Origin of the sequence: Streptomyces sp. NPDC001594, assembly GCF_042893675.1 — a bacterium.
GTDB lineage: Bacteria > Actinomycetota > Actinomycetes > Streptomycetales > Streptomycetaceae > Streptomyces.
Window position 1 is genome coordinate 56,629 of sequence record NZ_JBIAVB010000019.1, and the last position, 107,869, is coordinate 164,497.

Below are 107,869 nucleotides of genomic sequence, written 5' to 3' on the forward strand. Positions count from 1 at the left end.
TTGGTCGCCGGCGCCGTGGGGCTGCCGGGCTTGCGGCCGGCGCCGAAGTAGTACTGGGTGCCGTCCGCGGTCGTGATCTTCCAGTACTCGCCGTTGTTGTCGCCGTTGGCCGCTCCGGTCAGCCGTTCGACCTTGGAGGCGTCGTCGTCCTCCAGGCGCCAGGTGCCGGAGGCGTCGTCCCGTACCAGGGTGGAGGACTTGCCGTTGAGGGAGAAGGAGGCGTTGTCGCCGGCGAGGCACTGCTCGTTCGAGCCCTCCTCGCCGTCCTTGGCGCAGGGCTTGAAGCGGCGTTCGATGAAGCCGGGCGAGTAGTCCCAGCCCTCGCCGATCCAGGAGGCCTGGTTGTTCGTGGCCGCGGTGCGGCCGTCCACGGACTGCGAACGGTACGAGAGGGCGATGGCCGGCTTGGTGCCGCCGAGCCCGTCCGGCACGGCGATCGGGTAGTTCCAGGAGAGCCCGCCGGTGTTGGCGCCGCTGCTCCAGCCGCCCGAGGGGGCCAGGCTGGTGGCGGTGTAGGTCCCCGCCGGCCCGGCGGGGGCTGCCGTCGCCGCGAGCACGGTCGCTCCGGCCGGGGCGGCCGCCCGGGCCGTGCCGAAGGGCACCTCGGCGCTGAGCAGGCCCCGCCGGTCGCCGTCCTTGGCGGTCGGGAGGGGGGTCTGCGCGCGGCATTCGGCGCGCTCGGGCGTGGACAGCGCACATGCGGGCAGCTGGACCAGCCGGGCGCGGGAGAGCCAGTCGCCGCCGAAGGCGCCGGCGACGGGTGAGACGTCGACCGACACCCGGATCCGGGCACCGTCCGCCGGTGCCGCCACCGGGCGGACGGCCAGCAGCAGGCCCTGGACTGCGGCCCGTTCGGCGGTGGCGCGGTCGGTGAGCCGGACGGACGCCTTGCCCGCGCCGCCCGGGAGGCCCGTACCGGGGACGCCCTTGCCTGGGGCGGCCTGGCCTGGGGCGGCCTGGTCCCGGGTGCCCTGGCCGGCGGGGGCCACCCACACCGGGGCGGTGCCGGCGCGGCCCGGGTCGTGGAACGGGACCGTGGGAAGGACTGCCGAGGGGGCGCTGCCGGGTGCGGTGAACAGCGAGGTCAGCGGGGGGCGGGCCTGATCGCCCTCCACGTCAACGGCACCCTCGCCGCCACCGGTTACCACGCCAAGGCCAACGCCTGGAACGCCACCGGTCCGCTGGTCCTCGGCCGGTCCAAGTCCCGGGGCGGCCCGGACTCCTTCCTCGACGGCCGGATCAGCGGCCTGACCGTCCACAACCACTCCACCGTCCCCTCGGCCGCCGGGACCGCCCTCGTCTCCCGGGTCAGCGACTCCAAGTGCGCCGACGATAGCGGCGGGGGTACCGCCGACGGGAACCGGATCCAGATCTGGGACTGCAACGGCACCGATGCCCAGAAGTTCGAGATCCGCGAGAACGGTGAGCTGCGGGTCCTCGGCAAGTGCGTGGACGCGGCGGACCACGGCACCCTGGTCCAGTTGTGGACCTGCAACGGCACCGGCCCCCAGCAGTGGCTGCCACAGGCCGACGGGAGTCTCTACAACCCGATGAACAACCGCTGTGTGGACCTGCCCCAGGGGCGCCCGGACAACGGCGTCCAGCTCCAGCTGTGGCCGTGCAACGGCACCAACGCGCAGCGCTGGTCCGCCTCCGGCCTCGCGGCCCCGGTGGGCGCCGCCGTCTGACGCGGCGTGCTCCCGGCCGGCCCGCCTCCCCCGGCACCTGCGGGGAGGCGGGCCTTCTCCCTACCGGGTCCCGTCCAGCATCCTGGTCAGGTCCACCCCGCGACCATCTGGGTCGCCGTGTCGTTGACCATGAGGGCGATGGCGTGCCCGCGGTCGGGCGACCGGTACGCGATGAGGGTGTGCGGGTCCAGGCCCATCTGGAAGACTCCGCCGGTCTCGCAGGTGACCCAGTTGCCGATGGCCGGGGTGGCTCCGGTACCTGAGGTCGTGGGGAGTGCGGTGGCCGTCAGGGCGTCGCCGCCGAACTCGCCGGTGATGACGCCCGTGTGGGTGCCCTGCGCCACGGACGCCGCGGACGTCCCCGCGCTCAGGTTCGAGCCGGTCAGCGTCTGCACCTGCGAGGGCGCCGTCCAGGATCCGGGCGTGCCCGCGGTGAAGACGGCGCGGGGCGCGGTGCCCGGGTGTCGATGTCGGCGAGGAAGACCCGCGAGGGACCGCTGAACCCGGCGGGCGCCAGGTGGAGCAGTCCTCGGCGGCCGAGTCGAGGTCCCGTCCGCCGTCACCGGGTGCTCGAAGAACTGCGGCGCGGTGGTGTTGGCGACGTTGACGATCTCGTGGTTGTTGTCCTCCGCCGGGGAGAGGAGGAGGTTGCGGACGGGGTCGACGAGGGGGTCCTCGGAGATCCCCGCCCGGGTCCTGCGTGGCGATGGGGTCCTCGAAGGTGTTGGTCGCCAGGTTGGTGTACTGGAAGCCCGCGGTGCCCCCGATGCTCAGGCCGATCAGGGCCTTGTTGTGCACGGCGTCCATCGCGACGCCGGTGCTGGTCGCGGACCCGCCGGAGAAGCTGATCCGGGCGGTGCCCTCGTCGGTCAGGGGGTTGGGCAAGGCGCTGGGGTCGAGGCCCGTGCCCTTGAGGACGTAGACGTGGTTGTTGTTACGCGGAGAGCGAGCCCGAGGCCTCGCACGATCCCGGGGGGACCACCGACGCCGGGTGCCCGCAGGCCAGGTAGTGGCTGATCGTCGCCGGCTTCCCGCTGGCCGCCAGCGGGGCGTGCAGGCCGGTGTCGGAGGGGTGGTTGGGGTGGGCGGTCGTGCCGGTGTGGCTGTAGGTGTCGTAGGCCGCGGTGCCCTTGACGCAGACCGTGAAGTCCGGCGAGTTGGTGGTGAAGCTCAGGTGCTTCCCGGTGGCGTCGACGGTCGCCGTGGAGGAGGTGGGTCCGTTCACGTAGCTCTTGCTCACGTTGCCCGGGTTCAGGTCCGACGTGTTGACGAACGTCGTCGTCCCGGAGGGGCACGTGGTGATGTTCCCGCGGCTGTAGGCCGGCTGGACGTGGTGGTCGGCGGTCCGGCGGGGTTCGCCTGCGCTGTCGCCCCCGCCGGGATCGCGGCGGCTCCCAGGGCCATGACGGCGCCCAGGGCGGAAAGTCCCCTGAATCGATGCGTTCGGCCAGTTGCCGTGGTCAACTCGGTCCCTCGCGTGCGTGGTGGGTGTCGCGCCCCGTGGCAGCGTTACGCGGAGTGTTGAAGAACCGCGAGGGGGAGGCGCCGTGGGATCGGGACGGGTCATGGAAGGTGTTTCGACGGCGCGGCGAACGCGTTCGCGGCCGGTGGTGGTTCTAGCTTCGGTACATGGCTGACATGTTCGAGCACGCCCCGCAGGTATGGACCGCCGCGCGGCTGCGTGAAGCTCTCGCGGAGCTGCCCGACGAGACCCCGATCCACATCGGAGTCGCGGACGGGCCGGGTGACTTCGACGGGTACGGCGAGTACGTCCTGGTGGACGCCGAGCCCGTGGAGATGGACGGCGAAGGCGAGGAGGGCGCAGCGCACGTACAGTTCACGCTGTTCGCGGACGCGCGGGCGGGCGCGTACCACCTCGACGTCGACTGATCCCGGCGCGGTGACGGGCGGGGCGGAGTGCTCCGTCCCCCGTCACCCCGGTGGCAGGTTCCTGCCACCGCTGTGGCAGGTTGGCCGGAGATCCGTCGTGCGGCTGCCACAGGTGTGGCAGGATCGGCGGAGCAACCCCCTCCGGTGACGGGCCGTCACGCCCGGTGTGCCCGGGGGACGCCGTCCGTCGACCCGGGAGACCAGCCGGTGACAGAAGCCTTCTCCACAGCGCCTGGGCCTGCGGCCCTCCCCCAGCTGACCGCCGCCGTCGAACGGATCGTCCGCCTCGGAGCCCGGCTCGGGCGGAGCCGTGACGAAGTCCTCCGCGCGGAGACGCTGGGCGGTGCCTGCGGGGTCCCCCTCGACGTCATCCGGGCGCTGCTCCAGGGACGGGCGGCCGGTGAGCCGGACATCCACGAGCGGTTCCGGCAGCGCCTGGACCTGCTGCACGAGACCCACCGCAAGGACGACGGGCGCAAGTTCTCGCACGGGGAGATCGCACGGCAGAGCGGTATCTCCCGGCAGCAGGTCCAGGCACTGCTCTGCGGGGACCGCCGCCCCACGATGGACCACTGCGCACGGCTGGAACGGTTCTTCAACCGACCGGCCGGGTTCCTCCAGTCCGAGGACGCCGAGGCCCTGGGCTGTGCCCTGGCCGGCATCGAGAAGGCGCTCCTGCGGGAGTGCCAGGAGCGCAGCGAGCGCGACGCCCTCGCGGCGGCGTCGGCCGGGGCGGGGAGGCGGCCGAGCCTCTACGAGCGGCACGGCGTCGACGGCATCGCGCTGCGCGCGGCTCTGCTGCCCGACCGGGGGCGCACCAAGCTGCTCGAGTGGCTCGACACCTACATGGAGGAGGAGGCGGCGGCCGAGCAGAGGTCCGGCTCGGCCGGGGAGCGGGCCTGAGGCGTGCCTCCCGGCACACCTGAGGGGTTCGGGAAGGGCCCGTGGCCGGTCATCGGGGCGCGGGGGGCTTGTCGAGCGGCCGGCCGTCGTGTGGCACGGTACGGGCCGGTCGTGTGGAATCCGCGGGGTACCAGTTCCTGCCCGCGCGGGAGAGGGCATTGGGGAGTCGCGTGTTCAAGCAGCGGGAGTTACGGCAGTCCGTCAGCGCCATGGTGGGCGGGCTCGGTCATCTGAAGTCCCCGGTGGCGGCCGAGGTGATCTGCCGGGCGCTCTGCGACGCCATGAGCCTGCGCCGGGGCCGGAAGATCGAGTTCCGCAGCACGTCCTTCCCACCGGGCACCGTCAGCGGTCTCGCCCTCAACATCGGGGACCGGGACCTGATCGTCGTCGAGGAGCGGACCGTCGCCGACCACCGGATCGTCATCACCGGGCACGAGCTGCGCCACCTGGAACTCGGGCACTGCCACGAGCACGTCTCCGAGGGCTCCGTGGCCGCGCGTCTGCTCCACCACGACGCCGACCTCCGGCAGGTGGTCGCGTCGGCGCTGGCGGTCGCCGGCCGGCAGGGTCCCGTACTGCTGGAGGAGGACGGGACCGCCGCCCGCCGGCACCGGATGCGGGAGCAGGCGGCCGAGCGGTACGGGCTGGAGCTGGCACACGCCGTACGCCACCTCCTGACGGTGCCCGACGCTCCCGAGCTCGACCGGAACACCCGGTCCGGCCGGATAGAGGCGGCGCTCTGCAACCACGGGATCCGAGGCTGAGCGTGCCGGATCCGACCGTTCTCTTTCCCACGGTGCTCGGCGGCGTGGCCGCCCTGCTCAGGCTTCCCGGCCTGCTGAGGAATCCGCACGATCCCCTGCTCCGGGCGGTCATGGCCATGCTCGTCGCGGGCGTGGGGGTGTTCTTCTTCACCTCCGTCCCCGTGGTCGCCAAGGTCAACGAGGTCACGGGCATACCGAACGCCGCCGCCCCCTTCGACTACTTCTGGGCCATGGCCTGCGCGGCGTCGGGCATCGTGCTGATCATCAACTGGCGGGGCGGGTCCCCCGAGCGCATCCGGCGGGCCACCCGCTGGTGCATCGCGGCGTACGGGACGCTCTGCGCCGCGCTCGCCGTCCTGTTCTCGCTCGCGGAGGCGCCCGTCGAGCGGCTGCGGGACCTGGACACCTATTACGCCAACACCCCTTACATGCGCGAGATGATCGTCCTCTACCTGGTCGGCCACACCGCGGCCTCGACCGTCATGGCCACCCTGTGCTGGCGCTGGCTGCGCCATGTGGGAGGGGAGCTGAGGGCGGGCCTGGCCCTGATGGTGACGGGCTACGGACTCGCGATCTGCTTCGGCGTCCTCAAGTTCACCGCCCTGGGCGCGCGGTGGACCGGAACGGACTGGGACGTGCTCAGTACCGAGGTGGCGCGGGCCTGCACTTCGGTGGCCGCCCCCCTCATCGCGATGGGCATGGTGCTCCCCATCGTCGTTCGGAGCTTCCGGGGGCGCTGGCGGGACTGGACCCACTACCGGCGGCTGGAACCGCTGTCGCAGCTGGTGGGCGGGCTGGCACCGGCACCGGCGGCGGTCAGCGTCCCGCTGCTGGCGTCGGTGGGCGTACGGCGCCTCCAGCGGGAATCGCTGATCCACGACGGACTGCTCACCCTCAACCCCTACTTCGACCTCGGCCTGCGGGAACGGGCCCTGGCGGAGGCCGTCGCCGGCGGCGCCCCCAGCGCCTACGCGGAGGCCGGCGCGGACGCGGTCATGGTCCTCGCCGCGGTCGAGACGATGCTCGCCGACCCCGAGGGGCGGGTGATCGCCTCTTCGCAGGCGCTCCAGGAACCGGCGGGCAAGGACCGCGACCTGATCCGCATCTCGCAGGCGCTCGTGCACACCTCGAAGCGGGCCGCCGGCGGGCCACGAGCCGCGGGGGCCGCACGTTGAGCAGCGTCTACTACTACCTCCCGGCCGTCCTGCTCCTCGCCTCCTTCGCGCTCCGGGTGCCCGGGCTCGTGCGGCACTGGCGTGATCCGCTGGTGCGTTCCGTGGGCGTGGTGCTCCCCCTCGGCGTGGTCGTCTTCTTCTTCGCCGCGCCGCCGACGGTGTCCGAGGTGAACGCGCTCACCGGCGTCGCCAACTTCTCGGCCCCGCTGGTCTACGCCGTCGTCACCGCGGGGAGCGCCGCCGTCATCAACCTGATGCTCACCTGGCAGGGCGGCCCCGAGGAACGGCGCCGGGCGGCCACCCTCTGGTGCGCCGGGGCCTACGGGGCGGTGATCGTGGCGCTGCTCGCCCTGTTCGCCCTCGGCGACGCTCCCGACGAACGCCTCCAGGACTTCGACACGTACTACTCCACCACCCCGTACCTCCGCGAGATGATCGTCCTCTACCTCGTCGCCCACGCGGTGGCGACGGCCGTCCTGTCGGTCCTGTGCAGGCGGTGGGCGCGCGAGGTGACGGGTCTGCTGCGGACCGGGCTCGTCCTCATCGGGGCCGGAGGGGTCCTGGGCCTCGGCTACACCGTGGGCAAGCTCCTCGCCGTCGGCGCGCGCTGGACCGGCCACGACTGGGACGGGATCAGCACGACGGTGGCCCCCTCCATGGCCGCCCTCTCCTCGCTGCTCCAGTGCGTCGGGTTCGCCCTTCCCGCCATCGGCGAGAGCCTGCGCAGGCAGTGGGACCGGTGGTCGCGGTACCAGCGGCTGGCTCCCCTGTGGGAGACCGTGCGCGCGGTCGTTCCGTACGAGCTCGTGCGCATCCCCCCGTGGTCCTCGCTGAGCAGGCGCCACCTGCGGCGCACCTGCGACATCCGGGACGGGCTGCGGCTGCTCACGCCCTACCTCGGGGCGGTCCCGGCGGCGGGCGGGCCCGAACCCGCGGCCGGCCCAGGGGCGTTGAAACGGGAGGCCGCGGCGCACGCCGCGCTGGTCATCGAGGCGTTCGACTCCCTGCACGGCGGTCCCGGCGCCGCGGGCGGCGGCAGTGTCCAGAGCCTGATCGACAGCGACGACGGACTCGTGCGCCTCTCGGACGCGGTACGGGTTCTGGCGCCGCGCCGCGGCGGGCGTGGCCACGGCCCGTCGGCGGCCCCGCGGAAGGCCGTGTCGTGAAGGGTGCGCGGAGCACCGGCGACCGGTCGGTCCGCCGGCGCGCGGTCGTCATCGGCGGTGGGTCGGCGGGCATGCTGGCCGCCGCCGCGCTGCGGGGCGCGGTCGACGAGGTGCTCGTCGTCGAGAGCGACGAGCTGCCCGACGGGCCGCTCCCCCGCAAGGGGCTGCCGCAGGCCCGGCACGCGCACATGATCTGGAGCGGTGGCGTCCGGGCCGCCGAGGTGGTCCTGCCCGGGATCACCGACCGCTGGCTGGCCGCCGGCGCGAACCGCATCCCGACGCCGACGGGCATGGTCGCGCTCACCTCGCAGGGCTGGCTGCGGCGCTGGGACCGGGAGACGCACTTCGTCCTGGGGTGCACCCGCGACCTCCTGGACTCCGTCGTGCGTGACCACGTCCTGGGCCGGAGGGGGGTCACGGTCCTGGGCGGCACCCGGGCCGAGGGCCTGACGGGGAACGCGTCCCGCGTCACCGGGGTGCGGGTGCGCGGGCGGGACGGCCGCGAGGCGGTCCTGGAGGCCGACTTCGTCGTCGACGCGAGCGGGCGGGCCTCGCGGGCGCCCCGCCATCTGGAGGAGCTTGGGGTGCGCCCGGCGGCCGAGCGCTCCCTGGACCTCGGCCTGGTGTACGCGACACGGGTCTTCCGCGCCCCGGAGGGGGCCGAAGGGTTCCCCATCGTCAGCGTGCAGTCCGATCCGCGCAGCGGGCGCCCCGGGCAGAGCGCGAGCATCCTGCCCGTGGAGGGCGGGCGGTGGATCGTCACGCAGACGGGGACCAGGGCGGGCGCGCCGACGGGGGACGCCGAGGACTTCGCGGCGTTCCCGCGCGGGCTGCGCCATCCCGTGGTCGGGGAGATCATCTCCCGCCTCGAGCCCCTCACCGGCGTGTCGTTGAGCCGCAGCACGCGCAATACGCGGCGGTACTTCGAGCGGGTGCGGGGCTGGCCGGAACGGTTCGTCGTCCTGGGCGACGCCCTCGCGGCGTTCAACCCCCTGTACGGACACGGCGTGTCCGTCGCCGCGCAGACGGCAGCCGTCCTGGGCGCGGAGGTGGGGGCACACGGTGTGGACGCGCCCGGCCTCGCCCGCCGCGTCCAGCGGGCCATGGCGAAGCCGGTCGGCTCGGCGTGGGACCTGGCCATGGGGCAGGACGTGTTCTACCCGGAGGTCCAGGGCGGTGCTCCCGGCCTCCGGGACCGGGTCCTGGCCCGGTACGTGGACCGCCTGGTGAGGACGAGCTGCGGGAGGTTCAGCATGGTGGAGGACCTCACGGACGTCACCTCGCTCCAGGCTCCGCTGACCTCGCTGGTCGGCCCGCGGGTCCTGCTGGGAGCCGTACGCGGGCCGCGGTTCCCGCCGCTGGACGGGCCGCCCCTGACGGCACGGGAGCTGGCGCTCGTCGGTGGTGGGGGGTGGGGGTGACCGGGCCTCGGCGGCCCGGGAGGGTGTGAAAGGGTACGCGTCGGCGCCGCGCCGCTCCGACGCGCCAGCTCCCCGGACCGCGGACGGCGTCCGGGGGAGCAAGATGGGACCGGGCGTAGGCGCACCGCCTGGCGGGGCGTGATCTCAGTGGGGTGAGGAAGATGGGCTGGCGGCACACCGACGCGGAGACCCTCGTGCGACGCGGCGCCGACGGGCAGTTCTACGTGGCGGCCCAGGACGTCACCGCGATCCTCCGCGACATGGCGCGGACCTTCGATCTGCACGCGGAGTCCGACGAGGCCGCCTGGACGGCGGAGGGCCGGGCGGCCCCGGTCAGGCTGGACGAGGAGACGATGCGGACGGTCGCGAGCATCCTGCGGGCACAGGCCGACGAGATGGACGTCCAGCTCATCGAGATCGCCGCGACCAGCACCCCTGCGGGCCGGCCGAAGCCGCCCGGGAAGGGGCGCGGGCAGGCGGGAGCGTGACGGGCGTCAGGGCCGGTCCAGGCCCCAGGTCTGGAGGGTGTACGGGCGGCCCTTCTCCTCGCCCGTGATCGGGGGTACGTCGAGCAGGCGGAAGCCCGCTTTGCCGGCCACGGCGACGCTGGCGGCGTTCTCGGCCTCCAGTTCCAGGATCACCCGCTCCGCGCCCCACTGCTCGAAGGCGTAGGCGGCCATCACGCGGACCGCGCGGGCGGCCAGGCCCTGGCCGCGGTGTGCCGGTCCCACCGCGTAGCCGATCTCCGTGCCTTCGGGGGCGCGGCGGAGCATGATCTCGCCGAGCGGGGTGGCGCCGTCGAGGGTGATGGCGAGGAGGATGGTCGTGCCCTCCCGGCGCAGCTCGCGGTCGCGGACCAGCCGGGCGCGGGCGGCCGTTTCGTCGAAGGGCGTGACGATCGGCGTCCAGTACGCGACGTCGGGGTGGTCGAACAGGCCGGGCATCGCGGCCACGTCGGCCTCCGTCCAGTCGCGCAGGACGAGCCCCTCCCCCGACAGTTCGATCCGTTCGGGCAGGGACGACGTGGAGCTGCTCATGCGGGAGGACCTCTCTGGCCTGTTCAGGACAAGGCAAGATACCCGGGCGCGGGGCGGGCGCACGCGTGGTTTTCCGGCGGGGCCGGGAGCGGGGCTCCCTTCGGGCCCGGAGCGCCGTCGCGGCTACGGCCGGTCCTCCCAGGGCCGCACCCGGCCGACGACGTGCGGCCCCTCGCCCGCGGGAGCCCTCAGCGCGGCGAGTACGCCGCCGCTGATCTCCTCGTGGTCCAGCCAACGGGTGTGCGCTCCCTGGCCGGTGAACCCGAGGACGACGGCATGATAACGGGCCCGGCCCAGTGCCTCGGGCCGGCGGGGGGCGGGAGCCGTGGGGGCCGCGGCTCCGCTTCCGAGTACGTCGAACACCGAGGCGCCCTCCGCCAGGGTGGCGGCGACGGCGGCGTACGCGTGGGGCCGCCCGTGGGCGTGCACCCACAGCACGGCCTGCCGGAAGGGTCCGGTGCGTGCCGCGACCCGGCGCAGCGCCGCGGCGAACGGGACGGGCTCGGTGTAGTCCGCGGCCACCGTCAGCAGCCGGCCGCCTCCGGGGCCGAGGTCCCCGAAGGCCCCCGGTCCGGGCGGTCGCCGGGCCACGACCGCCGCCGTCAGCCCCGTGCGGACCAGCCCGCCCACCATCCCGGCGAGCATCCCGGTGCCGCCCACGACCAGCACCGGACCGGGCACGGAAGCGTCTTCGGTGTGCATCCCGGGATGCTCGCACGGTGGGGCGGCGGGACTCGCCCCGAGCGTGCGGATGAGTGGTCGGCCGGAATGCTGTCCACCTCTTCCGGGTCCGGCCAGTTTGCCCCGGTCCGCGTGGCGGGTCGCGACCGGACTTCGATTCCGCTTCGAGGGGTTCTCGCTCGCTGTGTGAAAACGTCGTTGCGCCAGGGTCCGCTGGGGACGAAAGGACGCACGAAATGACCAAGTCAGGGCGCAAGTTCGGCATCGGCGCCACGGTGGCCGCACTCGTGGCAGTGATGATCACCGTCGTGGGCCCGCAGGGAGCGAGCGCGCAGGACCAGGCCCGCAAGGGCTGGGACCACTTCGGGTTCGGGGTGCCGTGGGAGGACTCCTACGGGTACTCGCAGGCCATCCGAGCCGGTGACACGGTCTACATCTCCGGACAGCTGTCCCACGACGCGGCCGGCAACATCGTGGGCGTCGGCGACTTCGAGAAGCAGGTCCGCCAGTCGTTCGCCAACCTGGACAAGGTGCTCGCGCACTACAAGATCCCGCGCAGCCAGATCATCAGCATGAAGATCTACACCAAGGACCTGCGCAAGAACTTCGACACGGCCGCGCGGCTGCACAAGGAGTACAACGGCAACCACCGCACGACCGACACCATCCTCGGCGTCAGCGACCTGGCCTTCCCCGACCAGCTCGTGGAGATCGAGGCCGTCGCGCTGGTGAAGCCGCGTTCGTGACCGACCGACCGAGCGGGCCGCGCGGTTTCCACCGCGCGGCCGCTCAGTGCGTTGTCGCCCTTCGGGGCCTGGTCGTCCGGGGCGTGGTCATCGGCCGCGGCGTGGAGGTAGGACGAGGCTGAAGAGGACGGCTGCCGCCAGCAGGGCCACGGAGGCGGCGAAGGCGGGGGCGGATTCGCCGGGGGGCAGGAGGAGCGCCCACGGCCGCGTACCGGCTCCGCCCGTGCGTCGGCCCGCGGCCGCGCAGAGCAGGGGGAAGGCCGCGGTGGCGAGGGCCGCGGGCCGGTGGCCGAGGAGCGGCTCCAGGATCAGGGCGAGGGCGAGGAGCACCAGGGTGTTGCGGCCGACCGCCAGGGCGGTGCCGCCGGCTCCCAGGGCGCGGGCGAGGAGGGTGACGGCCAGGACGGCGGCCGCGAGGGCCGTCGCGAGCGCGGTGTCCCAGCGCCGGACGGGCCGGACGGCCGTGGCCTCCGTACGGGGTCCCGAGCGCCCGGTGCCGGACAGCCACAGGGCGGCCGGCACCACCGGGAGCAGTCCTGCCAGCAGGAACCGCCCCGTGGCGCCGGTGAAGGAGGGCACCGGGAGCTCGGTGCCGCCGAAGGCCAGGCCTGCCAGGGTCGTCAGGAGGGTCCAGCCCCCGAGGGCCAGGACGCCCCGGGACTTGAGCCACCAGGTCATCCCGTGCCCCCGGGGAGGGTGAGCAGCGCGGGCCGGTCGCAGGTGGTGAGGGCCTGGCGGTTGTACTCGAACCAGGCCAGCTGCTGTTCCCGGGGCGCGTGCAGCACCTGCTGGACGAGGGCCGTGTCGTCCGGCGAGAGCTGTCCGGGCCGGGGCGGGGACCGCAGGGCGACCGCCGTCAGCCAGGCCGACACCGGGGCGGCTGCCCGGATGGCGGGGTAGTTGTCCGAGGTCCGCGCGCATGCGGGTACGCCGCCCGGCGGCAGGAGCGCGGACGTGAGGCTGTCCGCGATGTCCTCGGCGCCCCGAGGGTGGTTCTTGAGGCCGAGACGGGCCTCGCCCGGTCCGAGGGTGCGGGTGTCGGTGAGGGTGGCGGGCATCCGCACTCCCGCCTGTTCGAGCCGGGCGGCGAAGGTGCGGGTCTGCGCCGCCACCTGCCCGCCGGCCGCGTTCTCGGGCCACAGGCAGACCACGGGCCGTCCGGCCGTGTCGCAGACGAGCTCCGCGTCGGCGCGGGCGGTGACGGAGGCGTAGCCGAGGCCGCGGGCCGACGGCAGCGCGGCGGCGGCGCCGGCGGCGGCCAGCAGGAGGGCGAGGGCGCCGTTGCGGGGCGTCGGCCGGTGGACGAGCAGCAGCGCGGCGGCGCACAGCCCGCCCGCGAAGAGCAGCGGCGCCCAGAGGGCCCGGGGATCGATCACGGAGCCGAGCGAGCAGCACATGGAGAACTCGCCGGCGACCAGCTGCCTCGGCCAGGCGCTGGCCAGCGACACCGGGAAGGCCGCCAGGCAGAACCCGGCGGTCAGCGCGACGGGCGCGGCGACGACGCCGGGCAGGAGCCGTCCGGCGAGGTACCCGGTCAGGGTGGCGGCTGCCACGAGGAGTGCCTCGGCGCCCAGCATCCCGAGGTGCGAGGGGGCGGGGGCGGTCCCGGCGGCGACCGCCGAGTACACCAGGGCCGACAGGAGCCCCACCACACCCATCAGCCACACCGGCACCAGTACCGGGATCACGATGCCCAGCCGGCCGCGGACCGGTGCCTGGCCGAAGACCCCGCCGCGCCGCAGCCGCGCCCCCTCCCAGGCCGCGCTTCCCGCACAGGCCGCGATGACGAAGGACAGGGCGTAGGCGGCGTGGCCGAAGACGGAAGGCCCGTACCCCGTCAGGACGTTCGGCCCGAGGTTGGCGCGGACCGGGAGGACGGCGAAGCAGACCAGGACCGGCAGCAGCACGGTGGCGGAGGAGGAGCGCAGGAGCGTCCACGGCTTCACGGCTCAGACCTCCTGTCCGACGAGCCGCCCGTAGGCGGCCTCCGCCCGCTCCCGCCCGCCGGCGGCGCCGGCCGGGGCGAGGGTGAGGAAGTCGGCGGGGCCGCCCTGGAACCGTACGGTGCCGCGGTCGAGCACCACGACCTGCTGGTACAGCTCGGAGAGGTCCTCGGTCTGGTGCGTGGAGACCAGCACCCGGACGGAGGCCGAGAGTTCCGACACCAGGTCGCGGAAGACCTGGCGTTGCCGCGGGTCCAGCCCGGCGGTGGGCTCGTCCATCAGGATCAGCTCGCTGTCGTGGGTGAGGGCCCCGGCGATGCCCATGCGGCGCAGCTGGCCGCCGCTGACCTGGTGGCTCTTGCGGCCGGCGAGGGGGGTCAGGCCGACCCGCCCGAGGGCTTCGGCGGACGCCTCCCAGGCCGCGGCGCGGGGCATGCCCTTGAGCCAGCCCGCGTACGCGACCTGCTCGCGGACGGTGAGTCCGGGCACGGGCGTGATGTGCTGCGGGATCCAGGCGACCCGTCTGCGGTACCCGGCCAGCCCGCGCCGCCGGTCGGGCCGGCTGCGGCCGAAGGCCACCGTGCCGGCGGCCGGGCGCAGCTGGGAGGCCGCCAATCCCATCAGGGTCGACTTTCCGGCCCCGTTGGGGCCGAGCAGCACGGTGGCCGGTGCGTCGACCGTCAGGTCGAACGCGTCGAGCACCGGGGTCTGCCGGCCGTACCGGAACCTCACACCGTCGAAGACGAGAGCCATGGAGCGACGCGCAATCCGCCGTCCCCCTGGGGGAACGGCTTGTTCTCGGAGGGAGCGGCCGTGGGGGCGTGGCGGAGGGAGACGAGGCCCCCGCCGAAGGATCGAACGCTAGTGCCGGAAGGGACGATTCCGAACAAACCGTCGCCCATCTGGCCTGAACGCGTCGCTCCCGTGCGCCCTGGCCGGAACCATGGCCCTGGCAGGGCCAGGCTGGGCACCGGGGACGGGGGTCACAATCGGGGCATGACCGTGAACCCGCCGACGGCCGCCGCCGCGACCAGCCTGGGCGACTTCCTGCGCACCCGCCGCTCCCGCCTGACGCCCGAGGACGTCGCGCTGCACGACTACGGCGGCCGGCGCCGGGTCGCCGGGTTGCGGCGGGAGGAGATCGCGCGGCTCGCCGGGGTGAGCGTGGAGTACTACACGCGGATGGAACAGGGCCGGGTGCCCAACCCCTCGGAGGGGATCCTCGACGCACTCGCCCGGGCGCTGCGGCTGACCGGGGACGGGACCCGGCACCTGCACCAGCTCGCCCGGCCGGCCCGCCGGGAGGCCGGTGCGGCCGCCGACCGGGAGGGTGGGGAGACCCAGCGGGTGCGGCCGATCCTGCGGCTGCTGCTCGACGAACTGCGCGACGTGCCCGCGATGGTGATGGGCCGCCGGATGGACGTACTGGCCCTGAACGCGGCGGGGCGCGCCCTGCTCGGCGACTTCGGCGCCTCGGGCGGCCCGGGCGGGGGTCCGGGCGGGGGCAACATCGCCCGGACCACCTTCCTCGACCCGGCGGCCCGCGAGCTCTACGCGGACTGGACCGGCTGCGCCCGCGAGAACGTGGCCTACCTGCACCTGGAGGCCGGCCGCCGGCCGCAGGACCCGGAACTGGCGCGGCTCATCGGCGAGTTGTCGATGCGCAGCGAGGAGTTCCGCCGCTGGTGGGCGGAGCACCCGGTGCAGGACAAGACCTCGGGCCGCAAGCGCTTCCGCCACCCGGTCGTCGGTGAGCTGGAGCTTTCGTACGAGACCCTCCGCGCGGCCGACGACGCCGACCAGGCCCTCATCACCTACACCGCCGAACCGGGCACCCCCGACCACGACGCCCTGCGCGTGCTGCTCGCCTGGTCGGCGTCGTCGGACTGACCGCCGGGGCGCGGTCAGCCGGTCGCGGGCGGGCCGAGGTAGGTGCCGCCGGAGACGTCGATGGTCTGGCCGGTCACCCAGCGCCCCTGCGGGCCGGCCAGGAAGCCGACGGCGTCCGCGATGTCCTCCGGCTCGCCGACCCGGCCGAGGGCGGTCATCGCCTCCAGCCCGGCGACCGCTTCGGGGACGTTCAGATAGGCGGCGATCATGTCGGTCCGCACCACGCCGGCGGCGATCGTGTTCACCGTGATGCCGCGCGGGCCCAACGCGTGGGCGAGGGAGGGGGCGAGGGCGGCCAGGGCGGCCTTGGTGGCGGTGTAGCCGATCTGGAGGGGGCTGGCGATACGGGTGGCGGCGGAGCCCATGTTGACGATCCGGCCGCCGTCCCTCAGCAGCGGGAGGGCGCGCTGGACCAGGAAGAGGGGGGTGCTCACGTTGACCGCCAGCAGCTGGTCGAACTCCTCCTCGGTCAGCCGGTCGATCGGACTGACGGAGTGGATGCCGGCGTTGTTGACCAGGATGTCCAGGCCGTCCGCGCCGTGTGCCGCCAGTCCGGCGGTGAGGCCCTCGAACAGCCGGTCCAGCGCGCCGCTCTCGCCGAAGCGGGCCCGCACGGCGAACGCCCGGCCGCCGGCCTCGGATATCCGCGTCACCGTCTCCGCGGCGGCCGCCTCGTTGCCGCCGTAATGGACCGCGACCAGCGCTCCGTCGGCGGCGAGGCGCAGCGCGACCGCGCGCCCGATCCCGCGCGATCCGCCGGTCACCAGTGCGGTCCGGCCGTCCAGTTCGCCCATCGTCGCCTCGTTTCTGGGGTGGGGCCGCGGTCTCGGCCGCGGCCGTGAGCGTCCAGGGTAAGGAGTGTTCCCGCGTGACGGTCGACGACTGCGCGGCGCGGGCGTCAAGAAATTCTTGACAAGTGAGGCGCGTCAAGGTTTTCTTGACACATGTCGATCTTGAAGTCGAGGGCCTCGCGGCCCTCTTTGCACGGGCGGCGCCGATGAGCGCCGCGCCGACGGGTGACGGGCCGCTGCTGGAGCCCGCGGAGACGGACCGGATCCGGGAGGGGATCGCCGCGGCGGTGCTCGGAGCGCCCGAGGGGCTGGCCGCATCGCTCGAGCACGACGCCCACGGGTACCTGCGCCTGCTCGACGCCTCGCGCGTCGGCGCCGAGGAGGCGAGCCGGCTGCTGCGCGAGGCGGTCCAGGGGGCCAGGGCCGCGGGCCACAGCTGGGACACCGTGGGCCGGGTGCTGGGGGTGAGCCGGCAGGCCGCGCAGCAGCGGTTCGCGAGCAAGGCCGTGGCCGCGCCGGCCGCCGCGGGGCCGGGCGCGCCGAAGCGCCGCACGCTCAGCGGGCTGACCGCGTTCAACGAGATGGCCGCCCTGGAGGAGGCCGGACGGGACGGCTGGCACATGGTCGGCTACGGGCCCTTCTTCCACGAGGTCGAGGCGTCGGGCCACCCGTGGGAGCACTGCCGGGTCACCCTCCCCTCCACCGCGCGGCACCGGCGGATGGAGTCGGAGGGGTGGGTCCCGGTGGGTGCGGGCTGGTTCCCGTGGCGGTACTACAAGCGGCCCGTGGGACCGGTCGGCTGAGGGACCGGCGGGCTGACGGACCGGCCGGGAGGAAATCGCGTGCCCGGTGCACGGCGGGCGGAGCAGAATCGGGCCATGGCGGACATCGGGGAGTTCAGGGAAGCGGTGGGCCGGGCGGTGGCCGGCGGGGACGGGAGCGGCCTCGCCGAGGCCGCCCGGGGGGTACGGGGCGTGGTGCTGGTGGAGGGGCCCAGCGACCTCGCCGCGCTGGAGGCCCTGACCGGGCGGCTCGGCCGGGACCTGGCGGCCGAGGGGGTCTGCGTGCTGTCCATGGGCGGTGCGATGAACGTCGGGCGGCACGCCGGGCTGCTCGGGCCGCCGGGGCTGGGGCTGCGCCTCACCGGTCTGTGCGACGAGCGGGAACGGCCCTTCTACGACCGGGCGCTGGAGCGCGCCGGGGCGTCCGGCCGGGAGGTCTTCGTCTGTGTGAAGGACCTTGAGGAGGAGCTGATCCGGGCGCTCGGGGTGGCGCGGGTGGAGGAGATCGTCGAGGCCGAGGGCGAGCTCACGCCCTGGCAGACCTTCACGCGCCAGCCCGCACAGCGGGGGCGGAGCCCGCAGGACCGGATGCGGCGCTTCCTCGGCACGAAGAAGGGGCGGAAGATCCGTTACGGCGGCCTCCTGGCCGAGGCCCTCGATCCGGCGCTCCTGCCCCGCCCCCTGGACGCGCTGCTCGGGCGGCTGTAGCCGGACCGGCGGGGCGGGGCCCGGCCTCGTTGAAGCCCTTGGCCCATGCGGGGGCCGCCGTTGCCGCCGGACAGGCTCTAGTCCACCCGGAGGGCCGCCAGGCGTTCGGCGAAGGGGGTGAGGGTGGCGGCGGTCGTCGGGGGCAGGGAGGTGATCGCGCCGGTCGGGGAGCGGGGCGCGGCCACCGCGGCGGTGGTGTCCACGTCCGGGGTGGTGGCGGCGGGCAGGGAGCGGGCCAGTTCGGTGCCCGCGCGGGTGATGCGGCCGGCCAGGCCGTCCTCGCCCCAGTCCTCGGAGGCCGCGTAGACGGCGGTCGGCAGGACGAGGGCGCGCAGGTAGGAGAAGAGGGGGCGTAGGGCGTGTTCGGTGACCAGGGAGTGCCGGGCGGTGCCGCCGGTCGCGCCGAGGAGCACGGGGGTGCCGGTGAGGGCGTCCTTGTCGAGGAGGTCGAAGAAGGACTTGAACAGGCCGCTGTAGGAGCCGGCGAAGACCGGGGTGACGGCGATCAGGGCGTCCGCGGCCGCCACCGCGTCGAGGGCGGCGGCCAGGCGGGCGGGCGGGAAGCCGGCGGTGAGGTGCTGGGCGATCTCGGTGGCGAGGTCGCGCACTTCGACGACCTGGACCTGGAGGTCCCGGCGGGCGGGGCCGGCGGCCGCGAGGGTCGCGGCCGCGAGGCGGTCGGCGAGCAGGCGGGTCGACGAGGGGGAGCTCAGGCCGGCGGACACGACGACGAGCTTCATGCGCGGGCCTCCTCGCCGGCGGTGGCCGCGGCGGCCGCGACGCGGGCCGCGTGGGTGGGGGCGTCCGGGACGCCGGCGGGGCGGAGGTTCGCGAACTCCTTGCGCAGGACCGGGACGACCTCCTCGCCGAGCAGGTCGAGCTGTTCCAGGACGGTCTTCAGGGGCAGCCCGGCGTGGTCGACGAGGAACAGCTGGCGCTGGTAGTCGCCGGCGTAGTCGCGGAAGGCGAGGGTGCGTTCGATGACCTGCTGCGGCGAGCCGACGGTGAGGGGGGTCTGGGAGGTGAACTCCTCCAGGGAGGGGCCGTGGCCGTACACGGGGGCGTTGTCGAAGTACGGGCGGAACTCGCGGACGGCGTCCTGGGAGTTCCTGCGCATGAAGACCTGGCCGCCGAGGCCGACGACGGCCTGCTCGGGGGTGCCGTGCCCGTAGTGGGCGTAGCGCTCGCGGTACAGGTTGACCATCTGCCGGGTGTGGGAGGCGGGCCAGAAGATGTTGTTGTGGAAGAAGCCGTCGCCGTAGTAGGCGGCCTGCTCGGCGATCTCGGGCGAGCGGATGGAGCCGTGCCAGACGAAGGGGGCGACGCCGTCGAGGGGGCGGGGGGTGGCGGTGAAGGACTGGAGGGGCGTGCGGAACTTGCCCTTCCAGGTGACGGTGTCCTCGTCCCAGAGGCGGCGCAGGAGGGCGTAGTTCTCGATGGCGAGGTCGATGCCGTCGCGGATGTCCTTGCCGAACCAGGGGTAGACCGGGCCGGTGTTGCCTCGGCCCAGCATCAGGTCGACGCGGCCGTCGGCCACGTGCTGGAGCATCGCGAAGTCCTCGGCGATCTTCACCGGGTCGTTGGTGGTGATCAGCGTCGTGGAGGTGGAGAGGATCAGGTTCTCCGTGCGCGCGGCGATGTAGCCGAGCAGGGTGGTCGGCGAGGAGGGGACGAACGGGGGGTTGTGGTGCTCGCCGGTGGCGAAGACGTCGAGGCCGACCTCCTCGGCCTTCTGCGCGATGGCGAGCATGGCCTTGATGCGCTCGTGTTCGCCGGGTGCGCGTCCGGTCGTGGGGTCGGTGGTGATGTCGCCGACGGTGAAGATCCCGAACTGCATGGCTCCCCTTCCAGGGTTGTTGAGAATTCAACTATACCGCGCAACCGGGGGTGTCGCCGGGGTATTCCCGGGGACGGCGATAGGGTGCGGGGCGTGTCCGGGACTGAGCGTGATCTCGTCGGTTACGGGGCCCAGCCGCCGCACGCGGGATGGCCCGGCGGGGCGCGGGTGGCCGTGAGCCTCGTGCTGAACTACGAGGAGGGCGCCGAGCGCAGCGTCCTCGACGGGGACGCGGGCTCCGAGGGGTACCTGCACGAGATCGTGGGCGCGCCGCCGGTGGAGGGCGGGCGGGACCTGAACGCCGAGTCGATGTTCGCCTACGGGGCGCGGGCCGGGTTCTGGCGGGTGCACCGGACCGTCTCCGCGCACGGTGCACCGCTCACCGTCTTCGCCGTCGGGCAGGCCCTGGAGCGCAATCCCGGCGCGGCGCGGGCGATGGGGGCCGCGGGGTGGGAGGTGGCCGGTCACGGGTGGCGGTGGACCGACTACCGCGAGGTGCCGGAGGAGGCCGAGCGGGCCGACATCGCGCGGACGGCCGCGACCATCGAGCGGCTCGTGGGGCGCCGGCCGGTGGGCTGGTACACCGGGCGGGCCAGCGCCCGGACGCGGCGGCTGGTGGCGGAGGAGGGCGGGTTCCTGTACGACTCCGACGACTACTCCGACGACCTGCCGTTCTACGTCGGGGTGGGCGGGCGGCAGCGGCTGGTGGTGCCGTACGGCCTCGACGCCAACGACTTCAAGTTCCTGATCGTGCACGGGTTCACCACCGCGGACGACATGCTCGCGTACCTGGTCGACACCTACGACACGCTGCACGCGGAGGGGGCCGACCGGCCGCGGATGATGAGCGTCGGCCTGCACTGCCGGATCATCGGGCGGCCCGGACGGATCCGGGCCCTCGACGGCTTCCTGCGGCACGTCGCGCAGCTGGGCGGAGGCTGGGTCGCCACGCGCGAGCAGATCGCGCGGCACTGGCTCGCCGCGCATCCGCCGGACTGAGCCGCGCGCGCCACGCGCCGGGCCGGCGCCCAGGTGGCGGGGCGCCGGCAGCGGTGCCGTCGGAGGGGTCCGACCCTCAGCGGCCGGACGCCGGGGCCGGGGCCGGCTGGGTGCGCTTGGTGGGGGTGCGGAGCAGCAGGCAGGCGGCCGCTCCGGCGACGAGGACGGCCTCAAGGAGGCCGGCGCCGTGGTGACCGCCCCCGACCCCGCCGACCGCCGCCGCATGCTGGTCACCCAGGCCGCCGAGGTGTCCGGCCGGGTGGCCGAGGTGCGGGCCGGGACCGTCGCGGACACCCTCGCCGCGGCCCTGGGCGACGCCGCGCCCGAGCACCTCCAGGAGGTGGCCGACGCCCTGGAGGTGCTGGCCCGTCACCTTCCGCCGCAGGCCATGGCGAGGGTGCAGGGCTGACGGGTCAGCCGAACTGGCCCGCCACGTAGTCGCCGGCGGCCGGGCGGCGGGCGATGACGTTCAGCCGGTTGACCATGTTCATGAAGGAGATCAGCAGGGCGAGGGCGGTGAGCTGCTCCTCGTCGTAGTGCGCGGCGGCCTGCGCCCAGGCCTCGTCGCCGACGCCGCCGGCCGTGTCGGCGATCCGGGTGCCCTCCTCGGCCAGCCGCAGGGCGGCGCGTTCGGCTTCGGTGAAGACCGTGGCCTCGCGCCAGGCGGCGACCAGGTGGAGCCGTACGTCGGTCTCCCCCGCCGCCGCGGCCTCCTTGGTGTGGAGGTCGATGCAGACCGCGCAGCCGTTGATCTGGCTCACCCGCAGTGCCACGAGTTCCTGCGTGGTGGCCGGCAGGGGCGATTCCTTGACGGCCCTGCCGGCCGAGGTGACGTGCTTGAGGGCCTTGCCGGCGGTGGCGCTGCCGAAGTAGTCGAGGCGTGCGTCCATGGTGTGCCGCTCCTTCGCGGTGGTGCGTTCGGGGATACGCCCACCAGACGCCGGGTGCCGGCGTTCTGTGACAGGTGCGCCGGTGTGACCTGCGTCTCGCCGGGCCGTCAGGAGGGCCGGTCAGGCGGCGAGTTCGGCTTCCGCTGCCGGGGCGGGCTTCTTCTTGTCGCGCATGACCACCGTGGCCAGCAGGGCGGCGGCCAGGAGGCCGGCGGCGCTGACGGTGAAGGTGGTGGCCATCGCGGAGGTGAAGGCCTCGCGGGCGGTGCGCAGCAGGGCGGCGTCACCGGGGGCGGCGGCCAGGGCCCCGGCGAGCGAGTGCCGGGCCCCGGCGGGAGCGCCGGCCGGCATCTTCGCCGTGTAGCCGCTGGTCAGCAGGGAGCCGAGGATCGCGATGCCGAGGGCGGTACCGGCCTGCTGGATGGTGTCGTTGAGGGCCGATCCGACGCCCGCCCGCTCCTCGGGGATGGTGCCCATCAGGGCGCCGACCGCGGCCGGCATGGCCAGACCGGCGCCGAGGCCGAGGAGGCCGAGGGCGACCGCCGGGACGGCGAAGCCGGTGTCGGCGGAGACGGTGGTCAGGAGGGCGAACGAGGAGGCCATCACGAGCATCCCGGCCAGGATCAGCGGGCGGTTGCCGATCCGGGCCGCCAGCCCGGCGCCGGCGCCGTTGCCGATGAGGGCGGCGACGGCCAGCGGCACGAAGGCGAGGCCCGCTTCGAGGGGCGAGTAGCCGAGGACGAACTGGAGGTACTGGGTGAGGACCAGCAGCAGGCCGCCGTTGCCGATCTGGACCAGGGTCAGGGAGAGCGAACCGCCGCTGAAGTTGCGGTTCCTGAAGAGGACGAGGGGGACCATCGGGGAGGCGGTGGTGTTCTCCCAGACCACGAAGCCGGCGAGGGCGACGACGGCCACGGCCAGGGTGAGGGCGCCGCGGCCGCCGAAGGCTCCGTGCTGCGGGATCTCGATGATCCACCAGACCAGGGCGGTCATCCCGGTGACGGACAGGACGGCGCCCAGCGGGTCGGCCTTCTGCCAGGGGCCCTTGGACTCCGGCATCAGGGTGAGGGCGGCGACGACGGCGAGGGCGACGACCGGGACGTTGATCAGGAAGATCGACTGCCAGGAGAACCGGTCGATCAGGACGCCGCCGAGGACGGGGCTGCCGACCAGGCCGAGCATCGAGACGGAACCCCAGGCGGCCATGGCCTTCGGCCGCTCCTCCTCGTCGAAGACGGTGATGAGGATGGACAGGGTGGACGGCATGATCAGCGCCCCGCCGACGCCCATGGCGACGCGTACGGCGATGACTTCGGGCGGGTTGGCGGCGAAGGTCGCGGCGAGCGAGGCGGCGCCGAAGAGGAGGAGGCCGATCAGCATGATCCGGCGGCGGCCGAACCGGTCGCCGAGGCTGCCGGAGGTGAGCAGGAGGCCCGCGAACACCAGGACGTAGGAGTCGAGGATCCACTGCGTGTCCTGGGCGCTCGCGCCGAGGTCGGCGGTCATGGACGGGACCGCGACGGTCAGCGCCATGGAGTCGACGACGAGGACCAGCGAGCTCAGGCACAGCACGATCAGGATCCACCAGCGGCGTGGGTTGCGGGTTTCCATGGGTGGTTCCCTCTCGGCTTCACGGGCGGGGCCGACGCCCGGGTGGCGTACGGCGTTGCTTGATGCGAACACCGTACGCAGAATGGAACGTCGTGCGCAACAGGCCTTCGCCATACGCACACCGCCCCCCGGCTCGAACGGGCCGGGGGGCGGGGGGTGGTGAGGCCGGGTCAGGGCCCTTCGGATCAGAGGGTCGCGAGGAACTCCCGGACGGCGGCGGCGAAGCCGTCGGCGTCGGCCTGCTGGACGAAGTGGTCGCTGTCCAGGGCCCGGTAGGCCGTGTGGGGGCGGCGGGCGACCATGGCCCGGGCCTGCTCCTCGGGGAGGACCTGGCTGCGCAGGCCGTGGATCAGCAGGGCGGGGCAGTCGGTGGCGAGCCACTGCCGCCAGTGGTCGCCGCGGACCCGGGTCTCGGAGTCGACCGTGTCCTGGGGGTGGAAGGGCAGCCGCCAGCCGGAGCCGTCGGGCAGCGGGCGCATCACCAGCCCGAGGAACGGGGCGAGGGGCCCGCAGGCGGCGACGAGCTCCTCGGAAGTGGGCGCCGTATAGGGGAGGTTCAGCACGAAGTCGAGCGGGCCGGCGCCGTGGTCGGGCAGGTCGGCGGCGGTGTCGACGTCGATCAGCGCCTCGACCAGCTCCGGGCGTTCGGCGGCCAGGTGGTAGGCGTTGATCGCGCCGAGGGAGTGGCCGAGGAAGACCGCGCGGTCGATGCCGAGGTGGTCGAGGAGGGCGAAGAGGTCGGCGAGGTAGCCGGCGCGGGTGTACTCGGGGGCGCGGTCGGAGTCGCCGTGGCCGCGCTGGTCGGGGGCGATCACCCGCCACTGGGGGCCGAGGGCGGCGGCCAGGGCGGTGAAGGAGGCGCCTTCGGAGAGGTGGCCGTGGAGGGCGACGATGGGGCGGCCCGTGCCGCCGAAGTCCAGGTAGGAGAGGGCGCGGCCGTCGAGGGTCAGGGTGGCGCGGGTGGGCTGGGCGGTGGCGGTGGCGGTCATGTCGGGGCTCCCTCGGTCGGGTTGGGGCGGGGCGGGCTGACGCAATCGACTATACGCATGTCTATGACGGTTGTTCAAGACAGTTGTATGGATCGGTTGGCGGACCGGCGGGCAGCGGCTGCTTCCGGCCATCCCGCGAGAGGGAATTGAGGAGGTCACGAGCGGGGGCTCCGATGCTGGCCGCCAGGGCCGGACGAGGTGTGGGGAGACGCGATGGGTCACTGTCCGCAGGACGGCCGCGGCGCCCCCGATCCGTATCTCGGCCGGTACGCCGCCCGGACCGCGGGCATGACGGCCTCGGAGATCCGGGCCCTGTTCGCGGTCGCCAGCCGGCCCGAGGTGGTCTCGCTGGCCGGCGGGATGCCCAACCTGGCCGCGCTGCCGCTGGAGAGGCTCGCGGCCGAAACCTCGCGGATCGTCGCCGAGCACGGCCTGACGGCGCTCCAGTACGCCTCGGCCCACGGCCTGCCCCTGCTGCGGGAGCAGATCTGCGAGGTCATGGCGCTGGAGGGGATCACCGGCCATCCGGAGGACGTCGTGGTGACGGTCGGCTCCCAGATGGGCCTGGACCTGGTCGCCCGGCTGTTCTGCGACCCGGGCGACGTGGTGGTGGCCGAAGGCCCCTCGTACGTCGGCGCGCTGGGCTCCTTCGCCGCCTACCAGGCGGAGGTGGCGCACGTGGCCATGGACGAGCACGGGCTGGTCCCGGAGGCCCTGCGGGCGGCGCTGCGGCAGGCCAGGAACGCCGGCCGGCGGGTGAAACTGCTGTACACGGTCCCGAACTTCCACAACCCGTCCGGGGTGACGCTGGCGGTCGGGCGGCGCGCGGAGGTCCTGGAGATCTGCCGCGCGTACGGGGTGCTGGTGGTCGAGGACAACCCCTACGGGCTGCTCGGCTTCGACGGCCGCACCCGCCCCGCGCTGCACTCCCTGGACCCGGAGAACGTGGTCTACCTGGGCTCGTTCTCCAAGACCTTCGCCTCGGGCCTGCGGGTCGGCTGGGTGCTGGCGCCCCACCCCGTGCGGGAGAAGCTGGTGCTGGCCGCGGAGTCCGCCATGCTGTGCCCGCCCACCCTCAACCAGATGATCGTCTCGCGCTACCTGGCCACGCAGGACTGGCAGGGGCAGATCGAGACCTTCCGGGAGAACTACCGCGAGCGCCGCGACGCGATGCTCCGCGCCCTGGAGGAGTTCCTGCCGCCGGGGTGCTCGTGGACCGAGCCGGAGGGCGGTTTCTACGTGTGGGTGAAGGTGCCCGAGGGCGTGGACACGCGGGCGATGCTGCCGCGGGCGGTGGCCGCGCGGGTGGCCTACGCGTCGGGCACCGGCTTCTACACCAACGGGCTCGGCAGCCGCCGGATGCGGCTGTCCTACTGCTACCCGACGCCGGAGCGGATCCGCGAGGGCGTCCGCCGGCTGGCCGCCGTGCTGGAGGCCGAACCGGCGCTCGCCCACGCCGCCTCGGGCCCCGGCCGCCTGGCGTGGCGGCGGACGCCGGCGCCCGAGGCGGTCTGACGGCGGCGGAACCGCCCGGGACCCCCGGACCCCTGGGACCCCTGGGACCCCTGGGACCCCCGGGGGCGCCCGCCAGACGAAGGGACACACGACAGTGAACAGCACCTGGTTCCGGCGCTACTCCACGGCAGCGGGGCGCGGTCCGCGGCTCGTGTGCTTCCCGCACGCCGGGGGATCCGCGACGGCGTACAAGCCCCTGGCGCACGCCCTGGCCGGGGAGCTCGACGTGCTGGCCGTGCAGTACCCGGGCCGACAGGACCGGTTCGGCGAGGAGCCGTTCACGGAACTGGAGCCGCTGGTCGGGGCGGTGGCCGGGGAACTGGCCCGCACCCTGGCCGCGGATCCCGGACGGCCCTACGCGCTGTTCGGACACAGCATGGGCGCGCTCGTCGCCTTCGAGACGGCCCGCCGGCTGGAAGGGGCCGGACTGCCCGGCCCGCAGCGGCTGTTCGTCTCCGGGCGGGGCGCGCCGGGCACCCGTTCCGGCGCGCACTACCTGCACTACGACGACGCCGACGTACTGGCCGAGGTGCGCACGCTGAGCGGTACCGACCAGGCCCTGCTGGACAATCCGGAGGTCCTGGAGATGGTGCTGCCGGCGCTGCGCGCGGACTACCGCGTCGTCGCCGGTTACGCCTGGCGCGGCGGCGAGCCGCTGTCCGTGCCGGTGACGGCCCTGGTCGGGGACCGGGACCCGATGGTGACGGTCGGGGAGGCGTGGGCGTGGCGGGAGCACACCACGGCCGGGTGCGCCCTGGAGGTCTTCCCCGGCGGCCACTTCTACCTCGACGCGCAGCTGGGCCCGGTCGCCTCGGCCGTCACGGAGGGCCTGCTGGCCGGGACCTCCGCCTTCTGAGCCGAGCCCGTCCGGCCGCGAGGGGCCGCGCGGGGGCGAACGGGCCGTGTGGATCCCACCGGGCTCCACACGGCCCGCCCGCCGTACCACGCCGCACGCGGCCCAGGTGGGCACCCGAGGCGCGGCCCCAGGCGGCGGCCCGGCACATCGCCCGGGGCATGGCCTCGGCGCGTGGCCCGGCACACGCCCCAGGCGTAGCCCGGTTCGTCGCCCGGCACATCACCGCGGCGTAGCCCGCTCGGTGGCCCGGGACGTCGCCCGGAGCGCGGCCCCGGCGCGTGGCGCGGCACACGCCCCGGGTGTAGCCCGGGTGCGTTGCCCGGGACGTCACCCAAGGGCGCGGCCCCGGCCCGTGGGGCACACCACCCGGGGGCGTAGCCCTGGCCCGTGGCCCGTAGCCCGGCGCGTAGACCGGCACATCGCCTGGGGCGTTGCCATGGCGGGGGGCCCGGCACATCGTCCGGGGCGTGGCCCTGGCGGGGGGCCCGGGACATCGCCCGAGGCCTGGCCCTGGCGGGGGGCCGGCACATGGCCTGGGGCGTAGCCCTGGCCCGTGGCCCGGCGTATCACCCGAGGCGTAGCCCCGGCGCGTAGACCGGGACGTCGCCTGAGGCACGGCCCTGGCGGGGGCCCGGCGCATCGGCCGGGGCGTGGCCCCGGCGGGTGGCCCGGCGTGTCGCCCGGGGCGTGGCCCTGGCGGGGGGCCGTCACATCACCCGAGGCGGGGCCGCGGCGCGTAGAGCGGCACATCGCCTGGGGCGGGGCCCCGGGGCGTGGTCCGGTGCATCGTGCCGGGACGGCCCCGGGCGGGTGGTGCGGGGTGGCGGCTGGGTGTGGCCGGGCCGCGGGGGTGGGGGGTCAGAGGACTGCGCCGTTTCTTGTGCGGCGGCTCAGGGTTGGGCGGCTGGAGCGGGAGAGGTCCTTCCACATGTCAGACAGGCCGGTGACCGTGCGCGCCGCGAAGAGCCTGCGGATGGACACCTCCTGGTTGAGCTCCGCCCGGATCAGGCCGACCAGCCGGATGGCCCGCAGGGAGTTGCCGCCGAGGTCGAAGAAGTCCTCGTCGATGCCCACCCGGTCGAGCTCCAGCACCTCGGCGAAGGCCTTGGCGAGCACCCGCTCGGTGTCGTTGCGCGGGGCCCGGTAGGTCCCGCCGGCGGTCTCGGGCTCCGGCAGCGCCGCCCGGTCCAGCCGTCCGTCGGCCGTCAGCGGCAGGCGTGCGAGCACGGTGAACACCGCCGGGACGAGGGGTTCCGGCAGCCAGCCGGCGGCGAACCGGCGCAGCTCCTCGGCCGACACGGTCCGGCCGGGCACCGGGACCACGTAGGCCACGAGCCGCCGCTGGCCGGTGCCGTCCGCGCGGACGGCCACCGCGGAGCCCGCGAGGGCGGTGTGCTCGGCGAGCACCTCCTCGATCTCGGCGAGCTCGACCCGGACGCCGCGGACCTCCGCCCGGGTCCCGTCCCCGCCCACGTACTCCAGGAGGCCGTCGCCGCCCCACCGCACCCGGTCCCCGGTCCGGTACATGAGCGTGCCGGGCGGGCCGTAGGGGCAGGGCACGAAGCGTCCGGCGGTCAGCCCGGGCCGGCCGGGGTAGCCCCGGGCCACGCCGGGGCCGGCCACGTACAGCTCGCCGACGACGCCGACGGGGACGGGCGCGAGGCCCGGCCCGAGCACGTGGAGGGCGGCGCCGTCGACCGGGCGGCCGGCCGCGCCCGCGTGACGCACCGGTTCGCCCGCGGCCAGGACGTGGCGGGCGGCGGAGACGGTGGTCTCCGCGGGGCCGTGGCCGTGGACGATCGTCAGGTCCGGGCAGGCCTCGCGGACCCGGCGCAGCGCGGCCGCGGGCACCCGGTCACCGCCGGTCCACACCTCGCGCAGGGCGGCGAGGCGTTCGGGGCGGTCGGCCGCGACGGCCGAGAACAGGCCGGCCGGCAGCCACACCGTGGTGACGCCGTCCGTCTCGCACGCCCCGGCGAGGGCGTCGACGTCGAGCTCGCCCGGCGCGGCCACGACCACGCGGCCGCCGTTCAGCAGGGGTGTCCAGAGGTCGAGGGCGAGCGCGCCTGCGGTGTGCGGGGCGTGCCAGAGCACGGTGCCGCGGCCGGTCTGCCGGCGGCGGCGGTCCTGGACGAAGCGTGCCAGGTTGCGGTGCGTCAGGGCGACGGCGGCTCCGTCGGCGGGCTCGGAGCCGGGCAGTACGGCCAGCAGGCCGTCCGGGTGCGGGGCGGGTGCGGCCTGCGGGGCGGGGGCCTCGGCCTGGGCGAGGAGCTCCCCGAGGACGAGCACCGGGAGGCCGGGGACCTCCGGGAGCGCGGCGGGCGCGCCGGTGAGCAGGAAGCGGGCCGAGGCGGCGGCGAGTTCGGCGATCCGCTCCGCGGGGGCGGCCGGGTCGAGCGGCAGGTAGGCCGCCCCTGCCTTCACCACGCCCAGCAGGGCCACGGCCAGGTCGGCCGAGCGGGGCAGCGCGACGGCCACGACCGTCTCGGGGCCGGCGTCCAGCCGCCGCAGCGCCTCCGCCAGGCGGGTCGCGCGGGCGTCGAGCTCCCGGTAGGAGAGCGCGAGGTCGCCGGAGACGAGCGCGAGCGCGTCGGGGTCCCGGCGGACCTGCTGGGCGAACAGCTCCGGAATGCTCAGTTCCGCCTCGGGCGCGTCCGCGTCCAGGGCCGCGTCAGCCTCCGCGTCCGGGGCCGTCGGCAGGTGCTCCGGTCCCGTGCCGGCCGGCACCTCCAGCGCGCCGACGGGCCGGTCGGCGCCGGCCACCGCGGCGCGGACGTGGGCGATCAGTTCCTCGCCGATGAACCGCAGTTCCGCGCGGTGGTAGAGGCCGGCGGGGGCGTCGAGGCGGACGTACAGGTCGCTGTCGGGGCCGCCGTCGGTGTAGACGCCGATCGACAGCTCCTCGAAGGTGCCCGTCGTCGCGCCGGAGTAGCGGGCCGGGCTGTCGCCGAAGTGGAGCTGCTCCGCGAACTCGACGACGTTGACGACGGCGCCGAAGCTGCCGCGGCCGCTCAGCACGGTCCCGGCGGCGCGCTGGATGTCCGAGTAGTGGCAGGCGGTGTGGTCGAAGATCTCGTAGGTCTCGTCGGCGAGGGCCTCGGCGACCTCGGCGAAGGTGGCGCCGAGCGGCACCTTCGCGCGGACCGGCACCACGTTGACCGCGAGGCCGGGGGTCCGGCTGGCGACGCCGACCCGGTTGCTGACGGCCAGGGAGAAGAGGAACTCGGGCCGGTCGCAGCGGTGGCGCAGGAAGACGGCCGTGGCGGCGGTCAGCAGCTGCGAGGTCCACACGCCCAGGGACTGGGCGGCCTCGGTCCAGGCGTCCGCCTCGGCGCGCGGGACGGTCAGCGTCCGGCTCACCATGCCGATGGTCTCGGCCACCTCCGACCAGCGGTCGGCGCTGCTCAGCGGCTCGGAGAGGGCGGCCCGCTGGGCGTCGGAGAGGACGACGCGGGGGACCTGGGCGGGTGCGGGGGCGTCCTGGAGGTAGTCGCGCCAGAAGGCGCTGTCCTCGGTGAACCGCGGGGAGGCGAGGTACTCGACCGCCTCGGCCGCGAAGGACTCCGCGTCCCACGGGTGCGCGGGCTCCGGTACCGCCTCGCCGCGCACCAGCGCCGTGTACACCTCGGCGAGTCGGCGCGAGAGCAGGCCGCCGGCGCCGAAGCCGTCGGATATGAGGTGGTGGTAGGCGATCACCAGCAGGGAGCGGTCCGCCGCGAGCCGGACCACGCCGAGCCGGAACAGCAGGTCGCGCTCCAGGTCGAAGGGTTGGCGCACCAGGTCGGCCAGGGCCTCGCGGGCCGCCCGCTCGGGGTCGGCCTCGGCGGACAGGTCGAGGAGGAACGGCTGCCAGTCCCCCAGCTCCCGGGGGACCAGCCGCAGTCCGGCGCCCTCGTCGACGAAGTTGACGCGCAGGACCTCCGCCTCGTCCATGACGTGCCGGAACGCGGACGCGATGGCCTCCCCGTCCAGCGCACCGGCCACGTCCCACATGGTCAGCGCGTGGTTGGGCGTGTCGGGCGCCATCTTCTGCGCCCGCCACATCCCTTCGTGCGCGGACGACACACCGAACGAAGGCACACAGATCAACCCCTCAGCAGACAGGCCCGGGAATCGGCGGAACTCGCGGATCACCCCCACCTTCGGGGAAGCGGTTCGGCCGTTCAAGACACCTGGCCACCGGGCGGGACGGACCCTGCCGGGCCTGGAGTGTCCCGCCGGCGGGACACTCCCCCGGGCGGCCCGGGCGCCGCCGGATCACCGCCCCGCGGCGGTGGCGAGCGAGTCCGCGATGTGCCCGGCGATGCGCCGGGGCGAGGGCTGGCGCAGCACCAGGTTCGCCCGCAGTTTCAGCCCGGTCGAAGCGGTCAGGCGCTTGCTCAGCTCGGCCGACAGCAGCGAGTCGAAGCCGATCTCCTTGAACTCCTGGTCGGGGTCGACGGAGGCGCTGGAGGCGTGGCCGAGGACGACGGCGACCTTCTCCAGGACGTGTGCGAGCACGAGCGCCCGCGCGTCCTCCCCGGAGAGGGCGGCGAGCCGCTCCGGCAGGGGGGCCAGGTGCTCCTCGTCCGCCGGCCGTTCCGGCGCCGGGGCCTGCGCGTCCGCCACGGCCGCGGACGGCTGCGCGGAGGCCAGCCAGTACCTCCGGCGCTGGAAGGCGTACGTCGGGAGCTCCGCCCGCGGGCGCTCGCCGAACAGGGCGGTCCAGTCCACGGTGCCGCCGCGGACGTGGAGTCCGGCCAGCGAGCCGAGTACGGACTCCACCTCGTCGCGGTCCCGCCGGGACGAGGACAGCACCAGGGCGTCGTCCAGGTCCTCGACGATCTCCTGCACCGGGACGGTCAGCACGGGGTGCGGGCTCATCTCGATGAACACCCGGAAGCCGTCCTCGGCCAGCCGCCGCACGGAAGGTTCGAAAAGTACCTTTTCGCGTAGGTTTTCGTACCAGTAGTCGGCGTCCAGCCGCGTGGTGTCGATGAACTCGCCGTACAGGGTGGAGCAGAAGGGGACCTGCGAGGTCCGCGGCCGCACCCCGACGAGCGGGCCGGTCACCTGGTCGCGGACCCGGGCCACCTGGTGGGAGTGGGAGGCGTAGTCCACCGCGATCCGCCGGGCCTGGGCCCCGTCGGCCCTCATCTTCTCGACGAACTCGTCGAGCGCGTCCGGCTCCCCGGAGACCACCACCGAGCGGGGCCCGTTGACGACGGCGACGGCCACCCGGCCGTCCCACGGGGCGAGCCGCTCCTGCACCACCTCCGCGGACTCGGCGACCGACGCCATCCCGCCGTGCCCGATCAGGTCCACCAGGGCCCGGCTGCGCAGCGCCACGATCCGGGCGGCGTCCCGCAGGGACAGCGCGCCGCTGACGCAGGCGGCGGCGATCTCGCCCTGGCTGTGCCCGACCACCGCGCCCGGCTCCACTCCCCAGGAGCGCCACAGGCCGGCCAGCGAGACCATCATCGCGAACAGGGCCGGCTGGACCACGTCCACCCGGTCCAGGGACGGCGCCCCCTCCACGCCCCGCACCACGTCGAGCAGCGACCAGTCGACCCATTCCGACAGGGCGTCCGCGCACGCGTCCAGGTGCCGGGCGAAGACCGGGAACGCGGCGTACAGCTGCCGGCCCATGCCCACCCACTGCGACCCCTGGCCGGGGAAGACGAAGACGGTCCCGCCGGGCCGCGCGGCCGTCCCGCGCACCACCGCCGGGGACTCGGCGCCCTCGCCGAGGGCGGCCAGCGCGTCCAGCAGCCCGTCGCGGCCGCGCCCCAGCACCACCGCGCGGTGCTCGAACCGCGACCGGTGCGCGACCAGGGAGGCGCCGACGGCGGGGAGGTCGGCGTGCGGATCGGCGGCGAGGCGGGCGCGCAGGGCGGCCGCCTGCCCCTGCAGGGCGGCCGCGCTCTTGCCGGAGAGGATCCAGGGCAGCACTCCGCCGGCGACCTCCGGGCCCGTGGCGGGCTCCGGCGCCGGCTCCTGGGGGGCCTCCTCCAGGATCACGTGGGCGTTGGTGCCGCTGACCCCGAACGAGGACACCCCGGCCCGGCGCGGGCCGTCCGGCCGGGTCCACTCCCGCCCCTCCACCAGCAGTTCGACGCCGCCGGAGGACCAGTCGACGTGCCGGGAGGGCTCGCCCACGTGGAGGGTGCGGGGCAGGTGGCGGTGGCGCAGCGCCATCACGGCCTTGATGACCCCGGCGACTCCGGCGGCGGCCTGGGCGTGGCCCATGTTCGACTTCAGGGAGCCCAGCCACAGCGGGCGGTCCCGGTCGCGGCCCCGGCCGTACGTGGCGAGCAGGGCCTGCGCCTCGATGGGGTCGCCCAGGACCGTCCCGGTGCCGTGCGCCTCGACCAGGTCGACCTCGGCGGGAGCGACGCCCGCGTCGGCCAGGGCCCGGCGGATCACCTTCTCCTGGGCGCGGCCGTTGGGCGCGGTCAGGCCGTTGCTGGCGCCGTCCTGGTTGACGGCGGAGCCGCGCAGCAGGGCGAGCACCGGGTGGCCGTGGCGGCGGGCGTCGGAGAGCCGCTCCAGCAGCAGGACTCCGACGCCCTCGGCCCAGCCGGTGCCGTCCGCGCCGTCGGCGAAGGCCTTGCACCGGCCGTCGGGCGAGAGCGCGCCCTGGCGGGCGAACTCCACGAAGGCCGCGGGCGAGGACATCACCAGCGCCCCGCCCGCCAGTGCCATCGAGCACTCCCCCGCGCGCAGCGAACGCGCCGCCATGTGCAGGGCCACCAGCGAGGACGAGCACGCGGTGTCCAGGGACACCGCCGGGCCGGTCAGGCCCAGTTCGTAGGCCACCCGGCCGGAGGCGACGCTCAGCGAGCTGCCGTAGAGCAGGTAGCCCTCCAGCTCGCTCTGGCCCGCCTCCAGGAAGCGCCACCCGTACTCGGTGGAGCTCACCCCCGTGAAGACCCCGACCTCGGTGCCGCGGACGTCGGCGGGGACGATGCCGGCCCGTTCGAAGGCCTCCCAGGAGGTCTCCAGCAGCAGCCGCTGCTGCGGGTCGGTGGCGAGGGCCTCGCGGGGGCTGATGCCGAAGAACTCGGCGTCGAACCCGGCCGGGTCGGCCAGGAAACCGCCGTGGCGGACGTGGGCGCTGCCGGGGGCGTCGGGGTCCGGGTCGTACACGTCGCGCCAGCCTCGGTCGGCCGGGAAGGCGTCCACGACGTCGCGGCCCTCGCGGACCACCTCCCACAGGTCCTCGGGCGAGGAGACGCCCCCGGGGTAGCGGCAGGCCATGGCGACGACCGCGATCGGCTCGTCCCGGCCGGCCCTGAGGGCCTCGTTCTCCTGGCGGAGGCGGTCGCGCTCCTCCAGCAGGGTGCGCAGCGCCCGCTGGACCCGGTCCGAGCCCTCCGCCGTCTGGTCCGCGGCGTTGGTCATGTCACTACCTCTTCTCATCCAGGGCCAGGTCGAGCAGCGCGTCCAGGTCCATGCCCGCGAGCTCCTGCGCGTCGGCGGCCTCCGGCGCCGCCTCGGGTCCGGTGTCGGGGCCGGGGGTGTCCGCGCAGGCGAGGACGGCCTCCAGGAGGCCCGCCCGGCGCAGGGCGTCGACGGACACGGTCCGCAGCGCCTCCCGGATCTCCGCGTCCCGTGCCGGTTCCGCGGCGGCCGCGTCCGCACCGGCGTCCTCGGCCGCCGCGGGACGCAGCAGGTCGAGGAGGTGTCCGGCGAGTTCGTCCGGGGTGGGGTAGCTGAAGACGAGGGTGGAGGGCAGGCGCAGGCCGGTCGCGGCGGCCAGGCGGTTGCACAGTTCGACGGCGGTCAGCGAGTCGAACCCGAGCTGGGTGAACGGCTGGGCGGCGTCGACGGCGGTACCGGCCGGGTGGCCGAGGACGAGGGCCGCCTGGTCGCGCAGCCAGTCCAGGACGGCCGTCCGGGCCTCGTCGGCCGCCATCGACGCCAGTGCGGCGGGCAGCCCGGAGGGGCCGGAGTGCGGTGCGGTGCCGGCCCCGGTCCGGCGCGGGCGTCCGGCGTCGGCGAGGCCGCGCAGCAGCGGCGGCAGTTCCCCGGCGGGCCTGCCGCGCAGGCCGGCGAGGTCCATCCGGGCCGGGACGAGGACCGGGGCGCCGTGCGCGCAGGCCGCGTCGAACAGGGCGAGGGCCTCGGCGGTGGGCATGGGGGCGATGCCCATCCGGCGGAGCCGGGAGAGGTCGGCCCCGTCCAGGCCCTCGGTCATGGCGCTGCTCTGTTCCCACCAGCCCCAGGCCAGGGAGGCGGCGGGCAGTCCGGCGGCCCTGCGGCGGGTGGCCAGGGCGTCCAGGAAGGCGTTCGCGGCGGCGTAGTGGGCCTGGCCGGCGGTGCCGAGCGTGCCGGCCAGGGCGGAGAACGGGAGGAACGCCGACAGGGTGTGGTCCCGGGTCAGTTCGTGCAGGTGGAGCGCGCCGCCGGCCTTGGCGGCCAGCACGTGGCGCAGGCCGTCGGCGGTCAGCGAGGCGAGGGTGCCGTCCGCCAGGACGCCGGCCGCGTGGACCACCGCGGTCAGCGGGTACCCGGCGGGCATGTCGGCGAGCAGCGCGGCCACGGCGTCCCGGTCGGCGACGTCGCAGGCCACGACCCGGACGGCGGCGCCGGCCGCCTCCAGCTCGGCGACCAGTTCGGGCACTCCGTCGGCCGCCGGGCCCCGGCGGCTCGCCAGCAGCAGGCTCCGTACGCCGTGTTCGGCGGCCAGGTGACGGGCCACGAGCGAGCCCACGCCGCCGGTGCCGCCGGTGACCAGTACGGTGCCGCCGCCGAAGCCGTCGCCCAGTTCGAGGACCAGTTTGCCGGTGTGGCGGCCCTGGCTCATCTCGCGGAAGGCCGCGCGCGCGTCGCGGACGGGGCGCACGGAGACCGGGCCGAGCCGGATCCGTCCGTCCGCGAACAGGGCCATGACCTCGCGGAACATCTCCTGGAGCGTGTCGGGGCCGGCCGAGCCGTAGAGGTCGAAGGCCTGGTAGCGGACCCCGGGGTGGTCGGCGGCGACCCGCCCGGGCTCGCGGATGTCGGTCTTGCCCATCTCGATGAAGTCGCCGCCGCCCGGGAGGAGTTGCAGCGAGGCGTCGACGAAGGTGTGCGCGAGGGAGTTCAGGACCACGTCGACCCCGCGGCCGCCGGTGGAGTCGAGGAACTTCTGCACGAAGTGCAGGTCGCGCGAGGACGCCAGGTGGGCGTCGTCCAGGCCCTGGGCGCGCAGGGCGGGCCACTTGGCCGGGCTCGCGGTCGCGTAGACCTCGGCGCCGACGTGCCGGGCCAGCTGGACGGCGGCGGTGCCGACGCCGCCGGCCGCGGCGTGGATGAGGATGCGCTGGCCCTTCTTCAGCCGCATCACGTGGAAGAGTGCGTAGTAGGCGGTGAGGAAGGTGCTGGGCACGGACGCCGCCTCGGCGTGGTTCCACGCGTCGGGGACCGCCGCCAGCAGGCGGTGGTCGGCCACGGCGACCCGGCCGAAGGCGCCGGGGAAGATGCCGGCCACCCGGTCGCCGGGCCGGAAGGTGGTCACGTCGGGCGCCGTCTCCAGGACCACGCCGGAGCCCTCGCTGCCCAGACCCGCGTCGAAGGCCGTGCGGTCGATGAGGCCCAGGGCGATGGTGACGTCGCGGAAGTTGAGGCCCGCGGCCTGGACGGCGATGCGGACCTGTCCGCTCTCCAGGGGCGCCTCCACCTCGGGGCAGGGTACCCAGGTGAGGTTCTCCAGCGTGCCGCGCCGCGGGATGCCGAGGCGGTGGGGGCCGTCCGACGGGGGTTCGAGACGACCGTCGGCGGGCGGGGCCGGCGCCAGGCGGGGGACGAGGCAGGCGCCCTCGCGGAGCGCCAGCTGCTCGTCGGGCAGGCACAGGGCGCCCGGAAGGCCGGCCCGGGAGGTGTCGGCGTCGTCGGTGTCGACGAGGCGGAACCTGCCGGGGTGCTCGGTCTGCGCGGAGCGGACCAGGCCCCACACGGAGGCGCCGGGGAGGCTTTCGACGTCCTCGCCGGGGGCGGTGGCCAGGGCCCGGCGGGTGAGGACCACCAGGGTGGTCGCGGCGAGCCGCTCGTCGGCGAGGAAGGCCTGGAGCAGGTCCAGGACGCGTTCCCCGGCGGCGGTGACGGAGCCGAGGACGTCCTCGTCGGCGCTGCTGTGGTCGTCCGGGCAGAACACCAGGTGGCCGGGGGCGCCGCCGTCGGCGGGGAGGTCGCCGAGGGAGGCGTGGAGGGCGGCGCCGCCCTCCACGGCGAGCCGGGCGGCCCGGCCGTCCGGGGGGCCGAGCACCGCCCACGGGCCGGGGGCGGCGTCCTGCGGGGCGGCCGGGACCGGCCGCCACTCCAGGGCGTACAGCGGGTGCTCGGGGCCGCCGCGGGCGGCGCGCACCTGCTCGGCGGTGGCCGGGCGGAAGGTCAGCGCGTCCACGCGGGCGCTCTCGCGGCCCTGTTCGTCGGCGACCGTGAGGGACACGGTCCCTTCCCCGACGGGGGTCAGGCGGACCCGGACGGTCGGGCCGCACGGCCCGGTGAGGGCGGCGCCGGACCAGGAGAACGGCATCCAGCCCTGCTCGTCGGTGACGGTGATGACCCCGCCGACGACCACGGCGTGCAGGACGGTGTCGGTGAGCGCCGGGTGCAGGGCGAAGGCGCCCGCGGCGGCCGCCTCCTCGGGGAGGGTGGCGAGGGCGAAGAGGTCCTCGCCGCGCCGCCAGACCTCGCGCAGTCCGCGGAAGGCCGGGCCGTAGTCGAAGCCGTGGCCGGCGAGGGAGTCGTAGAGGCCGTCGAAGGGGAGCCGTTCGGCGCCGGCCGGGGGCCAGACGGAGAGCGGCGCCGCCGCGCCGGGTCGGGCGGCATCGGGTCCGGTGGCATCGGGTCCGGCCGTCGGAGCCGCTGCCTCCGGGGCCAGGGTGCCCATGGCGTGGCGGGTCCAGTCGCCGTCCGCCGCGCCTTCGGCGGCGGGGCGCGCGTACACGTCCAGGGAGCGGTGGCCCGTCGTCCCGTCGGCCGCGCCGACGACGACCCGTACCTGTACCGCGCCCTCGTCGGGCAGGACCAGCGGGACCTCCAGGGAGAGGTCGGCGACCGCGGGGCAGCCGGTGTGCGCGCCCGCCGACAGGGCCAGGTCCAGGTAGGCGGTCGCCGGGACGACGGCCGAACCGAACACCGCGTGGTCGGCGAGCCAGCCGTGGGTGCGCAGGGACCACAGGCCGGTGTAGACGCTCTCCCCGGTGCCGGGGTGGTCCACCACCGCGCCCAGCAGGGGATGGCCGGGGGCCGACAGCCCGGCGGAGGCCACGTCCGCCGGGGCGGACCCGGCGAGGAAGTCCAGCCAGTAGCGCTGCCGCTGGAAGGCGTACGTGGGCAGGTCGACGGGCGGGCGGGTGCCGGTGAGGGCGGCCCAGTCCACGGCGGCGCCCCGGACGTGCAGGGCGGCCAGCGCCCCGGCCAGTCCCTCCGCCGCGCCCCGGCCGCGCCGGGAGGAGGCCACGACCAGCGCGTCCACGCCCTCGGCGGCGAAGGAGTCCTTGACGAGGCCGGCCAGGGTCGGGCCGGGGCCGACTTCGAGGAAGACGTCCGTTCCGGCGGAGCGGGCCCGTTCGACGGCCTCGTGGAAGCGCACGGGGGCGCGGACGTGGTCCACCCAGTGGGCGGCGGACCGCAGTTCGCGGAGGGTGGCCTCGCGGCCCAGGAGGGTGGAGACGACCGGGACGGCCGGTCCGCCGCCTTCCCCCGTGCCGATGCCGGCGTCGGTGCCGGTGTCGGGGAAGGCGGGGAGGGCCGCCTCGAACTCCTCCAGGACCGGGTCCATCAGCGGGGAGTGGAAGGCGTGGTCGACGGGGAGGAGCTTCGCCGAGCGGCCCTCGGCGAGGAGCCGGTCGCGCAGGGCGTGGACCTCCTCGCGCAGGCCGGACACCACCACCGACTCGGGGCCGTTGACGGCGGCGATCCCGACGCGGGCGTACCCGTCGAGCAGCGGCTCCACCTCGGCCTGCGGGGCGCGGACGGCCAGCATGGCGCCGTGTTCGGTGACGGCCTGCATGGTGCGGCCGCGGGCGGCCACCAGCCGGGACGCGGTGTCCAGGTCGAGCGCCCCGGCCACGTGGGCGGCGGCGATCTCGCCGACGGAGTGGCCGATCAGCCGGTCCGGGCGCGGGCCGTAGCGGGTCAGGGTCCGGTAGAGGGCGACCTGGAGGGCGAAGAGGGCGGGCTGCATGACGTCGGTGCGGTCGGCGCCCTCGGGCTCGTCGGCGAGGAGCAGGGGCTTGAGGGCGAAGGGGAGGTGGGTGTCGAAGCGGGCGCAGACCTCGTCGAGTGTCCGGGCGAACACGGGGAAGGCGGCGCACAGTTCGCGGGCCACGCCGGTCCACCGCGCGCCCTGGCCGGGGAACAGGAAGGCCGTGCCGGCGGATTCGGCGGCCGTGCCGCGGACCACGGCGGGGCTCTCCGCGCCTCCGGCGAGGGCGGCGAGGCCGTCGAGCAGGGCGTCACGGCCGTGGCCGAGGACGACGGCCCGGTGCTCGAAGGTCGCCCGGTGCGAGACCAGGGAGGCGGCGACGGCCGCGGGGTCGGCGTCGGGGCGGGCGGCGGCGAAGGCGCGCAGCCGCTCGGCCTGGGCCCGCAGGGCCTGCTCGGAGCGGGCCGACAGCAGCCAGGGCAGCGGGGCGCCGGCGCCGAGGGCGTCGGGCCCGGGGGTGGCGTCGGGGGCGGGCCCGGTGGCGGGCTGGGCGGTGGGGTCCTCCTCCGGGGCCTGTTCCAGGATCAGGTGGGCGTTGGTGCCGCTCGCGCCGAAGCTGGATATGCCGGCCCGGCGGGGGCGGCCGGGCGGCGTGGTCCACTCGCGGGGCTCGGTGAGCAGTTCGACGGCGCCGGCCGACCAGTCCACGTGGGTCGAGGGGCGGTCCACGTGCAGGGTCCTGGGCATGACCCCGTGCCGCATCGCCATGATCATCTTGATGATGCCGCCCACGCCGGCGGCGGCCTGGGTGTGCCCGATGTTCGACTTCAGCGAGCCCAGCCACAGCGGGCTGCCCGGCTCCCGGTCCTGCCCGTAGGTGGCGAGCAGGGCCTGCGCCTCGATGGGGTCGCCGAGGGTGGTTCCGGTGCCGTGGGCCTCCACGACGTCGACGTCCCCGGCCTGGACGCGGGCGTTGGCCAGCGCGGCCCGGATCACCCGCTGCTGGGCGGGACCGCTGGGTGCGGTCAGGCCGTTGGAGGCGCCGTCCTGGTTGACGGCGGAGCCGCGGATGACCGCCCAGATCCGGCGGCCGTTGCGGCGCGCGTCCGAGAGCCGCTCCAGGACCAGCATGCCGACGCCCTCGGCGAAGCCGGTGCCGTCGGCCGCGTCGGCGAAGGCCTTGCAGCGGCCGTCGGCCGACAGGCCGCGCTGGCGGGCGAACTCCCGGAACACCTGGGGCGTCGCCATGACGGTGACCCCGCCGGCCAGGGCGAGGCCGCACTCGCCCTGGCGCAGCGACTGCACGGCCTGGTGCACCGTCACCAGCGAGGAGGAGCAGGCGGTGTCGGTGGAGACGGCCGGGCCCTCCAGGCCCAGCGCGTACGAGACCCGGCCCGAGGCCACGCTCAGCAGGGAGCCGGTCTGGGCGTAGCCGGAGATGACCTCGGGGGTGAAGTGGTGGTTGCCGTAGCCGAAGTAGGCGAGGCCCGCGAAGACGCCGGTGGCGCTGCCGCGCAGGGTGTGCGGGTCGATGCCGGCCCGTTCGAGGGCCTCCCACGAGGTCTCCAGGAGGAGCCGCTGCTGCGGGTCGGCGGCCAGCGCCTCGCGCGGGTTGATCTCGAAGAACTCGGCGTCGAAGTCCCCGGCGCCGTCGAGGAACCCGCCCGAGCGGGTGGAGCAGGTGCCGGGCCGGTCGGGGTCGGGGTCGTAGAGCCCCTCCAGGTCCCAGTGGCGGTCCCGCGGGAACTCCGAGACGGCGTCCGCGCCCGTACGCACCAGCTCCCACAGGTCCTCCGGGGAGCCGGCGCCGCCCGGGTAGCGGCAGGCGACGCCGACCACCGCGATGGGTTCGGCGGCGGCGTCGGTCACTTCCTGGAGGCGTTTGCGGGTCTCCAGCAGCTCGATCGAGGTCCGCCTGAGGTACTCCAGGACCTCGGCGCCGTTGTCGTTCGTCATCGCTCTCCCCTAGCCGAGCTCTTGGTCCAGCAGCCGGAGGAGCTCCCCCGCTGAGGCGGATGTGATCTGGTCGACGAGGGCGGCCGGTGCCGCGCCGCCCGCCATCGTGCGGACGCGGCCCTGCACTTCGCCGAGCAGGGTGGACAGGGTGCTCCGGTCGTCGGCGTCGAGCCGGAGGAAGGCCTCCTCCAGCCGGGCGCCGAGCTGTTCGATCTCCTTGGCCAGGGAGTCGGCCGGGGACGGCGGGGCCCCGGCGCCGGGGGTCGCGGGGGTGAGGCCCGCGTGCAGGAACCGGGCGAGGGCGGCCGGGTTGGGGTGGTCGAAGACGAGGGTGGCGGGCAGCTTCAGGCCGGTGGCCGCCGACAGCTTGTTGCGCAGTTCCAGCGCCGTGAGCGAGTCGATCCCGAGCGTCTTGAACGCCACGACCGGTCCGATCCTGGCGGTGTCCCGGTGGCCGAGGACGAGGGCGGTGCGGGTGCGGACCTCGTCGAGGAGCAGCGCCTGCGCCTCGTCCGGCGCCAGCGCGGCCAGCCGTTGGGGCAGGTCCGGGCCGGTGGGCTGCGGGCCCGCCGGGGCGCCCGGGCCGCCCGGTGCGGCGGGGGCGGCGGGGGCGGCGGTGAGGCCGGCGAGGAGCGGTGAGGCCGCTCCGGGGGCCGCCGGGTCCAGCCGGGCCGGGACCAGGACCGGTTCGTCGTGCGGCGCGAGGGCGAGGTCGAAGAGGGCGAGCCCGTCCGGCGAGGCCAGCGGGAGCACGCCCTGCCGCCGCAGCCGTTCGACGTCGGCGTCGGCGAGTCCGGCGAGCATCTCGCTGCGGTCGGCCCACAGGCCCCAGCACAGCGAGGTGGCGGGCAGCCCCTCGGCCCGGCGGACCCGGGCGAGGCCGTCGAGGAAGCCGTTGGCCGCCGCGTAGTTGGCCTGGCCGGCCGTCCCGAGCACGCCGGCGACCGAGGAGAACAGCACGAAGGCGGACAGGTCCAGGTGCCGGGTCAGCTCGTGCAGGTGCCAGGCGCCGTGCGCCTTCGGGGCGAGGACGGTGTCCAGCCGGTCCCCGGTCAGCGTCTCCACGACCCCGTCGGCCAGTGTCCCCGCGCAGTGGACCACCGCGGTCAGCGGGTGCTCGGCGGGCACGGCGGCGAGGAGCCGGGCGACGGCCTCGCGGTCGGCGACGTCGCAGGCCGCGACCTCGACGTGGGCTCCGGCCGCGGTCAGTTCCGCGCGCAGCGCGGCCGCCGCCGGGCTCTGCGGGCCCCGCCGGCCGGCCAGGAGCAGCCGGCGCACGCCGTGCCGCTCCACGAGGTGCCGGGCCAGCTTCGCGCCCAGGCCGCCGGTGCCGCCCGTGATCAGGACGGTGCCGGAGCCGAGCGCGGGTACGCCGTCGTCCGGGCGGGGGGTGCGGGTGCGGGCCAGTCCCGGGACGGCGGCCTCGCCGGCCCGGATCCTGATCTGGGGCGCTCCGGAGGCGGCCGCCTCCGGGACGCGGGCCAGGGAGGCGGGCGTGCCGTCGGTGTCCACGAGGGTGAAGCGGCCGGGGTTCTCGGTCTGCGCGGTGCGCACGAAGCCCCAGACGGCGGCGGCGGCCGGGTCGGTGGGGCCGTCACCGTTGGCGTTCCGGGTGACGAGCACCAGGCGCGACCCGTCGAACCGCTCGTCGGCGAGCCAGTCGCGGGTGCGGCGCAGCAGGTGGTGGAGCGTCTCCGCGACACGCGCGGGGGTACCGGGTCCGGCCGCGGCCGGTCCGTCGGTGGTGGCGGGGGCGGTGGCGGTGATGACGAGTGGGGGTGTGGGGGTGTCGGAGGCGGCGAGGGCGGCCAGGTCGGGGTGGGGTTCGGCGGCGGCGTGGATGCCGTCCGGGTCGCCCAGCACCGCGTACCGCTCCGGGGCGGAGGGGAGCGCGAGGGGGGTCCAGTCCACCCGGAACAGGGAGTCGTGCGGGTCGAAGCCGAGCGCGGTCAGTTCCGCGGCGTCCACGGGCGCCAGGGTCAGCGCGTCGATGCCGCCCAGGGGGGTTCCGGCGGCGTCCGCGAGGGTCAGGGACACGGTGTCCTCCCCGGCGGGGGCCAGCCGCACGCGCAGCACGCCCGGTTCGGCGCGGCCGACGCGCAGGCCCGTGCAGCGCACGGGCAGCCGGGTCCCGGGCCGTGAGCCGTCGGCGGTCCCGGCGAAGGCGGCCGGGAGCAGCGCGGCGTGCAGCAGCGCCGGGTGGAGTCGGTAGCGGCCGGCCGCACCGTTGGCGGCGGGCACCTCCACCTCGGCGTAGAGGGCGTCTTCGGCGCGCCAGGCGGCGCGCAGGCCGCGGAAGAGGGGGCCGAGGTGGACGCCGAGACCGGACAGCCGGGCGTACTCCTCCTCGACGGGCACGGGGACCGCCCCGACGGGGGGCCATACGGCGGGCGCACCCTCGACACGGCCGGAGACGGGCGCACCCGCGACGGCACCGGAGGCGGCGGCATGCGCGGCAGCACTGGAGGCGGCCTCGGCTGCGGCGGCGCCCGCGACAGCGGCGGCGCCCGCGACAGCGCCGGCGGGCGTGATGGTGCCGGAGGCGTTGCGGGTCCAGGTGGGGGTGTCGGTGGGGCGGGAGTGGATGGTGAGGGTGCCGCGGTCGTCGGCGGTGACGCGGAGCTCGCGCTCGCCCGTGCGGGGCAGGACCAGCGGGGCTTCCAGGGTGAGTTCGGCGACGGACCCGCCGCCCGCGCGGTGGGCGGCCCAGAGTGCCAGTTCCAGCAGGACCGCGGCCGGCACCAGGGGGGTGCCGTGGACCACGTGGTCGGCGAGCCAGGGGTGGCGGGACAGGGACAGGCGCCCGCTGCCCGCCACGCCGCCGGGCAGGTCGACGACGGCGTCGAGCAGCGGGTGGTCGGAGGTGGCGGCGGCGGTGGTCTCGGCCGGGGTGTCCAGCCAGTAGCGCTGCCGCTGGAAGGCGTACGTGGGGAGTTCGGCCCACGGCCCGGCCCGGTCGGGGAAGGCGCTGCGCCAGGTCACGGGGGCGCCGACCACGAAGGCCTCGGCGGCCGACCGGTGGAAGCGGGCGAGGCCGCCCTCGCCGCGGCGCAGGGTGCCGACGGCGAGGGCGTCGGCGCCCGCGTCCTCCAGGGTCTGCTCCAGGCCGACCGTCAGCACCGGGTGGGCGGAGGCCTCGACGAAGAAGCGGAAGCCCTCGGCGGCCAGGGCGCGGACCGCCTCCTCGAAGCGGACCGTCCGGCGCAGGTTGGTGTACCAGTAGTCGGCGTCCAGGCCGGTGGTGTCCAGCCATCCGGCGGTGACCGTGGAGAAGAAGGGCACCTGCGCGGGGCGCGGCTCCAGACCCTCCAGGAGGCGCGCGAGTTCCCCGCGGACCTCTTCGACGTGCGCGGAGTGGGAGGCGTAGTCGACCGGGACGCGGCGGGCGCGGATGCCCTCGCCCTCGCAGGCGGCGAGCAGCGCGTCCAGTTCGGCCGCGTCGCCGGAGACCACCGCGGACGAGGGCCCGTTGACGGCCGCGACCGACAGCCCGCCGGTGAGGCGGGCGCGCACGGCCTCGGCCGGGAGTTCCACGGAGACCATGCCGCCGCGCCCGGACAGGGCCAGGATCGCGCGGGAGCGCAGCGCCACCACCTTGGCGGCGTCCTCGACCGTGAGGGCGCCCGCCACGCAGGCGGCGGCGATCTCCCCCTGCGAGTGGCCCACCACGGCGTCGGGCAGCACCCCGTACGAGCGCCACACCTCGGCCAGCGAGACCATCACGGCCCACAGCACGGGCTGGACGACGTCCACCCGCTGCAGGGCCGCCTCGTCCGCGAGGACCTCGGACAGGGACCAGTCCACGTACGGGGCGAGGGCGTCGGCGCACTCGCGCATCCGGCGGGCGAACACCGGTGAGGTGTCCCACAGTTCGCGGCCCATGCCGGCCCACTGGGAGCCCTGGCCGGGGAAGACGAACACGGTCCGGCCGGCGGGCCCGGCGACGCCGGACACCGCGCCGCCGTCGCCGTCGCCGGCCGGGGCGGCCGTGAGGGCGGTGAGGGCCGTGAGGAGGGCCTCGCGGCCGTCTCCGACGAGCACCTGGCGGTGGTCGAAGAGCGAGCGGGTCGCGGCCAGGGCGTGGCCCACCCCCTCGGCCGTCAGCTCCGGGCGGGCGGCGAGGTGTTCGCGCAGCCGCAGCGCCTGGTCCCGCAGGGCCTCGGGCGAGCGGGCGGACAGCACCCAGGGCACGGACGCGGCGGCGGGGGCGGGCTCGGACTCGGGGACGGCCTCCGCCTCGGGGGCCTGCTCCAGGATCAGGTGGGCGTTGGTGCCGCTGATCCCGAACGCGGACACCCCGGCCCGGCGGGGGCGGTCCTGCGCGGTGTGCCAGGGGCGGGGCTCGGTGAGCAGTGCGACGGCGCCGGCCGACCAGTCCACGTGCCGCGAGGGGCGGTCCACGTGCAGGGTCCCGGGCAGCACCCCGTGCCGCATCGCCATGATCATCTTGATGATGCCGCCCACGCCGGCGGCGGCCTGCGTGTGCCCGATGTTCGACTTCAGCGAACCCAGCCACAGCGGGCTGCCCGGCTCCCGGTCCTGCCCGTAGGCGGCGATCAGGGCCTCCGCCTCCAGGGGGTCGCCCAGGGTCGTGCCGGTGCCGTGCGCTTCCACCGCGTCGACGTCGGCGGCCGTCAGGCCGGCGTCGGCCAGGGCGGCGCGGACGACCTTCTCCTGTGCGAGGCCGTTGGGCGCGGTCAGCCCGTTGGAGGCTCCGTCCTGGTTGACGGCGGAGCCGCGGATCACGGCCAGGATCCGGCGCCCGTTGCGGCGCGCGTCCGAGAGGCGTTCGAGGACGAGCACGCCCGCGCCCTCGGAGAAGCCGGTGCCGTCGGCCGCGTCCGCGAAGGCCTTGCACCGGCCGTCGGCCGACAGGCCCCGCTGGCGGCCGAGTTCCACGAGCACGCCCGGGGTGGGCATCGTGGAGACCCCGCCGGCCAGCGCCAGGGAGCACTCACCGGAACGCAGGGACCGCACGGCCTGGTGGACGGCGACGAGCGAGGACGAGCAGGCCGTGTCCGTCGACACCGCGGGGCCCTCCAGGCCCAGGACGTACGCCACCCGGCCCGAGGCCACGCTGGTGTAGGTCCCGGCGAGGGCGTAGCCCTCCACCTCGCCCGCCGCCGCGCCGCCCATCCGGGGGCCGTAGTCGACGGAGTAGATCCCGGTGAACACCCCGGTGGCCGACCCGCGCAGTGCGGCGGGGTCGATGCCGGCCCGTTCCAGCGCCTCCCACGAGGTCTCCAGCATCAGCCGCTGCTGGGGGTCCATCGCCAGGGCCTCGCGCGGGCTGATGCCGAAGAACGGGGCGTCGAACTCGGCCAGCCCGGGCAGGAAGCCCCCGGCGCGCGCGTACGTCGTCCCCGGCGCCGCGGGGTCCTCGCCGTACAGCGCCTCCAGGTCCCAGCCGCGGTCCCGCGGGAACTCCCCCATCGCGTCCACGCCGTCGCGGACGAGGTCCCAGAGCGCTTCGGGGGAGTCCGCCCCGCCGGGGAAGCGGCAGCCCGCGCCCACGACCGCGATGGGCTCGCGCGCGGACTCCTCCAGCGCGCGCACCCGCTCGCGCAGCTCCTGCGCGTCGCCGACGGCGCGTCGCAAGTAGGACCGGAGCTTGTCGACATCCTCCACCAGGGCCTCCCCCAAACCGTTGTTCAGCAGTACCGGTGCGGCTACAGGTAGCCGCGGTCGATCAGCGCGTACAGGTCGTCCAGGTCGTCGTCGCCGGGGCCGCCGTCCGGGCCGGCCTCCTCCGCCGCCGTCCCGCCTCCGGGCTCTGCGCGCCCCTCGCGTCCCTCGCGCACCTCGGGCGCCCCGGGCGCTTCCGGCTGCTCCGGCGGCTCGGGGGCGAGGAGGGAGAAGAGGTGGCGGGCGAGGTCGCGCGGGGTGGGGTGGGTGAAGGCGACGGTGGCCGGGAGGCGTACCCCGGCCGCGGCCGCGAGCCGGTTGCGCAGGGCCACCGCCGTCGCGGACTCGAACCCCAGGTCCTTGAAGGTGTCGCCCGCCCTCGCGGCGAGCGCGGCGCCCGTCAGGTCCGTGCCCCGGGCGGCGCTCAGCAGGGCCGCCGCCTCGGCGCACACCAGGATGAGGACGGCCGCTTCCGTGGCCGGGGCCGCCGCCGCCGCGCCGCCCGAGCCGGGTCCGTCGGCGCCGGTCTCCTCCCCGGGTGCGGTCAGCCAGTACGGCCGGCGCCGGAACGGGTAGGTGGGCAGGGCGATCCGGCGCGGCGACCCCGCGCCGAACACCGCCTCCCAGTCGGCCGGGACACCGTGTACGTGCAGCTGGGCCAGGGACTCCAGGACCTTGCCCGTGCTCCCGTCGTGCTTGTTCAGGGTGCCGGCCACCACCGGCGAGGCCCCGGCCGCCTCGGCGGTCTCCTCGATCGCCACCTGGAGGACGGGATGCGGGCTGATCTCGACGAAGGTGGTGTGCCCCCGCGCGATCAGGCTCCTGGTGGCGGCCTCGAACCGGACGGTGTGCCGCAGGTTGCGGAACCAGTACGCGGCGTCCAGCTCCGCCGGGTCCACGGGGCCGCCGGTGACCGTGGAGTGGATCGCCGCGGTCGCGGGCAGCGGGGTGATCCGGCCCAGTCCCCCGGTCAGTTCGGCCTCGAACCGGTCCAGCATCGGCGAGTGGCCCGGCACGGTGGACTTGATCAGCCGGGCGCGGACGCCCTCGGCCTCGCAGGCCGCGACCAGTTCCCGGACCGCCTGCGTCTCACCGGAGACGGTGGTGGAGTTGGGGCCGTTGACGGCGGCGATCCCGAGCCGGCCGCCCCACCGCCCCAGCAGTTCCCGCACCCGGTCTTCGGGCAGCAGGAGCCCGGCCATGGCGCCCTGCCCGGCCACCTCGGCCAGCAGCCGCGAGCGCAGGGCCACGATCCGGGCCGCGTCCTCCAGCGTCAGGGCGCCCGCGATGTGCGCGGCGGCGATCTCCCCCTGGGAGTGGCCGATGACCGCGTCGGGGGTGACGCCCAGCGAGCCCCACACCCGGGCCAGGGACACCAGCATGGCGAACAGCGCCGGCTGGACGACCTCGATCCGCTCCAGCTCCGCGGCCGGCGCCGCGCCGGTCAGCACGTCCACCAGCGACCAGTCCACGTGCGGTGCCAGGGCCCGCGCGCAGGCGTCGACCGAGTGCGCGAAGACCTCCGACTCCGCGTACAGCCGGGCGCCCATGCCCGGCCACTGCGAGCCCTGGCCGGGGAAGACGAAGACCACCGGGCCCGCCGGGCGTCCGGCCGTCCCGCGCACCACGCGCGCCGGGTCGCCGCCCGCGGCGAACAGGGCAAGCGCGTCCAGGGCCTCGTCGCGGCCGGCGCCCAGGACCACCGCCCGGTGCTCGAACCGCGTCCGTGTCGTGGCCAGGGAGTGGCCGACGTCGGCCGGGGAGAGCGAGGGGTCGGCGGCCACGAGGTCCCGCAGCCGGGCCGCCTGCTCCCGCAGGGCGGGCTCCGAGCGGGCGGAGAGCACCCACGGCAGCACGCGGGGGGCCGGGGCGGCGTCGGCGGCCGGGCGGGACGGGGTGTCGGGCGCCTGCTCCAGGATGACGTGCGCGTTGGTGCCGCCCATGCCGAACGCCGACACCCCCGCCCGGCGCGGCCGGCCGGGCGTCCGCGGCCAGGGGCGGGCGGCCCGCAGCACCTCGAAGTGCTCGTGGAAGTCCTCGATGGCGGGGTTCGGGGAGCGGAAGCCCAGGCTGGGCACGAGGTGGGCGCGGTCCAGGCAGAGGGCCGCCTTCACGAAGCCGGTGATCCCGGCGGCCGGCTCCAGGTGGCCGACGTTGGTCTTCACCGAGCCGATCACCAGGGGGCGGCTGCGGCCCGTCTCCCGGAACACCTCGCGCAGGCCGGCCGCCTCGGCCGGGTCGCCCATGCGGGTGCCGGTGCCGTGGGCCTCGACGTAGTCGACGGTGTCGAAGGGGACGTCCGCGCGGGCCAGGGCGGCCCGGACGGCGGCGGCCTGCCCGGCGGGGCTGGGGTCGGGCATCCGGGTGGAGGCCCCGCCGCTGCCGACGCCCCAGCCGCGGACCACGGCGTAGACGTGGTCGCCGTCGGCGAGGGCCAGGTCGAGCCGCTTGAGCAGGACGAACGCCCCACCTTCGCCGCGGGCGAAGCCGTTGGCCCGGGCGTCGAAGGTGAAGCAGCGGCCGTCGGGCGAGAGGGCGCCCAGGTTGGCGAGGGCCGCTCCGGCCTCCGGGTCGGCGATCAGGTGGACGCCGCCCGCGAGGGCCGCGTCGACGGCGCCGGCGCGGATCCGGTCACAGGCCAGGGCCAGTGCCACCAGGGAGGAGGACTGGCCGGAGTCCGCGCAGTAGCTCATGCCGCGGACGTCGAACAGGGCGGAGATCCGGTTGGCGATCATCGCCCCGTTGGCGCCGATGGCGGCGTAGTGGTCGTCCCGGTCGCTGCCGGAGAGCCTGCGCAGCACGTCGTACCCCGACGGGGCGGTGCCGACGACGACGTCGATCTCGCGGCCGGCGAGGGTGTCCGCCGGGATCCCGGCGTCCTCGACGGCCTCCCAGGCGAGTTCCAGCCCGAGCCGCTGCACGGGGTCCATGGCGGCGGCCTCGGCCGCTCCGGTGCCGAAGAAGGCGGCGTCGAACCCGTCGATGGAGTCGAGGAAGGAGCCCCGCTCCAGGAGGGCCGCGTCCGGGTGGGAGCCGCGGCCGGGGCCGGCCGGCCGGGAGGACGGGAAGGCGGCGACGGTCGACTCCCCGTCGCGCAGGAGGCGCCAGAAGGCCTCCGGGCCGTTCACGCCGGGGAACCGGCACGACATCCCGACGACGGCGATGTCGGCGGCTGCGCCTTTCATGGACGTTCCCTTCGGGTTCTCCCGGCGGATCGCCGGGGTGAGCGGGGACGGGCGGGGGTCAGCTCCAGTGGGACGGGGACAGAGCGGCCAGCAGGTCGCCGGGCGCGTCCATGAAGCCGTAGTGGCCGCCGCCGACCACCCGGAACTCGACCCGGTCCGCGTACCGGCGCCATCCTTCGAGGTCCTCGGGGCTCACGTCGGTGTCCTCGCGCCAGTGCAGGACGACGACGGGGCAGTCCACCGGGGCGGCCTCGGTCCGCCGGTAGGCGCCCGCGGCGGCGTGGTCGCGCAGCAGGACGAACATGCCCAGGTCGATCATGTCGGGGCGGGGTTCGACGCCGCGGCCGCGGACGAACGCCTCCAGCTCGGCGCGCAGCTGCGGCTCGGTCAGGCCGAGCATCCGGTCGCGGGCGGCGTCGTGCGGGGCGGGCTGGCCCGACACGAACAGGCACCGCGGGCCGGGCAGGCCGCGCTCGGCGATCCGGAGCACCGTCTCGTAGGCGGGGATCGCCCCGGCGCAGTGCGCGAAGAGCGCGTACGGCCGGTCGAGGAGCGGGGCCAGCTGTTCGACGAGGCTGTCGGCGAGCTCCTCGTAGGTGCCGTAGTGCGGGTGCGCCAGCCGGTTCTCGCGGCCGGGGAACTGCACGGGGCAGACCTCGGCGCCGTCGATGTCGGCGGGCCAGGCGCTGAAGGCCGAGGCCCCGGAGCCGGAGAAGGGCAGGCAGAACAGCCGGGCGGCGGCGTCTTCGGCGGGCGGCCGGACGAACCACGGCGAGGGGGCGGTGGGGGTGCCGGTGGTCATGGGGTCCGCCGTTTCTTGCCGACGAGGGGCAGGTGGGTCATTCCGGCGATGAAGTACGAGCGCAGGTGCTGCGGTTCACCGGCGGGTTCGAGGGACTCGAAGCGGGCGAGCAGTTCCTCGAAGAAGACCCGCAGGGTCATCCGGGCGAGGGGGGCGCCGATGCAGAAGTGCGGGCCGAAGCCGAAGGCGCCGTGGCGTTTGGCGCCGGCCCGGGTGAGGTCGAAGGTGTGCGGGTCGGGGAAGACGGACGCGTCCCGGTTGCCGGAGCCGATCCAGGCCACGACCGCGCCGCCCGCCGGGACGGTGCCGCCGGCGATCTCGACGTCGTCCACCGCGTACCGCATGAAGTTGCAGGCGGCCGAGGTCCAGCGCAGGCCCTCCTCGACGAGGTTGGGGACCAGCGTGGGGTCGGCCGCCGCCTTGGCGTACTGCTCGGGGCGCTCCATGAGCGCGTCGACCGTGCCGGAGACGGTGTGCGGGGTGGTGACGTTGGCGCCCAGCAGGATGCTGTAGCCGTCGAGGGCGACCTCCTCGTCGGACAGCGGCTCTCCGCCGGGGCGGACGCTCGTGAGGTGGTGGAGCAGGCTCTCGTCCTCCTCGCCGGAGGCCCGATGGGTCCTGGCCCAGTCCCGGACGTAGGTGAGGAGTTCGTGGTGGGAGATGGCCAGGGTGGCGGCCTCGCTGCCGAGGAGGAAGTGCGGGTCGGAAGGGGCCGTCACCATGGCGGTGAGCCGGACGAGCTCCTCCCAGTCCTTCTCGGGGATGCCGAGCAGCGGGCCGGTGACCAGCGCGGGCAGCAGCAGGGCCTGCTCGGCGAGGTCGAAGACGGCGCCGTCGAGGGCGGGTTCGAGGAAGCGCACGACCGTGGCGCGGATCCGGTCCTCCCAGACCTGGACGGCGCGGGCGGTGAGCTTGGAGCCGAGCGGGCGGCGGACCTCGGTGTGCCGCGGCGGGTCGGTGGAGGTCATCAGCACGCCGGCGGCGGGGTCGTCCGTTCCGAGGTGGGTGGGGACGGTGCCGCGTTCGGAGGTGAACTCGCGGTGGTCGGACAGGACCCGGCGGACGTCCTCGTAGCGGGTCACCGACCAGAACTCCCGGCCGTCCGGCAGGACCTGGTGGTGCAGGGGGGCCTCGGCCCGCATCACGTCCCAGACCGGGTGGGGGTCGCCGGAGGTGTAGAGGTCCAGGTCGAACAGGTCGAGGCCGGCGAGGTCGATCTCGCGGGCGGGACCCGGCGTGAGCCTCACGCCCCGGTCCTGCCCTGCTCGATCAGCTCGGCGACCCGGGCGGGGGTCTGCGCCAGGTAGAAGTCGCGCACGGACAGCTGGACGCCGTACTGCTCCGACACCCGCTCGATGATCTTGATGCCGCTCAGCGAATTGCCGCCGATCGCGAAGAAGTCGTCGTCCACACCGACCGCGCGGCCGCCCAGGTGCTGTCCCCAGAGCTCCGCGATTTCCTGTCCCAACGATCCCATTGCCCGTCTGTCCTTCCTCCGCCGGCCGGGGGTCCCCCGGCCGCGCCGTCCCGCCGGCGAGACACTTCCTCGAACGGCCGGACCGAGTCTCGCGTGGATGTCCGTCCGCCCACACCGCTTCGGCGGTGTCCCGGCGCTCGCCGGCCGGTGGGGTTGAGAGTGCGCCGGGGGTCCGTCTCCCGGGGACCGTCCCGCCGGCGGGACGGCGGAAGTCCGCCCACGGGTTGCCCCGCCCCGGCAGTGGCGTTCCTTGACCGGCTGATTCGCGTTCAGTGAACGTGAAGGTGATTCAACGTCGTTAGAGGCGCAGTCGAACGAGGGGGAACGACGTGGGGCATAAGGGTACGGACGCGGACGTCATCGTCGCGGGCGCGGGGCCGACCGGCCTGATGCTCGCCTGCGAGCTGCGGCTGGCGGGCGTGGACGTGGTGGTGGTGGAGCGGCTCCCGGAGCGCACGGGTGAGTCCCGGGCCGGCGGGATCCACTCGCGGACCCTGGAGGTGCTCGACCAGCGCGGGGTCCTGGACCGCTTCCTGGCGGAGGGCGAACCGCAGCCGGTCGGGCATTTCTCCGGTCTGTATCTGGACTTCGACGAGTCGGAGTCGAGGCACCCCTATCCGCTGATGATCCTGCAGTCGGCCGTGGAGCGGCTGCTGGAGGAGTGGGCCGGCGAGCTCGGCGTGCGGGTGCGCCGGTCGGCCGCGGTGAGCGCGGTCGGCCAGGACGCGGACGGGGTGACGGTCGGACTGGACACGGCCGACGGGCCGGCGGAGCTGCGCGCGCGCTACCTGGTGGGCTGCGACGGCGGGCGCAGCGCGGTGCGCAAGCTGGCGGGCATCGGCTTCCCGGGCACCGAGGCGACGATGACGGCGCTGATCGGGGACGTGGAACTGCCGGGTCTGCCGGAGGACTACGTGTGGGTGCGGCGCACCCCGGGCGGCGACTACTCGGCGATCGCCTTCGAGCCGGGCTGGTACCGGGTGATCACCTCCGAGTACGACCGGGTCGCGGACCGCGACGCGCCGGCGACGTTCGAGCAGCTGCGGGAGTCCCTGGTCAGGGTGGCGGGCACCGATTTCGGCATGCGCGCCCCCCGCTGGGTGTCGCGGTTCAACGACGCCGCGCGGCAGGCCGACCGGTACCGGGCGGGGCGGGTGCTGCTGGCGGGGGACGCCGCGCACATCCATTTCCCGGCCGGCGGGCAGGGGCTGAACATGGGCGTGCAGGACGCGGTGAACCTGGGCTGGAAGCTGGCCTCGGTGGTCCGGGGCGACGCGCCGGAGACCCTGCTGGACAGCTACCACGACGAGCGCCACCCGGTCGGGGAGCGCGTGCTGCACAACACCCGGGCGCAGGCGGCCCTGGCCCGTCCCGGGGCGGCGACGGACGCGCTGCGCGAGGTGTTCGGCTCGCTGATGGTCTTCGACGACGTCAACCGGGTGCTGCGGCACATGCTGACCGCGCTGGACGTCCGCTACCCGGTCGACGGCGACCACCCGATGGAGGGCCGCCGGGTCTTCGACGCCGACCTGAAGACGGACGAGGGCGTCGTCGGCGTCTACCGGCTGCTGCACGGTGCCCGGCCGGTCCTGCTCGACCTGTCCGGCGGCGCGGAGCTCGCCGCGGTCGCCGCGGGCTGGGCCGGCCGCGTCGACCTGGTCGCGGCGCGCGCGGAGGACGAGCTGTGGCCCGTTCCGCCGGTCGGCGAGGTGCCCGCTCCGGCGGCGCTGCTGATCCGGCCCGACGGGCACGTGGCCTGGGCGGCGGAGGCCGGCGGCGAGCCGGACACGGCCGCGCTCCGGGCGGCCCTGACCACCTGGTTCGGTCCGGCCCGGGTGGGGTGAGGCGCCCTTCCCCGGGAACGCGTACGGCGGCCGCCGGGACCCTGTCGGGGTCCCGGCGGCCGCCGTCGTGGTGGCGGCGCTCAGGCCGGGCTCACGCCCGCTTCTTGAACGTGGAGACCGCCCAGATGTAGCCGAGGAGGGCGAGGCCCACGCACCAGGCGACGGCCGCGAGGGCGTCGCCGCCCGAGGGGTGGCCGTTCAGCAGCCCGCGCAGGGTCTCGATGATCGGGGTGAAGGGCTGGTATTCGGCGAACTGCCGGATGCCGGTGCCCATGGTCTCCGCGGGAACGAACGCGGTGCTCAGGAACGGCAGCATGATCAGCGGCACGGTGGCCAGGCCCGCGGACTCCACGGTCTTGGCGGCCAGGCCCGTGGCGACGGTCAGCCAGCCGGCAGCGAAGCTCAGCAGGATGACCACGCCGACGACGCCGAGCCAGTCCAGGGCGCTCGCGGCCGGGTCGAAGCCCATGGCGAAGGCCACGCCGACGATGGCCGCGCAGGCCACGAGGCAGCGCACCGAGGTGATGACGACGTGGCCGGTCAGCATGGCGCCCCGCGAGACGTCCATGGTCTTGAACCGGTTGATGATGCCCTTGGTCATGTCGTCGTTCACCGCCGTGGCGGTGGCGCCCAGCCCGTAGCTGATGGCCATCACGAGGAGGCCGGGCGTGGCGTAGTCGACGTAGTCCTCGCCGACGCTGAAGGCGCCGCCGAACACCCCGACGAACATGAGCATGATGATGATGGGGAAGAGCACCGCGTTGAAGACCGTGACGGGGTTGCGCACGGTGTGCTTCAGGTTGCGGCGCAGCATGATCGCCGAGTCGGCCAACGGCGTCGAGACCGTGCTCACTGTGCGATCGCCTCCTTGCTGGTGTTCTGGACGCCCGCCGACTGGTCGGTCAGGGCGAGGAAGACGTCGTCGAGGTCGGGGCGCTGCACCGAGAACTCCTCGGCGTCGAGCCCGTGGGCGTCGAGCCGGTCCAGCAGGGCCCGCACGGAGCGGGTCCCGCCGTCGCCGGGCACGCTCAGGGTCAGCTCCTCGTCGTCGCGGGTGGCCTCCGGGAGGACCCGGGCCGCGGCGTCGAGTCCAGCGAGGTCGGCGAAGCGGAACCGGACGTGGGTGCCCGGGATCTGGCGCTTGAGCTCCTCGGGGGTGCCCTGGGCGACCAGGCGGCCCTGGTTGAGGACCGCGATCCGGTCGGCGAGCTGGTCGGCCTCCTCCAGGTACTGGGTGGTGAGGAAGATGGTGGCGCCCTCGGCGACCAGTTCGCGGACGATGCCCCACATGGTGCGCCGGCTGCGCGGGTCGAGGCCCGTCGTCGGCTCGTCCAGGAAGATCACCTGCGGCTTGCCGACCAGGGTCATCGCCAGGTCCAGCTTGCGGCGCATGCCGCCGGAGTAGGTGGACGCCTGCTTGTCCGCGGACTCCGCCAGGTCGAAGCGCTCCAGCAGCCCGGTGACCAGGCTGCCGCCGTCGCGCACGCGCTTCAGGTCCGCCATCAGCTGCAGGTTCTCACGGCCCGTCAGCAGTTCGTCGACCGCGGCGAACTGGCCGGTCACGCCGATGGCGCCGCGCACCTGCCGGGTCTCGGCGGCCACGTCGTACCCGGCGACCCGCACCGTGCCGGCGTCGGCCTTCATCAACGTCGTCAGGACGTTGACCGTCGTCGTCTTGCCCGCCCCGTTGGGGCCGAGCAGGGAGAAGACCGATCCCGCGGCGACGTCGAAGTCGATGCCGTCGAGCACGACCTTGTCACCGTATGCCTTACGCAGCCCTGAAACTGCGATCGCTGAGCTTCTCATGCCTCCACTTTCCTCTTCGGCCCTGTCATCGACCTGTCACGCCGCTGACACGGCGCTGGAGCACATCACTGCTGTTCAGAGAGGGACTGCCGGGCGATCAGGTCGAGCACCTCGCGGCCGGCGCCGACCAGGTACATGTGGTCGCCGGGGAATTCCGCCCAAGTGAAGCCGGCGGTGGTCGCCGCCCGCCACTGGCGGGCCTCCTCGGCGCTGACCAGTCCGTCGTCGGCGCCGCGCAGCGAGCAGATCGGCACCGCGAGCGGTTCGTCGGTGCTGGGGACGTAGCTCTCGTGCATCTCGCAGTCGGCCTGCAGGACGGGGAGGATCAGCTCCCGCATCTCCGGGTGGTCCAGGGCCTCGTGCCGGAAGCCCGCGAACTCCTCGACCCTGGCCAGGAACTCCTCGTCGGGCAGGCCGGCGGCGCGGCGTTCGCGCTGGGTCCAGGGGCCGGGCGAGCCGCTGACGACCAGCCGTTCGACGTGGACGCCGCGCTCGCCCAGCAGGTGGGCCAGCTCGTAGGCGAGGACGGCGCCCAGGCTGTGCCCGAACAGGACGGTCCGGCCGCCTTCGCCGAGGTCGGCGACGACCTCGTCGATCACGCCCTTGGCGGCTTCCTGGACGTTGCGGTAGGGCTCCTCCAGGATCCGCCGCTCGCGGCCCGGCAGCTCCACCGAGGTGACGCGCCAGCGGTCGGCGGCCAGTCCCCGCCAGGGGTGGAAGAAGGAGGGGCCGGCGCCCGCGAACGGGACGCACAGCAGGGTGGTCCGCGTCATCGCGACCAGCTCCGATCATCGGTTGCGTGGGCGGCCCGGCTCGTCATGCCAGGTCCGCCAGCTTGGCGTTGAGGACCTCGAAGACCTCGGACACGGGTCCGGGCAGGTTCATCTCGTGGTGGGTGGCGGCCACGTCGTGCTCCTCGATGGTGCCCAGGACGTAGGGGCGCCACAGGTGGGCGTACATCTCGTCCTTGAGGGTGGCGTGGAAGAAGACGATGTCGCCGTCGTAGACGGGGGATTCCCAATCCATCATCAGGTTGGTGTTGTTGGCGAGGACCTTCGACATGTTGTCCAGGAACTCCTGCTGGTTCCCGGTGCCGATGTACTGGCCGAAGAAGTCCTCGAGCTCGTCGCGGTAGTCCTCCACCGTCTTGTCGCGGTGGATGTCCGACCAGCCCTGGCCGCCCGGCTGGGAGTCGAGGACCGCCGTCAGCGCGATCTCGTGGCCGCGCCGGTCCAGGCCGGCGGCGACGGCCTGGACGAGGGTGCCGCCGTAGGACCAGCCGACCAGGTTGAAGGGCCCTTCGGGCTGGACCGCCAGCATCTCCTCGATGAAGTGGTCGACCATCTCGTCGATGGACTCCACCAGCGGGGCCCGGCCGTCGGCGCCGCGCGACTGGAGGGCGTAGGCCTGCCGGCCCTGCACGTGCGTGACGAAGCTGAAGTAGGCCCAGCCCAGCCCGCCCCCGCCGTGGAAGAACCACAGCGGCTTCTTCCCGGTGCCGGGGTCGCTGTTGAGGGGCAGGACGACGCCGAACGGGTCGGCGACCTCGTCGGGGACGGCTCCGGCGAGCAGCAGGGCGGCGAGCTCGGCCACCGTCGGGAACTTGATGATCGTCCGCAGCGGCAGTTCGACGTCGAAGTCCTTGCGGATGCGGACGCTGAGCCGGGTGGCGAGCAGGGAGTGGCCGCCGAGGGCGAAGAAGTCGTCGTCGACGCCGACGTGCTCCAGGTCGAGCAGTTCGCGGAAGACGGCGGCGAGCCTCTCCTCGTGGGAGTTGCGCGGCGCCCCGCCGGCGGCCGCGGCCGGTCCGTGCCCGTCGGGCAGGGCCTGCCGGTCGAGCTTGCCGTTGGGGGTCAGCGGGATCTCGGCGAGGGGCACCAGCGCGGCGGGCACCATGTAGTCCGGGAGGCGTCCGCGCAGGTGGGCGGTGAGCTCGGGGAGCAGTGCGGCGGGGTCGGCCGCGTCCGCGGCGGGGACCACGTAGCCGACGATGCTCCGGTCGCCCTGGCGGTTCTCGCGGACCACGACGGCCGCCCGGGCCACGTCGGGGTGGCCGGCGAGGACGTGCTCGATCTCGCCGAGTTCGATGCGGAAGCCGCGGACCTTGACCTGGTGGTCGGTGCGGGCGAGGTACTCCAGGGCGCCCGTCTTGTTCCACCGCACCAGGTCGCCGGTGCGGTACATGCGGGCGCCGGCGGGGCCGAACGGGCAGGGCACGAAGCGTTCGGCGGTCAGGTCCGGACGGTCCTGGTAGCCGCGCGCGAGTCCGTCTCCGGCGATGTACAGCTCGCCCTGGACCCCGCGCGGGACGGGGCGCAGCCGCGCGTCGAGCACGTACACCTGCGTGTTGCCGATCGGGGTGCCGATGGAGACGCCCGCGCCTGCCTTGAGGGGGGCGGTGGTGGACCAGGTGGTGGTCTCGGAGGGGCCGTACCAGTTGCCGGCCTCGGCGGCCTGTTCGGCGAGGGTCTCGGCGAGGCGCAGCGGGACGGCCTCGGCGCCGGTGATGATCCGCAGGCCGCGGGCGGCGTCGGGTTCGTGGGCGAGCAGCATCTGCCAGAAGCCGGGGGTGGCCTGGACGACGGTGACCGCGTGGCGGCGCAGCAGGGCCGTCATGGCCGCCGGGTCGGTGACGGTCTCCTTCCTCGCCAGGACCATGGTGGCGCCGCACACGAACGGCAGGTACAGCTCGGTGTTGGCCATGTCGAAGGAGACGGTGGTGCTGAACAGCATCCGGTCGGCGGCGGTCAGCGGGAACCGGCGCCCGGCGGCGGCCAGGAAGTTGGCGACGGCGCCGCGCGGGATGGCCACGCCCTTGGGGGTGCCGGTGGAGCCGGAGGTGTAGATGACGTACTGGCTGTTGTCGGGGCGGACGTCCACCTCGGGCGGGGTGTCCGGCCAGTGCTCCCAGTCGGCGGCGGCCAGGGTGTCGGCGTCGAGGACGAGGGCGGGCCGGGCCTGGTCGAGGACGAAGTCGGTGCGCGAGCGCGGGTGGTCGGGGTCGACGGGGATGTAGGCGCCGCCGGCCTTGAGGACGGCGAGCAGGGCCACCGGCAGGTTGGCGGTGCGGGGCAGGATGACGGCGACCAGCGACTCGGGGCGCACGCCGCGGCTGACGAGCCAGTGCGCGAGCCGGTTGGAGCGGGACTCCAGCTCGCGGTAGGTGAGCGTCTCCTCCTCCGCGATGACGGCGGGGGCGTCGGGGGCGGCCTCGGCCTGCCGGCGCAGGGCCTGGGCCAGGCCGCCGTCGAGGGTGGGTTCGGCGGTGTCGTTGACCTCGGTCAGCAGCAGTTCCCGTTCGCCGTCGACGAGGACGTCGACCTCGCTGATGCGGACCTGCGGGTCGGCGGCGAGCTGCTGCAGGACGCGGGCGTAGCGGGCGGCCATGTCCTCGACCGTGTCCCGGTCGAAGAGGTGGGTGGCGTAGGAGATGTCGCCGCGCAGGGCGCCGGTCTCGTCGGTGGTCATGCTGAAGAACACGTCGACCTGGGTGGTCGCGAGGAGGGCCTGGCGGTACTCGACGTCGAGGCCGTCGAGTGCGAGGGACCACTTCTCGGTGTTCTGCCAGCCGCACATCACCTGGAAGAACGGCCGGTAGGCGGCGGAGCGGTCGGGGTTGAGCTGTTCGACCAGTACCTCGAAGGGCACGTCCTGGTTCTCGTAGGCGGTCAGCGCCTTGTCGCGGACCTGGGCGAGGAGGGCGGCGAAGGTGGGGTCGCCGGACAGGTCCATGCGGATGACCAGGTTGTTGACGAAGCAGCCGATGAGGTCGTTCAGGGCCTCGTCGGTCCGGCCGGCGATGGGGGTGCCGACGGGGATGTCCTCGCCGCCGCCGAGCTTGCCGAGCAGGACGCCGAGGGCGGCCTGCATGACCATCGACATGGTCAGCCCGCGCCCGTCGGCGAGCTTCTGCAGTCCGGCCATGACCTCGGCGGCCACGGGGATGGGGACGGCGTCGCCGTCGGTGCCGCCCTCCACGGAACGGGGGCGGTCCAGCGGGAGGTCGAGCGGCTGGGGCACGCCCTCCAGTTCCCGGCGCCAGTAGGCGACCTGCTGGGCGCCCAGGCTCTGCGGGTCGGCGAGGTCGCCGAGGACCTCGCGCTGCCACATGGTGAAGTCCTTGTACTGGACGGGCAGCGGCTCCCAGCCGGGCGCCCGGCCGGCCCGGCGGGCGTTGTAGGCGGTGGCCAGGTCGCGGGCGAGGGGGGCGCCCGAGCTGCCGTCGGAGGCGATGTGGTGGATGACGAGGACCAGGACGTGCTCCTCGGGCGCGGAGCGCAGCAGCCGGGCCCGCAGGGGGATCTGCGTCTCCAGGTCGAACCAGTGGGCGACGGTCTCGTCGACGGCGGCGGAGACGCCCTCGGGCGCCACGTCCGCGACCGGCACGGACACCTGCGCCAGCGCCTCGTCCAGCGGGAGGATCAGCTGGTAGGGCTCTCCGTCCTCGTCCGTGCGGTAGACGGTGCGCAGGATCTCGTGCCGGTCCACCAGGTCGCCCAGCGCCGCGAGGAGGGCCTCCCGGTCCAGGGGCCCGGTCAGCCGGAACGCCGAGGAGATGTTCCAGGTCTCCGCACCCTCCAGCTGGTGCAGGAACCATGTGCGTCGTTGCACGAAGGACAGCGGGATCATTGCTTCTCTCCTCATACGAACATCCGGCGCAGACCGGGGCGGCGCGCGGCGGCCGATTCCGCCAGCCAGGGTGCGAGGGCGGCGACGGTGGGCAGGTCGAAGATCTTGCGGATGGGTATCTCCAGCCCCAGCTCGGCACGGGCGCGGCTGATGAGCCGGGTGGCGAGCAGGGAGTGCCCGCCGAGCTCGAAGAAGCCGTCGTCGATGCCGACCCGCTCCAGGCCGAGGACCTCGGCGAACAGCGCGGCCAGGGACTCCTCGCGGGCGCTGCGGGGGGCCCGGTAGGGGGCTCCGGTGAACTCGGGCTCGGGCAGCGCGGCCCGGTCCAGCTTGCCGTTGGGCATCAGCGGCAGCCGTTCCAGGAGCACGAAGGCGGACGGGACCATGAAGTCGGGCAGCCGCTCGGCGGTGGAGCGGCGCAGCTCCTCGGCGGTCAGGGCGCCCGCCGGGACCGCGTACGCGACGAGCTGCTGCCCGCCGCCGGGGCCCGGCCGGGCGACGACGGCCGCCTGGGCGACGGCGGGGTGCGCGGTGAGCGCGGCCTCGACCTCGCCGGGTTCGACGCGGAAGCCGCGCACCTTGACCTGGGCGTCGCCGCGGCCCGCGTACTCCAGCTGGTCGTCGTCGTTCCAGCGGGCCAGGTCTCCGGTGCGGTACATGCGGGCGCCGGGCGGCCCGAAGGGGTCGGCGACGAAGCGCTCGGCGGTGAGGTCGGCGCGGCCCTGGTAGCCGCGGCCCAGGCTGCCGCCGACGTACAGTTCGCCGGTCGCGCCGTGCGGCAGCGGGGCCAGGTCGGGGCCCAGGACGTAGGCCCGCATGCCCCCGAGGGGGGTACCGACGGGGGCGCTGCCGGAGCGGCTCCCGCCCTGGGCGGGGACGGTGGCGGCGGTGGCGTAGAAGGACTCGCTCTGCCCGTAGGCGTTGACGACCCGGACGCCGGGGAAGGCGGCGCGGACCTTCTCGGCCAGTGCGGTGGGCAGGGCCTCGCCGGCGAAGACGACCGTCTCGACCTCGGTGCGGCCGGCGATGGTGTCGAGGAGTTCGGCGAAGGCGGAGGGGACGGTGGAGATGACGGAGCCGCGCCAGCCGTCCTTGCGCTCGCCCAGGACCAGGACGTCCCGGACCAGTTCGACGGTCCCGCCGGCGGCGAGGGTGGTGACGATCTCGAACACCGAGACGTCGAAGTTGACGGAGGTGCCCGCGAGGAGCCGCTTGCCGGGCTCCATCCCCACGACGGGGGCGAGTCGGCGGACGCCGTTCACGATGGCGGCGTGGGTGATGGCGACGCCCTTGGGCTTCCCGGAGGAGCCGGAGGTGTACATCACGTACGCCAGCTGGTCCGGGCGGAGCCGGGGCGCCGGGGCGGCGGCGTCCGGGGCCTCGCCGAGCCGGTCGAGGAGGAGGGCGGGGGCCTCGTGCTCCGGCAGGGCGGCGGCCGTGGCGGAGTCCGTCAGGACCAGGTGCGGGCGGGCCTCGGCGAGGATGGCCGCCAGGCGGTGGCTCGGGTAGCGGGGGTCGGCCGGCAGGTAGGCGCCGCCCGCCTTGAGGATCGCGAGGAGGGCGACGACCAGTTCCGCCGAGCGGGGCAGGGCCAGCGCGACCAGCGACTCCGGGCCCACCCCGTGTGCGGCCAGGACCCGGGCCAGGGCGTCGGCGCGGGAGTCGAGTTCGCGGTAGGTGAGGGTCTCGTCCTCGGTGACCAGGGCGGGCTCGTCCGGGGTGCGGGCGGCCTGGGCCCCGAGCAGGCCGGGGACGGTGGTGTCCGGGGCGGGTTCGGGGGCCGGGTTGAGGCCGGTGAGCAGCCGTTCGCGTTCGGCCGGGTCCAGGACCTCCAGGTGCGCGGCCGTGAGCTGCGGGGTGGCCGCCAGCTGCCGCAGGACGCGGACCAGGCGGGCCGCGACGGCCTGCGCCGCGTCCCGGTCGAAGACGCCGGGCGCGTACTGGAGGATCAGCTGGAGGTGCGGGTCGACGGCGGCCATCAGGGCCAGCGGGTAGTTGGTGGCGGTGGCCGGGCGCAGGCCGGTGAAGGCGATGCCGTCCGCGGCGGCGCTCGCGGCGCCGAGGCCCTCGCGGTCGACCGGGTAGGACTCGAAGACGAACAGCGTGTCGAAGAGGGACGGCCGGCCGAGGGCCTGCTGGATCTCGGTGAGCCCGAGGTGGTGGTGGTCCAGGAGGGCGGCCTGCCGGTCCTGGAGCCGGGTGAGGATCTCGGCGAGGGTGTCGCCGGGGGCGTACGCGACGCGGACGGGAAGGGTGTTGATGAACATCCCGACCATCGCGTCCACGTCCGGCACGGCGGGCGGGCGGCCGGAGACGGTGGCGCCGAACACCACGTCCCGGCGGCCGGTGAGCCGGCCGAGGAGCAGCGCCCAGGCGCCCTGGACCAGGGTGTTGACGGTGACGCCCAGTTCGGCGGCGCGGGCCGCGAGGGCGCGCGCCTCCTCGGCGGGGAGGTCCACGTCGAGCTGGGCGACGCCCTGTTCGCCGACGCCCTCGGAGCCGGGGGCGAGCAGGGTGGGCTCCTCGGCCCCGTCGAGTTCGGCGGTCCACGCGCGGAGGGACTCCTCGGTGTCCTGCCGGGCCCGCCAGGTCAGGAAGGCGTCGAAGCCGGGGGCGGCGGGCAGGGCGGAGCCGTCGCCGCGGGAGCCGTAGAGCAGCAGCAGGTCCCGCATCAGCAGGGGGGTGGACCAGCCGTCGAACAGGACGTGGTGGGAGGTCATCACGAGGTCGGCGCGGCCGGGTTCCACGACGACGAGGGAGAGCCGGAAGAGGGGCGGGGCGTCCAGGTCGAAGTGGGCGGCCCGGTCCTCGGTGAGGAACCGTTCGAACTCCTCGGTGCGTACGTCCTCCCCGGTCCCGGTCAGGTCGAGGTACCGCCAGGGCAGGACGACCCCGGCGGCCGGGACGGCCTGGACGAGGTCTCCGTCGGCCCGGGCCACGTAGGCGGCGCGCAGGCCCGGGTGGCGTTCCAGGAGGGCCTGTCCGGCGCGGCGCATGCGGTCGGGGTCGACGTCGCCGGAGAGGTGGAAGACCAGCTGGTTGTGGTACGGGTCGAAGGAGGTGCCGGCGAGCTGGGAGTGGAAGAGCATCCCGGACTGGGTGGCGGTGGTCGGCCGGATCTCGGCGAGCCGTCCGTAGCGGGCCTCCCAGCCGTCGATCTCCTCCTGGTTCACGCCGGCCAGGGGCGCGTCGGAGGGGGTCAGCCCGCCGGCGCCGGGGGTGGCGGCGTGGCGGGCCAGGGCGGTCAGGGCCCGGACCCACAGCAGGGCCAGTTCGGTCACCTCCTCGCGGGAGAGGAGCCCGGTCGGGAAGGTGAAGGAGGCCGTCAGCTCCTCGCCCCCGGGGCCGGGGGCGGCCACGGCCTCGATCTCCAGGCCGGAGGGCAGCGGCAGGGCGGCGTCCGGGGCGGCGCTCAGGTCCGGGTGGGCGGGCTCGACGGCCCAGCCCAGGCCGCGCAGGTCTTCGGGCAGCTCGGCGCCGGAGGTCCGGCCGAGGTAGCCGAACCCGATGCGCGGGGCGGGGGCGTCGGGGCCGGGGAGGTGGGCGGCCGCGGCCCGGACCTGCTCCTTGACGGCCTTCAGGGCCCGGCCGGCGGCCGGTCCGGCGGCGAGCGCCTCCGCGAGGTCGAGGCCGGTCAGGTCCAGCCGGGCGGGGAAGACCGGGGTGAACGGGCCGACGGTGCGGGTCAGGTCGGCGCCGGGCACCAGTTGCTCGGGCCGCTCCCGCGCCTCCAGCCGGACCGGGGCGGGCGCCGCCGGCAGGCCGCGCGCCGCGCGCCAGTGGGCCAGCGCCAGGGCGAACGCGGTGACCAGGCCGTCCTCGGCGCCGGTGCGCAGCAGCGCGGGCAGCCGGTCCAGCAGGGTGGCCGTGACCTCGGCCGGTACGCGCACCCGCACCCGGTCGGCGGCGCCGGTGCCGGGTGCCTGGCGGGGGCCGAAGGGCGACTCCTCCTCGTGCGGGGTCTGCTGCGGCTGCGGCTGCGGGGCCGGGGCGGCTTCGGCCAGGGCGTGGGCCCAGCGGCGGTAGGAGGTGCCGGTGCGGGGCAGGGCGGGGGTGCGGCCCTCGCGCGCCTGCTGCCGGGCGCGGACCAGGTCGGCGGTCAGGATCCGCCAGGACACCGGGTCCACGGCCAGGCGGTGGGCGACGACGAGCAGCCGTCCCGCGTCCTGGGCGCCGGGCGCGGCGGTGAGCCGGACGAACTGCGCCATCACGCCCGCGTCCGGGTCCAGGCGGGCCGCGGCCGCGTCGAGCGCGCCCTGCACGGCCTCCTCGCCGGTGTCCGCGCCGGGGACCTCGCGCAGCAGGGCGCGCGCGTCCAGGGTGCCGGGGGGCTCGATGAGCAGGCCCGGCTCGTCGCGGTCGAGGCGGGCGCGCAGGACGTCGTGCCGGTCGAGGAGGGCCTGGACGGCGGCGACGAGTTCCTCGTGGGTGACGCCCTCGGGCAGGGTGAGCACCGTGGAGGCGTACGGCCGGCCGAGGGCGCCGGGGTCCGTGAGGAGGCGGTGGGCGTGCGGGGGCAGCGGGGCCCGGCCGGTGCCGCCGCCGGGCAGTTCGGGCAGGGCGGGGCCCTCCTCGTTCCGCTCGTCGACCAGTTCCACGAGCCGGGCGACGGTGCGGTGTTCGAAGATCTCCCGCACGGTGACGGCCGTGCCGCGGGCCTTGGCGCGGGCGACGACCTGGATGGAGCGGATGCTGTCGCCGCCGAGGGCGAAGTAGTCGTCGTCGATGCCGACCCGTTCCAGGCCGAGGACTTCGGCGAACAGCGCGCAGAGGGTCTCCTCGCGCGCGTTGCGCGGCGCGCGGCCGGTGGAGACCTGCGCGTAGTCCGGGACGGGCAGGGCCCGGCGATTGAGCTTGCCGTTCGGGGTCAGCGGGATCTCCGCGAGCGGGACGATCGCGGTGGGCACCATGTAGTCCGGCAGGTGTCCGCGCAGGTACTCCGGCAGCCGGGCCAGCAGCGGGCCGATCGAGCCGGCCAGCGAGGGGTCGTTCGCCCGGATCCGGCCGCCGGCTCCGCCGGGCGCGGCGGCGAAGGCGGCGACGGCGGCGTCCGGCCCGGCCTGGCCCGGGGGCAGCAGGACCAGGTCGAAGTGGCGGGCGTCCTCGCCGGACCAGGTGACGACGGCTTCGGCGCCCAGGCCGCGCACCGCGCGCCGCAGCTCCTCCGGGTCGGCGGAGGCGGGGACGGGCAGGGGCGCCGGGGCGAGGACCCCGGCCGCGACGGCCGCCGCGGCCTCCCCGTCCAGCCGCGCGTTGGGGATGCCCGTCACCCGCAGCGGGCCCTCCCGGTCCACGGCGGCGGCGAGTTCGGCGAGTTCGGCGAGGCCGGAGTCCTGCCGGAGGCTCCAGGGCACGGCCGGGACGCCGGTCAGGTCGAGCACCCGGGCCGGGTCCTGGTGCAGCACGACCTCGTAGCGGTGCCGGGTCAGTTCGTTGTGCTCCGGGACCGGCTTGAGCCGGATGTCGGCGGCGGCGCCGTGCTCCCGCGCCCAGGCGGTGAACCACTCGGGGGCGACCACCAGCTCCCGTTCGGCGAACAGGGCCTTCTCCACCAGGCTGCGCAGTTCCTCGGGGGCCGCGTAGGGGTGAGCCGCGCGCTGGGTCGCGGTGAGCAGCATGCGCAGCGTCGCGGCGTTGCGGACGTCGCCGACGACCACCCGGCCGCCCGGCGCGAGGAGGTCCATCACCTGGCGCAGCACCCGGTCCAGGTAGCCGGCGCTCGGGAAGTACTGGACGACGGAGTTCAGGACGACCGTGTCGAACCTGCCGCGGGGCAGCCCGGACACGTCGTCCGCGGGCTGGGCGCTGAGCCGGACCCGCGCGCCGTGGCCGGCCTGTTCGGCCTGGCGGCGGACCCGGTCGACGACGGTGGCCGAGATGTCGGTGCCCCAGTACTCCTCGACCTCGCCGACGATCTTCGCCAGCAGCAGGCCGGAGCCGACGCCGATCTCCAGCACACGGCGCGGCGCGTACCGCAGGACCTGGGCCACCGCCGCGTCCTGCCAGGCGCGCATCTGCTCGCGCGGGATCGGTTCGCCGTCGTAGGAGGAGGTCCACAGTTCGAAGTCCTCGCCGAGCGCCTCGTCCCCGGAGCCGGCGTAGCTGTCGTCGTAGACCTGGCGCCACTCGTCCACCTGGGCGTCGGCGTCGGCGCCGGCCGCCGCCCCGTCCGGGTCGGGCACCACGTAGCCCACCAGGCGCTTGTCGCCCTCCTGGTCCTCGCGCACGACGACCACGGCCTGGGCGACGCCTTCGTGCCCGGCCAGCACGTTCTCGATCTCGCCGAGTTCGATGCGGAAGCCGCGCACCTTCACCTGGAAGTCGGTCCGCCCGACGTACTCCAGGCGGCCTTCGGCGGACCAGCGCACCAGGTCGCCGGTGCGGTACATGCGGGCGCCGGCGGGGCCGAACGGGCAGGCCGTGAACCGCTCGGAGGTCAAATCGGGGCGGCCCTGGTAGCCGCGCGCCAGCCCGTCCCCGGCGATGTACAGCTCGCCCTGGACCCCGCGCGGGACGGGGTTCAGCCGGGCGTCGAGCACGTACACCCGCGTGTTGCCGATGGGCGCGCCGATGGACACGCCGCTGCCGGCCGCGACGGGGGCCATGGTCGACCAGATGGTGGTCTCGGTGGGGCCGTAGACGTTGGACACCTCGGCGGCCGCGCCGGCCAGGGTGTCGGCCAGCCGGGCCGGGAGGGCCTCGCCGCCGGTCAGGACCCGCAGGCCCGTGGCGGCGTCCGGCTCGTGCATCAGCAGCATCTGCCAGAACGCCGGGGTGGCCTGCGCCACGGTGACCCGGTGGCGGCGCAGGAGCGCGAGGGTCTCCGAGGGGTCGGCGAGGGTGTCCTTCCCGGCGAGGACGACGGCCGCGCCGCTCACCAGCGGCAGGTACAGCTCGAGCGCCGCGATGTCGAAGGAGACGGTGGTCACCGCGAGCCACCGGTCGGCGGGGGTGAGCGGGACCCGGCGGCCCATCGTGGCGAGGAAGTTGTCCAGGGCGCCGCGCGGGACGGCGACGCCCTTGGGGTTGCCGGTGGAGCCCGAGGTGTAGATGACGTACGCGGTGTTGTCCGGGGAGGCCTGCGGCAGGGGGGCCGGGCCGGGGTCGGCCGCCTCTTCGCGTGCGGTGGCGAGGGCGTCGGCGTCGAGGACGAGCGCCGGGCGGCAGTCCGCGAGGATGTAGTGGATGCGCGACTGGGGGTGGTCGGGGTCGACGGGCACGTAGGCGGCGCCGGTCTTGAGCACCGCCAGCAGGGCGACGACGAGGTCGGCGGAGCGGGGCAGCCGGACGGCGACCAGGGATTCGGGCCGCACCCCGCGGCCGGCCAGCCAGTGCGCCAGCCGGGCGGCCCGCTCCTCCAGTTCGGCGTAGGTCAGCGTCGTGTCCTCGCCGATGACGGCGGGGGCGTCCGGTGCCGTGCGGGCCCGGCGGGCCACGGCCTCCACCAGGCCGGGTTCCAGGGTCGGTTCGGCGGTGTCGTTCGCGGTGCGCAGCAGCCAGTCCCGCTCGTCCGCGTCGAGGACGTCGAGGTCGGCGAGGCGCAGGGCGGGGTCGGCGACCGCCTGCTCCAGGATGCGCACGAAGCGGGCGACGATCGCTTCGGCCGTGGGGTGGTCGAAGAGTTCCGCCGCGTACTCCAGGCGGCCGTGGGCGCGGCCGGCGGCGTCCGGGACGATGTTGAAGAACAGGTCGAACTTGGCGGTGTCGGTGCCCAGGGCGACGGGGGTGACCCGCAGCCCGGGCATCCGGATCTCCGGCCAGACGAACTGCCAGGCCAGCATCACCTGGAACAGGGGCTGGTAGGAGGTGGAGCGGTCCAACCCGATGAGCTCGACCAGCCGTTCGAAGGGGACGTCCTGGTTGTCGTAGGCGGCGAGGGCCTTCTCGCGGGCCTGGTCCAGCAGGGCGGCGAAGGAGGGGTTGCCCGACAGGTCGGCGCGCAGCACCCAGGTGTTGACGAAGAAGCCGATCAGGTCGGCGAGGGCTTCCTCGGTGCGTCCCTCGATGGGGCTGCCGATGGTGACGTCCTCGCCGCCGCCGAGCTTCTGGAGCAGGACCGCGAGGGCGGCCTGGGCGACCATGGGGGCGGTGGCGCCGTGTTCGGCGGCCAGTTTCCCGAGCCGGGTGACGAGTTCGGGTTCCAGCTCGAAGGAGACGTGTCCGCCTCGGTGGCTCGCGACGGCCGGGCGGGGCCGGTCCAGGGGCAGGCTGACCGGCTGGGGGACGTCGGCGAGTTCGCGGCGCCAGTGGTCGAGCTGGGCGGCCGCGATGCTCTGCGGGTCGTCCTCGTCGCCCAGGAGCTGCCGCTGCCACAGCGTGTAGTCCTTGTACTGCACTTCGAGGGGCGCCCAGCCGGGCTCCTCGCCCGCGTGGCGGGCGGTGTAGGCCTCCATCAGGTCGCGCAGGAAGGGGCCCATGGAGGCGCCGTCCGCGGCGATGTGGTGGAAGACGAACGCGAGGACGTGCTCCTGCGGTGCGGTGCGGAAGACGGTCGCCCGCAGGGGCAGCTCGGTGTCCAGGTCGAAGGGCTCGGCGACGGCCGCGCGCAGCGCCCCGTCCACCGCGTCCGCGGCCACGTCGGTCACCCGCAGGCCCGGGTCGGCCTCCCGGGGGGCGAGGATCCGCTGCTCGGGCGTCCCGTCGGCGTCCTCTTCGATCAGGGTGCGCAGGCTCTCGTGCCGGGCGACGACGTCCCGTACGGCGGCGGCCAGGGCGCCCGTGTCCAGGGGCCCGTCCAGGCGCAGGACGAACGGGATGTTGTAGGTCGCGGAGGGGCCCTCCAGGCGGTGGAGGAACCACATCCGGCGTTGCGCGGGGGACAGGGGGATCATCGGGCCTGCTCCGATACGGTCATCTGGCCCAGTCGGGGGCGCAGCTGGGGGCGGTTCGACGTCGGTGCCGACTCGGCCGCTTCCGCGATCCGTTCCGCGAGTCCGGCGACGGTCGGGTTGCGGAAGACCGTCGTGACCTTCACGTCGACGTGGAGGGCGTTGCGGATGCGGCCGGTGAGCCGGGTGGCCAGCAGCGAGTGGCCGCCGTGGTCGAAGAAGTCGGCGTCGATGCCGATCTCGTCCAAGCCGAGCAGCTCGGCGAAGAGCCGGCAGAGGGCTTCCTCGGTGGGGTTGCGCGGGCCGCGTCCGGGCTCGGCCGGGGCGGGGAGGTCGGGCGCCGGGAGCGCCTTGCGGTCGAGCTTGCCGCTGGGGGTGGAGGGGAGCTCGTCGAGCGGTACGACGGCCGAGGGGACCATGTAGGCCGGCAGGTGCTCGCGGGCCAGGTCGGTCAGGGCGGCCGGGTCGAGGCGGCCGGGGGTGCGGCCGGCGGCCGGGACCACGTAGGCGACCAGGCGCTGGTCGCCGGGGCGGTCCTCGCGGACCAGGGCGACGGCGCTCTCGACGTCGGGGTGCGCGGCGATGACCTGTTCGATCTCGCCGAGCTCGATGCGGAAGCCGCGGAGCTTGACCTGGAAGTCGGAGCGGCCGATGTACTCGACCTGGCCGTCGGCGTTCCAGCGGACGACGTCGCCGGTGCGGTACATCCGGCCGCCCGGCTCGCCGTAGGGGCAGGCGACGAAGCGTTCGGCGGTGAGGGCGGTCTGGCCGAGGTAGCCGCGGGCCAGTCCGGTGCCGGCCAGGTACAGCTCGCCGGGGACGCCGGGGGCGACGGGGCGCAGGGCCGCGTCGAGGACGTAGACCCGGGTGTTCCACACGGGGGCGCCGATCGGCACCCGGTCGGCTCCGGGTACGTGGCGGTGGGCGGTGACCTCGACGGAGGCCTCGGTGGGCCCGTAGAGGTTGTACACGCCGAGGTCCGGCAGGAGGGCGGCGACCTTGTTGGCCAGGGCGGGCGGGAAGGCCTCGCCGGCGACCTCGATCCAGCGCAGGCTGTCGCAGTCCTTGGCGGCGGGCTCGCCGGCGAAGGCCTCCAGCAGGGAGGGCACGAAGTCGGCGCCGGTGACGCGCTCGCGCCGGATCAGGTCGGCGAGGTAGGCGGGGTCGCGGCGCCCGTCGGGGCGGGCGACGACCACGGCGGCGCCGGCCTGGAGGGGGGCGAAGATCTCCGGCACCGAGACGTCGAAGCTCGCGGTGGTGCTGAGCAGGATCCGGTCCTCGGGGGTGACCTCGAAGTGGGACAGGCCCCACGCCAGCCGGTTCATGATGGCCCGGTGGGCGACCTGGACGCCCTTGGGGCGGCCGGTGGAGCCGGAGGTGAAGATGACGTACGCGGCGTGGTCCGGGGTGAGCGCGGTCTGCGGGTCGGTGTCCGGGCGGCCGGAGACGTCGGGGAGGTCGGCGTCGAGGACGAGCAGCGGGTCGGCGGTGTCGAGGACGAGCCGGACCCGGTCCTCGGGCAGTTCGGTGTCGACGGGCACGTAGGCGGCGCCCGCCTTGACCACGGCGTAGATCGCCACCATCAGGTCGACGGAGCGCGGGATCCGGACGGCGACCAGCCGCTCGGGGCCGGCGCCCCGCTCGATCAGCCAGTGCGCGAGGCGGTTGGCGCGGCGGTTGAACTCGGCGTAGCTGAGGGTCTCGTGCTCGCCGATCAGCGCCACCCGGTCGGGGGTGCGCCGCACCTGGGCTTCGAAGGCGCCGGGCAGGGTGTCGTCCGCGACGGGGTGCGCGGTGTCGTTGAGGCCCTCGGTCAGCCGGTGGCGTTCGTCCGCGGAGAGGACGTCGACGGCGCCGACGGGGGTGTCGGGGTCCTCCAGGAGCCGCTCCAGGACGCGGACCAGCCGGGCGGCGACGGCTTCGGCGGCCGCGCGGTCGAAGAGGGTGGTCTGGTAGTCGAGGGAGAGGCGCAGGTAGGGGTCGGAGGAGTTGAGGGTGAGCGGGTAGTGGGAGCCGGCGAAGGGTCGGATGGCGTCGATGGCCAGGCCCGCCGACTCGTTGGCCAGGGCGATGCCCTCGCGGTCGATCGGGTAGTTCTCGAAGACGACGATGGTGTCGAACAGCGAGGGCAGTCCGACGCCGCGCTGGATGTCGGCGAGGCCGTAGTAGTGGTGGTCCAGGAGGGAGATCTGCCGGTCCTGGAGGTCGGTGACGACCCGGGCCAGGGTGTCGCCGGGCCGGCAGCGGACGCGGGTGGGGAGGGTGTTGATGAACAGGCCGACCATCTCGTCCGATCCGGCCAGGTCGGCGGGGCGGCCGTTGACGGCGGCGCCGAAGACCACGTCGTGCTGACCGGTCAGCTTGGAGAGGACCACGGCCCAGGCGCCCTGGAGGAGGGTGTTGAGGGTGACGCCGAGTCCGGCGGCGCGGCGGGCGAGTTCGCGGCCCTGGTCGATGGTGAAGGGGACCTCGACGCGGCCGAGGGCGGTGGCCTCGCCCTCGGCGGTGCGGTCGGCGGCCACGAGGGTGGGCTGCTCGAAGCCGTCGAGTTCCTCCTGCCAGCGGGCGGCCGAGGCCTGCCGGTCCTGGCGGGACAGCCAGGCCAGGTAGTCGCCGTAGCCGCGGACGGCGGGGAGCTCCTCGTCGCCGGCGTAGAGCTGGACCAGGTCCTTGATGACGAGCGGCGAGGACCAGCCGTCGAACAGGGTGTGGTGGGCGGTGACGATCAGCTTGGCCCGGTCGGGCCCGCAGGTGAGCAGGGCCAGCCGGAACAGCGGGGGCCGGGTGGGGTCGAGCTGGTCGGCGCGGTCGTCGGCGAGGGCCCGGTCGAGGGCGGCGTCCTGCTCGGCGTCGGTGCGGCCGGTCAGGTCGAGGTGGCGCCAGGGCACGGCGACGTGCTCGGCGACGACCTGGACCGGGTCGCCGCCGTCGGCGGCGAGGAACGCGGAGCGCAGGTTGGGGTAGCGGTCCAGGAGGGCCTGGCCGGCCGCCCGCATGCGGGCGGGGTCCACGGGTCCGGACAGGTGCAGCACGAACTGCATGTGGTAGACGTCGAAGGTGCCGTCGGCGAGGGCCGCCTGGAACTGGATGCCGGACTGGCCGGGGGCCTGCGGCCAGACCTGGACGAGGCGGCCGTAGCGTTCCTCCCACTCCTCGATCTCCCGCTGGTGCACGGTGACCAGGGGGGCGTCGGAGGGGGTGAGCCCGCCGGCCTCCGGGCGGGCGGCGTGGGCGGCGAAGCCGTGCAGCACCTCCACCCACAGGTCGGCGAGTTCGGCGGCCCGCTCGCGGGAGAGGACCCCGGTGGGGAACATGAAGACGGTCTGGAGGCGGGCGCCCTCGTCGGTGTCCGTGACGACGGAGTTGACCTCCAGGGCGGACAGCACGGGCAGGTCCGGGTCGGGCATCGGGACCAGTTCGGCGGACCAGTCGGACGGGGCCCAGCCCTGGCCGCGCAGGTGCTCGGGCACGTCGGCGTCGGAGATCCGGCCGAGGTAGTTGAAGCCGATCTGCGGGGCCGCGTACTCCTCCAGCTGGACGGCGGTCTCCGGGTTGAGCCAGCGCAGCAGCCCGTAGCCGAGGCCCTTGCCGGGGACCTCGCGCAGCTGCTCCTTGACCCGCTTGACGGCGGCGCCGGCCGCGGGGCCGCCGGCCAGCGCCTCGGCCAGGTCCAGGCCCGCCACGTCGACCTTCGCCGGGTACATGCTGGTGAACCAGCCGACGGTGCGCGAGAGGTCGGCGCCGGGGACGGCGTCCTCCTCGCGGCCGTGGCCCTCCAGCCGGACCAGGGTCGAGCGCTGGTCGCCGCGCCAGCGGCCCACGGCGAGGGCGAGGGCGGCGAGCAGCACGTCGGTGCCGGTGGCGCGGAAGGCGGCGGGGAGGCGGGTCAGGACCGCCTCGGTGACGTCGGCGGGCAGCTGGACCCGTACGGTGTCGAGGGTGGACACGGTGTCCACGGCCGGGTCGAAGGCCCGCTCGCCCAGCGGGAGGTTGGCGGACTCCAGCACGTCGCGCCAGTGGTCGAGTTCCTCCTCGCGCTCCGGGGAGAAGGCCGCGTCGTCCAGGGCGGCCGCCCAGCGGCGGGCGGAGGTGCCGACGGCGGGCAGGGCGGGGGTGCGGCCGGAGCGGACCTCCTGCCAGGCCTCGGCGAGGTCCGCCATGAGGATGCGCCAGGAGACGCCGTCCACCACGAGGTGGTGCAGGACCAGCAGGAGCCGGCCCTCGCCGGAGCCGGCGGCGAACCAGACGAAGTCCGCCATGGTGCCGGCGGCCGGGTCGAGCCGGTCGGCCGCGGCCTCCAGTTCCGCCTTGGCCGCCGCCAGGGCGGCGGGGTCGTCCCAGCCGCCGGTGACGGGGACGCGGCGGAGCAGGTCCGCCGCCCGGACGGTGCCCTCGGGGCGTACGAGGAGGGAGGGCTCGCCGGCGTCGCGCACGAGCCGGGAGCGCAGCAGGTCGTGCCGGTCGAGCACGGCGTCGAGGGTGGCGGCCAGGGCCGCCTCGTCGATGCCCTCGGGCAGGTCCACGACGAGTGACATGGCGAAACGGTTCAGCCCGCCGCCGTGCTCGAACACGTGCCGCGCCACCGGCTGGAGCGGCAGCGGACCGACGCCGCCGCCCTCCGGTTCCGCGAGGACGGGCACCCGGTCCCGGCGGTCGGCGGCGGCCTCGGCCAGCCGGGCCGCCGTACGGCATTCGAAGATCTCGCGGGTGGTGACGTCCAGGCCCCGGGCCCGGGCCCGGGCCACGACCTGGATCGAGCGCAGGCTGTCGCCGCCCACGGCGAAGAAGTCGTCGTCCACGCCGACCCGGTCGACGCCGAGCACGTCGGCGTAGGCGGCGGTGATGATCCGCTCGGCCTCGGTGCGGGGCTCTCGGTAGGCCCCGCCCAGGAACTCCGGTTCGGGCAGCGCCGCCCGGTCGAGCTTGCCGGTCGGGCCCAGCGGCAGCCGGCCGACGGCCACGAAGGCCGAGGGCACCATGTAGTCGGGCAGCCGGGCGGCGGTGAACTTGCGCAGTTCGGCGGACGAGGCGCCGGCCTGCACGTCCACGTCGCCGATGCCGCCGGCCCCGTCGTCGCCGACGGCCCCCTCGCCGGTGTGGACCACGTACGCGACGAGCCGCTTGCCGCCCGCGGGCACCTCGCGGGCGATGACCACGGCCTCGCTGATGCCGGGGTGCGCGGTGAGCGCCGCCTCGACCTCGGCGGTCTCGATGCGGAAGCCGCGCACCTTCACCTGGCCGTCGCCGCGGCCGACGCACTCCAGCCGGCCGAGGGCGTCCCAGCGGGCGAGGTCGCCGGTGCGGTACATCCGTTCGCCGGGCGGCCCGAAGGGGCTGGCGACGAAGCGCTCGGCGGTCAGGCCCGGGCGGCCGTGGTATCCGCGGCCGAGGCAGGCGCCGACCACGTACAGCTCGCCGACCACGCCCTGCGGGACGGGGGTGAGTCCCGGGCCCAGCACGTAGGCGCGCATGTTGCCCAGCGGGGTGCCGATGGGCGCGACCTCGCCCCCGGCCCACTCCTCGGAGGCGGGCAGGGAGTACGCGGTGGCGTAGAAGCTCTCGCTCTGTCCGTAGGAGTTGACGATCTGCGCGCCGGGCAGGGCCTCGCGCAGCTGCCGCACCAGCCGGGCCGGGAGCACCTCGCCGGCGAGGACGACGCTGCGCACCTCGGGCGCCTTGTCCAGCCGGCCGGCCAGCTCGGCGAGGACCGAGGGGACCCCGCTGAGGACGTGGCCGTCCCAGCCGTCCCGGTCGGCGAGGGCCAGGGCGTTGTCCACCAGCTCGGCGGTGCCGCCGGTGGAGAGGGTGGTGAGCAGCTCGAAGACCGAGACGTCGAAGTTGACGGAGGTGCCGCAGAGCATCGTCCAGCCGGGCTCCACGTCGAGGACGCGCACCAGCTCCCGGACGCCGTTGACCACGCCGCGGTGGGTGATCGCCGCGCCCTTCGGCTTGCCGGTGGAGCCGGAGGTGTACATCACGTACGCCAGGTTGTCCGGTGCCGGCGCGGTCCGGTCGAGGGGGCCGGGCGCCCAGGCCGCGCGGTCGGCGACGTCGAGGACGGGGATCTCGTGCGGCGGCAGCTCCCGGGCGGTGGCGGTGTCGGTCAGCACCAGCTTCGGGCGGGCCTCGGCCAGCACGGTCCGCGCCCGTCCGGCGAGGTACTGCGGGTCCAGCGGGACGTAGCCGGCGCCGGACTTCAGGATGCCGAGCAGGCCCGCGACGAGCTCCTCGGTGCGCGGCAGGGCCAGCGCCACCAGGTCCTCGGGGCCCGCGCCGCGCCGCGCCAGCTCCCGGGCGACGGCGTCGGCCCGCAGGTCCAGCTCCCGGTAGGTCAGCGTGCGGCCGTCGCACACGAGCGCCGGGGCGTCGGGCGTCCGGGCGGCCTGCTCCTCGAACAGCTGCGGCACGGTCAGGGCGGGCAGCTCGACGGCGGTGTCGTTGAACCGGCCGAGCAGGCGCTCGCGTTCGGCCGCGTCGAGCACGTCGACGGAGCCGACGGCGCGGTCCGAGCCGGCCACGAGGGCCTCCAGGACGCGCACGAACCTGGCCGCGAGGGTTTCGACGGTGGCCCGGTCGAAGAGGTCGGTGGCGTACTCCAGCCGGACGCCCGCCCCTCCGGTGCCGTCGGGGATCATGTTGAAGAACAGGTCGAACTTGGCCGTCCCGGTCTCCAGCGTCTCGGCCTCGGCCTCCAGGCCCGGGAACTCCAGCGCTCCCAGGGGCTCCTGCCAGGCGAGCATCACCTGGAAGAAGGGGTGGTAGGCGATGGACCGGTCGGGGTTGAGCAGTTCCACCAGCCGTTCGAAGGGGATGTCCTGGTGGTCGTAGGCGGCCAGGGCCCGGTCCCGGACCCGCCGGAGCAGCTCGCGGAAGGTGGGGTTGCCGGAGAGGTCGACGCGCAGCACCCAGGTGTTGACGAAGAAGCCGACGAGGTCGCGCAGTTCCTCGTCGGTGCGGCCGGCGATGGGGGCGCCGATGGGGATGTCGTCCCCGCAGCCGAGGTGGTGCAGGAGCACCGCGAGCGCCGAGTGCATGACCATGGAGACGGTGAGGTCCTGCTCGGCGGCCAGCTTCTCCACGGCGGCCAGCAGGTCCGGCCCGACGGGGAAGCGGACCAGGCCGCCGTCGGGGGCGGTGCGCTGCGGGCGCGGGCGGTCCGTCGGGAGGGCCAGCGGCTGTGCCATGCCGTCCAGGGCCTCGCGCCAGTACGCCAGCTGTCCGGCGGCCAGGCTCTCGGGGTCGGACTCGTCGCCGAGGACGTCCTGCTGCCACAGCGTGTAGTCCGCGTACTGGACGGGCAGCGGCTCCCAGGCCGGGGCCGCGCCCTGCTTGCGGGCCGCGTACGCCTCGGTGAGGTCGCGCAGCAGCGGTCCGAGGGACTCCCCGTCCAGGGCGATGTGGTGGACCACGAGCACGAGGGTGTGCTCGCGGGGGCCGGTCCGCAGGAGCGTGGCGCGGATGGGGGTGTCGGCGGCCAGGTCGAAGGTCTGCTTGGCCGCCCGGTCGACCGCCGCCGCCCGCTCGTGGGGGGCGGTGTCGACGGCCGGCAGGGTGACGGGCCGCTCCCCGGACGCCAGGACCCGCTGGTGCGGGATCCCGTCGTCGCCCTCGGCGATCACCGTGCGGAGGACCTCGTGCCGGTCGACGACGTCGCGGAGCGCCGCTTCGAGGGCGCCCGCGTCCAGCTCACCGGTCAGCCGCAGGGCGAACGCGCCGTTGTAGGTCGGGGAAGGGCCTTCGAACCGGTCCACGAACCACAGCCGGCGCTGCGCGAACGACAACGGGATCATTGTGTCTCCAAATTCGGCGAACCAGGGAGCAGGTCGAGCAGGTCGGTCGTCGCTCAGCTCTGGTCGAGCAGGGTCAAGAGTTCTTCGTTGTAGAAGTCGTCGATCGAGATCGCCCCGGAGAGGGTGGAGAAGTACCGGTCGATGTGCTCCTGGTGGCCGACGAGCTTGCGCAGCATGTCCGTGCGCCCCTCGGGCTTGAGTTCGGCCACGTTGAGGGCGCCCTGGTACTGGCTGTGCGCCTCGTTGCCCAGTTCGTTCTCGTAGCGGCGCAGGGCGCGCCGGAGCGCGGCGTCCTCGTGCAGTGCGTCCCCGACGAGGTCGGTGAGGGACTGGGCCTGGACGAAGGCCTCGGTGATCCCGCGGGCGGTGATGGAGTCCTTGTGGTTGACCGCGTCGCCGACCAGGACCCAGCCGGGCCCGTAGGCCTTGCGGAAGAAGTTCTCCTGGTGGCCGGTGCCGTACATCTGCTCCTCGCGGCGGCCGCCGCGCATCCGCTCGTACAGGTCGGGGGCGGTGCTGCGGACGGCTTCGAGGTAGGCGGGCTCGACGTCCTTGCGGACCTGGTTGTAGTCGGCCTGCGGGAAGTACGTCATGATCAGCTTGAGGTCGTCGTTGGTGGGCACGGCGGCGACCCAGCGCCCCGGCCGCTCGTACAGCTCGAAGCTGGAGGGGACGCCCGACCAGTAGCTGTAGTAGACGCAGGTGGCCCGGGGGTGCTCGATGGTGTAGGGGGCGCCGGCCTTGCGGGCCACGAGCGAGCGCATGCCGTCGGCGCCGACGACCAGGCGCGCGCGGGCCGTGGCCTCGGCGCCGCCGGGGGTGGAGTAGCGCACGCCGGTGACCCGGTCGTCCTCCCAGAGCAGGTCGCCCACCGCGCAGCCCTCCCGGAACTCGACCCCGGCCTCGACGGCGCCGGCCGCGAGGATCGGGTCGAGCACGTAGCGCCGGGGCGCGTACGTGGTGGTCAGGCCGTCCATCGGGAGGGAGAACCCGTCGATGCGGACGCCGGGGCCCTCGTAGCGCTCGTGGGTGATGGGCGTGGCGCCCGACGCGCGGATCCGGTCGAGCAGTCCCCACCGGTTGAGCAGGGCGACGCCCTGCATGTGGAGGTAGTGCGAGGAGAGGGTGTCCTGCGGGAAGCGGGCCTTCTCCAGCAGCAGGACGCGGTAGCCGCGCCGGGCGAACAGCATGGCGGTCGGCGAGCCCGCGCAGCGCGCCCCGATGACGATGACGTCGTAGTCGTCCATGGTCCGGGCCCCCTACCGGTGGGATTCGATGTAGGCGGAGATCGACGCGATCGTCGGGTTGAGGAACATCTGGTCCATGGGGACCTCGGCGCCGAGCTCCTCGATGTAGGCGCCCTGGATCTTGGTCATGATCAGGGACTGGCCGCCCAGGGCGAAGAAGTCGTCGTCGGGACCTATGTCCTCGCGCTCGAACTCCCGGCACCAGATGGCGCGGACACCGTCGGCAATCATCACTGTCCTCTCGCTGCCGCGTCGGCGAGCGCCGCGCGGTCCACTTTTCCGTGCGGGCTGAGGGGGATCCGCGCGATGTTCGTGAACCTGGCGGGCACCATGGTGCGCGGCAGGTCTTCGAGCAGGCGGGCGCGCAGGTCGTCCTCGGCGAGGTCGGCGCCCGCCGGGACGACGAACGCGGACAGCTCGGCCTCGCCCGCGGCGGTGTGGGTGACCGCCACGGCGGCCTCGCGGACCCCGGCGAGCCGGGCGAGGGCGCGTTCGACGTCGGCGGGGTCGATGCGCATGCCGCGGACCTTGACCTGCGCGTCGATCCGGCCGAGGACGACGAGGTCCCCGTCGGCGTTCACCCGGCCGCGGTCGCCGGTGCGGTACAGGCGCAGCGGCTTCCCGTCGGCCTCGACCGTGGTGAACTTCGCGTTCTCGGGTCCGCTGCCGCCGAGGTAGCCGGCGCCGACGCCGGTGCCGGAGATGAAGATCTCGCCCGGCTCCCCCGGCGCGACACCGCGCAGCCCCTCGTCGAGGAGGTGGATGTCGGTGTTGTACGCCGGGCGGCCGACCGGGGCGACCTCGTGTCCGCCGGGGCGGTACCCGGCGAGGTCGTAGGAGGTCGCGACGTCCGTGCACTCGGCGACCCCGTACTGGTGCAGCAGGGTGCAGGTGTTGCCCTCGCGGCGGGCCCAGTCGGTGAGCCGTTCGGCCTTGAGGGCCTCGCCGCCGAAGAGGACGTAGTCGAGCCGGGTCAGGGCGTCGCCGCCGCGGGCGGTCTCCCAGTCCACCAGCAGGTACAGGGTGCTGGAGGCGCAGTGCACGGTGCGGACGGGGTGCTCGGCCAGCGTGCGGTAGGCGAGCATGGGGTCGAAGTTCCGGCTCGCGGTGAAGTACTGGGTGGCGCCGCAGAACAGCGGGGTCATCAGGGCGCGCTGGGAGAGGTCGAAGCCGAAGGCGCTGACGACCAGGTTGTGCGACCCCTGGTGCAGGCCGTATTCGAGCTGGAGCCAGTTCATCAGGTTGAACCAGCCCTCGTGCCGCACGGCGGTCAGCTTGGGCGTGCCGGTCGAGCCGGAGGTGAAGACCGCGTAGCACAGGTCGTCGCCGGTGACCTCGGTGCCGGGGGAGGTCGCGGGGAGCGCCGCGAGCCGCTCGGCCAGCTCCTCGAAGCCGGTGACCTCGACGGGCGCCTCCTCGACCAGTCCGGCCGTCGCCGGGGAGGCGACGATCAGGGCGAGGTCGGGGACCTGGTCCAGCAGCAGCCGGATCCTGGCGGGCGGGTAGGCCGGGTCGAAGGGGACGTAGGCCGCGCCCGCCTTGAGCGTGCCGAGGACGGCCACGAGCAGGTCGGCCGAGTAGTCCAGGCACACGCCGACCTTCGCGCCCCGCCCCACTCCGCGTGCGGCGAGGTGGTGCGCGAACCGGTTCGCCCGCGCGTCCAGCTCCGCGTACGTGGTCCGTTCGCCGGCCCGGAAGACGGCGACGGCGTCGGGGGTGGCCCGCGCGTGCTCCTCGAACCGTCGGTGCACGACGGGGTCGGGGGGCAGGGCGACCCGCTTTCCCTGAAGGATCATCAACTGGCTCCGGTGTGAGGGGTGTCCGGCGGAACGGGCCGCCGGTCCACCACGGCGGCGGGACCGGCCCACCGCGCGGGCGGGCGGTCCGCGCCGCTAGGCGGACGTGAGGTCGGCGGTCTTCCGGTCGGCGGTCTCCAGCAGCCGGGTCACCCACTTGTCCACGGGCAGGCCGTGTGCGGCGGCCGCCTTGGAGAGGTGTTCGAGCTGGTCGGAGGAGAGCTCGATGGTGAGCTTGGTGACCTTGGTGGCCTGCGGGCGCCGCGCGGCGGCCGCCGGGCCGGCCGGCTGCTCCTCGTTCCCGCCGGCGGGGAGCCCGGCCGCGCCGTTCTGGACGGCGAGGCCCGCGCGGACCGAGCGGCGCAGCTCGTTGCGCGACCACTTCTGCTGCTCGGCCCGGCGCAGCCAGTAGTCCTGCTCCGGCGGGGCCAGGCGGGCCACCTCGGCGTGGTGGGCGAAGCTGAGGGCGTCGCGCCTGCGGTGGTGATCGAACCGCCGGGCCACCCACGCGTAGTTGCGCAGGGTCTGGTAGTCGAGCCCGGTGCGCTCGATGGCCTCCTTGTAGCGCCGCCATCCGTAGGCGGCCTCGCCGAAGCGGAGCCAGTCGGCGAGCCACCAGGCCGAGGAGTTCCCGAGCTCGCGCAGGTTGGTCCCGATCTGTTCCCAGGACCGCTCCGGCAGGTTCGCCGGGAGGATCATCCCCGTCTTGCGCACTTCGGCCTGTGGTCCCACGAAGGACAGGACCACATCGCCTTGGGCGGGCCCGCCTCCGTGGCCCGCCGGACGGGCCCGGTGACTGCCCGCGGTTCTCGCAGCGCCGCTCACGATCTTCATCCCCCAACTCAGAGTGTGTGCCGGCCGGCGTGTCTCAGTCGGCCGCCATGGCCTCGCGCAGGCTGCGGGGGCGCAGGTCGGTCCAGTTGCGTTCCACGTATTCCAGGCACGCGGCGCGGTCGGCCTCGCCGAAGACCACCCGCCATCCCGCGGGGACGTCGGCGAAGACCGGCCACAGGGAGTGCTGGTCCTCGTCGTTGACCAGGACGTGGAAGCGACCGTCCCCGTCGTCGAAGGGGTTCGTGCTCACGTGAGACTTCCTTAACTGTCATGGGGCGACCAGGGAAGAAGGCCCCGTCGGGCCGAAGGTGTGGGAGGGCGCGCGCCGGATGCGCCGGTCGGCGTCGTTCTGGAGGGCGCCCATGCGCTCCGGTTCGAGCGGTGGGTGCGGCGTACGGGCCGTGCGGGCGGGACCTCGGATCCGTTCGGACCGGGCTTCCCGCAGCTGCCGGTCCGACTCGGCGCCCACTGTAGCCACAGCCCTTTTGAGACACGGTCGAGTCCCGCTCGCAAGGCCGGACAGCGGGCTTCCGGGGGCGCCCGGGGCAGGGCCGGGCCGGGGCCGGGGCGGGGCCGGGGCGGGCCCCGGGGCCGGGCCCGGGCCGCGGCGCCTGAGGATCGCCTGAGAGCCGCCACACCCGCGGCACAGGCCACCTGATGCGCGCACCCCGCCGGGCGGCCACAGCCCTATGGTGCGGGGGTGCGCGGCCCGACCGAGGGAGAGAGATGGACAGCACACGTCCCACCTTGCGCTTGTTCGTCCTGCACCACGCGGGCGGATCCCATCTGCCGTACCGCCGCTGGCCCGCCGGACTGCCGGACTCCTGGGACGTACGGCTGCTCGACGCCCCGGGCCACGGCTTCCTCCTCGACCTCCCGCCGCTGGACGACGCGGGCCGCCTCGCCGATTTCCTGCTGGACCGCGTCGAGTCCGAACTCACGTGCCCGTATGCCCTTTTCGGCCACAGTATGGGGGCACTCGTGGCATACGAGATGACCCGCCGGGCCGCCGGGCGGGGCCTGCCGGCGCCCGTGTGGGTCGGGGTCTCCGCGCGCACCGCGCCGCAGCCCGCGGGTCCGGCGGAGCCGTACCACGAGCTGCCCGACGCCGAGCTGCGCAGGCGGCTGAACCTGCTGGGCGGGACGCCCGACGGGATCTTCGACGACCCCGACCTGTGGTCGGTGTTCGAGCCGGTCATCCGGGCCGACCTGCGCCTGGTGGAGGAGTGGCGCCCCGATCCCGGGGCGGCCCCGCTGCCGGTGGCGCTCTCCGCGTACGCGGGCGCGGGCGACGCGCACGCCTCGCCGGCGCGGATGGCCGGCTGGGAGGCCTACACGGAACGGTTCCTGGGCCTGCGGGTCCTGGACGGCGGCCACTTCTACTTCCAGGACGACCCGCGCCCGCTGCTGCGGCGGATCGAACGGGACGCGAGCGCCGCGCTGGACGCGGCGGGCGCGGCGCGCTCCCGCTGACCCTTGCGTTGCCCGCCCGTGCGAGGAGAAGACATGCAGTTCCGCATTCTCGGTCTGGTGGAGGTCCGGGACGAAGAGGCCGGCCTGCACCTCCTGCCCACGGGCGCCAAACAGCGGGCGCTGCTGGGGGCGTTGGTGGTGAGGGCCGGGCACCACGTGTCCGTACGGCAGCTCATCGACGAGCTGTGGGGCGAGGAGCCGCCCGTCAACGCGGAGAACGCGCTCCAGGTGCACGTGGCCCGGCTGCGCCGGCTGCTGTCCGGGCCGGAGGGCGGCCGGGACGCCGACCGGGGGGCCGACCGGGGGGCGCGCCGGCCGTGGATCGTGACGACCTCGCGGGGCTACACCCTGCGGCAGGGCCCCGTCGAGACGGACGCGGCGTGCTTCCAGCAGCTCACGGACACCGCCCGGCGGATCCTGCACGAGGACCCGGGGCGGGCCGGTGAGCTGCTGCGCCGCGCCCTGTCGCTGTGGCGCGGCCCGGCCCTGGAGGGCAGTGTGCTCGGCGGCATCTGCGCGGGGCGGGCGGCGCAGCTGGAGGAGCACCGGCTGACCGCGCTGGAGATGATGTACGACGCCTACCTGCGCACCGGGCGGCACGGCGAGATCACCGGCGAGCTGATGGTGCTCACCACCGACCACCCCATGCGGGAGCGGTTCTACGACCTGCTGATGGTCGCCTTCTACCGCTGCGGCCGGCAGGCGGAGGCGCTGCGCGTGTACGAGCGGGCGCGGCACCGGATGGTGCACGACCTCGGGGTCGAGCCGGGTCCCGCCCTGCGCCGCCTGATGCAGGCGATCCTCCAGCACGACCCGGCCCTGGGCCCGGAGGCCCGCTCCCTCCCGTCCGGCCCGCCGCCTCTGACTCCGGTTCCGGCTCCCGCTGAGGCGGTGCCCGCGGCGGCGGGGGAGGCGGCGGTGCTGCCGCTGATGGAGGAGATCGCCCGGCTGCAGGGCCGGATCGAGCGGCTCCAGCAGGAGCAGCATCAACTCCTGTGCAGGTTCGAGGAGTTGACCGGAGGGACCCCGGCGCCGCGGGTGACTGCCTGAGGAGCTAGGAGGCGGGCGGGCAGTACTCGGCGTTCACGATGGGGAGGATGGTCTCCGCGCCCCAGTTGGCGTTGTAGTTGAACGTCAGCTGGTGGCGGGCGTCCTCGGTGAAGGCGGCCAGGGAGATCCAGCCCAGCGCGCCGCCGTCGTGGTACCAGATGGTGGTGCCGCAGCCCAGGGTGAGCCGTTCGACGCCCAGTCCGTAGGACGCGCCCGGGAAGTCGGGGTTGTCGACGGTGGTCTTCATCTCCTTGAGCTGCTGCGGCGGCAGCAGGCGCCCGCGCATCAGGGCCTCGTAGAACCGGTTCAGGTCGGCCGTGCTGGAGATGATGTCGCCGTTGCCCCAGCTCTGCGAGGGGTTCGCCTCGGTGACGTCGTCGATCCGGTCGGGCCGGTCGGCGAAGAGCCGGGAGTAGCCGCGGGCGCTGGGCCGGGGCAGCAGGGAGTTCGTGCCGGGGTTGGAGGTCGCCTTGAGGTCCAGGGGCTCGATGACGCGCCGGCGCACCTCCTCCGCGTAGGGCCGGCCGGCGGCCTTCTCCAGGACGAGTGCGGCCAGCACGTCGTTGGTGTTGGAGTACCAGTGGCGGGCGCCGGGCCGGAAGGGCGGCTCGTGGGAGAGGGCCACCTTCACGCGCTGCTCGGGCGTCAGGGTGTCGTAGCGGTGCTGGAGGAAGCCGTCGCCGGCCAGGTACGTCGCGGCGTACTGCGGGTCGGCGAGGAAGTCGTAGAGGCCGCTGGTGTGGTTGAGGAGCTGGCGTACGGTGATGGCCCGGCCGTCGTTGCCGTTGCCGGTCACCAGGCCGGGCAGGAACCGTTCCACGCTGTCGTCGAGGCTCAGCTTCCCCTCCGCCTCCATCTGGAGGAGGGCGGTGGCGACGAAGGTGTTGGTGATGCCGCCGATCCGGAAGCGGTCGTTCTTGGTGCGCGCCGCCCCCGTCTGCCGGTCGCCGACGCCGGCCGCGGTCTTCCACACTCCTCCGGCGTCCCGCACCTCGGCGGCGACACCGGGGACGCCGGCGGCGACGGCCGCCTCGATCGCGCGCTGCGTCGCCTGGTGGCCGGCCGCCGGGGGTGCCTCGTCCCGCGCGTGGGCGGACCCCATGAAGGCGGTGGCCAGCAGGGCGGCCGCCGCCGCCGCGACCACCCCGGATCTCGGTCTTCTCCGCATCGTGTTGCCCCTCTCGTGGTTGTCGTCCGTGAAATCCGTGAAGTGCGTGAAGTCCGTGCGGTTCGAACGCTGCTCCGGCCACGCTCCAGCCCGCCCCGCAACAGTTCTGGCCGGTTGTGTACGCCCCTTCTCCTGGAGGCACGATGGCACCACAGGCCGGTCACACCGCTGCGTCGCACGGCAGCCCTGCGGCCCCTCCCCCACAGCCCGCGCCGCACCGGAACCAGGTGCTCACGACCAAGGTCGGCCTCCAGATACCGGCCGGGATCGGCTACGACGAGTGGGAGCGGGCCGGGCACCAGCTCGTCGGCGTCCTCGACTCCTCCTGCTGGTGGCTGGGCGACTGGCTGAAGTACGGCAAGGACCACTACACCGACCGCTACCAGCGCGGGATCCGCGCCGCCGGCCTCTCCTACCAGACCCTGCGCAACTACGCATGGGTCTCCCGGCGCTTCGACCTCTCCCGCCGCCGGCCCGCCCTGAGCTTCCAGCACCACGCCGAGCTGGCCTCGCTGCCCGCCGGGGAGCAGGAACTCTGGCTCGACCGGGCCGAGCAGCGGCAGTGGACCACCAAGCAGCTGCGCGGCGCACTGCGCGCCACGCGCCAGGGCGGGCGGCCGGCCCGTACTCCCGCCGAGCCGAGCCGTCGGCTGGAGGTCCCCGGCAGCCGCGTCCAGTGGTGGCACCGGGCCGCGCAGCAGCAGGGCGTGGACTTCGACCAGTGGGTGATGGCCACCCTGGACAGCGCGGCCGCGAGCGCCCTGGAGGACCAGGCCGAACGGGCGGACCAGGCGGCGGAGAAGATGGAGGCGGTCAGCGCCTGAGGCCCCGGCCCCCGCCCCCTCAGGGCAGGCGGCTCATCAGGCCCGCGGTCTCGCGCTTGTACGTGCACGCGCTCTGCCCGAACGACTCGCGCACCCGCTCGCGCACCTCGTCGGGCTGCTCCTGGCTGAGCTTGAACATGCCCTCGGCGCCGGTCACCGTGAACCGGAAGGCCCCCACGTCGGGCACGATCTTCCTGAAGTAGTCGAGCGAGCCGGTCATGTCCCAGCCGTCCCCGAACGCCCCCTCGAAGGCACGGACGGTGGCCTGCACCACCTCCAGCGTCTCCTCGATCGACTCGATCTTCTCCACCACGCCCCGGACGTGCACCGAGGTGAAGTTCCAGGTCGGAGCCGCCGGGCTCTTGGCGTACACCGTGGGCGAGACGTAGGAGTGCGGGCCGGTGAAGGTCAGCAGCAGGACGCCGCCCGTCTCCAGGGCCGCCCAGTGCGGGTTCGCCCGGTTCATGTGGCCGAGCAGCAGCGCGCCCGGAAGGAGCCCGCCGGGCCGGTCGCCGGAGGTATCGGGATCGAAGATGACCGGGAGGTGGGTGGCGAACGGGCCGTCCTCCGGGCTGCCGTTGGCCACCGCCAGCGCCATGGGATTGTCCCGGACCAGGTCCACCATCCACGAACCGTCCGGTTCACGGTAAAAGCTCGGCACGAACACCCGGATTCACCCTTTCGGCAATTGACTTCTCACGGCTTCTGAAATCCCGGCCGACCATACCGGCGTCCCGTCGGCAGGACAACGATTTCGGCCACCGGACGGCCGGACAAGCCGTCGAACGGCTTTCATGTGCTCTTCGAGTTGCCTCGGCGCACTCTCCGGGCAACACTTCAGAACGGTCTCTCGGGCCACCGGCCGAGTTTTCCAGACGCAAGGGGGAGAATTTCCTATGGGCATAACGGGCAGGCGCGACCAGGAGATCCTCGACGTGGTCGGCATCGGGTTCGGCCCGTCGAACATGTCGCTCGCGATCGCCTTGAAGGAGCACGGGGCGAGCGCCCCGCAGCATCCGGTCAGGTCCCACTTCTTCGAGCGGCAGCCCACGTTCGGCTGGCACCGGAACATGCTGCTGCCGTCGGCGACCATGCAGATCTCGTTCCTCAAGGACCTGGCGACCTTCAGGAACCCGGTGTCCCGGTTCAGCTTCGTCTCGTACCTGCACGCCTCGAACCGGCTGGTCCAGTTCGTGAACAACCAGAGCTTCATCCCGACCCGGCAGGAGTTCCACCAGTACCTGGAGTGGGCGGCCGCCGGCCTGAGCGACCAGGTCAGCTACGGCTGCGAGGTCACCGCGATCCGCCCCGTCACCGGCGCCGGACTCCGGGCCCCCGACCTGCTGGAGGTCGAGGTGCGCTCCGCCGACGGCACGTCCCGGGTGGTCACGGCCCGCAACGTGGTCGTCTCGACGGGGCTGGTGCCGCGCCTGCCGGCGGGCGTGACGGCCGGGGAACGGGTGTGGCACAGCTCGGAGTTCCTGACCCGGTTCAACGCCCAGGACCGGGCCTCCCTCAGGAGCGTGGCGGTGGTCGGCGCCGGGCAGAGCGCGGCCGAAGTCACCCGGTTCTTCCACGACTCGCTGCCCCATGCCCAGGTCACGGCGGTCATCCCGTCCTACGGCTACTCGGTGGCCGACGACACCCCCTTCGCCAACCAGGTGTTCGACCCGGACACGGTGGACGAGTACTACTTCGGCACCGAGGGCGCGCGGGACGCGTTCTGGCGCTACCACCGCAACACCAACTACTCGGTGGTCGACGCCGACGTCATCCGCTCCCTCTACCAGCGCCAGTACGACGAGCAGGTGAGCGGTGTCCAGCGGCTGCACTTCCGCAACCTCACCCGGGTCGACTCGGTGGCGGGCTCCGACAGCGGGGCGCGGGTGGTGCTGCGCTCGCTGCTGGACGACCGCAGGGAGGAGCTGGCCGTGGACGCGCTGGTGTTCGCCAGCGGCTACGACGGCCTGGACCCGGCCCGCCTGCTCGGCGAGGAGTTCGACCGGCACTTCCAGCGGGACGCGGCGGGCCGGCACCGGGTGGAGCGCGACTACCGCCTGGTCGCCACCTCGGGGCTGACCTGCGGGGTCTACCTCCAGGGCGGCACCGAGCACAGCCACGGCCTGACCTCGGCCCTGCTGTCGAACATCGCCATCCGCAGCGGGGAGATCGCCGACTCGATCGTGCTGCGGCGCACCCAGCGGGAGCTGGGGCGCCACGCGGAGGAGACGCCCTCGGCCGCGTGAGTTCCCGGCCGGGCCCCGCCGGAATCCCCGCCGGGGCCATTCCACTCCCATTCGAGCCGTCCACGATCCGCCGGTGAATACGACGGCTCTTCGTCCTCTTCTCCCTTTTCTCCGGCGGGGTGGTGCGGGGAAATTCCGCCGAGACCGATCATGGAATCTCCGGGGAATTCCGTGCGCCCCCCGATCGATCCGTTTCCTCAGTCCCTGCCGCCGACGGCGCGCAGCACGCGGTGGTCGGATACGGCCGGGTCGAGCGGGAGGACCTCGGCCGCGCGGGAGGTGAGGTCCGGGTAGCCGAAGAACACGTAGTCGATCTTCTTCGTGCCGAAGGTGGGCTGCTCGGCGGCGTCGGCCTCGACATAGCCGCCCGAGTAGAAGGGGTCGGTGGAGGGCGTGCGGGGCGCGTGGTTGAAGTCGCCCGCCAGGAGGACGGGCAGGCCCTGTTCCCGCCAGGCGCCGGCCTGCGCGGCGAGCCGGCGCGCCTCGGGGGCGGCGCGGGTGCCGTCGTCCCAGTAGAGGTGCACGGAGCAGGCCCAGTTCTCCAGGCCGTCCAGGACGTTGCGGACGCAGGGCACCCGGATGGGCTCGGACTCCCCGCCGACGGTCAGGTCCAGGTCGGCCGTGGCGGTCACGGTGCCGCGCACCAGGACGGCGTTGCCGTAGGGGTGGCCGCCGCAGACCCGGGGCAGGCGGGAGAGGGTCGGGCCGTAGTGGCCACGGAAGCCCTCGGGGGCCAGCCGGGCGAGGATCGCGTCGTACTGCGGTTGGCAGACCTCCTGGAGGAACAGCTGGTCGGCGCTGCGGCCGGAGGCGGCCGCCTGGGCGACGACGCTGTCGAGGCGCGCCCCGTTGTCGTACGGGGCGGCGGCGCACATGTTGCCGCAGATGTTGTACGTGACCACGCGCAGCGGCGTCCCCGCCGCGGCGACGGCATTGGCCGGGGTCGCGGGCAGGGCCGGGGCGAGCAGGAGGAGGAAGAGGGCGGCGCGCAGGGTGCGGGGGCGGTGGCAGCGCATGGCGGGGCTCCCGGTCGGGCGGACTGCGGGCGGGCGGGGCTGGGCTGTCACCGGTCAGGTCCCCGGCACCGGCCCGCTTACCCCCGCCTCCGGGTGCGCGCCCCCGGCGCGGGACGAACTCCCGCGCGCGGGGCGGGAGTCACGGGGTGACGGCGCGCGGGCCCGGGTTGGCCGGAAGGCGATGTCATTGGATGCGCGGGGCACCGATCGGGTGTTCGAAGACTTCTGATACCTATTCAAGCCATGAACATGATCACTCGCCGGCAGGCGCTGGGGCTCGGCTCCGGTGTGGCCGCAGCCATCGGACTGGCCGCCTGCTCGTCCAAGCCGTCCCCCGCCCCGGCGGCCGGGGCCTCCGGCGCCCCGGGGGCGGCCGGCCCGTCCGGAGCGCCCGTCTCCCTGCCCACCGGCACCATCGACGAGACCTACCAGGGCCACCGCATCCAGATCACCGTGGGCCCGGGCGGCCACCACGGCATGCCGGTGCCCACCGTCAAGATCGACGGCAACGACCTGCACCTCATGCCCAACGCCGACGGCAGCTGGGTCACGGTCGTCAACCACTACGAGACCTTCCCGGACCCCATATCCGCCGCCCGCGCCGCCGTGCGCGAACTCCAGGGCGCCGACCTCGTCCCGTTCATCGCCAAGGAAGCCAAGCTGTGACCGTCCGCAAGAACCAGGCCACCCTCACGCCGGACGAGAAGCGCGCCTTCGTCAACGCGGTCCTCGAGCTGAAGCGGACCGGCGTCTACGACCGGTACGTCAACGCCCACAACTGGTACCTGCTGAACGACTCGGACTTCGGCGACCGGGTGGGCCACCGCTCCCCGTCCTTCCTGCCCTGGCACCGCCGGTTCCTGCTGGACTTCGAGGCGGCGCTCCAGCGGATCGACCGGAACGTCTCACTCCCCTACTGGGACTGGACCGCCGACCGCACGGCCAGCTCCTCGCTGTGGGCGTCGGACTTCATGGGCGGCGCCCGCCGGGGGCGCGACGGCCAGGTGCTCGACGGCCCCTTCGGCTCCGAGGGCGGCAAGTGGGTGCTGTCGGTGGGCGTGGACCGCCGCAGCTACCTGCGGCGCGGCCTCGGTTCGGGGACCCCGCAGCTGCCGACGCGGGCCGACGTGGACTCCGTGATCGCCATCCCGGTGTACGACACCGCCCCCTGGAACAGTGCCTCGGGCGGGTTCCGCAACGCCCTGGAGGGCTGGCGGGGCGTCAACCTGCACAACAGGGTGCACGTGTGGGTCGGCGGCCAGATGACCTCCGCCGCCTCCCCCAACGACCCGGTGTTCTGGCTGCACCACGCCTTCATCGACAAGCTGTGGGCCGAGTGGCAGGCGAAGAACCCGAAGTCGGGCTACCTGCCCGCCAACCGGACGGCGAACGTGGTGGACCTGCGCTCCGTCCTGAGCCCGTGGAACAACGTGACCCCGGCCGACCTGCTCGACCACCACCGGTTCTACACGTTCGACACCGAGGCCGGCGGCCGGCAGCGCTACTAGCGGCCCCTCAGGCCGCACGGGTCATCCGGTTGGCGAAGGTCGAGAGGGTGTAGGCGCCGATGCCGAGCACCACCTCGAGGGCGTTGCGCCGGGTGTACCCGTGCGCCTGGAAGGCCGCCAGTTCCTCGTCGCCCACCGCTCCCGAGGCGGCGAGGACCTGACGGGTGAACCGGCGGACGGCCTCGATCCGCCGGGGGTCCGGCGCCGGGCCGAGACCGGCGAGCTTGGCCTCGTGCAGGTCGACGCAGAGGTGGCACCGGTGGTGCGTGGCGACGGTCAGGATGACGGCTTCGCGGGAATGCGGGTCGAGCGTGGTCGCCTCGAACGTGCGGCTGAGGGTGAGGAAGGCCTCCAGCGTCTCCGGGGAGGTCTCCTTCAGCAGGGCGACGGCGTTGGCGGTGCGGGCGGACATGTCGGTGGCGGTCCCGTTGGACAAGGCGACTCCCGGTAAGATGGACAACATGGTTGACGATGTGGAGAGAAACGTAAACCAGGTTGTCGATCGGGGCAAGGGTGTTTCCGACGGCCCGGGCTTCGAGCTGCCGTTGCTGCTGTTCGGCGGGTTCCGGACGCTGATCGACCGGCTGCACGAGCGGCTCGCGGAGGAGGGTCATCCCGGCCTGCGGCCGGCGTACGGGTTCGCCATGCAGGCCGTCGGCACCGGGGGCGCCACCGCCAGCGAGATCGGGCGGCGCCTCGGCGTCTCCAAGCAGGCCGCGGGCAAGACGGTCGACCGCCTGGTGGCGCTCGGTTACGCCGAGCGCAGGGACGACGCCCTGGACGCGCGCCGCAAGACGGTCCACCTCACCCCGCACGGCCTCGCCGGGCTGCGCCGCTCGGTGGCCGTCTTCGACGAACTGCGCGCGGAGTGGGCCGCCGTCCTCGGCGCGGAGCGCGTCCGGGACATCGAGAACGGCCTGCGCCGGGTCGTCCCCGCCGAGACGGCCTTCCGCCTCGACGCGACCAGCTGGCTGGGCGGTTCCTAGGCGGTGCGCAGGACGGTGCCGCGGCGTTCGAACTCCAGGAGGGTCTCCACGCCGGAGGCGGCCTCCGCGCCGAGTTGGCGTTCCAGGAGCCACAGGGCGGCGTCGATGCCGGAGCTGACGCCGCCCGCGCAGACGAGGTCGCCGTCGTCGACCACGCGGGCGTCGCGGACGTCGTGGCCGAGGTCGCGCAGGTCCTGCTTGGCGCGGACGTGGGTGGTGCAGGGGCGGCCGTCGAGCAGCCCGGCCGCGTGCAGGAGGAAGACGCCGGTGCACACGCCGACCAGGGTGAGGCCGGGCCGGACGGCCCGGCGCAGGGCCTGCGGGAGGGTGCCCTTGTCGATCTCGGCCCAGACCCCGGCCCCGTCGCGCTTGCGGTAGCCGCCGCCGAGGACGAGGACCGCGTCGGCGGAGGACGGGTCCCAGCGGCCCGGTACCTCGATCTGCGTGCCGAAGGCGGCGCGGACGCGGCCCGGGCGGCCGGTGGTGACCAGGGTGGGCACCACCGGCCGGCCGAGGGCCGCGGCGAGGGCGAACACCTCCAGGGGGCCGAAGAGGTCGAGTTCCTCGACGCCGTCGAAGGCGACGAGGTGGACGCGCAGCGGGCCGGCGCCGGGGCCCGCCGACGCGGGCTGGGGCCCGGGGGCGCCGGCCGGTGCGGGGCTCGCCGCCGCCGGGCCCGCGGCGGCCCAGCCGGCCGCGAGGGCCGCGCCGCCGGTGAGGGTGGTCGCGAGTAAGTGCCGTCGGTCGAAGTCGCTCATACCGAGGTGGTCGCGCGACGACGCCGGGAAGTTCCCGTCCCCTCCGCCGCCGGGGGCGGCGGGCGCGGTGCGCGCCCGGGCGGCGGAGGGGGCCTCCGGCGCTCGGGCGCGCGTTCCGTGCAGGGGGGGTCAGGCCGAGTAGTCGTGTTCCGGCTCGGCGCGGTGGGTGGGGTGCGGGGCCGCCGGGCCGCCCTTGGCGATCTGGACCGAGTGCGTCCGGTTCAGCCGCTCACCCTCGACGTCCATGTTCGGCAGCAGCCGGTCGAGCCAGCGCGGCAGCCACCAGGCGGACCGGCCGAGGAGTGCGAACAGGGCCGGGACCAGGGCCATGCGGACCACGAAGGCGTCGAAGAGGACGGCGGTGGCGAGGCTGAAGCCGACCATCTTCACGAAGTCGTTCGTCTCCAGGATGAAGCCGGAGAAGACGCTGGTCATGATGATCGCGGCGGCGCTGACGACCCGCCCGCCGTAGCGGAAGCCGGTGACCACGGCCTCGGTGGGCCGGGCCCCGTGGACGTAGGCCTCCCGCATGCGGGTGACGAGGAAGACCTCGTAGTCCATCGCCAGGCCGAAGACCACGCCGATCATGAAGATCGGCAGGGTGCTCATCACCGGGCCGGGCTGCTCGATGCCGAGGACGTCGGCGAGCCAGCCCCACTGGAAGACGGCCACGACCGCGCCGAGCGCGGCGGAGACCGACAGCAGGAAGCCGAGGGCCGCCTTGAGCGGGACGAGCAGCGAACGGAAGATCAGGACCAGGAGCAGGAAGGCGAGGCCGACGACCAGGCCCAGGTAGGGCAGCATCGCCTCGTCCAGGGTGCGGGAGAAGTCGATGAACAGGGCGGTCTGGCCGGTGACCAGGATCTCCGCCCCCGTCTCCGCCTCGATGGCGCCCGCCATCCCGCGGATGGTCGTGACCAGTTCCTCGGTCCGGTGCTCGGTGGGCCCCGAGGACGGGACCACGTTGAGGACGGCGGTGTCCCCCGCGGGGTTCGGCGTCGCGGGGGTCACTGTGGCCACCCCCGGGACCTTGGCGAGTTCGGTGCCGACCCGCCCCGCCGCGGCGGCCGCGTTCCCGGCCTGGACGGTGACCGTCAGCGGGCCGTTGAACCCGGGCCCGAAGGACTCGGACAGCATGTCGTAGGCCTTGCGCTGGGTGGTGTCCACCGCCATGGTGCCCTCGCCCGGCAGGCCGAGCTGGAGGCTGGCGGCGGGAACGGCGAGGGCGCCGAGGCCGAGCACGCCGACGGCCAGGACCAGCAGGGGGCGGCGTACGACGAACTGCGCCCAGCGGGTGCCGAGGTTGGGCTTGGTCCGGGCGGCCAGCCTGTCGGCCCGGCGCTGGAGCCGTGCGGTGAGCGGCTTGCCCTGGATGGCCCGGCGCTCCAGGCGGGGCATGACCTTGACGGGGGCGAAGCCGAGGAGCGCGGGGACGAGCGTGACCGCGATGAGCACGGCGATGGCGACGGTGCCGGCGGCGGTGAGGCCCATCTTCGTGAGCATCGGCACGTTGACGACGGCGAGGCCGGCGAGCGCGATGATGACGGTGAGGCCGGCGAAGACCACGGCCGAGCCGGCGGTGCCGACGGCGCGGCCGGCGGCGTCGGCGCGCTCACGGCCCTCGGAGATCTCGGCGCGGTAGCGGGAGATGATGAACAGGGCGTAGTCGATGCCGACCGCGAGGCCGATCATCATGGCCAGCGTGGAGGTGGTGGCGGAGAGCCCGAGGGTGCTGCCGAGGGCGGTGACCGCGGCGCTGCCGACGGCCACGCCGATGACGGCGGTGAGCAGCGGCATGCCGGCGGCGACCAGGGAGCCGAAGGTGAGCAGCAGGACCACGGCGGAGACGAGGATGCCGATGCCCTCGGCGCCGCCCATCGCGGCCTCGACCTTGACGGCGTCACCGCCGGCCTCGACGGTCAGGCCGTCGGCCCGGGACTTCTCGAGCACCGCGTCGAGGCCGTCGTGCGCCTCGTCGGTCAGCTTGAGGGCGGGGAGCTTGTACGCGGCCACGGCGTAGGCCGTGGTGCCGTCCTTGCTGACCGTGCCGGTCTTGAAGGGGTCGGAGGCCGAGACGACTCCGGGTGCCTTGGCGAGGGCGGCGACGAGGCCCTCGACCTTGGCCTGCTGCGCGGGGTCGGAGAGCTTCTGCCCGGCGGGCGCGCGGACCACCACGCGGGCGGTGGCGCCGTCCGCGCTCGCGGCCGGGAACTTCTCCTTGAGTACGTCGAAGGCGCGCTGCGACTCCGTGCCCGGCATGGAGAAGGTGTCGGCGGGCGGGGGCGGGGCGGTGGAGGCGGCGAGGCCGACGGCGACGAGGACGGCGAGCCACAGCAGGGTCACCAGGCCCCGCCGCCGGAAGGCGAAGCGGCCCGTCTTGTAGAGGAAGGTGGCCATGGCGCAACAGACTCCCGTGAGTGCGGCGGGGAAGGGGATGAGCGGTCGAGCGGTCCCGGGGGGCACGAGGCCCCATCGATGGCACCACTATGGCACACGAGTGGCACTAGAGGGAGCCATAAAGGTGCAGCATTCAGCTGCCAGTGATGCACCACATGACGCCAAAGGCCCGTGAAACCGGGCAGATGATTCCCGCGGTAACCCCGAAATACCCCTGGATCAAGACAGCTCCAGGCAGGCGCCAGCCTGGCACCACCACGGCTCCAGCGGGCGCGGTGAGCCGATGGTGAGCGGGCGGTGAGCGGCCCGGGCGACCGTGGTCCCCATCGCCGGACCACACGGGTCAGGCCGGTACGAGGAGCAGGCCATGGGCGCACTGAACGGCAAGACGGCACTGGTGACGGGCGGTTCCCGGGGGATCGGCCGGGCGGTGGCACTGCGGCTGGCGGCCGAGGGGGCCCTGGTCGCCGTCCACTACGGCGGCAACGAGCGGGCGGCCCTGGAGACGGTGGCGCTGATCGAGGAGGCGGGCGGCCTCGCCTTCGCGGTGCGCGCCCGGTTCGGGGAGGAGGGGGCGGTGGACGCGCTGTTCGAGGGGCTGACCGCCGGGCTGGGCGGGTGCGGGCTGGACATCCTCGTCAACAACGCGGGCATCGGATCGGGCAGTTCGATCGGCGGGGTCACCGAGGAGGAGTTCGCCCGGCTGCTGGCGGTGAACGTGACCACCCCGCTGTTCGTGGTCCAGCGCGCGCTGCCGCTGCTGAACGACGGCGGGCGGATCGTCAACATGGGCTCGACGGCCAGCCGCATGGCCGTGACCAGCCAGATCGGCTACACCGTCACCAAGGCGGCGCTGGAGGCCATGGCCCCCTCGCTCGCCAACGAACTCGGCCGGCGCGGCATCACGGTGAACACCGTCGCGCCGGGCGCCGTCCGCACCGACATGACCGCCGGCTACACGGCCGTCCCGGAGGTGGTCGCCGCGCTGGAGGGGATCACGGCGCTCGGGCGGCTGGGCGAGCCGGAGGACGTCGCCGACGTGGTGGGGTTCCTGGCGGGGCCGCAGGGGCGGTGGGTGACCGGCCAGACCGTCGACGTCTCCGGCGGCACCTGGCTCGGCCCCCTCGCCTGACCGGCGGACGGGCCGTGGGGTGATCAACTGCCGTGGATAATCACCGGCATGCGGTTCTCCATCCTCGGCGAGACTCTGGCCCGGCGCGACGACGGGACCGGGATACCCCTCGGGGGACCCGCCCGCCGCGCCCTGCTGACCCTGCTGCTGGTGCGCCCCCGGGAGGTGGTGGCCGCGGAGCGGCTGGCGGACGAGCTGGACCCGGACGGCGCCGTGTCGCCGCACGCCCTGCAGTCCCAGGTGTCCCGGCTGCGCGCGGCGCTGGGGCCGGCCGTGATCGAGCGGGCCGGGGCTGGCTACCGGGCCGCCGTGGACCCGGAGGACGTGGACGCGGGCCGGTTCGAACGGCTCGCCCGCGAGGGGCGGGCCGCACTGGCCGCCGGGGATCCCGCCCGCGCGGTGCGGCTCCTGCGCGAGGCACTGGAGCTGTGGCGCGGTCCGGCCCTCGCCGACCTGGCGCACCTGACGCACCTGACGGAGGGCGACACCGCCCGGACGGCCTCGGCACGGCTGGAGGAGCTGCGGCTCGGGGCGGTCGAGGACCGGATCGAGGCGGAGCTGCGGCTCGGCGGCCACCGGGAGGCCGTGGCGGAGCTGCGGGAGCTGACCGCCCGCCACCCGCTGCGCGAGCGCCTCGCGGCCCTGCTGATCCGGGCCCTGTCCGCGGAGGGCGGCCAGGCGCAGGCGCTGGCCGCGTACGAGGAGACCCGCGGCCGGCTCGCCGACGAGCTCGGCAGTGACCCGTCGGCCGAACTGGTCGCCCTGCACAAGGAGTTGCTCGACTTCGACCCCTCCCCCGCGCAGGCCCGGCCGCCCGCCCAGCTGACCTCGTTCGTGGGCCGCCGCGACGAGGTCGCCGAGGTGGCGGGACTGCTGCGGGCGGCCCGGCTGGTGACGCTGGTGGGGCCGGGCGGGGTGGGCAAGACCCGGCTGTCGGTGGAGGCGGCGGGGGCCGCCGCCGACGACGTGTGCTTCGTGGAGCTGGCCCCGCTGCGCGAGGGCGCCGGCCTGCCGGGGGCGGTGCTGGCGGCGCTCGGGCTGCGCGAGGGCGGGCTCCGGCTCGACGGCGGCGGGCAGGGGCCCGTGGAGCGGCTGGCCACGGCCCTGGCGGACCGGGCGCTGCTGCTGGTCCTGGACAACTGCGAGCACCTGGTCGAGGAGGCCGCCGCGCTGGCGGGGCGGCTGCTGGCCCGTTGCCCCCGACTGCGGATCCTGGCCACCAGCCGGGAGCCGCTCGCCGTCACCGGGGAGCACCTGTGGCAGGTGCGGCCGCTCGACGGGGCGGCCGCGGCGCGGCTGTTCACCGAGCGCGCCTCGGCCGTGCGGCGCGGATTCACGGCGGCCCCGGAGCCGGTGGAGCGGATCTGCGCGGCGCTCGACCGGCTGCCGCTGGCCATCGAGCTGGCGGCGGCCCGGCTGCACACCATGGACGTGGAGGACCTGGCGCGGCGGCTCGACGACCGGCTCGGGATGGCCGCCGCCCGGGGCAACCGGGGCGCCGCCGAACGGCACCGCACGCTGCGCGCGGTGGTCGCCTGGAGCTGGGAGCTGCTGTCCGCGCAGGAGCAGCGGGCGGCGCGGCGGTTCACCGTGTTCCCGGCGGGCGCGACGGCCCGGGCGGCGCTGGAGGTGTGCCGGGCGGGCGGCGGGACCGGGGAGCCGGAGGCGCTGGAGCCCGAGGTGCTGGAGTCCCTGGTGGACAAGTCGCTGCTGGAGCTGTCGGGCGGGCGCCTGCGGATGCTGGAGACGGTCCGCGCGTACGGGGCCGAGCGGCTCCGGGAGGCGGGCGAAGCCTCGGCCACGGGTGGGGCGCACGCCCGTTACGTGCTGGAGCTGGCCCGCGCCGCCGAGCCGCGGCTGCGGGGGCCCGGGCAGCCGGAGTGGCTGGAGCGGCTGGCGGCCGGGCACGGCGACCTGGAGGCGGCCCTCGCCTGGGCGGCCGGGGAGGGCCGCTGGGAGACGGCGCTGGAACTGCTCGCGGCGGCCTCGGGATACCTGTGGATCCGCGGGGTGTCCGGGTCGGTCGCGGCGCGGGCCGCGGCGGTGCTCGACGCCGTCGGGGACGCTCCCCCGGCCGGGCTGGGCGAGGAGTTCGCGGCGTGCGTGCTCCTGGCGGCGACCGGCCCCGGCGGCCTCACGCGGTGGCGGCGCCACCGGACCCGGGCGGCTCGGCTGCTGACCGCCGCCTGGTCACGGGACGGCGCGGGCGGCCCCGGCGGGGACGGTGCGGGCAGGGACGGTGCGGGCGCGGACGCCCGGAACGGCGGCGGTACGGCCGGGGAAGGCGCGGGCGCGGGCGGCGCGGGCGCGGGCGCCGTCGGCGGGCGGTATCCGGTGGTGTTGTTGGTGTGGATGCTGCGCAACGCGGCCGAGGCCGATCCGCTCGGGGCGTTCGCGCTGGTGTCGGCGCAGCGCGGGCACCCCGAGCCGTGGGTGCGGGCGGTCGCCGCGTACGTGTCCGGGTTCGGGCCCCTCGGCGCGGGTGACCCGGCCGCCGCCGAACGGGCCTTCGCCGAGGCCGTCGAGGGGTTCCGGGCGGCCGGTGACGGCTGGGGGACCGCGCTGGTCCTGGACGCGCTGGCCGGTATGGCGGGGGCGCGCGGGGACCGGGTCGCGGCGGTGGCGCTGACCGACGAGGCGCTGGCGCTGACCGAGCGGCTCGGCGCCCTGGAGGACAGCGCCGACCTGCTGGTCAACCGGGCCGACCAGCTCGTGGCCGGGGATCCGGCGGCGGCCGCCGCCGACTACGCCCGGGCCGCCGCCCTCGCCCGCCGGGCCGGGGGCTCCGCGGCGCTGGCGGCCGCCCTGCGCGGACTCGGGGACCTGGCCCTGCAGGACGGGGACCCGGGGCGGGCCGGACGCCTGTACACGGAGGCGCTGGAGCGGATCGACCCGCACTGGGTGAAGAGCGCGGGCAGCCGCGTACGGGCCCTCGCGGGGCTGGGCCGGGTGGCGGAGTCGTACGGGGACCGCCCGGCGGCCCGCGCCCGCTACGCGGAGGCCGCCGCGTCGGCGGCGTCCGTGGTGGGCGGCACCTCCCCGGAGGCGCTGCGCCTGCTGGGCCTGCCGCAGGAGGTCGTCGACGTACTGACCGCCCACGCTCCCTGACGGACGGGCGCGGCCTCCTGAAAGGCCGTCAACGAACAATGAAGGGGGATAAGTACGGACAACCCGGACCGGTGTATCCGTTGGCGGGGCCCTTCACCCTCGGCCGGGGTCCGTGCCGGATCGAGGGGTCCGTGCCTCCTCGCACCGGCGGTGCGGGCCGGACCGCGGGGCGCCTGACCCGATGTCCCGCGAGGCGGTCGCGGAGACAACGGGCGGGGCGCACCGCGCGGCACAGAACGCGCAGGCGCCGGGCTTTCCGAGCCGGCCCGGGGGGTGCGTCCCGCCGGCGGGACAGGGGGGTGGGCGGGGGCGCGCGGGCATTGCCCGGAGGAGGCCGCGCTTGCCATGCTCGAACGCGACGGCGCCCGCCCCCGGCCGCTTCCGGACCGCCGCCGGCGGGCGCTCCACCTCGTCCCGCGCGCCCCGGGGACCTCCGGGCACCGCGGCGGACCGGGTCCGGCGCGGGGCCGTGGAGCCGCGTCCACGCCCTGCCGGCGCCCGGCGACGCGTCCGGGCCGGGCGGAGACAACCCGGTGGTCGCCTCCCGTTCCGCTCGGGTCCGCCCGGGTCTGCCACCGTCCGGACCAGTCCCGTCACCCCCAGGCCCCTCAACCCCGCCCCTGGAGCCCATGGATGAACACCGAACTGCTGATGTCGGATGCCACCCACTTCCGCATCGACTACGTCATCAACCCCTACATGGACACGAGCGTCCAGCCCGACGCCCGGGCCGCCGTCTCCGAACACGACGCGATCGCCGCCGCCCACGTCGCGGCCGGCCGCACGGTCCACCGGATGCCGGCCGCGCCGGAGTGCCCCGACATGGTGTACACGGCCAACGGGGCCTGGGTGTGCGGTGACCGCGCCGTGCTGGGCGACCCGCCCGCCGCCCGAGCCGCCGAGATCCCGTACTTCCGGTCGTGGCTGAAGGAGAACGGCATCGACGTGTACGACGCCCCGTACTCCTTCAGCGGCCAGGGCGACACCCTGGCCTGCGGGGACCTGTTGCTGGCGGGCCACGGCCAGCGCACGGACCGCCGGATGCACGACGTCCTGGCGGACCTGACCGGGCACCAGGTGGTGCCGCTGCGCACGGCCGGTGAGGAGTGGTACGACCTGGACCTGGCCGTGGCCGTGATCGACGAGGGCACGCTCGCCTACCACCCGGGCGCGCTGGAGCCGGAGAGCGTGGGCGTGCTGCGTTCCCTCGGGCTCGAACTCATCGAGGTGGGCACCGAGGAGGCCCGGGCCTTCGCCCTCAACCTGATCAGCGACGGCCGGACGGTGACGATGACCACCGGCGCGCCCCGGCTCGCCGCGACCCTGCGCGAGCGGGGCGCCACGGTGGTGGAGCTCGACACGGCGCAGCTCCGCAAGGGCGGCGGCGGGGTCCGCTGCACGGCCCTCACCCTGGACAACCCGGTCCCGTCCGGGCGCTAGGACGGATGGGTCCCGGTGGCGACGGCGGACTGGAGGACGTGGGCCGCCCAGTCGTTCAGGCTCAGCCCGCAGGCGGCCGCCGTTTCCAGGAGCCGGTCGAGGTCCGACTTGGGCAGGGCGATCCGCAGGGTCGCCTCCTCGCCCGCCGGCTCCGCCGCGGCCCCGCCGTTCTGTTCCGCGAGGCCCGCCCGGAGCTGCCGCCGGAGCTCGTTGCGCGACCAGCGCTGTTCCTCGGCACGCCGCAGCCAGTAGTCCTGTTCGGGGCGGGCCAGCCGGGCCACCTCCGCGTGGTGGGCGAAGCTGAGCGCGTCGCGGCGCCGGTGCTGCTCGAAGCGGCGGGCCACCCAGGCGTAGTTGCGCAGGGTCTGGTAGTCGAGGCCGGTCCGGCCGACCGCCTCGCGGTAGCGGCCGCTGTAGGCGTTCTCCCCGAACAGGAGCCAGTCGCCCATCCACCAGGCGGAGGAGCTGGCCAGCTCCCGCAGCTGGCTGCCGATCTCCTCCCAGGCCCGTTGCGGCATGGCCGGCGAGAAGGTCATGCCCGACTTGGTCAGCGCCTCCAGGCAGGGCAGCTGGCTGAGGGTCACCCTGCGGGTCCCGGGAACGCGGTGCGCCCGGGCGGTCAGTTCTCCTTGTGTGCGGACGCCCGACATCTCGCATCATCCCCCTGAGGCTCGACCGGCCGGCCACCCGGCACGTCACGTCATGGCCTTCCGGCTGGCCAGACTAGGCACGCGGGGGCGTCGTCGGCGGGGGTTGAGACGGACTTGACGGCGATCTGAGCAACCTGGCGACGGAATCGGGACACCCCCCGCAAGCCGGCCCCGCGGCGGGTTCCTCAGGCCGCCCGGGTGATCACGATGTCGCCCATGCCGGTACGGGCCCGGACCTCCACGACGCCTTCCGAGCCCTCGGGGCCCTCGGAGGGGCCGAGGGAGTTGTGCACCTTGCCCAGCCGGGAGGTGACGTCGAGCCAGGCGGCGACGGAGCCCCGGATGCCGATGTCGATGCGGCCGACGGCGGTCTGGAGGTCGGCCCGGCCGCGGGCCACCTCGCCGACGCGGATGGCGCCGTTCGCCGACCTGGCCTCGACGGAGCCGTGGGCCCGGTCGACGGTGATGGAGCCGTTGGAGCTGTTCGCGCGTACGTCTCCGGTGACCTCGCCGATCTCCGTGTCCCCGTTGACGTTCTTGACGGTGGCCGCGCCGTCGACCCGGCCGATGCGGATCCGGCCGCCGCCGTGGACCTCGGCGTCGCCGGCGCAGCGGTCGAGGCGGACGTCGCCGTGTCCGGTGCGCAGCACTACCGGGCCGGCCCCCTCCACCCGGATGTCCCCGGCGCCGGACTTCAGGACGCACTCCCCGAACACCCCTTCCAGGACGAGGGGGCCGACGCCCGTGGCGGCCCGGACGCGCGAGCCGGCGGGCAGCTCGACGCACACCTCGACCGAGCCGATCCGGCCGAACGGGAGGCGCTTGCGGGCGCCGCGCACCGTGAGCGTGCCGTCGGCGTGGTCGACCCTGCACTCCCGGGCCGCGCGCTCGTCCTCCGGGTCGGCGGGGTCGGCGGGGACCACCTCGACGACGGTGTCCGTCCGCTCACCCGCCGTGAGGCGGACGGATCCCACCTCGATCTCGACGGACACGGCGAGCGGTGCGGGGGTCTCGAAGCTGAGCATGGGGGTCCGATCCTCATGGCGTGGTACGGGTTTCCGCCGGTCGGGCGGGCGAGGGGGTGCGGGGTGACCGTGGCCGGGGCGGTGGTCAGCGCACCCAGCCGGTGAAGCTCTGGCCGGCGCGGGTGCGGCGCAGCCCGGCGGGCTGCTCGGCGGCGGCGTCGGACAGGGCCGCCGACAGGGTGCGGACCACCCAGGAGTTGACGGAGATGCCCTCGCGGGCCGCGGCCTCCTCGACACGGGCCTTGAGGTGGGCCGGGAGGCGGAGGTTGATCCGTGCCGTCCCGCCGTCGTCGCCCTCGGGCAGGGCGGGGGCCGGCGGTGCGGCCGGGGCGGAGGGGCGCTCCTCGTAGCCGGGCTCGGTCTCCGGGAGGCTCACGACGAACTCGGGGTCCAGGCCCCGCAGCCGTACGGAGACCGACCCCGGCGCCAGGTCCCGCGTGACCTCGTCCATCGCGTCGGACAGGGCGTTCAGGAGCGTCAGCCGGGTGGCCGACTCCAGCGGGGCGGTGAGCCGTCCGGCCAGGGCCCGGGCCTCGTCCCCGCCCGCGTCGGCGGCGACGGCGAGCTCGTGCCGGAGGTTCTCTACGTACGGCCTCAGATCCATGGCGCCACTATGGCACACGGGTGGCACCAGGACCAGAACGGACGTATGCCGCACTCCCCTCCCGGGCGGGCGGTGAGCCGCCTGTGAGCGCGCGGTGAGCGCCCCGGAGCACGCTGCGGCCATGAAGAACACGACCCCGCACCTCGCCTCCGCCCCCTCCGCCCGCCCCGCCCGGACGGTCCTGATCTCGGGCGCGTCCGTGGCCGGGCCCGCGCTGGCCTACTGGCTCCACCGCCACGGCTTCGTCCCCACCGTCGTCGAGCGGGCCCCCGCCCTGCGCGAGGGCGGCTACGCCGTCGACTTCCGCGGCGAGGCCCACCTGGCGGTGCTGCGCCGCATGGGCATCCTCGACGAGCTCCGGGCCGCCCGCACCGGCACCGGCTCCATGTCGTACGTCAACAGCGCGGGCAAGCCGCAGGCGAAGCTGCCCGCCGACCTGTTCGCCGGGGACCTGGAGGTGCTCCGGGGCGACCTGGCCCGGATCCTGCACGACGCGACGAAGGAGCACACCGAGTACGTCTTCGGGGACTCCGTCACCTCCCTCGCCGAGGACGCCGACGGGGTCCACGTCACCTTCGAGCGCGGCGCGCCCCGCCGCTTCGACCTGGTGATCGGCGCCGACGGCCTGCACTCGCGCACCCGCGCCCTGGCCTTCGGCCCGGAAGAGCGCTACGTCAAGCACCTCGGCGTCTACTGCGCGATCTTCACCACCGCCAACCACCTCGGCCTGGACCGCACCGGGCACGCCTACCGCACCGCCGGCCGGCTGGTGGCGATGTACAGCGCCCGCGAGAACACCGAGGCCAAGGCCGTCTTCTACTTCGGCTCGCCGCAGCTGGACCTCGACCGCCGCGACGTGGCGCGGCAGCAGGAGCTGCTCACCGAGCGGTTCGCGGGCAACGGCTGGCAGAGCGACCACCTGCTGGAACAGATGAGCCAGGCCCCGGACTTCTACTTCGACTCCGTCGGCCAGGTGCGCATGGACGGCTGGTCGCGCGGCCGGGTCGCCCTGCTCGGCGACGCCGCGTACTGCCCGTCCTCCCTGTCGGGCATGGGCTCGGGGCTCGCGCTGGTCGGCGCGTACGTCCTCGCCGGGGAGCTCGCGGCCGCACGCGGCGACCACCGCACCGCCTTCGCCCGCTACGAGCGGGAGATGCGGGCGTACGCGGAGGGCTGCCAGAAGATGGGCGACGGGGTGGCGAAGCTGATGGTCCCCGGGAGCCGGCTGCTCGCGGCCTTCCTCAACCGCTACTACAAGGTCATGCCGTACCTGCCGGGCAAGGACATGGCCGCGAAGATCGCCCGCAAGGCGGCCGAGAACATCACCCTGCGCGACTACACCACCGACCCGGCCGCGGCCCGTTAGCCGTCCCTGGGGAAACCGGCTGGACACCCAAACCTAGACCACCTAGGTTTACCCCTAGAGTAACCAGCCAGTCAGCAGCACGTCCGCAAGGAGGCACCCCATGGTGCGCGCAGGACTCAACGCCGCACGGCTCACGGAGGCGGCCGCCGAGATGGCGGACGAGGCCGGGATCGAGAAGGTGTCCCTGTCCGCGCTCGCCCGGCGGTTCGGCGTCAAGGACGCGAGCCTGTACTCGCACGTGCGCAACCTGCGGGAGCTGCGGGTGCGGGTGGCCCTGCTGGCGGGCGAGGAGATGACCGCGCGGATCGCGGTCGCCGTCGCCGGGCGGTCGGGCAAGGACGCGCTGGTCGCGTTCGCCGACGCCTACCGCGAGTACGCCCTGGAGCGCCCGGGCCGTTACGCCGCCTCGCAGATGCGGTTCGACCCGGAGGAGGTGGCCGGCTCGGCCGGGCTGCTGCGCAGCGTGGAGCTGACCTACGGGATGCTGCGCGGCTACGGGCTGGAGGACCCGGACCTGACGGACGCGGCCCGGCTGCTGCGCGCCACCTTCCACGGCTACGTCCACCTGGAGCTGAGCGGGGCCTTCGGGCACTCCCGCGAGGTCCGGACGTCCTGGTCGCGCGGCCTCGACGCACTGCACGTGGCCCTGGCGAACTGGCCACGGAACGACAAGGGGGAAACACCATGACCACCTCACCCACCACCACCGGAACGCTGGACGTCCCCGGAGCCACCCTGTACCACGAGCGGCGCGGCACCGGCCCCGTCCTGCTCCTCATCCCCGGCGGCGGGGCGGACGCCGGCCTGTACGCCGGCATGGCCCCGGCCCTGGCCGCCGCCGGCCGCACGGTGGTCGCGTACGACCCCCGGGGCCAGTCCCGCAGCACCCTCGACGGCCCGGCCGCCGACCAGCGGGTGGCCGACTGGGCCGACGACGCCCGCCGGATCCTCGACCTGGTCTCCCCCGGCGAACCGGCGGACGTCCTCGGCTGCAGCGCGGGCGCCGTCGCCGCGCTCGGGCTGCTGGCCCGTCACCCGGAGCGGGTCCGGCGGGTGGTGGCGCACGAACCGCCGCTGGTGGAGGTACTGGAGGACCCCGCCCCGTACCGGACCCTCTTCGCCGAGGTCCGCGAGCTGGCCCGCACGCAGGACCCGGCCGCGGCCATGGCCCACATGGCCCAGGGCCTGGGCGGAACCCCGGCACGGGACGAGGAGCCGGCCGAACTCCCGCCGGAGGTCCTGGAGATGGCCCCGCGCATGTACGCCAACCAGCCGTTCTTCCTGGAACACGTCCTGGTCCCGTTCACGTCGGACACCCCCGACGTACCCGCCCTGCGCACCCTCGCCGACCGCCTCGTCCTGGCGGCCGGCGAGGACTCCCGCACCCTCCCCGCCCTGTACGGCCCGGCGACCCGCCTCGCACACCTGACGGGCGCCCCCTTCGAGGAGTTCCCGGGCGGCCACATCGGCTGCGCCGAACACCCGACAGCCTTCGCGACCCGCCTCCTGAAGGTCCTGAGCCAGGAGTGACCGGGCCCGGGAGGGCTCTAATGACAAGCAACAGTTGCAGTTAACGGGCGGGGGCGGGCACACTCGACCCATGAGCGAGACACCACGCCCCCGCGCCCGGCAGGCCGAGCTCACGCCGGCCCAGCGACGTGAGCTGGACCGGCTGCAGGCCGCTGTCACGGGGGCCAAGCAGGCGTTCGCCGAAGCCGCGGGGCGTATCGCGGTCGAGCTCGGCCGGGGCGGGAACTCCGCCGTCGCCCGGCATCTGGACGTCACCCCCCAGCACGTCTCCAGCCTGGCCCTGGCCTACCGGGCCAGGCAGACCGCCGGGGCCGGGGCGGGCGAGGAGGTGGCGGCATGACGACCGCCCCGGAGTCCTCCGGCATCCCGCCCATGCCCGAACGGAACCCGAAAGCACTGCGCGCCGCGATCGCCGAGTACACGCCGGCGCTGTTGCCCGACTTCGACGCCCACTGGAAGTGGGCCATCGCCGACACCTACGACCTGGCCCCCGTGCCGGCTTTCATGGCCCAGTGGTGGACGGAGTTCGCGCTGGCCCGCGACCCGCGACTGGCTCGGACGGTGCACGACCTGGAGGCCCGCGCGGCCGACGCCACGACGAGCGGCGAAGCGAAGCAGTTGTTGACGGAGGCCGCACACCTCCGCCGTGAGGCGGGAAGGGCGGAGCCGGGCCGGTGAGCGGTGCGTTCATGGGGCCGCCCTGGCAGATGGACTGGGTCGACACGGCCCGCACCGCCAGGGACTCCCTGCCCCAGCAGGTCCGCGATCTGATCGACGCCGTACGCGCCGAACTCGTCACGGCAAGGACCCCTACTTCCGTGGCGTCGACAACCTGCCGGACCTGCCCATGGGCTGCCGGATCGCCCCGCTTCTCTCGACCGTGCCGAACGGCCTGCACGTCTGCCACTTCGACCACGGCCGCGGGTGGCTGCACTACACGTTCGTCCGCCGGACCGCCGACCCACAGATCATCATCGAAGAGGTCTTCTGGCAGTAGCCGCCCGCGTCACGGGGTCGGGAGGGGTACCGGGGCCGTGGGGGTGAGGTAGCGGATGGAGACGGGGAGGGCGAGGAGGTCGTCGAAGAGGGCGGCCACGTGGCGGAAGTGCGGGGTGGTGAAGTGGAATCGCAGGGCCTCCGGCCCGGCCCACTCCTCGACGATCACCATCCGCTCCGGCCGGTTCGGGTCGGCGTACGGCTCGTAGGCCAGGCAGCCCTCCTCCGCGACGGACGGCTCGATCATGGCTTCCAGGGCGGTGCGCAGGTCGTCCTCACGACCGGGCTTGGCCTCGAACGCGGCGATGACGGTCAGGCTCATGACGGGTGCCTCCTCAGGCGGTCGGTCTCGCTGTCGCGGTGACACGGGCAATCCTTCCGTCACGGCGGACGGATACCCAGGGCGGAGATCCGCCCCGGGACCGGCGAACCGGGGGTCCAGCGGTACCCCCTTTCGGAGGGGGAGGTCCTGCGTGTGAGTCGCCCTCGGTCAGATCTCGGCGGCGGGTACGTCACGTGCTGCCGCGAGCCTGGCCATCGTCCGGAGTTTCGCGAAGTAGGAGGCGCAGTACTGCGAGTCGATCAGGGGAACGACCTTGTCGAGCTGGGCGATGCACGACCAGAGGGAGGCAAGGCCACCGTCGTCGAGCCCGCCGTTCAGCTCCGTCAGGACGAGGCCGGCGGTACCGCGTCCAGGAGGATCAGCTCCACGCCCGCGATGCCGACACCGCGGAAGCCGTCGGGGTACGGGGCGCGCAGGTGTTCCTCCCACAGCCCGGCGAGCCGCTCCTCCCGCGGTGTCCCGTTCTCCTCGGCAGCCGTCGCCTCTGCGGCGGACGGCGGGCGGAGCAGCAGCGAAACGGCGTCGAAGACGGCACGCACCATGACGACGGCCATGAGCGGCCGGAGGGCGGCACTCGACGCGGTGCCCTGCGCGAGGTCGTCGCGCAGTCTGCGGCTCCGGTCGAGCCCGGCGGCGAGCTCGGCCGGGATCAGTCCGGTGCCGGCTGCCCGCTCGATCAGGTCCTGGAGGGGCGCCTCGCCGGCCAGACGCTCGGTCATGACGTGCTCCAGGGCGAAGAGGGAGTGGGTGACGGCCACGGTGGCGAACTCGTACCGGTAGTAGGAGTGCCGGATGAGCTCCCGGGAGGTTTCCAACGCGCTCATGACGTACATCGACGCGTGGCGGGGCACGACCAGGCCGGCCAGCAGGGCTTCCATGCCCGCGTAGTCGGGAGCGATGTCACCGGCGCGGGGGTCCGGTACGGGCAGGGGACGCGGTATGGGGTGGTTCACCCCTGCAGTCTCGCCACCCGGGGGCTCACGCCGCCAACCGATTTGCCGCACCCCGGCCCCTCCTAGGATGGGCTGATGAACGCCAAGGCCGAGCTCAGTGCGTACCTCCGCTCGCGGCGGGCCCGCGTCAAGCCCGAGGAGACCCGGCTGGGGGCCGGGTACGGCGAGCGGCGGCGGGTGCCGGGGCTGCGGCGGGAGGAGCTGGCGCAGCTGGCCGGGGTGAGCGTCGACTACTACGTACGGTTCGAGCAGGGCCGCAACCAGAAGGTGTCCGACGGGGTCATCGACGCGGTGGCCGACGCCCTGCGCCTGTCGGAACCCGAGCGCGCGCACCTGCACGACCTGGCCCGCGCGGTGGGCCGCCGGACCTCGGCGGGGCCGGCCGCGCAGACGCCGAGCCCGGGGCAGCTGCGGCTGCTCGACGCCATGTCCGACGTCCCCGCCTACCTGGTCGGCCGGCGCACCGACCTGCTGGCCTGGAACCGGCTCTACGCCGAGCTCCTCGGCCCCTCCCTCACCACCGTGGCGCCGGAGCACCGGAACACGGCGTGGCTGGCCTTCCTCGACGTGGACGTACGGGCCCGCTACGTGAACTGGGAGGCCAAGGCGCGCAACGCGGTCGCCTACCTGCGCCGCGACCGCGGACGGCACCCCGACGACCCGGCCTTCGCCGCGCTGATCGCCGAACTGGAGGACCGCAGCCCCGAGTTCCGTGCGCTGTGGGCGGAGCGGGAGGTGGCCGACCGGATCACCGGTGACTACCTGATGTGGCATCCGGCCGTCGGCGAACTGACCCTCACCTTCGAGAGCTTCCGGTCCGCCGCCGACCCGGACATCAGCCTGATCGCCTACACCGCCGAGCCGGGCTCGCCGTCCGAGGCCGCCCTGCGCACGCTGGCCGCCGCCCGGTCGTCCTCCTCAGCCGGCGACGGTCCAGGTGTCGGGCCCGGTGAGGAGGGCTCCTAGGTCGGCCTTGCCGTAGCGCTCGACCGCGGTCTCCAGCTGGTCGGCCATGAGGGTGTCGTAGACGGGCCGCTCGACGTTGCGGAAGACCCCGATGGGGGTCTGGTGCAGGGTGTC

General features: G+C 74.8%; 77 protein-coding genes and 2 pseudogenes (1 of these 79 cut by a window edge). 34 read left to right on the forward strand and 45 right to left on the reverse strand.

Features of this window, described 5'->3' with window-relative positions:
- Window positions 1–989, reverse strand: partial view of an RHS repeat-associated core domain-containing protein gene (locus tag ACFY0O_RS31405; RefSeq protein WP_388952934.1) — the 5' end (the start) only. Its footprint begins 5,128 nt before the window's first position; only the first 989 of its 6,117 coding nucleotides appear in the window; the start codon lies at window positions 987–989; the stop codon falls past the left edge of the window.
- 33 nt (window positions 990–1,022) lie between these two features.
- Here ACFY0O_RS31405 and ACFY0O_RS31410 point away from each other — a divergent pair, with 33 nt between their 5' ends.
- Window positions 1,023–1,688 carry a ricin-type beta-trefoil lectin domain protein gene (locus ACFY0O_RS31410; protein ID WP_388952937.1) on the forward strand — a complete coding sequence of 222 codons (666 nt, stop codon included), beginning with the start codon at window positions 1,023–1,025 and terminating at the stop codon, window positions 1,686–1,688.
- Between the two features lie 86 nt (window positions 1,689–1,774).
- On the opposite strand, the gene ACFY0O_RS31415 is transcribed toward ACFY0O_RS31410, so the two are convergent.
- Both ACFY0O_RS31415 and ACFY0O_RS31420 read right to left on the reverse strand, forming a co-directional pair.
- Window positions 1,775–2,083 (reverse strand): hypothetical protein, encoded by a 309-nt coding sequence (locus tag ACFY0O_RS31415; RefSeq protein ID WP_388952940.1) that lies wholly within the window; start codon window positions 2,081–2,083, stop codon window positions 1,775–1,777.
- A gap of 539 nt (window positions 2,084–2,622) precedes the next feature.
- A complete protein-coding gene (locus ACFY0O_RS31420) occupies window positions 2,623–2,928 on the reverse strand; it encodes a hypothetical protein (protein WP_388952942.1) in 306 nt (101 codons plus the stop codon).
- A gap of 389 nt (window positions 2,929–3,317) precedes the next feature.
- Here ACFY0O_RS31420 and ACFY0O_RS31425 point away from each other — a divergent pair, with 389 nt between their 5' ends.
- The 7 genes from ACFY0O_RS31425 to ACFY0O_RS31455 all read left to right on the forward strand — a co-directional run bounded on the left by ACFY0O_RS31425 (window position 3,318) and on the right by ACFY0O_RS31455 (window position 9,495).
- Complete coding sequence (locus tag ACFY0O_RS31425; RefSeq protein ID WP_388952945.1) at window positions 3,318–3,578, forward strand: DUF6225 family protein; 261 nt, start codon at window positions 3,318–3,320, stop codon at window positions 3,576–3,578.
- Window positions 3,579–3,785: 207 nt separating this feature from the next.
- Window positions 3,786–4,481, forward strand: coding sequence for a helix-turn-helix domain-containing protein (locus tag ACFY0O_RS31430; RefSeq protein WP_388952947.1), 696 nt, complete (start codon window positions 3,786–3,788; stop codon window positions 4,479–4,481).
- Window positions 4,482–4,651: 170 nt separating this feature from the next.
- Entirely contained in the window at window positions 4,652–5,245 is a 594-nt protein-coding gene (locus tag ACFY0O_RS31435; protein WP_388952949.1) for a toxin-antitoxin system, toxin component, read from the forward strand.
- A 2-nt stretch (window positions 5,246–5,247) separates the two neighbouring features.
- Window positions 5,248–6,420, forward strand: a complete 1,173-nt coding sequence (locus ACFY0O_RS31440) for an MAB_1171c family putative transporter (protein ID WP_388952951.1) — start codon at window positions 5,248–5,250, stop codon at window positions 6,418–6,420.
- A complete protein-coding gene (locus ACFY0O_RS31445) occupies window positions 6,417–7,586 on the forward strand; it encodes an MAB_1171c family putative transporter (RefSeq protein ID WP_388952953.1) in 1,170 nt (389 codons plus the stop codon). The genes ACFY0O_RS31440 and ACFY0O_RS31445 overlap by 4 nt, the downstream gene beginning before the upstream one ends.
- Complete coding sequence (locus tag ACFY0O_RS31450) at window positions 7,583–9,007, forward strand: FAD-dependent oxidoreductase (protein WP_388952955.1); 1,425 nt, start codon at window positions 7,583–7,585, stop codon at window positions 9,005–9,007. Before ACFY0O_RS31445 ends, ACFY0O_RS31450 begins: the two co-directional genes overlap by 4 nt.
- 152 nt (window positions 9,008–9,159) lie before the next feature.
- On the forward strand, window positions 9,160–9,495 hold the full coding sequence (locus ACFY0O_RS31455) for a hypothetical protein (RefSeq protein ID WP_388952958.1): 336 nt from the start codon (window positions 9,160–9,162) through the stop codon (window positions 9,493–9,495).
- A gap of 6 nt (window positions 9,496–9,501) precedes the next feature.
- On the opposite strand, the gene ACFY0O_RS31460 is transcribed toward ACFY0O_RS31455, so the two are convergent.
- Window positions 9,502–10,044, reverse strand: coding sequence for a GNAT family N-acetyltransferase (locus tag ACFY0O_RS31460; RefSeq protein ID WP_388952959.1), 543 nt, complete (start codon window positions 10,042–10,044; stop codon window positions 9,502–9,504).
- Between the two features lie 123 nt (window positions 10,045–10,167).
- Complete coding sequence (locus tag ACFY0O_RS31465) at window positions 10,168–10,746, reverse strand: hypothetical protein (RefSeq protein WP_388952962.1); 579 nt, start codon at window positions 10,744–10,746, stop codon at window positions 10,168–10,170.
- A gap of 215 nt (window positions 10,747–10,961) precedes the next feature.
- On the opposite strand from ACFY0O_RS31465, the gene ACFY0O_RS31470 reads away from it, so the two are divergent.
- On the forward strand, window positions 10,962–11,471 hold the full coding sequence (locus tag ACFY0O_RS31470) for a RidA family protein (RefSeq protein WP_358893418.1): 510 nt from the start codon (window positions 10,962–10,964) through the stop codon (window positions 11,469–11,471).
- Window positions 11,472–11,558: 87 nt separating this feature from the next.
- On the opposite strand, the gene ACFY0O_RS31475 is transcribed toward ACFY0O_RS31470, so the two are convergent.
- The 3 genes from ACFY0O_RS31475 to ACFY0O_RS31485 are packed head-to-tail and all read right to left on the reverse strand — an operon-like array spanning window position 11,559 to window position 14,167.
- Window positions 11,559–12,149, reverse strand: a complete 591-nt coding sequence (locus ACFY0O_RS31475) for a hypothetical protein (protein ID WP_388952965.1) — start codon at window positions 12,147–12,149, stop codon at window positions 11,559–11,561.
- Window positions 12,146–13,417 (reverse strand): hypothetical protein, encoded by a 1,272-nt coding sequence (locus ACFY0O_RS31480; RefSeq protein ID WP_388952967.1) that lies wholly within the window; start codon window positions 13,415–13,417, stop codon window positions 12,146–12,148. The genes ACFY0O_RS31475 and ACFY0O_RS31480 overlap by 4 nt, the downstream gene beginning before the upstream one ends.
- A gap of 3 nt (window positions 13,418–13,420) precedes the next feature.
- Window positions 13,421–14,167: an ATP-binding cassette domain-containing protein gene (locus ACFY0O_RS31485; protein ID WP_388952970.1), complete on the reverse strand. Its 747-nt coding sequence runs from the start codon at window positions 14,165–14,167 to the stop codon at window positions 13,421–13,423.
- Between the two features lie 243 nt (window positions 14,168–14,410).
- On the opposite strand from ACFY0O_RS31485, the gene ACFY0O_RS31490 reads away from it, so the two are divergent.
- Window positions 14,411–15,304 (forward strand): helix-turn-helix transcriptional regulator, encoded by an 894-nt coding sequence (locus ACFY0O_RS31490; protein WP_388952972.1) that lies wholly within the window; start codon window positions 14,411–14,413, stop codon window positions 15,302–15,304.
- A 14-nt stretch (window positions 15,305–15,318) separates the two neighbouring features.
- Here ACFY0O_RS31490 and ACFY0O_RS31495 read toward each other — a convergent pair whose 3' ends face one another.
- Window positions 15,319–16,098 (reverse strand): SDR family oxidoreductase, encoded by a 780-nt coding sequence (locus tag ACFY0O_RS31495; RefSeq protein WP_388952974.1) that lies wholly within the window; start codon window positions 16,096–16,098, stop codon window positions 15,319–15,321.
- A gap of 143 nt (window positions 16,099–16,241) precedes the next feature.
- On the opposite strand from ACFY0O_RS31495, the gene ACFY0O_RS31500 reads away from it, so the two are divergent.
- Window positions 16,242–16,898 (forward strand): hypothetical protein, encoded by a 657-nt coding sequence (locus ACFY0O_RS31500; RefSeq protein ID WP_388952976.1) that lies wholly within the window; start codon window positions 16,242–16,244, stop codon window positions 16,896–16,898.
- Window positions 16,899–16,973: 75 nt separating this feature from the next.
- The gene (locus ACFY0O_RS31505) at window positions 16,974–17,585 is read left to right on the forward strand and encodes a TOPRIM nucleotidyl transferase/hydrolase domain-containing protein (protein WP_388952978.1); all 612 of its coding nucleotides are present in this window, start codon (window positions 16,974–16,976) and stop codon (window positions 17,583–17,585) included.
- Window positions 17,586–17,662: 77 nt separating this feature from the next.
- Here the strand turns inward: ACFY0O_RS31505 and ACFY0O_RS31510 are convergent, their stop codons facing one another.
- Together ACFY0O_RS31510 and ACFY0O_RS31515 are read right to left on the reverse strand one after the other, a co-directional pair.
- Window positions 17,663–18,325 (reverse strand): CE1759 family FMN reductase, encoded by a 663-nt coding sequence (locus ACFY0O_RS31510; protein ID WP_388952980.1) that lies wholly within the window; start codon window positions 18,323–18,325, stop codon window positions 17,663–17,665.
- Window positions 18,322–19,422 (reverse strand): LLM class flavin-dependent oxidoreductase, encoded by a 1,101-nt coding sequence (locus ACFY0O_RS31515; RefSeq protein WP_388952982.1) that lies wholly within the window; start codon window positions 19,420–19,422, stop codon window positions 18,322–18,324. The genes ACFY0O_RS31510 and ACFY0O_RS31515 overlap by 4 nt, the downstream gene beginning before the upstream one ends.
- A 93-nt stretch (window positions 19,423–19,515) precedes the next feature.
- On the opposite strand from ACFY0O_RS31515, the gene puuE reads away from it, so the two are divergent.
- Together puuE and ACFY0O_RS31525 are read left to right on the forward strand one after the other, a co-directional pair.
- A complete protein-coding gene (gene puuE / locus ACFY0O_RS31520; protein WP_388952984.1) occupies window positions 19,516–20,421 on the forward strand; it encodes an allantoinase PuuE in 906 nt (301 codons plus the stop codon).
- Window positions 20,422–20,608: 187 nt separating this feature from the next.
- On the forward strand, window positions 20,609–20,830 hold the full coding sequence (locus ACFY0O_RS31525; RefSeq protein WP_388952985.1) for a hypothetical protein: 222 nt from the start codon (window positions 20,609–20,611) through the stop codon (window positions 20,828–20,830).
- A gap of 4 nt (window positions 20,831–20,834) precedes the next feature.
- Here the strand turns inward: ACFY0O_RS31525 and ACFY0O_RS31530 are convergent, their stop codons facing one another.
- The 3 genes from ACFY0O_RS31530 to ACFY0O_RS31540 form a co-directional block, all read right to left on the reverse strand.
- A complete protein-coding gene (locus ACFY0O_RS31530; RefSeq protein ID WP_388952987.1) occupies window positions 20,835–21,311 on the reverse strand; it encodes a carboxymuconolactone decarboxylase family protein in 477 nt (158 codons plus the stop codon).
- A gap of 120 nt (window positions 21,312–21,431) precedes the next feature.
- On the reverse strand, window positions 21,432–22,922 hold the full coding sequence (locus ACFY0O_RS31535) for an MFS transporter (protein WP_388952989.1): 1,491 nt from the start codon (window positions 22,920–22,922) through the stop codon (window positions 21,432–21,434).
- 185 nt (window positions 22,923–23,107) lie between these two features.
- Window positions 23,108–23,911: an alpha/beta fold hydrolase gene (locus tag ACFY0O_RS31540; RefSeq protein ID WP_388952990.1), complete on the reverse strand. Its 804-nt coding sequence runs from the start codon at window positions 23,909–23,911 to the stop codon at window positions 23,108–23,110.
- Between the two features lie 213 nt (window positions 23,912–24,124).
- On the opposite strand from ACFY0O_RS31540, the gene ACFY0O_RS31545 reads away from it, so the two are divergent.
- Entirely contained in the window at window positions 24,125–25,426 is a 1,302-nt protein-coding gene (locus tag ACFY0O_RS31545) for a PLP-dependent aminotransferase family protein (RefSeq protein ID WP_388952993.1), read from the forward strand.
- A 94-nt stretch (window positions 25,427–25,520) separates the two neighbouring features.
- Window positions 25,521–26,282 carry a thioesterase II family protein gene (locus ACFY0O_RS31550; protein WP_388952995.1) on the forward strand — a complete coding sequence of 254 codons (762 nt, stop codon included), beginning with the start codon at window positions 25,521–25,523 and terminating at the stop codon, window positions 26,280–26,282.
- Window positions 26,283–27,140: 858 nt separating this feature from the next.
- Here the strand turns inward: ACFY0O_RS31550 and ACFY0O_RS31555 are convergent.
- From ACFY0O_RS31555 to ACFY0O_RS31590, 8 genes and pseudogenes are all read right to left on the reverse strand, one after another.
- Window positions 27,141–30,422 carry an AMP-binding protein gene (locus tag ACFY0O_RS31555; protein ID WP_388953094.1) on the reverse strand — a complete coding sequence of 1,094 codons (3,282 nt, stop codon included), beginning with the start codon at window positions 30,420–30,422 and terminating at the stop codon, window positions 27,141–27,143.
- Window positions 30,423–30,539: 117 nt separating this feature from the next.
- Complete coding sequence (locus ACFY0O_RS31560; RefSeq protein ID WP_388952998.1) at window positions 30,540–33,683, reverse strand: type I polyketide synthase; 3,144 nt, start codon at window positions 33,681–33,683, stop codon at window positions 30,540–30,542.
- A complete protein-coding gene (locus tag ACFY0O_RS31565) occupies window positions 33,670–40,266 on the reverse strand; it encodes a type I polyketide synthase (protein WP_388953096.1) in 6,597 nt (2,198 codons plus the stop codon). Before ACFY0O_RS31565 ends, ACFY0O_RS31560 begins: the two co-directional genes overlap by 14 nt.
- 96 nt (window positions 40,267–40,362) lie before the next feature.
- Window positions 40,363–45,960: pseudogene (locus ACFY0O_RS31570) on the reverse strand (SDR family NAD(P)-dependent oxidoreductase); the annotation flags it as partial.
- A gap of 62 nt (window positions 45,961–46,022) precedes the next feature.
- Window positions 46,023–49,163 (reverse strand): type I polyketide synthase, encoded by a 3,141-nt coding sequence (locus ACFY0O_RS31575; RefSeq protein ID WP_388953001.1) that lies wholly within the window; start codon window positions 49,161–49,163, stop codon window positions 46,023–46,025.
- Between the two features lie 58 nt (window positions 49,164–49,221).
- On the reverse strand, window positions 49,222–49,965 hold the full coding sequence (locus ACFY0O_RS31580) for a thioesterase II family protein (protein WP_388953003.1): 744 nt from the start codon (window positions 49,963–49,965) through the stop codon (window positions 49,222–49,224).
- The gene (locus ACFY0O_RS31585; protein ID WP_388953005.1) at window positions 49,962–51,212 is read right to left on the reverse strand and encodes a cytochrome P450; all 1,251 of its coding nucleotides are present in this window, start codon (window positions 51,210–51,212) and stop codon (window positions 49,962–49,964) included. Before ACFY0O_RS31585 ends, ACFY0O_RS31580 begins: the two co-directional genes overlap by 4 nt.
- Window positions 51,209–51,442, reverse strand: coding sequence for a phosphopantetheine-binding protein (locus ACFY0O_RS31590; RefSeq protein WP_358893396.1), 234 nt, complete (start codon window positions 51,440–51,442; stop codon window positions 51,209–51,211). Before ACFY0O_RS31590 ends, ACFY0O_RS31585 begins: the two co-directional genes overlap by 4 nt.
- Window positions 51,443–51,771: 329 nt before the next feature.
- On the opposite strand from ACFY0O_RS31590, the gene ACFY0O_RS31595 reads away from it, so the two are divergent.
- Window positions 51,772–53,286 carry an FAD-dependent monooxygenase gene (locus ACFY0O_RS31595; protein ID WP_388953008.1) on the forward strand — a complete coding sequence of 505 codons (1,515 nt, stop codon included), beginning with the start codon at window positions 51,772–51,774 and terminating at the stop codon, window positions 53,284–53,286.
- A 91-nt stretch (window positions 53,287–53,377) separates the two neighbouring features.
- Here ACFY0O_RS31595 and ACFY0O_RS31600 read toward each other — a convergent pair whose 3' ends face one another.
- From ACFY0O_RS31600 to ACFY0O_RS31650, 11 genes are all read right to left on the reverse strand, one after another.
- Window positions 53,378–54,139: an ABC transporter permease gene (locus ACFY0O_RS31600; protein ID WP_388953011.1), complete on the reverse strand. Its 762-nt coding sequence runs from the start codon at window positions 54,137–54,139 to the stop codon at window positions 53,378–53,380.
- Window positions 54,136–55,092 carry an ATP-binding cassette domain-containing protein gene (locus ACFY0O_RS31605; protein WP_388953014.1) on the reverse strand — a complete coding sequence of 319 codons (957 nt, stop codon included), beginning with the start codon at window positions 55,090–55,092 and terminating at the stop codon, window positions 54,136–54,138. The genes ACFY0O_RS31600 and ACFY0O_RS31605 overlap by 4 nt, the downstream gene beginning before the upstream one ends.
- A gap of 65 nt (window positions 55,093–55,157) precedes the next feature.
- Entirely contained in the window at window positions 55,158–55,865 is a 708-nt protein-coding gene (locus ACFY0O_RS31610) for a thioesterase II family protein (RefSeq protein WP_388953016.1), read from the reverse strand.
- A 43-nt stretch (window positions 55,866–55,908) separates the two neighbouring features.
- Complete coding sequence (locus tag ACFY0O_RS31615; RefSeq protein ID WP_388953019.1) at window positions 55,909–59,721, reverse strand: amino acid adenylation domain-containing protein; 3,813 nt, start codon at window positions 59,719–59,721, stop codon at window positions 55,909–55,911.
- A gap of 11 nt (window positions 59,722–59,732) precedes the next feature.
- The gene (locus ACFY0O_RS31620) at window positions 59,733–68,552 is read right to left on the reverse strand and encodes an amino acid adenylation domain-containing protein (RefSeq protein ID WP_388953022.1); all 8,820 of its coding nucleotides are present in this window, start codon (window positions 68,550–68,552) and stop codon (window positions 59,733–59,735) included.
- The gene (locus tag ACFY0O_RS31625; RefSeq protein WP_388953024.1) at window positions 68,549–76,339 is read right to left on the reverse strand and encodes an amino acid adenylation domain-containing protein; all 7,791 of its coding nucleotides are present in this window, start codon (window positions 76,337–76,339) and stop codon (window positions 68,549–68,551) included. The genes ACFY0O_RS31620 and ACFY0O_RS31625 overlap by 4 nt, the downstream gene beginning before the upstream one ends.
- A gap of 53 nt (window positions 76,340–76,392) precedes the next feature.
- Window positions 76,393–77,586, reverse strand: coding sequence for an NAD(P)/FAD-dependent oxidoreductase (locus ACFY0O_RS31630; RefSeq protein WP_388953026.1), 1,194 nt, complete (start codon window positions 77,584–77,586; stop codon window positions 76,393–76,395).
- A 12-nt stretch (window positions 77,587–77,598) separates the two neighbouring features.
- Window positions 77,599–77,817 carry a phosphopantetheine-binding protein gene (locus ACFY0O_RS31635; RefSeq protein ID WP_358893387.1) on the reverse strand — a complete coding sequence of 73 codons (219 nt, stop codon included), beginning with the start codon at window positions 77,815–77,817 and terminating at the stop codon, window positions 77,599–77,601.
- Window positions 77,817–79,382 carry an amino acid adenylation domain-containing protein gene (locus ACFY0O_RS31640; protein WP_388953027.1) on the reverse strand — a complete coding sequence of 522 codons (1,566 nt, stop codon included), beginning with the start codon at window positions 79,380–79,382 and terminating at the stop codon, window positions 77,817–77,819. The genes ACFY0O_RS31635 and ACFY0O_RS31640 overlap by 1 nt, the downstream gene beginning before the upstream one ends.
- Window positions 79,383–79,478: 96 nt before the next feature.
- On the reverse strand, window positions 79,479–80,114 hold the full coding sequence (locus ACFY0O_RS31645) for an LmbU family transcriptional regulator (protein ID WP_388953029.1): 636 nt from the start codon (window positions 80,112–80,114) through the stop codon (window positions 79,479–79,481).
- A gap of 136 nt (window positions 80,115–80,250) precedes the next feature.
- A complete protein-coding gene (locus ACFY0O_RS31650; RefSeq protein ID WP_079432244.1) occupies window positions 80,251–80,466 on the reverse strand; it encodes an MbtH family protein in 216 nt (71 codons plus the stop codon).
- 476 nt (window positions 80,467–80,942) lie between these two features.
- Here ACFY0O_RS31650 and ACFY0O_RS31655 point away from each other — a divergent pair, with 476 nt between their 5' ends.
- Both ACFY0O_RS31655 and ACFY0O_RS31660 read left to right on the forward strand, forming a co-directional pair.
- Entirely contained in the window at window positions 80,943–81,689 is a 747-nt protein-coding gene (locus ACFY0O_RS31655) for a thioesterase II family protein (protein ID WP_388953032.1), read from the forward strand.
- Between the two features lie 33 nt (window positions 81,690–81,722).
- Complete coding sequence (locus ACFY0O_RS31660) at window positions 81,723–82,739, forward strand: BTAD domain-containing putative transcriptional regulator (RefSeq protein WP_388953035.1); 1,017 nt, start codon at window positions 81,723–81,725, stop codon at window positions 82,737–82,739.
- A gap of 4 nt (window positions 82,740–82,743) precedes the next feature.
- Here the strand turns inward: ACFY0O_RS31660 and ACFY0O_RS31665 are convergent, their stop codons facing one another.
- Window positions 82,744–83,907, reverse strand: coding sequence for a serine hydrolase domain-containing protein (locus ACFY0O_RS31665; protein ID WP_388953037.1), 1,164 nt, complete (start codon window positions 83,905–83,907; stop codon window positions 82,744–82,746).
- Between the two features lie 227 nt (window positions 83,908–84,134).
- On the opposite strand from ACFY0O_RS31665, the gene ACFY0O_RS31670 reads away from it, so the two are divergent.
- Entirely contained in the window at window positions 84,135–84,731 is a 597-nt protein-coding gene (locus ACFY0O_RS31670; protein ID WP_388953040.1) for an LmbU family transcriptional regulator, read from the forward strand.
- A 19-nt stretch (window positions 84,732–84,750) separates the two neighbouring features.
- Here ACFY0O_RS31670 and ACFY0O_RS31675 read toward each other — a convergent pair whose 3' ends face one another.
- Window positions 84,751–85,398, reverse strand: coding sequence for an FMN-binding negative transcriptional regulator (locus ACFY0O_RS31675; protein ID WP_388953042.1), 648 nt, complete (start codon window positions 85,396–85,398; stop codon window positions 84,751–84,753).
- 229 nt (window positions 85,399–85,627) lie between these two features.
- On the opposite strand from ACFY0O_RS31675, the gene ACFY0O_RS31680 reads away from it, so the two are divergent.
- The gene (locus ACFY0O_RS31680; protein WP_358893379.1) at window positions 85,628–86,977 is read left to right on the forward strand and encodes a lysine N(6)-hydroxylase/L-ornithine N(5)-oxygenase family protein; all 1,350 of its coding nucleotides are present in this window, start codon (window positions 85,628–85,630) and stop codon (window positions 86,975–86,977) included.
- A 197-nt stretch (window positions 86,978–87,174) separates the two neighbouring features.
- Here ACFY0O_RS31680 and ACFY0O_RS31685 read toward each other — a convergent pair whose 3' ends face one another.
- Entirely contained in the window at window positions 87,175–87,993 is an 819-nt protein-coding gene (locus tag ACFY0O_RS31685) for an endonuclease/exonuclease/phosphatase family protein (RefSeq protein ID WP_388953044.1), read from the reverse strand.
- Window positions 87,994–88,236: 243 nt separating this feature from the next.
- On the opposite strand from ACFY0O_RS31685, the gene ACFY0O_RS31690 reads away from it, so the two are divergent.
- Both ACFY0O_RS31690 and ACFY0O_RS31695 read left to right on the forward strand, forming a co-directional pair.
- Window positions 88,237–88,659: a tyrosinase family oxidase copper chaperone gene (locus ACFY0O_RS31690; RefSeq protein ID WP_388953046.1), complete on the forward strand. Its 423-nt coding sequence runs from the start codon at window positions 88,237–88,239 to the stop codon at window positions 88,657–88,659.
- Window positions 88,656–89,501 (forward strand): tyrosinase family protein, encoded by an 846-nt coding sequence (locus tag ACFY0O_RS31695; protein ID WP_388953049.1) that lies wholly within the window; start codon window positions 88,656–88,658, stop codon window positions 89,499–89,501. The genes ACFY0O_RS31690 and ACFY0O_RS31695 overlap by 4 nt, the downstream gene beginning before the upstream one ends.
- Before the next feature lie 7 nt (window positions 89,502–89,508).
- On the opposite strand, the gene ACFY0O_RS31700 is transcribed toward ACFY0O_RS31695, so the two are convergent.
- On the reverse strand, window positions 89,509–89,913 hold the full coding sequence (locus tag ACFY0O_RS31700) for a carboxymuconolactone decarboxylase family protein (protein WP_388953099.1): 405 nt from the start codon (window positions 89,911–89,913) through the stop codon (window positions 89,509–89,511).
- Between the two features lie 49 nt (window positions 89,914–89,962).
- Between ACFY0O_RS31700 and ACFY0O_RS31705 the strand changes: the two genes are divergently transcribed.
- On the forward strand, window positions 89,963–90,487 hold the full coding sequence (locus ACFY0O_RS31705; RefSeq protein WP_388953052.1) for a MarR family winged helix-turn-helix transcriptional regulator: 525 nt from the start codon (window positions 89,963–89,965) through the stop codon (window positions 90,485–90,487).
- Here the strand turns inward: ACFY0O_RS31705 and ACFY0O_RS31710 are convergent.
- Together ACFY0O_RS31710 and ACFY0O_RS31715 are read right to left on the reverse strand one after the other, a co-directional pair.
- Window positions 90,484–91,245, reverse strand: coding sequence for a DJ-1/PfpI family protein (locus ACFY0O_RS31710; RefSeq protein WP_388953054.1), 762 nt, complete (start codon window positions 91,243–91,245; stop codon window positions 90,484–90,486). The two genes, ACFY0O_RS31705 and ACFY0O_RS31710, sit on opposite strands and share 4 nt — an antisense overlap.
- 129 nt (window positions 91,246–91,374) lie before the next feature.
- A complete protein-coding gene (locus ACFY0O_RS31715; protein WP_388953056.1) occupies window positions 91,375–93,642 on the reverse strand; it encodes an MMPL family transporter in 2,268 nt (755 codons plus the stop codon).
- 367 nt (window positions 93,643–94,009) lie between these two features.
- On the opposite strand from ACFY0O_RS31715, the gene ACFY0O_RS31720 reads away from it, so the two are divergent.
- The 3 genes from ACFY0O_RS31720 to ACFY0O_RS31730 all read left to right on the forward strand — a co-directional run bounded on the left by ACFY0O_RS31720 (window position 94,010) and on the right by ACFY0O_RS31730 (window position 99,322).
- Complete coding sequence (locus ACFY0O_RS31720; RefSeq protein ID WP_388953059.1) at window positions 94,010–94,774, forward strand: SDR family NAD(P)-dependent oxidoreductase; 765 nt, start codon at window positions 94,010–94,012, stop codon at window positions 94,772–94,774.
- 48 nt (window positions 94,775–94,822) lie between these two features.
- On the forward strand, window positions 94,823–97,882 hold the full coding sequence (locus ACFY0O_RS31725; protein ID WP_388953060.1) for a BTAD domain-containing putative transcriptional regulator: 3,060 nt from the start codon (window positions 94,823–94,825) through the stop codon (window positions 97,880–97,882).
- A gap of 633 nt (window positions 97,883–98,515) precedes the next feature.
- Complete coding sequence (locus ACFY0O_RS31730; RefSeq protein ID WP_388953063.1) at window positions 98,516–99,322, forward strand: dimethylarginine dimethylaminohydrolase family protein; 807 nt, start codon at window positions 98,516–98,518, stop codon at window positions 99,320–99,322.
- On the opposite strand, the gene ACFY0O_RS31735 is transcribed toward ACFY0O_RS31730, so the two are convergent.
- The 3 genes from ACFY0O_RS31735 to ACFY0O_RS31745 form a co-directional block, all read right to left on the reverse strand.
- Complete coding sequence (locus ACFY0O_RS31735) at window positions 99,319–99,906, reverse strand: LmbU family transcriptional regulator (protein ID WP_388953065.1); 588 nt, start codon at window positions 99,904–99,906, stop codon at window positions 99,319–99,321. The two genes, ACFY0O_RS31730 and ACFY0O_RS31735, sit on opposite strands and share 4 nt — an antisense overlap.
- A 251-nt stretch (window positions 99,907–100,157) precedes the next feature.
- Window positions 100,158–100,997 carry a DUF4097 domain-containing protein gene (locus tag ACFY0O_RS31740; RefSeq protein WP_388953068.1) on the reverse strand — a complete coding sequence of 280 codons (840 nt, stop codon included), beginning with the start codon at window positions 100,995–100,997 and terminating at the stop codon, window positions 100,158–100,160.
- An 85-nt stretch (window positions 100,998–101,082) separates the two neighbouring features.
- Entirely contained in the window at window positions 101,083–101,601 is a 519-nt protein-coding gene (locus tag ACFY0O_RS31745) for a toxin-antitoxin system HicB family antitoxin (RefSeq protein WP_388953071.1), read from the reverse strand.
- Between the two features lie 121 nt (window positions 101,602–101,722).
- Here ACFY0O_RS31745 and ACFY0O_RS31750 point away from each other — a divergent pair, with 121 nt between their 5' ends.
- The 6 genes from ACFY0O_RS31750 (at window position 101,723) to ACFY0O_RS31775 (ending at window position 105,494) form a co-directional block, all read left to right on the forward strand.
- A complete protein-coding gene (locus ACFY0O_RS31750; protein ID WP_388953074.1) occupies window positions 101,723–102,967 on the forward strand; it encodes an FAD-dependent monooxygenase in 1,245 nt (414 codons plus the stop codon).
- Window positions 102,968–103,067: 100 nt separating this feature from the next.
- Window positions 103,068–103,655 carry a TetR-like C-terminal domain-containing protein gene (locus ACFY0O_RS31755; protein WP_388953075.1) on the forward strand — a complete coding sequence of 196 codons (588 nt, stop codon included), beginning with the start codon at window positions 103,068–103,070 and terminating at the stop codon, window positions 103,653–103,655.
- Window positions 103,652–104,497 (forward strand): alpha/beta fold hydrolase, encoded by an 846-nt coding sequence (locus ACFY0O_RS31760; protein WP_388953078.1) that lies wholly within the window; start codon window positions 103,652–103,654, stop codon window positions 104,495–104,497. Before ACFY0O_RS31755 ends, ACFY0O_RS31760 begins: the two co-directional genes overlap by 4 nt.
- 70 nt (window positions 104,498–104,567) lie before the next feature.
- Entirely contained in the window at window positions 104,568–104,837 is a 270-nt protein-coding gene (locus ACFY0O_RS31765) for a hypothetical protein (RefSeq protein ID WP_388953080.1), read from the forward strand.
- Window positions 104,834–105,175, forward strand: coding sequence for a DUF6247 family protein (locus tag ACFY0O_RS31770; RefSeq protein ID WP_358893362.1), 342 nt, complete (start codon window positions 104,834–104,836; stop codon window positions 105,173–105,175). The genes ACFY0O_RS31765 and ACFY0O_RS31770 overlap by 4 nt, the downstream gene beginning before the upstream one ends.
- A 169-nt stretch (window positions 105,176–105,344) precedes the next feature.
- On the forward strand, window positions 105,345–105,494 hold the full coding sequence (locus ACFY0O_RS31775; protein WP_388953083.1) for a hypothetical protein: 150 nt from the start codon (window positions 105,345–105,347) through the stop codon (window positions 105,492–105,494).
- A 9-nt stretch (window positions 105,495–105,503) separates the two neighbouring features.
- Here ACFY0O_RS31775 and ACFY0O_RS31780 read toward each other — a convergent pair whose 3' ends face one another.
- Both ACFY0O_RS31780 and ACFY0O_RS31785 read right to left on the reverse strand, forming a co-directional pair.
- The gene (locus ACFY0O_RS31780) at window positions 105,504–105,815 is read right to left on the reverse strand and encodes a putative quinol monooxygenase (RefSeq protein WP_388953085.1); all 312 of its coding nucleotides are present in this window, start codon (window positions 105,813–105,815) and stop codon (window positions 105,504–105,506) included.
- 344 nt (window positions 105,816–106,159) lie between these two features.
- A complete protein-coding gene (locus ACFY0O_RS31785; RefSeq protein ID WP_388953088.1) occupies window positions 106,160–106,789 on the reverse strand; it encodes a hypothetical protein in 630 nt (209 codons plus the stop codon).
- Window positions 106,790–106,864: 75 nt separating this feature from the next.
- Here ACFY0O_RS31785 and ACFY0O_RS31790 point away from each other — a divergent pair, with 75 nt between their 5' ends.
- Window positions 106,865–107,755, forward strand: a complete 891-nt coding sequence (locus ACFY0O_RS31790; RefSeq protein WP_388953090.1) for a helix-turn-helix transcriptional regulator — start codon at window positions 106,865–106,867, stop codon at window positions 107,753–107,755.
- Here ACFY0O_RS31790 and ACFY0O_RS31795 read toward each other — a convergent pair.
- Window positions 107,708–107,869, reverse strand: a pseudogene (locus tag ACFY0O_RS31795) (2-oxoacid:ferredoxin oxidoreductase subunit beta); the annotation flags it as partial. The gene ACFY0O_RS31790 and the pseudogene ACFY0O_RS31795 sit on opposite strands and share 48 nt — an antisense overlap.

What these genes read in the sequence shown, in the direction of transcription:
- ACFY0O_RS31610 (WP_388953016.1), bottom strand. Translation starts at nt 55,865, where the DNA reads ATGACGCGGACCACCCTGCTGTGCGTCCCGTTCGCGGGCGCCGGCCCC.
- ACFY0O_RS31715 (WP_388953056.1), bottom strand. Translation starts at nt 93,642, where the DNA reads ATGGCCACCTTCCTCTACAAGACGGGCCGCTTCGCCTTCCGGCGGCGG.
- ACFY0O_RS31720 (WP_388953059.1), top strand. Translation starts at nt 94,010, where the DNA reads ATGGGCGCACTGAACGGCAAGACGGCACTGGTGACGGGCGGTTCCCGG.
- ACFY0O_RS31725 (WP_388953060.1), top strand. Translation starts at nt 94,823, where the DNA reads ATGCGGTTCTCCATCCTCGGCGAGACTCTGGCCCGGCGCGACGACGGG.
- ACFY0O_RS31660 (WP_388953035.1), top strand. Translation starts at nt 81,723, where the DNA reads ATGCAGTTCCGCATTCTCGGTCTGGTGGAGGTCCGGGACGAAGAGGCC.
- ACFY0O_RS31625 (WP_388953024.1), bottom strand. Translation starts at nt 76,339, where the DNA reads ATGATCCCGTTGTCGTTCGCGCAGCGCCGGCTGTGGTTCGTGGACCGG.
- ACFY0O_RS31690 (WP_388953046.1), top strand. Translation starts at nt 88,237, where the DNA reads ATGAACATGATCACTCGCCGGCAGGCGCTGGGGCTCGGCTCCGGTGTG.
- ACFY0O_RS31630 (WP_388953026.1), bottom strand. Translation starts at nt 77,586, where the DNA reads ATGGACGACTACGACGTCATCGTCATCGGGGCGCGCTGCGCGGGCTCG.
- ACFY0O_RS31620 (WP_388953022.1), bottom strand. Translation starts at nt 68,552, where the DNA reads ATGATCCCCCTGTCCCCCGCGCAACGCCGGATGTGGTTCCTCCACCGC.
- ACFY0O_RS31780 (WP_388953085.1), bottom strand. Translation starts at nt 105,815, where the DNA reads ATGAGCCTGACCGTCATCGCCGCGTTCGAGGCCAAGCCCGGTCGTGAG.
- ACFY0O_RS31535 (WP_388952989.1), bottom strand. Translation starts at nt 22,922, where the DNA reads ATGGAAACCCGCAACCCACGCCGCTGGTGGATCCTGATCGTGCTGTGC.
- ACFY0O_RS31465 (WP_388952962.1), bottom strand. Translation starts at nt 10,746, where the DNA reads ATGCACACCGAAGACGCTTCCGTGCCCGGTCCGGTGCTGGTCGTGGGC.
- ACFY0O_RS31755 (WP_388953075.1), top strand. Translation starts at nt 103,068, where the DNA reads ATGGTGCGCGCAGGACTCAACGCCGCACGGCTCACGGAGGCGGCCGCC.
- ACFY0O_RS31545 (WP_388952993.1), top strand. Translation starts at nt 24,125, where the DNA reads ATGGGTCACTGTCCGCAGGACGGCCGCGGCGCCCCCGATCCGTATCTC.
- ACFY0O_RS31590 (WP_358893396.1), bottom strand. Translation starts at nt 51,442, where the DNA reads ATGGGATCGTTGGGACAGGAAATCGCGGAGCTCTGGGGACAGCACCTG.
- ACFY0O_RS31515 (WP_388952982.1), bottom strand. Translation starts at nt 19,422, where the DNA reads ATGCAGTTCGGGATCTTCACCGTCGGCGACATCACCACCGACCCCACG.
- ACFY0O_RS31770 (WP_358893362.1), top strand. Translation starts at nt 104,834, where the DNA reads ATGACGACCGCCCCGGAGTCCTCCGGCATCCCGCCCATGCCCGAACGG.
- ACFY0O_RS31705 (WP_388953052.1), top strand. Translation starts at nt 89,963, where the DNA reads ATGGTTGACGATGTGGAGAGAAACGTAAACCAGGTTGTCGATCGGGGC.
- ACFY0O_RS31575 (WP_388953001.1), bottom strand. Translation starts at nt 49,163, where the DNA reads ATGAAAGGCGCAGCCGCCGACATCGCCGTCGTCGGGATGTCGTGCCGG.
- ACFY0O_RS31790 (WP_388953090.1), top strand. Translation starts at nt 106,865, where the DNA reads ATGAACGCCAAGGCCGAGCTCAGTGCGTACCTCCGCTCGCGGCGGGCC.
- ACFY0O_RS31700 (WP_388953099.1), bottom strand. Translation starts at nt 89,913, where the DNA reads ATGTCCGCCCGCACCGCCAACGCCGTCGCCCTGCTGAAGGAGACCTCC.
- ACFY0O_RS31760 (WP_388953078.1), top strand. Translation starts at nt 103,652, where the DNA reads ATGACCACCTCACCCACCACCACCGGAACGCTGGACGTCCCCGGAGCC.
- ACFY0O_RS31580 (WP_388953003.1), bottom strand. Translation starts at nt 49,965, where the DNA reads ATGACCACCGGCACCCCCACCGCCCCCTCGCCGTGGTTCGTCCGGCCG.
- ACFY0O_RS31680 (WP_358893379.1), top strand. Translation starts at nt 85,628, where the DNA reads ATGGGCATAACGGGCAGGCGCGACCAGGAGATCCTCGACGTGGTCGGC.
- ACFY0O_RS31485 (WP_388952970.1), bottom strand. Translation starts at nt 14,167, where the DNA reads ATGGCTCTCGTCTTCGACGGTGTGAGGTTCCGGTACGGCCGGCAGACC.
- ACFY0O_RS31740 (WP_388953068.1), bottom strand. Translation starts at nt 100,997, where the DNA reads ATGCTCAGCTTCGAGACCCCCGCACCGCTCGCCGTGTCCGTCGAGATC.
- ACFY0O_RS31490 (WP_388952972.1), top strand. Translation starts at nt 14,411, where the DNA reads ATGACCGTGAACCCGCCGACGGCCGCCGCCGCGACCAGCCTGGGCGAC.
- ACFY0O_RS31775 (WP_388953083.1), top strand. Translation starts at nt 105,345, where the DNA reads ATGGGCTGCCGGATCGCCCCGCTTCTCTCGACCGTGCCGAACGGCCTG.
- ACFY0O_RS31710 (WP_388953054.1), bottom strand. Translation starts at nt 91,245, where the DNA reads ATGAGCGACTTCGACCGACGGCACTTACTCGCGACCACCCTCACCGGC.
- ACFY0O_RS31510 (WP_388952980.1), bottom strand. Translation starts at nt 18,325, where the DNA reads ATGAAGCTCGTCGTCGTGTCCGCCGGCCTGAGCTCCCCCTCGTCGACC.
- ACFY0O_RS31425 (WP_388952945.1), top strand. Translation starts at nt 3,318, where the DNA reads ATGGCTGACATGTTCGAGCACGCCCCGCAGGTATGGACCGCCGCGCGG.
- ACFY0O_RS31505 (WP_388952978.1), top strand. Translation starts at nt 16,974, where the DNA reads ATGGCGGACATCGGGGAGTTCAGGGAAGCGGTGGGCCGGGCGGTGGCC.
- ACFY0O_RS31665 (WP_388953037.1), bottom strand. Translation starts at nt 83,907, where the DNA reads ATGCGGAGAAGACCGAGATCCGGGGTGGTCGCGGCGGCGGCGGCCGCC.
- ACFY0O_RS31615 (WP_388953019.1), bottom strand. Translation starts at nt 59,721, where the DNA reads ATGATCCCGCTGTCCTTCGTGCAACGACGCACATGGTTCCTGCACCAG.
- ACFY0O_RS31635 (WP_358893387.1), bottom strand. Translation starts at nt 77,817, where the DNA reads ATGATTGCCGACGGTGTCCGCGCCATCTGGTGCCGGGAGTTCGAGCGC.
- ACFY0O_RS31495 (WP_388952974.1), bottom strand. Translation starts at nt 16,098, where the DNA reads ATGGGCGAACTGGACGGCCGGACCGCACTGGTGACCGGCGGATCGCGC.
- ACFY0O_RS31530 (WP_388952987.1), bottom strand. Translation starts at nt 21,311, where the DNA reads ATGGACGCACGCCTCGACTACTTCGGCAGCGCCACCGCCGGCAAGGCC.
- ACFY0O_RS31655 (WP_388953032.1), top strand. Translation starts at nt 80,943, where the DNA reads ATGGACAGCACACGTCCCACCTTGCGCTTGTTCGTCCTGCACCACGCG.
- ACFY0O_RS31745 (WP_388953071.1), bottom strand. Translation starts at nt 101,601, where the DNA reads ATGGATCTGAGGCCGTACGTAGAGAACCTCCGGCACGAGCTCGCCGTC.
- ACFY0O_RS31765 (WP_388953080.1), top strand. Translation starts at nt 104,568, where the DNA reads ATGAGCGAGACACCACGCCCCCGCGCCCGGCAGGCCGAGCTCACGCCG.
- ACFY0O_RS31470 (WP_358893418.1), top strand. Translation starts at nt 10,962, where the DNA reads ATGACCAAGTCAGGGCGCAAGTTCGGCATCGGCGCCACGGTGGCCGCA.
- ACFY0O_RS31560 (WP_388952998.1), bottom strand. Translation starts at nt 33,683, where the DNA reads ATGAGAAGAGGTAGTGACATGACCAACGCCGCGGACCAGACGGCGGAG.
- ACFY0O_RS31540 (WP_388952990.1), bottom strand. Translation starts at nt 23,911, where the DNA reads ATGACCGCCACCGCCACCGCCCAGCCCACCCGCGCCACCCTGACCCTC.
- ACFY0O_RS31685 (WP_388953044.1), bottom strand. Translation starts at nt 87,993, where the DNA reads ATGCGCTGCCACCGCCCCCGCACCCTGCGCGCCGCCCTCTTCCTCCTC.
- ACFY0O_RS31460 (WP_388952959.1), bottom strand. Translation starts at nt 10,044, where the DNA reads ATGAGCAGCTCCACGTCGTCCCTGCCCGAACGGATCGAACTGTCGGGG.
- ACFY0O_RS31730 (WP_388953063.1), top strand. Translation starts at nt 98,516, where the DNA reads ATGAACACCGAACTGCTGATGTCGGATGCCACCCACTTCCGCATCGAC.
- ACFY0O_RS31750 (WP_388953074.1), top strand. Translation starts at nt 101,723, where the DNA reads ATGAAGAACACGACCCCGCACCTCGCCTCCGCCCCCTCCGCCCGCCCC.
- ACFY0O_RS31640 (WP_388953027.1), bottom strand. Translation starts at nt 79,382, where the DNA reads ATGATCCTTCAGGGAAAGCGGGTCGCCCTGCCCCCCGACCCCGTCGTG.
- ACFY0O_RS31605 (WP_388953014.1), bottom strand. Translation starts at nt 55,092, where the DNA reads ATGAGAAGCTCAGCGATCGCAGTTTCAGGGCTGCGTAAGGCATACGGT.
- ACFY0O_RS31475 (WP_388952965.1), bottom strand. Translation starts at nt 12,149, where the DNA reads ATGACCTGGTGGCTCAAGTCCCGGGGCGTCCTGGCCCTCGGGGGCTGG.